This window comes from Pseudoalteromonas sp. GW168-MNA-CIBAN-0100 (genome assembly GCF_040309225.1).
Taxonomy (GTDB): domain Bacteria; phylum Pseudomonadota; class Gammaproteobacteria; order Enterobacterales; family Alteromonadaceae; genus Pseudoalteromonas; species Pseudoalteromonas arctica.
This window is the reverse complement of the sequence record NZ_JBEOOL010000011.1, coordinates 1-115,343: the sequence shown is the minus strand read 5'-3', so window position 1 is coordinate 115,343 and position 115,343 is coordinate 1. Positions and strand designations below refer to the sequence as shown.

Sequence of the window (115,343 nt, the reverse complement as noted above, 5' to 3'; positions counted from 1 at the left end):
ATGCCATTTGCGATCACTTTGCCTTTAAAAAAATTATAAAGGATCGCTATGATCTTCGATCCATTGTGCTAGAATACTCCTCCGGTTATTTAAATGGACGCGAATAATCAAAGTGAATAACAACACAAGCAGTCGTTAGAAAACCTTTTTCCACATTGGTTTAAAATAATAAAAAAAGAACCTCGTATTATCTTTTTTAAATTAAAACATACAGTTAAAGTATTTTCTAGGCATTTTATGATGCTTTGGAAGAATAGCTCGTGGCTGTTATCTACACACTTATCCACAGCTTGCTATAGTTTTAATAACACGATAAGCAGTAATTCACTGTCGTTTTATTTACTACCTTATGGCATGCTTATAATTACCTTAATTTTTTGCATTTAGGATCCAAATTCACCATGGCTCAGATCCCCGAAAACCCACTTATTTTAGTTGATGGCTCGTCATATTTATTTCGTGCTTATCATTCTCCGCCGCATTTAACTAATTCTAAAGGTGAAGCTACGGGCGCTATTTATGGCGTGATCAACATGCTTAAAAGCTTGATCAGACAATACGATCCCTCACATATGGTGGTTATATTTGATGCTAAAGGTAAAACGTTCCGTAACGATATGTATAGCGAGTATAAGGCAAATCGTCCGCCTATGCCGGATGACTTACGCACTCAAATAGCACCGATACACAGTATTATTAAAGCGATGGGCTTTCCGCTAATTAGTATTGAAGGCGTTGAAGCTGATGATGTTATTGGTACATTTGCACGTATAGCGTCAGAGCAAAAACGACATGTACTCGTCTCTACTGGCGATAAAGACATGGCACAGCTTGTTAATGAACACGTTACGCTAATAAACACGATGACCGACAGTATTTCAGATCCCGTTACCGTGGTTGAAAAGTTTGGTGTAGGCCCTGAACTTATTATTGATTACTTAGCATTAATGGGTGATAAGGTCGATAATATTCCGGGTGTTGAAGGTTGTGGTCCTAAAACTGCAGTTAAATGGTTAGAAAAATATGGTTCTCTTCAAGGTGTAATGGATCACGCCAGTGAGATTAAAGGTAAAATAGGCGAAAAGTTAGCAATTGCTCTTGATCATCTGCCTTTAAGCTACGAACTTGCGACAATTAAGTGCGATGTTGAAGTTGAATCTGATCTTGATACATTCAAGCTTCAAGAGCCTAACAAAGACGAATTAATTGCATTATATGGTGAGTGCGAATTCCGTCGTTGGTTAGCTGAATTACTTGATAATCCTAAAGATGCTGAAACACATTTAGCTGTACCTACCGAAGCCACTGAATTACCAAAAGTAGAAGATGCTCATTACGAAACTATTTTAACGCAAGCTCAGTTTGATACGCTAATAGAGCAATTAAATAGTGCTGAGTTATTTGCATTTGATACTGAAACAACCAGCCTTGATTACATGAAAGCGCAATTGGTGGGTATGAGCTTTGCCGTAAAAGCGGGTGAAGCTGTGTATTTACCGGTAGCGCATGACTATCCGGGTGCGCCTGAGCAATTAAGCCTTGAATTTGTAATGCAAAAGCTAGGTCCAATTTTGGCAGATGAAAACAAAGCTAAAGTAGGGCAAAACCTTAAATATGACAAAAGTGTATTAGCGAATGCAGGTTTTGCGCTAAATGGTATTAAGTTTGACACCATGCTTGAGTCGTATGTATTTAATAGTGTAGGCACGCGTCACGATATGGACTCGCTAGCACTTAAATACCTAGGTCATAAAAATATTAGCTTTGAAGATATTGCTGGCAAAGGTAAAAAGCAACTTACCTTTAACCAAATTGAACTTGAAAAAGCAGCGCCTTACGCCGCAGAAGATGCCGATATTACTTTGCGTTTACACGAAGTGCTTTGGCCAAAAATAGCAGCTGATGAAAAGCTAAAATCGGTATTTGAAGATATAGAAATGCCACTTATTAGTGTGATTTCTGATATTGAACGCACCGGTGTTGCGATAGATAGCAATATGCTTGGAGCGCATAGTCAACGTTTAGGCGAGCGTTTAATTGAGCTTGAAAAAGAAGCGTTTGAAATAGCAGGCGAACCATTTAACTTAAGTTCTCCAAAACAGCTACAAGTACTGTTGTTTGAAAAGCTTGGACTGCCTATTATTAAAAAAACGCCTAAAGGTGCACCTTCTACCGCAGAAGAAGTACTGCAAGAACTTGCTCATGATTATCCGCTACCTAAAGTAATTATAGAGCACCGTGGTTTATCAAAGCTTAAATCAACTTACACCGATAAATTACCATTAATGGTGAATGAGAAAACCCAGCGTGTACATACGTCTTATCATCAGGCAATTACAGCTACGGGGCGCTTGAGTTCAACTGATCCTAATTTACAAAATATTCCTATTCGTTCAGAAGAAGGACGTCGTATTCGTGAAGCGTTTATAGCCGCAGATGGTTATAAAATTGTTGCTGCCGATTACAGTCAAATTGAGCTGCGTATTATGGCGCATCTTTCACAAGACAAAGGTCTATTAAATGCATTTGCTAACGGCTTAGATGTACATAGTGCAACTGCCGCTGAAGTATTTGGTGTAGAGCTTGATGATGTAACTACCGATATGCGCCGTAAGGCGAAAGCAGTAAACTTTGGCTTAATTTACGGTATGTCGGCATTTGGTTTAGCACGTCAGCTAGACGTGCCACGCCACGAAGCGCAGCATTACATAGATAAATACTTTGAGCGTTTTCCAGGTGTATTAGAGTACATGGAAACAACGCGCGAAAAAGCAGCTGAAAATGGCTACGTTGAAACAATATTTGGTCGTCGCCTACATTTACCAGAAATAAACGCACGTAATGGGGCGCGTAGAAAAGGAGCCGAACGTGCTGCTATAAACGCACCAATGCAAGGTACTGCCGCCGATATTATTAAAAAGGCAATGCTGAGCGTTAACCGCTGGGTACACGAACAAGCGCCAAATACAATTAAGCTGCTTATGCAAGTGCACGATGAATTAGTATTTGAAATCAAAACAGACTGCGCACCACAGTACACAAAACACATCTGTGAACTGATGTCGCAAGCTGCTGCGCTAGATGTACCACTTATAGTTGAAGCTGATGAAGGTGACAACTGGGAACAAGCTCATTAATGCAATTTGAGCATTTTAATTAAAGCGCCTTTTGGCGCTTTTTTTATGTTTAATAAAGATGGCGAATAACAGCGATTCAATCAGGTATATGCAAGCTTTAGTTAAAATAAGGTTAATTTAAGCAACTATTTGTATTAAATAGTTATATGTTCGTCAATTCGAGCTGTTTTACAGGAATATGATTGTATTTTAATGCGTGCTTTTGTTAAAGTCCCGCCTGTCCTATCCTGTAGGACATCCTGTTGATGATGCATCTGAAAGGGTGCAACAAATTGATAGCTTCTCCCCAGTTTGCTATACCGGCCTACCAACTTGTTTGGTGGGCCGTTTTTTGTTTTACGCCTGAAAATCCTATCTAATTAATTCTTTATTGCGCTATACCAATTGTATTATTCATTCGTCATTTCGAGGTGGTTTGGGTACATCGCAGGTGATACCATCGAAGTGATATTATTTTTATTCTTTTCATTTTATTACTAAGGAGTGCGTTATGTTTAAAGCATTAGCTATTGCAGGTTTTTCTTTATCAAGTTTAGTTATTTCTAATGTTGCTCAGGCCAATTGGCAGCTAGTGAATGATAAAAGCCAATTAAGCTTTGTTTCAATTAAAAAAGATTCGATTGCTGAAGCTCACCATTTTACTAACCTTGAAGGTATGCTTTCTGATAAAGGCGAGTTTAGCGTTAATGTTGATTTAACATCAGCCGAAACTCTAATTCCTATTCGTAATGAGCGTTTAACGACATTTTTATTCGAAGCCGCTAAATTCCCCAATGCTGTTTTAACTGCAAATTTAACTAAAGAACTGAGCAATATTAAAAAGCCTGGTCAATATGTATTGAAGGGTATTAAAGCTGAGCTTGATTTTCACGGTAATAAAAAGCCATTGGCAATTGATGTACTCGTTAACAGCACGCAAAGTGGTGATTTAACGGTATCATCATTAACACCTATTATTATTAATAGTGATGATTTTGGTGTAACTGAAGGCGTTAAAAAGCTGCAAGAGCTAGCGGGCTTACCTTCAATTGCAACAGCAGTGCCTGTTACATTTGCAATTACACTTAAAAAACAGTGATTTCTTTAAGTGAGCTTAGCAAGCAATTAAGCGAGCCAAGCAAACCTTCTGATAGTTGGCAGCCTAATCATTGTGGTGAACTGCCAATTGTCATTAATCATGAGGGGAAATGGTTTTACGATGGCAGCGAAATAACACGCCCAGCCATGGTGAAGCTGTTTGCTTCTGTTTTATGTAAAGAAGGTGAGCAATTTTATTTAAAAACACCTGTCGAAAAAATAACAATAACGGTTGATGATGCGCCGTTTATTATTGTTGATTGGCGTTTTGAAAATACAGTGCAAGGGCAGGTGTTGTGTTGTATTGATAATTTAGCTAGGCAGTGGTTGGTGAGCGCTCAGCAGCCTTTAGTTATAAAAGACTATAATGGGTCAAAAGTGCCTTATCTAAAGCTACCTTATGGCTGTAGTGCGCGTGTTGCGCGAAGCGTATATTATCAGTGGGCTGAAAAAGCCGAGTCTGATAAGCTCGGCTATTTTATTAAATCTGCAGGAAAGCAGTTTTATTTATCGTAACGCCAGCGTTTAAGCCTCTGGGTTCGTTTCGTCTGTGATTGTTTCATCGGTAGGTGGTACAGCAATAACAGGACCTAAAAACCATTCATCTAGTTTTTTAGCTACTTCTGGTAAACCCGTACCTTTTAATGATGAAAATGCATGAACTGTAATATCCCCATCAAGCGTGCTTAATTCACGACGAACTTGCAGTACTTGTGATTTACGAGGGCCTTGCTTTAATTTATCGGCTTTAGTTAATAGTGCCAATACTGGAATTTCACTACCAATAGCCCAATTAATTAAATCGCGGTCTAAATCTTTTAATGGATGACGAATATCCATTAAAATAACAATACCTTTTAAGCTTTGACGCTTTTGTAGGTATTCGCCTAGCGATTTTTGCCATTTCTTTTTCATTTCGATTGGTACTTTAGCAAAACCATAGCCTGGTAAATCGATAAGGCGCATATCGTCAACATCAGCTAAATCGAATGTATTGATTAGCTGAGTACGTCCAGGTGTTTTACTTGTACGTGCTAGCTTCTGATCGGTTAATGCATTTAATGCACTCGACTTACCTGCGTTGGAACGACCGGCAAACGCAACTTCAATTCCCGTATCAGCAGGTAATTTAGTAATGTCGGGAGCGCTTGTTACGAAAGACGCAGTATTATATTTGATACGAGATTTGAGCACAGGCTCTCCTAAAACTTAAATAAATAACGTTGAGTAAACCAAATTCACTCAGGGCGCGTATTTTATACTATAAAGGATGTATTAAAAAGCGTATTTAACCACCTAAAAACAGCACCTATGGTACATTTAAAACATGTTAAAGCTTAATCTAAGTCAAAACCCTGTAAATTATAAGCTTAATATGTGTAGAAAACGTGCCAGAGAATTTATTATCGTGTAGAATATATGTATTACAACATCACGATTGTAGATGATACAGGGTCGGAAACAGAGAATTCACCATGAAAAAAATAGCACTATCTTTAACAATATTGCTTGGTGCGTTGTCAGCAAGCAACGCAACAGCATTTGATGGCGATGTAAACGCAGGTAAAGAAAAATCAGCAACGTGTGCGGCTTGTCACGGCCCAGACGGTAATGCGCCGGTTAATATTTACCCTAAAATTGCAGGTCAACATCCAGATTATATCCTCAAGCAACTTCAGGATTTAAAATTAGGTATGACGTCAGGCGGCAAAGAAGGGCGTATGGATCCAGTAATGAGCGCTATGGCTATGCCACTTAGCGAGCAAGACATGAAAGATCTAGCTGCTTATTTTTCTTCAATGAACATGACTGAAGGTGCTACACCTAAAGATGTTGTTGAAGTTGGCGAGATGCTTTTTAAAGCAGGCGATGCAGAACGTGGAATTCCATCATGTGCAGCATGTCATGGCCCACGTGGTAATGGCTCGTCACTTGCTAAGTTTCCAAAAATTTCTTTTCAGCATCCAGGATATATCAAGGCTCAACTTGAAAAATTCCGTGATGGTACTCGTCACAATGACTTAAATGGCATGATGGGCGATATTGCAAAAAAATTAACAGATAAAGACATCGAAGTACTTTCTCAGTATTTAGGTGGCTTACACTAAAGTCGTATTTATTTAGCAGTTAATAATAAATAAACTACAATGTGTTAAAAAAAGCAGCCTAGGCTGCTTTTTTTGTGTCAAAAATTAACGATATCGTCCGTTTTAATGTAAGACATTGACCATGTCTGGTTGTAAGAAAAGTCTTCTTTTTATTTTTTATTATTGATTAACTTATTGTAATTTATGTTTATTTTTATATCTCAATGTAATAAAGATAATAAAAGTTATATAAACCAGTTGTAACAAAATCATTAACGAGTAAATTAACCACTGTCGCAAAACAACAATAACAAAACGGAAATAACTATCAAGGAAAGTAACGCGGCATGACTACATAGCATAAGATTAGTGCTACTAAAGGAAATAATAAAAAAGTGTCAGGATGACCGAAAATAATAAAAAACTCATGGAAGTTTAATAATAAAAACAAAATGGAATGTAACAAGGAACGTAAAAATAATAACAATACGGACTGATAATAATAAAAATAATAAAGACTAAAAAAAGTCGAAGGGAGAAGTGTCCAGATAATGGCGCTCAGATTAGCAGGCGGTAGAGATGTTTTCTCTACCGCCTTTTTATTTGTCCTGTTACAATACCCACCGTTTAAAATTAGCGATTAATTAGCTAAGGCGCTTTTAAATGAGAGACCCAACCTCTAAGCGCAAACTGAATTCTTCTGGCTAGGCCAGCACTGCGATGCCCATTAATTTGCGCTTCGCTCAAAACCTCTTAAGTGAGATGATCAAGATATGAGTAGAACTAAAAAGTCACGCAAAAGCCCAGCAAACGGACCTGTTCGTTTAAGCCAAGATAAGCTTAAAGAAATGCGCGCATTAAAAGAGCAGCGAGTTAAAAAAACCAAAGGCGCTAAGCCAGGTTCTCGTAACGCGCCAGATTTACTAGATAGCGAAAGCCATAATGCTGGTCACGCGCCTAAAGATAAGCGTGTAGGCAGTAAAAAGCCTGTACCATTAATTGCAACTGCGCCTGAGCCTAAAGTTGAAATGAAACGCAACTTAAAGCCAACTATTGAGCTGAAAAAGGTAATCGAGCCTGAATTTACACCTGAACAAGAGCTAGAAGCACTTGAGAATGACGAGCGTTTACTTAAATTAGTAGAGCGTCATGAAGAAGGTGAAATGCTAACTGGTAAAGATGCTAAGTACTTTAATAGCCGTATTGCTCGCCATCAGGCGTTGTGTGAAATTCTTGGTATTGAAGACGAGGATGAAGACGAATTTGAAGATGACCTTGAAGATGATATTGAAAGCAAAGGCAATTCTGATTTCGATCAATACTTATCTGACGATTTAGCCAACGAATGGTTAGATGAAGACGACAAATAGTAAGGATAAATAATGAGTACCGCGGTAATTTTAGCCTTACTTTTAGGCGCTGCTATAATAGTTGGTCTGGCATTTTATGCGGGTCAGTTGCTGTATAAGTTAAATGCGCAAAAAAAGTTAATTGCTAAAACGCAGGCTGAACAAAAGCAAAAGCTTGAGAAGTCGCGTTTAAAGCGAAATGCCAAACTAGCCGATAGTATTCATTTAATTGCGCGTGCAATGAATGAAGAGCAGTGTGAGTTTTCTGAAGGCTGTTTACGTATTTGGGTACTTATGTCTCAATATGGCTTTGAGAGCGAGCGTGATTTAACGACACAATATCCTGGCATTTATAAAATGTACCAGGTAGTTAAAGAAATGCCGACACACGATGCACGTAAAAAATATGCTAAAAAAGAGATTTTTAAGCTAGATAAGGCTCGTTGGCAAGCTGAAGAAACACTTAAAGATGAAGTTAAAGCCGATTGCGCTAAAATTATCATCGAGTTTAAAGCCGCTCCTGGCAGCGATAAAGTGGTTTTTAACTAACTTTAATTTATCGAGTACTCAAAAAAAGCAGACCTTGGTCTGCTTTTTTTATGCGTAAAAATTTTCATACTAATTGCAATAAATTAGTGATCTGCTAAATCACTCGTGAAAAACGCGTCGCATTTATTTGTTTTTGTAAATGAGCGTCAAAGCACATGCAAATAATACGAATGAATAAGTTGCCGCGTGGTGTTACGCTAATTCTATTATTAATTATAGTGACTAGTTCATCTTTAATAAGTGGTACAAGCGCTAATAACGCATCCTCAAAGTAGTCATTAAATATAAGCGCATGCTTTTCGCTAAAGTCTTGTATATCTAATTCAAACTGGCAAATGAGTTGCTTAATTGCATCAGCACGAATTACATCATCATGTGTTAAGTGCATACCTTTATTAAGTGCGCAGCCGCTTTGTGTTTCTACGCTGTGGTAATAATGTTTTAATTCTTTTTGATTTTGTAAAATAGCAGTGCCAATTTGCGAAATTGATGACACGCCTAAGCCTAATAAATCACAATTTCCATGGGTTGTATAACCTTGAAAATTACGATGTAACTTGCCTTCATTTTGCGCAATAGCTAGTTCGTTATCGGTTTTTGCAAAGTGGTCCATACCAATAAATTGATAGCCTGCTTGCGTCATCTGCTCCAGCGTGTTTTTAAACATAGTGAGTTTGTTATGTGCACTGGGTAAATCTGCATCTTTAATCTTACGCTGTGCGGCAAAGCGCTCTGGTAAATGCGCGTAGTTAAACACCGATACTCGGTCAGGGCTTAACTCAATAAGTTGCTCTATAGTTTGCTTAAAGCTCTCTGGCGTTTGCAGAGGAAGCCCGTAAATCATATCTGTATTAATAGATTGAAATCCCAGCTCGCGAGCTTGTGTAATTAATTGCTTAACCGTATCTGCATTTTGCGGGCGATTAACAGCAAGTTGCACGTCGTCGTTAAAGTCTTGAATCCCAAATGAGACACGGTTAAAGCCAAGCATTCTTAAATCAACAAGCATATTATCGGCAAGTGAGCGTGGGTCTATTTCAATGCCGCGCTCTGTTGTGCTTGTAAAACTAAAGTGCTGCTCTAAAAGCTTAATTAGACGAGTCATTTGTTTTGCGGTTAAAAAGGTGGGAGTACCGCCACCTAAATGTAATTGCTCAACCGTGTAGTTTTTAAATAAATGAGCTTGGGCAGTAATTTCTTTTGCTAAAAAGTCGAGGTACGTATCTGCCTTAGATTGATGGCGGGTAATTATTTTATTACAACCACAGTAGTAGCAAAGCTGGCTACAAAACGGGATATGAATATATAGAGAAAGTGAACGACTCGTTGACGATTCTACAGCGCTTAGTAGGTCTTGTTGTTGATATCCATCACGCAGTGATAGAGCTGTGGGATACGAGGTATAACGCGGGCCAGACACATTATATTTGTTTATTAGGGTTTGATCCCATTGTGGAAGTTTAATCATCACGCGCACCTAAGTATTTATTTAGGGAGTGATTATAAAAAAGTACGCAGTGAGGCGGTTTGATCTGTAACAAAAAAGGTGCCGAAGCACCTTTTTTAATAAAATATCAATTAATGCGGTCTAATTAATACGTAACGGTATGGGCATCTTTGAGATATTGAAATAACTCTTTATAACCTTTACCCGGCTTTTCAGCTTTCGCTTCTTTTGCCGCATTACGAACCAATTGACGCATTTGCTGACGATCAAGAGACGGAAACTGTTCAATAGTCTCATTGATAAGGTCATCACCTTGTTCAATTAGGTCTGAACGTAATTGCTCAATTTTTTTGACCAATACTTCAGCTTGGTTATTTTTATTAAGCATTACATCGATAATCGCTCTAATAGCGTCAATGTTTTCTACAGTACGCAACGTTTTAGCGATGTAGTTTAAGTGACGGCGGTACGCGTCACTTTTATTACTTATTTTATCAGCAACAACCATTGCCGCTTTTAAATCGTCATTTAATGGCAGGCGTTCGCGCTGTTTTTTACCCATTTTGGCAATTTCAGTACCTAACTGATGAAACTCTTGCGCTTCGCGCTTAAGCTCCGTTCTTGATACATATTCAATTTCTTCTTCAATTTCAGCAGGCTTGCCTTTTTTCTTTGCCATGGGGTGCTCTTAAATAAAAATAACTTTTGCCATTATACATGAATATGATACTTAGGAATATTAGCTGATGTGATGCATTGAGTGTGTTAGCATTTAAATATAAGAAATGCGTGCATTATGCCTCTAAGGCTCAGGACTTAATTTATGAAAAGCCAACAAAACGATCCAATTTATTCTCAAATATCGCAAGTTAAAGATGCGGTAGCAGAAGTACTCGAACATGCTAAAAAATTAGGCGCTACAGCTGCAGAAGCTGCCATGTCTAGCACGTCTGGTTTATCGGTTAGTACACGAATGGGTGAAGTAGAAACCATTGAGTTTAACCAAGACGGCGGCTTAGGCATTAGTGTATATGTTGGTAATAATAAAGGCTCAGCATCGACAGCTGATTTAAATCCAAAAACATTGCGCATGGTAGTCGAAAAAGCGATTGATATAGCCAAATTTACATCGGATGACCCATTTAACGGCGTTGCTGACAAAGAGTTACTTGAATTTAATCCTAAAGATTTAGATTTATACCATCCTTGGGATGTAAGCCCTGAAGAAGGTATTGAGCTTTGTCATGCTGCTGAGCAAGCTGCATTAAATGCAGATGAGCGCATTGTTAACTCTGATGGTGCGAGTTTTTCATCTCACCAAGGATTACGTGTTTATGGTAACAGCCATGGTTTGATAACGGGCTTTCCACGCACTCGTCATAGCATTAGTACGATGGTAATAGGTCAAGATGGCGAGCAGATGCAACGCGACTCTGCTTATACTGTTGCACGCGATCAAGCGGGTTTAAATGACGCAGCAGCAGTTGGGCTTGAAGCAGCAGCTGAAACATTGGCTAAATTAAATAGCCAAAAGTTAGGCACAATGAAAGTGCCTGTTATTTTTAGAGCCGATATTGCAAATTCATTGTTTGGTCACTTAGTGTCGGCAATTGGTGGTGGTGCGCTTTATCGTAAATCAAGTTTTTTACTTGATAGCTTAGGCACACAAGTATTTAGTAATTGTGTGAATATTGCCGAGCGCCCACATATTTTAAAAGGGTTGGCGTCGTCACCGTTTGATAGCGAAGGTGTTAAAACATTCGATAGAGAAATTATTCAAGGCGGCGAGCTACAAACTTATTTATTAGCAAGTTATGCTGCGCGTAAAATGAATATGACCCCAACAGGGCATGCTGGCGGTATACATAATTGGCTTGTTGAGCAAACTCATAACGATTTAACTGCACTATTAAAAACGATGGGCACCGGCTTATTAGTTACAGAGCTAATGGGGCAGGGCGTAAATACCGTAACGGGTGATTACTCTCGTGGTGCTGCTGGTTTTTGGGTTGAAAATGGTGAAATCCAATATCCTGTAAGCGAAATTACCATTGCTGGTAATTTAAAAGATATGTTTAAAGGCATATCTGCTATTGGTGGTGACATCGAACGCCGTGGTGGTATTCAAACTGGCTCAGTATTAATAGAGCAAATGCAAATAGCCGGCGCGTAGTATTAATACGCAGTGTATACTTAGACCTAGAGTATTATCTCTGGGTCTAAGTGAGCTTTTACGAGGTGTAAAATGGCTAAAGATAGATATGCACCAAAACCGCTAACCGATATTATGGCGGGGTTAAATAATCGTTTATCAGCTTATGCAGGCAAAAGCCAAGCACTTGATACACAGCAAACCCTATTAAAAGATTTTTTGGGTCCTAAGTTGGGTGATAAATGCCGAGTCAGTAATTACCGAGACGGCACGCTAATGATAGAGGCGGTATCTGCACCTATCGCGCTTAGGCTTAATTATTTAAAAATGGATATGCTTTCACATTTTAGAGCTGCCGGAATGGCAGAGCTCGGGCAAATAAAAATAACTGCAAATCCTCAAGCAACTCAGAGATTAAGTACAGCGAATAAGTCGGGCAGCCCTGCAGTTACCAACTCACGTAAAATGAGTGAGCAAACAGCTGATTACTTAAACGCGATAGCATCTTCTGCACCCCCTTCTTTAAAAGAAAAACTAGAGCGTTTAGCGCTTCACGGAAAAAATAAAAGTAAGTCTTAACTACCCACCATCTTGTTATTGGTGGAGCTAATTTGGCAGCTCACCGCATTCAAAATACTTTGTTACATATTCCATTTTATTGTTGGCTTAATGAGGTTTATGATACTGCGTGGGCTTTATATTGATCGAAAGCTCTTTGATACCCATTCCATTAAGTAAAAGCGTGTAGGCAGTGCTATTTTTACTCCTGCTATATTCAAGAATTTAATGGAGTTGGTATGTGATACCAACCTGCATAAGTCTTTGATCAATTTAACGAATTAAATTGCACTATAACGTCGTTAAAAATTTTTTATTTAGAGCAGCTAGATACAAAAATTTTTGCCTGGTTCTAGCGTAATTTTCTTAACGTTAAATAGACCCCATATATAAGCAGATTGGTATGATTCAATTCTAACTAACAAACGGAATAATTATGAATAAAGTAACAATGGCTGCTGCAAGTATCGCACTTGCGCTTGGCTTGGTAGGTTGTGGTGAAAAACAACAAGAAACTAAAGTAACCGACACTCCAGTAGTAACAGCACCCGCTGAAAAACCACTAGAGCTTGGTATTGAATTAGCTAATATGGATAGTTCAGTACGCGCACAAGACGATTTTTACTACCATGTAAATGGTCAGTGGTTAGCTAAAACTGAAATACCAGGTGATAAATCTAACTACGGTTCTTTTTCGCAGTTATATGATGAGTCGCAAAAAGCGATGAAAATAGCCCTTGAAAGTGCAGCCGCAAACAAAGCCGCTAAAAAAGGCAGTGATGAGTACAAAATTGGTGCATTTTATAAAAGCTATATGAATAAAGATGCGCGTAATGAGCTAGGTATTACGCCATTACAACCGTCATTAGATACAATTGATAGCGTTAAATCTAAAGCTGATTTAGTGGGTTTAATGGCTAAAATTCAAAAACAAGGCGGTACTTTACCGTTTGGTTGGTTTGTAAATAACGATGCTAAAAACTCAAGCGAGTATGCATTGTATTTATCTCAGTCGGGTCTTGGTTTACCAGATCGTGACTATTACTTAAAAGATGACGAAAAATTCACTAAAATTCGCGCTTCTTACGAGCAATACATCACTGATGTTTTAGCTAAGTCAGGCGTTAAAAATGCAGCAGAAGCTGCTAAGAGCGTACTTGCATTTGAAAAAACACTAGCTGATGCTCAGTGGAGCCGTGTGCAAAGCCGTGATGCAACTAAATCTTATAACAAGATGACAGTAGCAGATGCAAGCAAGTTGATGGGTGACCTTGATTTAGCTGCATTCTTTAAAGATGCAGGCGTGAGTGCAAGTGACATTATTGTACGTCAACCAAGCTACTTAGAAGCACTTGCTACTATTTACAAAGACACTGATTTAGCGACGTGGAAAAACTACTTAAAATTTCATTTTGTAAGTGGTTATGCAGAGCTACTTAGTGAAGATTTAGTTAACCTTAACTTTGACTTTTACAGCACAACACTTCGTGGCGTAGAAGAACAAGCACCTCTTTGGAAACAAGCGGTTGATGCATCTAACAGTGTACTTGGTGAAATTTTAGGTAAGGTATACGTTAAAGATAACTTCCCGCCAGAAGCTAAAGCACGCATGGAAGAATTAGTTGATAACGTAATTAAAGGTTACGGTGTTGCTATCGAAAATCTTGAGTGGATGAGCCCTGAAACAAAGCTTGCAGCGAAAGAAAAACTAGACAAATTTACGCCTAAAATTGGTTACCCAGACACGTGGAAAGATTACTCAGAGCTGGATATTAACTCAGATGAGCTAGTAGGCAATTACATTCGTTATAGCGAATGGGCATACGCAGACATGATTGCTAAATTGGGTAAACCAGTTGATCGCTCTGAGTGGCACATGACTCCGCAAACAGTAAATGCGTATTACAATCCAGTAAACAACGAAATTGTATTTCCAGCAGCTATTTTACAACCGCCATTCTTTAATTTAGAAGCGGATGATGCTGTAAACTACGGCGCAATTGGTGCAGTAATTGGGCATGAGCTTGGTCATGGTTTTGACGACCAAGGTGCTAAATACGACGGTGATGGCAACTTACGTAACTGGTGGAGTGAGACTGACCTTAAGCAATTTGAAGAGCGTACAGCGGCTTTAGTTGCACAGTATAACGAATATAAACCGTTTGAGGATGCAAGTGTTAATGGCGAGCTAACGCTTGGCGAAAACATTGGTGACTTAGGTGGCTTAACGGTTGCGCATAAAGCGTATATGCTGTCTTTAGGTGATAAAAAATCACCAGTGATTGATGGTTACACAGGCGATCAACGCTTCTTTATGGGTTGGTCACAAATTTGGCGTCGTAACTATCGCGATGAAGAGTTACGTAATCGTTTATTAACAGACCCTCATTCACCAAGTCACTACCGTGTAATCGGTATTTTGTCGAATATGCCTGAGTTTTACGAAGCGTTTGACGTAAAAGAAGGTGATAAAATGTATATCAAACCAGAAGATCGCGTAAAAATTTGGTAATTTACTAAATAGACTGATTTAAAGTTAACAAAAAACCAGTAAGTTTTTAGCTTACTGGTTTTTTGTATCTTGAATTTGTAAATAACCTGAACTATGGATAATAAAACTATCTCAAGCAGCTATTTTCAGCGCTAACTGCGTTGAATTTACTTGCAATAGGCCAGCTATTGACGCGTAAATTCGCCTTGTTTTCACTAAAAATCTCTGGCTAGAGAAAATAAATTTAAATATCACCATGATTCAATACGTTAATAAATCTCTTAACCAGAGTTCAGGTTAAATAAGCTTTAGCTCATTAAGCATTGGTGCATCCATTTTTCGTTACTGAGTATGTTTTTATAAAGCGCGAGTTGGTTTTGTGCTCGCTCTAAATTATGCTCTGCATGAGCCACTTTAAAGTACACATCGTTATTTAAGTAATCAGTTAAAAAGCGCACACTTAACATGAGCGGCATTATTTTAGCGCCTAACAGCAGGCTTTCTTGTTCTTTTGTACTCATGCTGCTTTTTAATGGCGTTACATAGCCTTTAACAATGGCTGAAAATATATCTTTTCGAATAATAACGTTGTGTAAGTTTGTTGAATCCTCGGCTTCGGGGGAGCAGAAAGTGCGTACCATGTCGCCAAAATCATAAAGCCTAAATCCCGCCATGCAGGTATCTAAATCAATCACTGCTTTTGCTTTGTGAGTTGCACTACAAAACAGCATATTATTTATTTTTGTATCGTTATGACACACTCTAAGTGGTATCTGCTTAGCTATGCTATTAAGCTCGGTGATTAAATGTTGCTGCGATAAGCAATATTCTATTTCGTCAGCGCAGTGCTTTACTCTATTTACAGAGTTATTTGTGATTGCGATATTTAATTGCTCAAAGCGCATCGCTAAGTTGTGAAAATCAGGAATTACAGTATGTAGTTGTTGTGTATCAAAATCTTGTAATGCATGAGCGAATACGCCAAAGGCGTAAGCCGCTTGCTCGCTCTGTTGCGCATTTTTAACAACGTCTTCGCTGTAACTGTCATTAATATAGCTAAGGACGCGATAATGCGCGCTATCAATTTCTATTAAGTGTTCGTTGTTTTGTATGGCTATATGCTTAACTGTTTCAAGGGGGTAGTTGCTTTGTAGTTGTTTGGTATTTAAATGCTGCTCAATTAGTTTTGCATTACTTACTAACTGAGCAGGGTATTTAAATACCTCAGTATTAAGTTTTTGCACAATAAACTGTTTATCAATACACGTAAGTAGCCATGTACTATTTATATGGCCGCTACCAATCACACTAACTTGAGTTAACTCAGGATTTAATGCTAATTGTTCGCTTAGCTTATTTTGTATTGAGATGTTCATTGTGCTCACTTATGCCCTTTTTTATGCGTATCGGGCTACTATTTTCTCGATAATTTCAGCATTAGCTTCAGGAAAATCATAATTTTCTAATTCACTAATTGCTACCCATTCACTAGGTTGCCCTTCAGCGCCATGTGCTTCACCGCTAAAGTTACTTACTACGTGTACATCTAATTTAACGCACTTATCGCCGTAGTCATGTTCAATCACCATAAGTTGACTAGAGCTGTGAATTGTTAATCCAACTTCTTCAGTAAGCTCGCGTTTAAGTGCAACAAAAACACTTTCACCTGCTTCTACTTTGCCACCAGGAAATTCCCATAAACCGCCTTGATGTTGTTCATCTGCGCGTTTACAAATGAATATAGCGTTATTTTTCTTAATAACACCAACAGCTACATGTACAATTTCTATAGTCATTACTTTAAAACTCCATAAAAAAAAGCGACGCTAGCGCCGCTTTTTAATAAGCTAATAACAATACTGGGCTATTTTAATTTACCGCAACATTGTTTGAATTTTTGACCTGATTTACAAGGACAAGGGTCATTACGACCTACTTTTGGTTCTGTACGAGCCATTACAGTAGCTGTTTCTGGTGCTGGCGCTTCGCCACCTACTTGCTCAGCTTCTTCATGTTGGTATTCGCGAGGAGCATTTTCACTTTTACGGTGTTGCTCTTCTACTTTTTCAACATCTTCTTCTGCGCGTACTTGTACTTTACTTAGGATGCTTACAACATCTACTTTCAAGTTTTCAAGCATTTCAGAAAACAGCTCAAACGATTCACGCTTATACTCTTGCTTAGGATTCTTTTGCGCGTAACCACGTAAATGAATACCTTGACGTAAGTGATCCATAGCAGCAAGGTGATCTTTCCAATGCTGATCAAGACTTTGTAGCATAATCGCTTTTTCGAATTGACGTAAAACAGAATCGCCAACTTGCTCTTCTTTTTGCTTGTATGACTGCTCAACCGCCTGCTCAATACGCTCACGAAGTTTTTCTTCGTATAGTTTATTGTCATCTGCTAACCATTGAGTGATTGGCAACTCAAGTAAGAAGTCTTGTTTTAAACGCTCTTCAAGGCCAGGAATATCCCACATTTCAGCAAGGCTTTGCGGTGCAATGTACTGATCAATTACACTAGCAAGAACATCACCACGAATTGCTGTGATAGTCTCTGAAATATCGCCTTCTTCAAGTAGCTCATTACGTTGAGAGTAAACAACGCGACGTTGATCGTTTGCTACATCATCGTACTCAAGCAATTGCTTACGAACATCAAAGTTACGTGCTTCTACTTTACGCTGTGCATTTTCAATCGCACGGTTTACCCATGGATGTTCAATTGCTTCACCGCGTTGCATACCTAGTTTACGCATCATGTTAGTCATGCGTTCACCAGCGAAGATACGCATTAGTGCATCGTCCATCGATAGGTAGAAACGGCTAGAACCGGCGTCACCTTGACGACCAGAACGACCACGTAATTGGTTATCTATACGACGAGATTCGTGACGTTCAGTACCAATGATATGTAAACCGCCAGCATCAATTACCGCATCATGGCGAATTTTCCAAGCTGCTTTAATTTCAGCAATTTGCTCAGCAGTTGGGTTTTCAAGTTTTTCAACTTCACTGTTCCAGTTACCACCTAACACGATATCGGTACCACGACCGGCCATGTTGGTTGCAATTGTTACTGTACCTGGTAGGCCAGCATCTGAAACGATGTCAGCTTCTTGCGCATGAAATTTGGCATTAAGTACGTTGTGCTTAATTTTTTCTTTGCGTAAAAACTGTGATAAATACTCAGAGCTTTCAATTGAAATAGTACCTACAAGTACCGGTTGTCCGCGGTCTTGACAGTCTTTAATGTCAATTAAAATTGCTTCGTATTTTTCTTCTTGCGTTAGGTAAACTAAGTCGGCGCGATCATCACGAACCATTGGCTTATTAGTTGGCATAACAACAGTATCTAGGCCGTAGATAGATTGAAACTCAAAAGCTTCAGTATCGGCAGTACCTGTCATACCTGCTAATGTTTCGTATAAACGGAAGTAGTTTTGGAACGTAATAGATGCAAGTGTTTGGTTTTCGTTCTGAATATTTACACCTTCTTTAGCTTCAACAGCTTGGTGTAAACCTTCTGACCAACGACGACCTTCCATTGAACGACCAGTATGCTCATCGATAATGATTACTTCGTTTTCTTTTACTACGTAATCAACATCTTTTTGGTATAGCTTGTGGGCACGAAGGGCGGCATAAACGTGACTTAGTAGCGTAATGCTTGCTGCTGAGTAAAGCGAATCGCCTTCTTCAATTAAGCCGCGTTCAGTAAGTAGCTCTTCTACTTTAATTTGACCACGTTCTGTTAAATGAACTTGCTTAGACTTTTCATCAATAGTGTAATCGCCGTCGCCTTCAACACCTTCTTCGTCTTCTTTTTCTTGAAGTTCAAGTAAAGGAACGATGGTATTTATTTCAGTGTATAGCTCAGAGCTGTCCTCAGCTGGGCCTGAAATAATAAGCGGAGTACGCGCTTCATCAATTAAGATTGAATCCACTTCATCGACTACGGCATAAAATAATGGACGCTGAACACGTTCATCAATGCTAAAAGCCATATTATCGCGAAGGTAGTCAAAACCAAATTCGTTATTTGTACCGTACGTAATGTCAGCAGTATAAGCTAGCTTCTTCTGCTGTGGCATCATACCCGGTACGTTACAGCCTACAGTAAGGCCTAAAAATTCAAATAACGCACGGTTGGTTTCAGCATCACGTTTAGCAAGGTAGTCATTCACAGTAATTACGTGAACACCTTTGCCTGTTAAGCCGTTTAAATAAGCTGGTAGGGTAGCTGTTAGTGTTTTACCTTCACCGGTACGCATTTCTGCAATGCGACCTTGATGTAAAACCATACCACCTAATAACTGTACGTCGAAATGACGCATGCCATTTACACGCTTTGACGCTTCACGTACCACAGCAAAAGCTTCAGGTAGAATGTCGTCAAGGCCTTGTCCGTTATCGTAACGTTCTCTAAACTCAGCTGTTTTAGCTCTTAAATCTTCATCAGAAAGCGCTTCAAGTTGCGTTTCTAGCGCATTGATTAGCGCGACCGTCTTTCTTAAGTTTTTAATAGTGCGGTCATTGCGACTACCAAAAAGCTTGGTAAATAAATTAGATATCATGATAAAACCGTTACAATGTATTCTTTGTCAGCCGAGTATCGGCTAACCCATTTTTAACAATTGGTAATTAATATGTGCTTTTAAATAACACTTAGAACATATTAATTAGCAATATTGTATTAAACCGCTCAAAAAGCACTGTTTATTACGTGCGCTACTATACCAGACTCTGCCAAACAACAAACTATCTCAATAAAAAGATCTGTGTATAAAATCGAAAAATTTGATCTGGTTCGTAAAAATAACTTTGTATTACTCAATTACAGTAAAAATAGTAGCGAACTGTAAAGATATGGTGCTAAATAAATTAAAAACAAGGGTTATAGCTGCGCTTAAGTTTGACGCTTAAACACAGCTATTAAATGAGTGTTTTATAATTTAAATTGGTTAACCGTTTTGTTAAGTGCTGCAGCTAAATCACTTAAGTCACGAGCTTCGTCAGCGAGGGTGTGCGCATGGTCAGCGGTACTGTTCACTAAGTTATTAATTGCCGAAAGGCTCGTATTAATATCTTCAGCTACGACTGTTTGCTCCTCAGTTGACGTGGCTATTTGATGACTTTGGTCTTGTACTTTAGTGACCGACTGCGCAATATTGTGAAGTGAGCTAAGTACTTCTTTAGTTTGCAGTACTGAGCCCTCGGTTTGATCTTGTCCTTGTTGCATCATCACTGAGGCCTGTTGAGCTATTTGCTGCAAGCGCGAAATCATATTACGAATATCGTCAGTTGATTCTTGTGTGCGACTTGCTAGTGAGCGTACTTCATCAGCAACAACGGCAAAGCCTCGACCGTGTTCACCGGCACGAGCTGCCTCTATAGCCGCATTAAGTGCAAGTAAGTTGGTTTGATCGGCAATTGAATTAATTACATCGACTAATGCGCCAATATTATTACTTTCTTGCTCAAGGCCTGCTACCACTTTAGATGCTTCGCCAATATGCAACGCCAGTTCAGTCATTACTTTTTGCGCCTGTGTAGAACGGCTAGCACCTTCAGCTGTAATTGCCTGAACTTCTTCAGCTGCGTTATTTGTATGTTGTGCATTACGTGATATTTCAAGCACAGTAGTCGCCATTTCAGTTACCGCGGCGCTGACGCTATCAACTTGCTGCTTCTCTTGCTGAATTTCAGAATTAGTTTGCTCAGAAACATGTCTTAGCTGAGCTGCTGCATTACTTAGCTGTTCTGCTTGCGCTGCGGTATCAAGCATCATGGCGCGTAATTTATCAATAAAAGTGTTCATATGATTGGCCAGCTGTCCCACTTCATCTTGGCTATTAATATCAATTTTTTGAGTAAGGTCGCCTTCGCCCGATGCTATATCACGCATAATGTGCGTAAGTGTTGTGATAGGTTTTGAAATCATATGGGTAGCCCATAAAATCATGGCTAATATAATAATTAAGATAATAACTACTGCAGTTGTTGTTGCGGTTACTGCGGCATTTACGGGCTCTTCAATCATGCTAGTAGGAATAAGTAGACCTACATACCAATCTATATAAGGCTGATCTAGCTGTAAGCGATGGTAAACCACATAAAACTGCTCACCTTTAAAAGTAACCATTTGGCTGCCTTTAAGGTTATTTCGCATTTGTGTATTTAATTCTTTAAAGCCTGCTGTATCTGTAAATTGTTGCTCAAGCGCATCGAGTCCTTCTTTACCGTTTACACCTTCATCTGTAATTGAAAGTTTGTGTCCAGTGGCTTTTGAAAAGTGAACTACTTTTTGATTTCCATCGAGTAAAAATCCATAACCTTGGCCGTTAAAGCGAATATTTTCGACCATGTCGTTAATTTTGTTTAGTTGTAAATCAACACCGCCCATACCAATGAGTTTACGCTGTGCGTTATAAACAGGTTGTTGTACTACTGCGGATGCTACGCCTGTGGTTAAATCAACAGAGATTGGACCTACGTAAAGTTTGTTAACTTGCATGGCTTCTTGCCACCAACCACGCTTGTAGGCGTAATAAGGCTGGCCGTTGTAGTGACTTGTACGTTCATTTTCTTTAAAGTATTCACCGGTGGTTGCTGAGGCAAAAAAGGCCGATAAAATGTTTTCGTCATTTGAGCTTAAACGGACAAAGTCTTGGTTTACTTCGTTGTAGCCAGGGGCGCTTTCAAGTGCTTGATCGCGAGTATCCCAATTTTCAAAAAAGTTGATTAAATGTGGGTTATTAACAAAGGTTGATACCATTTTTCCGTACATCGCAAAGTAACTTTGCATTGAAAGTTGCTCGGTCTGTAGATAACTTTGCGCTTCATTTTCTATGTTTTCTCTAGAGAGGTTGGCAATGTGTTTAACAAAAAATGTTGAGGCAATAATTAGTAAAACGGTAATTGTTCCACCAATCAATAATAATATTTTCTTCCGTAATGATAAATTATTTAGCATGAGTACGCATATTTTTATTATTTATGAAATTATATCTAATCATATCTTACTTAAAATCTCTATAAAGTTAGATAGAAAGAACTAATTATGCGTTTAAAATAAAGGCTTATACAAAAATGACAAATAAAAGTAATAAATTAGTAGTATTAGGTGCAGGTTGGTTAGGACATGCGTTATGCGTAAGTGCGCAAAAAGCTGATTGGCAAGTACAAGGAACGCATAGAACAGATATACACGAGTTTGACTTTGAGCGTCAGTTTACACTTGAAGATGGGCAATTAAGACATCAAGTTGATTTACAAAATGCTTATTGGGTATGTGCTATTCCACCACGTAGCAGGCACAGTGAAAGTAATTATCCTGAAACACTCACCGCAGCGCTTAAGCTTTCAAAGGAGTTAAACGCAAAGGGCTTTTTATTATGCTCGTCAACCGGGGTATACGATCAAGAGCCTGGTGTATATAGCGAAAGTTGCGATATTTCATGCACAAACGAGCGCCAAATAAAGCTCTATGAGGCAGAAGAGCAAGTACTTGAGCAAGACGGGAAAGTGCTGCGTTTAGCTGGATTACTAGGGCCTAATAGAGAACCTGGTCGTTTTGTGGCAGGCAAAGAGCTTAATACATCAAGTGAGCAAGTAGTAAATATGGTGCACCAACAAGATGTAATTAATGCTATCTTTGCGGTGATAGAGCACTGGCAAGTAGGGCAAAATATTTATAATGTTGTTAATCCTGCGCACCCGACAAAAGCTGAATACTACGCAGTGAAGTGTGCAGAACATGGTGGCGAGTTACCACGCTTTACCAGTGATGATAAAGCTGAGCGCAAAGTTATTGGCTCAGCTATTGAAGCGCTAGGCTTTACTTACCAATATGGTATTTAATATGCTGAAGGCAGGGGACTGCTCTCTATGAAGTCGCATAGCTTACCTTCACTTAGTAATGTATTAGCAGCTTCGATATCGGGAGCAAAGTAGCGGTCTTTATCATAATAACTCACATGCTCGCGTAATAACGCTTTAGCGCTTTGCACTTTATTTGATGGTTCAAGCGGCTTTCTAAATTCTAGCCCTTGAACCGATGCTAACCATTCTATTGCCAAAACACCTTGGGTATTATTGGCCATTTCATCTAAGCGCCTTGCTGCAAAGGTTGCCATAGATACATGATCTTCTTGATTTGCAGATGTAGGCAAGCTATCGACCGAAGCCGGATGTGCTAATGATTTGTTTTCTGACGCAAGCGCAGCAGCGGTTACTTGAGCAATCATAAAACCTGAATTTACCCCGCCGTTTTCAACCAAAAATGGCGGTAACTTAGATAGGTTTGAGTCAATAAGTAATGCAATTCGTCTTTCTGCTAAAGCACCAATTTCGGCAATCGCAATAGCGAGGTTATCGGCAGCCATTGCAACGGGTTCTGCATGAAAATTCCCTCCAGAAATGATGTCGCCTACATCGGCAAAAACTAGCGGATTATCGGTTACACCGTTTGACTCGCATAGCAACACTTCTGCGGCTTGGCGTATCTGAGTTAGGCAAGCACCTAGCACTTGAGGTTGGCAGCGAAGGCAGTATGGATCTTGTACTTTTTCACAATTGACGTGGGAATCACTAATTTGAGAGTGCGTATCGAGTAGCTCTCTAAATACTTGAGCGGTGTCTATTTGTCCGCGCTGACCACGAATATCATGAATACGTGCATCAAATGGCGCGCGACTGCCCATTGCAGCTTCTATGCTTATCGAGCCGATAACGCAGCTTTGTGCATATAAGTTCTCGCTTCTAAATAGGCCTTGTAGTGCAAACGCAGTTGACGCTTGTGTGCCATTTAATAATGCTAAGCCTTCTTTAGCTGCAAGGGTAAGAGGTTCAAGCCCCGCTATTTTTAACCCTTGTGCTGCACTAATTATTTTTCCTTTATGTCGCATTTGACCTTCAGCTAATAAAGGTAGGCACATATGCGCAAGAGGGGCTAAATCCCCCGATGCCCCCACGGAGCCCTTTTTAGGCACGCACGGATATACTTCGCTACTAAGCAGCTGCATAAAAAATTGGATTACTTGCAGGCGAATACCCGAGTAGCCGCGCGAAAGCGAGTTTACTTTTAAGGTGATCATTAACCTTACTGTGCTGTCATCCATGTATTCGCCAATGCCTGCAGCGTGTGAAAGCACAATGGAGCGCTGTAATAATTCAAGTTCGTCGTCGGCTATTTTGGTATTAGCTAATAACCCAAAGCCGGTGTTAATCCCGTATACAGTGCGGTGCTCATTAATAACGTTTTGAACGGTTTGTGCGCTGGCAGCTATTTGTGATTCAGCATGCTGTACAAGGCTTAACTTTACTGGTGAATTATTAATTTTTCTTAGCGTGTTTAAATTAAGTGAGCCTGGAGTGAGAGTAAGTTCGAACATGATTATTCCTTGTCTAACATAGGTAGGTCTAAATTTTGTTCTTTGGCGCAGTTCTTTGCTATGTCGTATCCAGCATCAGCATGGCGCATTACACCCGTTGCAGGGTCGTTCCAAAGTACGCGAGCAATACGCTCTTTAGCTTCATTTGTACCATCGGCAACAATAACCACACCAGAGTGCTGACTAAACCCCATACCTACACCGCCACCATGATGAAGAGACACCCAAGTAGCGCCACTTGCCGTATTAAGCAGTGCATTGAGTAATGGCCAGTCCGATACCGCATCTGAGCCATCTTTCATACTTTCTGTTTCGCGGTTAGGGCTGGCAACTGAGCCCGAGTCGAGGTGGTCACGACCAATAACGATAGGGGCTTTAAGTTCGCCATTTTTAACCATTTCGTTAAAGGCCAATGCAAGGCGTGCTCTATCTTTTAAACCTACCCAACAAATACGTGCAGGTAGCCCTTGAAATTGAATGCGTTCACGCGCCATATCAAGCCAATTATGTAAATGTGCATCATCAGGAATAAGCTCTTTTACTTTTGCATCGGTTTTATAAATATCTTCTGGATCGCCCGATAATGCTACCCATCTAAATGGGCCAATACCTTCACAAAATAAAGGGCGAATATAGGCGGGTACAAACCCAGGAAAATCAAACGCGTTGGTAACACCTTCATCAAACGCCATTTGACGAATATTATTTCCGTAATCAGTAGTGGCGGCACCCGCTTTTTGCAGCGCCAGCATGGCTCTAACTTGGACTGCCATTGATTGTTTAGCCGCTTTTACTACCGCTTTTGGATCTTGCTCACGCATTTTTGCTGCGTGCTCCATTGTCCAGTTTTGTGGTAAGTAACCATTTAATGGATCGTGAGCTGATGTTTGATCTGTAACTACATCAGGTGTAATACCTGTTTTAACCAGTGTACTAAATACATCGGCAGCGTTACCAAGTAGGCCAACTGATAGGGCTTCACCTTTTATGCACGCGTCGGTTATTAATTGCAGTGCGTGTTCAAGGTTCGTTGCTTTTACATCAACGTAGCCTGTTTTTATACGAAAATCGATACGGCTTTCATCACATTCAACAACTAGCGCACTAAACCCTGCCATTGTAGCGGCAAGTGGTTGCGCACCGCCCATACCTCCAAGGCCACCCGTTAATACCCACTTGCCTTTAGCACTGCCTGAAAAATGTTGCTTTGCCATGGCTATAAAGGTCTCGTAAGTACCTTGTACAATGCCTTGCGAGCCAATATAAATCCAAGAACCCGCTGTCATTTGCCCGTACATCATCAAGCCTTTTTTATCGAGCTCGTTAAAGTGCTCCCAATTCGCCCAGTGTGGAACAAGGTTTGAGTTGGCAATAAGTACACGAGGGGCATTACTGTGGGTTTTAAATACACCAACGGGTTTTCCTGATTGTACAAGCAGAGTTTCGTCGTTTTCGAGTCTATCGAGGGTTTCTATAATTTTGTCATAACTTGGCCAATCACGAGCTGCTCGGCCAATACCACCATATACAACAAGTGCATGAGGATGTTCTGCAACTTCAGGGTCTAGATTATTCATTAGCATGCGCTTAGCAGCTTCAGTTTGCCAGCTTTTAGCACTTATTTTATCGCCATGAGGTGCGCGTATTACGCGACTTGTGTCGAGTCGGTTGTTCATATTTTGCTCCTGTTGTATATACAAGGTGATTTGTTATAAAAAAAGCGCAGTAAGCGCTATTGTTTGTTATTTTTTAAATGTTAAGTGTCCACCTAAGCGATATTTACTGCCTGGTGATACAAGGCGCGCAAAGCTTACAATGCCATTAATAGACCATGTGCGTCGAATAACTTGTAAGCATGGCTCTTCGTTATATAAATTTAACCATTGGCACATTTCGCTGTTTGGCATAATAGCCTCTACGGTATGCCTCGCTTGGGTAAGTGGTGCAACACTAGATAGATACTCATGAGGTGTAAGCGTGCTAAAGTCTTGTTGTAAGTAACCAGCCGCAAGCGCAGGGTTTACAAAACGCTCTTCTAGCTGCAAGGGGCTGTCGTTTTCGTTATGCACGAGTACACTTCGATATACAACACTGTCAATCTCAACACCAAGCGCAATGGCAATAGGTGCGACTGCATTTATTGATTCAAGTATGAGTACACTACAGGTGTAGTTGCCGTTACGTTCTTTTACTTCATCAGCAATGTTTTTTATTTCGAGTAACGATGACTGCGATTTAAATGTGGCTACAAATGTACCTAACCCTTGGCTGCGGGTTAAAATACCTGCCTCGGTTAATTCGCTTAGTGCTCGGCGGGCTGTCATTCTGCTGACACTAAATTGACTACTTAGTTCGTTTTCAGAGGGAACACGTTGGTTTTCTTGCCACGTACCGCTGCGAATTTTATCAACAATGAATTGTTTTATTTGCGCAAATTTAGGTGTCGTCATTAAATTTATGGTTACATTAAAAATAAACTATATAAATAAGATGACACAATTATCTTGTATATACAAGATGGGTTGTTAGACTATATTTTCATCACTCTGGGCGTAAAAAGGGCTGCAAAATGCAAAGTACAACAAAAAATTATGAGTTAGAAGAAATCGACTTACTTTTAACTGATGCCAATATTGCCACTATGGATAGCAATATAAATGCCCCTTATGGCGCAATCGAAAATGCTGCTATAGCTATTAAAAATGGTAAAATTGCGTGGATTGGAGAGCAATCAACGTTGCCCAGTTTTGATGTGTTTGCAACGCCGACATTGAGTATAAAAGGGCAGTGGTTAACGCCGGGCTTAATAGATTGTCATACGCATCTAGTGTTTGCAGGTTCAAGATCGCAAGAGTTTGAGCAGCGCTTGCAGGGGGTAAGTTATGAGCAAATTGCGGCACAAGGCGGTGGCATAGCAAGTACGGTTAAAGCGACGAGAGCAGCCGACCGTGAACAATTGTTTGTTGATGCAAAAGATCGCTTAAATACGTTGTTAAAAGAAGGTGTAACCACCGTTGAAATAAAGTCGGGCTATGGGCTAGATACTGAAAACGAGATAAAAATATTAGAAGTAGCTCGTTTATTAGGTGAGCATCATCCTATTGATATTAAAACTACTTTTTTAGGGGCGCATGCTCTACCGCCTGAATACAAAGGCCGTGCTGATGAATATATTGATTTGGTATGTACTGACATGCTTGATCAGGTAGTGGCTAATAATCTTGCTGATGCAGTCGATGTATTTTGTGAAAATGTAGGCTTTAGTTATTCGCAAACCAAACGTGTTTTCCAGGCGGCTAAAAAGCATAACCTCCCAGTAAAATGCCATGCTGAGCAGTTATCTAATCAACATGGTGCTGAGCTGGTGGCGCAGTTCAATGGCCTTTCGGCAGATCATATTGAGCATCTTGATGAAGAGGGTGTAAAAGCCATGGCAAACGCTGGGACGGTCGCGGTGTTATTGCCCGGTGCATTTTATTTTTTAAGAGAAACTAAATTCCCACCTATTGAGTTACTTAATCAATATAAAGTACCTATAGCTATTGCGAGTGATTTTAATCCTGGCACTTCACCGCTGTGCTCAGTGCACTTGATGATGAATATGGCATGCACATTGTTTAGATTAACACCCGAGCAAGCATTGGCAGGTGTTACTCGCAATGCTGCTAAAGCACTAGGGTTAGACGACCGTGGTATTTTAAAGGTTGGTGCAAGAGCTGATATTGCGCATTGGCAAATAAGTCATCCATCACAATTAAGTTACCAATTTGGCGTAAATAAACTGTTAAATTTATGGATTTTGGGTAGAATTAACTAATTTGTATTATTTTTACCCACATATAATCTGGTTTAAACTTTTTTAGCGAATACGGATGCCGTTAATTTGAACATACTAACCGACAGTAACTTCCCAATATTTTTTAGTGGTGCACTATTGATGGCGATGATTGCCACTTTATTTGCCGTTAAAAATGCCAGTATTAAATTTAGCTATTTATGCACAGCAGCTGTTGGTTTGGCTATTTTGAGCACAGGCGCAGCTTGGCTTGCCATTTTACTTGCCTTTGGATTTTGTTTTCATTTATGGCAAGCCTTCGAGCGAAATAATTGGAGCATGATTATTACCAGCTCAATGGCTGGTCTTTTATTTGTTGTTCTATTTTCAGCTCATTTATTATTGGAAGTTCCGTTATTTTGGGTTGTGTTAGCAATATTATTATTAGCTATTGTTGGCTTTTTAAATGACGAAAGCGCTGAAATAGAAGTCGTGATAGAGCCAGAACCTACAGGTGATACATTTATAGAAGAGTCTCCGCTTTCGGTTTTTGCAGATAGAAAACAGTTACGCCAAGGTTACTATGCATGGTGCGACAATAAGCAAGTAAGTGCAGCGTTAATCGTTATTCGTCTTGAAGGATTTGAGCAAGTTAACCAGCATATAGGACGCGACTTTGGCGATATACTGTTAGCGCAATCGGCTAATCGAATAAAAGAGCTACTTTCAAGTGACGAAATAGTGACTTTAACTGGGCAAGAAAAGCTAGCCCACTTAGGGGGCCTTAACTTTGCATTTATTTGTAGTTTCGCGAATCAAAAACATTTACATGAGTTGGTTATTGAACAAATACTGGGTGCAACGCTTAAGCCATTTAATGTTGCTAACTGCACTGTAGAGGTAAAAGCGAGGGCGAGTTATGTTGATTGTAATGAGCAAGACAACAACTTTGATAATTTAATATCGTACGCATACCTAGCACTCGATAGCCACCCAAATCGCAAGGTTGTGCCTTATCATCAACAAATGATGATTGAACTGCGAGAGCAACAAGCGCGACTAAAAGAATTAGCAAATATTGATTTTTCGAGCGAGTTAGAGCTTTATTTTCAACCTATAATTTGTAACGAAAACGGTCAAATTGAGTTTTTAGAATTACTACTGCGTTGGCAGCATCCTAAGCAAGGAATTTTATCTGCTAATCGTTTTATTGACGACATAAGAATAGCAGGGCTTGGTTACCCGCTTGCTAAATTTGTAATGGAGAGAGCCGCTGAACTTGCAATGGCGCTTAGAGTAGAAGGTATTTCTATACCGCTTAGCATTAACGTATTTGGCCCTGAAATGCTAAATGAAGAGTTTGTTGAATTTGTTGATGTTGTTATAAATGAACATCACTTAGAGGCGGGAGACTTAATTGTTGAATGCCCTTTACATATTTTTGCTGGTTTAGATGACAAAGGCCGAGGCATGATCGCAAGGCTTAATAACATAGGCTTAAAAGTATGTGTGGATGGACTTGGTGATAATCCAGTACTACTTTCTAAGTTACCAAGTTTAGCGGTTGAGTATATTAAGGTTTCACCTTCACTTACCGCTGACTTTAGTAATCAAAACAATATACGCAGTTTAGTTGGTGGAATGGTTGATATGCATAGCCAACAAAAAACAAAAGTAATTTTTGAAGGAGTAGAAACACTTGAACAACTTAAGTTTGTAAAAAGCTTAAAAGGTTATGCTGCACAAGGTTATTACTTTGGTCATCCGCTAAGTAGTATCGGTTTAATGAGCTGGCTAAAAGAGTGGCGATCGGTTCAACAACGTTAAGTGTTTTCTTTGGCTTGTAGGTAGCTATTTACAAGTGCACTAATCACTTGCCCTACATGGGCAGCTCCGGCCTCAACTCCGTTAGGGTGCTGGCTAGGCGCTGCTTCACATAAGTGTAAGTACTTAGAGTGGCGATGGCTTGCAGCTAAATGCACAAAGTGCTCAGTGTCACTCACACTAAATCCGCAATATGTATACGCACTAACTGGCATATAAGTAATACTATCTAAATCAACTTCAACACCCAGTGGTAAATCATTAAAATTACTTAGTGCATTTTCAATTGCCTGCGTTAGTGTAATTTTTCGCTTAACTTGTATAGATTGATAGCTATCAAACTTAAAGTTAGCTTCACTCATTGCATCTATAATTGCTTGATTATTTTTTAATTCATGTAAGCCAATAACATGGTAATTACTTAAATGTTGCTCGTTATACGCGTAGCGAAAACCATTACCACTATGGCGACCTTCACATTCTCTAAAATCGGCATGAGGGTCAAAATTGATAGCATTAACAGGCGTGTTTTTTGACTTACTTAGCGCGCGAATAATACCTAAGCAATTATTGTGACCTCCGCCAATGACGATTGGCTCAAGCCCTGCTTTAAAAATAAGGCTTAATACTGACTCTACGCGTTCATCAAGTTGTTGGCATAAATCTCGTAATTGAGTTAACTGCTGGGCTTGCTGATTATTAAGTTGGTTGCTTTGCGCCATTAAATCATCAGTATTTACTTCACCCAATAAAAGTACTTTTTGAGTGGCAATAAATTGATTATGAGGTTGGTTTAAAAAACGTTTTAAAAAAGCAGGCCATGCTTCGTTTGCACCGCCATTTCCTAAATTGGCTTTTGGGCCAATATCTTCGCAAATACCAAGAAGTACGTAGCGAATGCCAAATTGAGCTGCGTCAATAAGTGCTTGTTGCAGGTTTACTTGAGTGTCTAGCAAGGCCATTGATTGCCATGCTTTTTTTTCATTTACGCGGTTAGAGCAAAGTGCTCTAACCGCGCTTTCATCATATACTTTTAAATGGGAGGTCACGTTATACTTCTACAACTTCCAATTCTTCTGCAGATAAAACAATGCCAGTACTATCGGCATAAATAAAGTCATCATCAAAAAATGATACACCGGCAAAGTTAACGCCTATAGCATCCTCGCCAGCACCTTCACTGTCAGCTGCAACAGGAATGGAAGCAATTGCTTGAATGCCTAAATCAAGTTCTTCAAGCTCATCAACGTGGCGTACTGCGCCGTAAACAACAATACCATTCCAGTTATTTTCAAGTGCAAGTTCGGCCAATTCAATATCAATAAGTGCACGGCGAGTTGAGCCACCACCGTCAATAAGAAGCACTAAGTCTGTACCGTCTTGAGAAAGTAATTCGCGGATCAGTTCATTATTTTCAAAACATTTAACCGTTTTAATGCGGCCACCAAAGCTGTGTCGACCACCAAAGTTGATGAACATTGGCTCTAGCACGTCAACCACATCAGCAAAGTGGTCACATAAATCAGAAGTGCTGTAATCCATTATTTTATCCTCAAAAGGTACATTAATTTATACCTCAGTATACCCTCCTTATAAGCAATAACAACGACTTAATCGCAGTAAATTTAGACAAAACAAGCGCTAAATCATTAATCGCAATAATAGTGTCTTAAAAGCGTCACTCAATTGTTATTTACAACACATAAGCTAAATCGGTGTTCATATATTATGCAATGAGGGGGAAGTGATGGATAACAATAATATGTTTAAAAGGGCAGCTCTGCTAGATGAGCAATTATTTTTAACTCTGTTTAATTGCAACTCACCGAAGTGGTTTAAAACAATGGCGTTTGGATTATCAAAAAGCGGTGATGGTGGACTTTACATACTTGTGTGTTTAGCGGTGTGGTGGCTTAGTAATAATGAGCAGCAACAATTATTACCTGTAACGATATTAGTTGGTTTTGCTTTAGAAAGGCCTATTTACTTACTGGCCAAAAATAGATTTGCCCGCATCCGTCCATGCGACTGCTTAGTAACAAATGCTTACATAGTACCAAGTGATAAATTTAGTTTGCCCTCGGGCCACAGCGCTGCAGCGTTCTTAGTTACGATTATACTAAGTCACTTTTTCCCTGAATATATATGGCTACTACTTAGTTGGGCTGCTGGTGTGGCTATTTCTCGTGTTGTATTAGGCGTACATTTTCCTGCTGATATTATTATAGGTGCGATTATTGGCAGTGTTTGTGGCTTATTCGCATTAGCGCTCGTGGTACCTGTATGAAAATATTGTATGGAGTGCAGGGTACCGGTAATGGTCATATAACGCGGGCTAGGGTTATGGCAAGCTGCTTTAATAAACTTGGTATTGATGTTGACTATGTGTTTTCAGGGCGAGCAAATAAAGATTACTTTGATATGCACGAATTCTCAGATTATAAAGCGTATCGGGGCTTATCGTTTAGTACTGAAAATGGGCAAGTCAAAAATTTAAAAACACTTAAAAACATGCGAGTTTGTAAGCTGGTGAGTGATATAAAATCGCTTGATATAAAACAGTACGATTTTGTACTTAATGACTTTGAGCCAGTCACAGCATGGGCTGCAAAACGGGCCGATATACCCGTTATCGGTATTAGTCACCAAGCCGCATTTTTGTCAGAAAACGTACCTATATTTGGTCGTGGTGTACTTAGAAAATCGCTCATCAAGCATTATGCACCAGCATCTACCTACTTAGGCGTACACTGGAAGCCATTTGCAAATAATATAATCCCGCCTTTTATTGCTCATCATAATCATGAGAATCCTGTCGCGGTACTAAATAAGGTATTGGTATATTTACCGTTTGAAAACTTAGATAGCATTGTTGATTACTTAAAAGACTTTCCCGAAAAAGAATTTTATTGTTATCACCCAAATGCCTGCAATCAGTCTTTTGGACATATACATTTGCGACTCCCCTCACGTTCTGGCTTTTTAAATGACTTAGCAAACACGAGTGGCGTTATTGGTAATGCGGGGTTTGAGCTTGCCAGTGAAGCGCTTAAGTTAGGTAAGAAGTTACTATTAAAGCCTTTAGATGGGCAGTTTGAGCAAACCGCAAATGCACAAACTTTGTTTGCCATGGGCATGGCGCATGTTATGAACTATTTAAACCCGCAAGCCCTTGATGACTGGAATAGCGCCCCGCAAAATAAGCAAATAAATTACCCTAGCGATCCCGCGCCTTTAATTGATTGGTTGGTTAAACAACAGTGGAATAACACACAATCGTTACACAAAGGTTTGTGGGATAGTGTCGCTTTATAGCCATCATAATTAAGTAGCTTAGAATAACCAATAATAAAAAGTTAAATTAATGAGTCGCTTCTGAGCTATCAGCTATAATACAAATGCATATTTAAAAAAGGCGTTAGCGATGAATTTTTTACAAAACTTAACAATCAAACGACGTTTACAGTTAAACGCAGTCGTTGTTGGTTTAGCAATGGTGGTCCTTTTATGCGTAATAATTTATGAAGCGAGAACAACGTTAAGCTTAAATAAAACAATTCAGCTTGCTGAAGAGCTTAATATCCATGAATTAGAACTGCGTAAACATGAAAAAAACTTTCTTTTTTATAAACAAGAAGAAGCATTAGACTTATTTGAACAAGATTATAACCAGCTTAAAAGTAAAATTGCTAAGTTGAATGTAATTATGCAAGAGCAGGGTATCGAAACCCAAAAAATAAGTAATCTCGATAATTTGGTAAGTGCTTATAACAATGACTTTATGAGTGTTGTTGTGCTACAAAAACGCATAGGATTACACCCAAAAGATGGGCTGTATGGCGAACTAAGAAGTGCAGTACACGAGGTCGAAAGCTTGCTCAAAGAGCAAGGTAATTACAAACTCTTATCTTCTATATTACAATTAAGACGGGCTGAAAAAGATTTTATGCTACGTTTTGATCTTAAGTATTTAACTCGATTTGATGAAGGGGTTGATACTTTAAAGCAGCAAATCGCTCAGGCTCAATTTGATACGGGGTACACAGCTCAATTAAATGGCTTTTTAAATTCCTACCAAACGCAATTTCAAGCATTGGTCCAGGCACAGGTTGAATTGGGCTTAGATTTAAATTCAGGTGCACTTGGAAAAATGCGTAAAAGTGTTGAACAAAGTGATGCAATCGTTGCGCAGATACTATTAAGCACTAAGCAACAGGTAGATAAAAGCGTTGAACAGGCACAATTTTTAGCCATTCTTATTTTTGTGATTGCTGGCATTATTGTTTTAATGTTGGTTTATTTCACGAGCCGCTCGATTATTGTGCCTATAGAGCGGGTTTATCACACCATTAACGATATTCGTCGTAATAATGATTTAAGCGTGATGATAGAGCAAACAGGTAAAGACGAAATTACCACCATGACGGTCGACTTTAATAGTTTAATAGGCGATTTTAAAAACTTAATTAACGAAGTTAATGGTGCTTTAAATACGCTTAACATAGCAACAGAGCATTTATCAGAAAGTACCGCAGCAACAAGCTCCGGTATGCAAGAGCAATTACATGAAGCCGACATGGTTGCAACTGCAGCCACCGAAATGCAGGCGACGATTCAGGATATTTCACATAATACTGAAGCGGCTGCTAAAAAAGCAGAGTCAACAAACTTAAGTGCTCAACAAGGGCGCAGTGAAGTTGACTCTACCGTTAAGCACATTAGAGCCCTATCTGATTCGTTAGGGAATGCATCAAATGTAGTATCGCAACTTGAAAAAGATGGCGAAACAATTGGTTCAGTGCTTGATGTAATTCGGGGGATTGCAGATCAAACAAATTTACTCGCACTTAATGCGGCAATAGAAGCGGCACGTGCTGGTGAGTATGGTCGTGGTTTTGCTGTTGTTGCAGATGAGGTTCGTTCATTAGCGAAGCGTACTCAAGAGTCCACGAGTGAGATTGAAGGTATTATAAGTACCTTACAGCAGCGTACTCAAGAAGTGGTGAGTATTATGCATAAATGTCGTTCTCAAGGCGATGAAAGTGCCTCACAAGCAATTAAAGCAGGTGAGTTATTAGGCGCAATTACTGAAGATGTACAAACAATAATGGAAATGAGCTCTCAAATAGCGGTTGCTATTGACGAGCAAAGCCAAGTGGCATCAGAGGTTAATAAAAATGTTGTAAGAATTCGCGACATTGCGCAAGATGCAACTGAACATGCTGCTAAAAACGCCCAAACTAGCGAAGAAGTATCTGAGCAAGCTAGAGTGTTATTTAGCGCTATTGATAAGTTTAAAGTGTAACTAACCTGAACTCTGGATAGTAAATATTTTAACCAGGGTTTAGGTTAACTAATCTAAAAATACCCACCTAAAGTTACCAATAAGGTTTAAGGAATAAACTTTATTGGTACACTGTTTTTGTTTTGTTCGTGATCGGCTACGCGTGCCGAATATTCATCGCTCAACGTTTGTTGCTGCGCTTGTAGTTTTTCAAAGTAACTCCAACTGAACAGTCCGCTATTGTGACCATCATCGAAATCTAAACGCAGTGCATAATGCCCAACAGGTACTATGTTTTTTATACCTACAGATTGTTTATTAAGTACTAGCTTCATTGGACCAGAGCCATGGCCTTGCACTTCAGCAGAGGGAGAGTGAACGCGTAAAAATTCACAGCTAAAGATTGCTTGGCTATCGTCGTCAAAATAAACATCTAAATTTTTACTCACGCTGTGGTAATGCACTTTTGTAACGTGTTTCATTTTATATATCCCATTAAAAAGCCCCCAATCTGGAGGCTTTTAGTATAACGTTTATATTCGTTTTATAGAATGAAGCGGCTTAAGTCTTCATCTTCAACAAGTGCACCTAGATGTTTTTCAACGTAAGCGGCGTCAATAACAAGTGATGAACCTGCTTTTTCAGAAGCATCGTATGAAATTTCTTCCATCAATCTTTCCATCACAGTATGCAAGCGACGAGCACCGATGTTTTCGGTTTTTTCGTTAACTTGCCACGCTGCCTTAGCAATACGCTCAATAGCATCATCACTAAACTCAATCGTTACTTGCTCAGTTTTAAGGAGCTCTCGTTGTTGCTCAGTAAGCGATGCATGCGGCTCTGTCAGGATACGTTTAAAGTCATTTGCAGTTAGTGGCTCAAGTTCTACTCGAATCGGTAAGCGACCTTGTAGCTCAGGTATCATGTCTGATGGTTTAGACATTTGGAACGCACCTGAGGCAATAAACAACATATGGTCAGTTTTAACCATACCGTGTTTAGTGTTTACTGTTGAGCCTTCAATTAGCGGTAGTAAGTCGCGCTGAACACCTTCTCGGCTCACATCAGGGCCTGAAGAATCACCACGTTTACAAATTTTGTCTATTTCATCAATAAACACAATACCGTTTTGCTCTACTGCAAAAATAGCTTGTTCTTTTAGCTCTTCAGGGTTTACTAATTTAGCGGCTTCTTCTTCCGTTAATAGTTTGAAGGCCTCTTTAATTTTTAACTTACGTTTAGTGCGTTTATCGCCGCCCATGTTTTGAAACATGCTTTGTAACTGGTTGGTCATATCTTCCATACCAGGAGGCGCCATAATTTCTACGTTTGATTGAGCTTGCGCTAATTCAATCTCGATTTCTTTATCATCTAATTGACCTTCACGTAATTTTTTACGAAATGTTTGGCGAGTAGATGAAGTATCGTCGCGTTGGCTTTCGCCATATTGATCTTTAACCGGTGGTAAAAGTGCATCTAAAATTCGCTCTTCTGCTGCTTCTTCGGCGCGATGTTTAAACTTTTTAGTTTGCTGTTCGCGAGTCATTTTAATTGAAACATCAACGAGGTCACGTATGATCGTATCTACTTCTTTACCAACATAACCAACTTCAGTAAATTTAGTCGCTTCTACTTTAATGAATGGTGCGTTAGCAAGTTTTGCTAAACGGCGGGCAATTTCTGTTTTACCTACACCTGTTGGACCAATCATTAATATATTTTTTGGTGTTACTTCACTGCGTAAATCTTCATTTAATTGCATACGGCGCCAGCGATTACGAAGCGCAATAGCGACCGCTTTTTTAGCTTTAGCCTGACCTATAATGTGCTGATCTAGCTCGTGAACAATTTCTCTTGGGGTCATATCAGACATAATAGTTCCTATTATAATTCTTCGATTGTTTGGAAGTTATTAGTAAATACGCAGATGTTGCCTGCAATAGTTAAGCTTTTCTCTACTATTTCACGAGCGCTTAAATCTGTATTTTCTAAAAGGGCGGTTGCAGCTGATTGCGCAAAGTTACCACCACTACCAATCGCAATTAAATCGTTTTCTGGCTGAACTACATCGCCATTACCGGTAATAATTAAAGAGGCTGTTTCGTCTGCTACAGCGAGCAGCGCTTCGAGTTTTCGAAGGGCACGGTCGCTTCGCCAATCTTTAGCCATTTCTACTGCGGCTTTAGTTAGGTTACCTTGGTGCATTTCTAATTTGCTTTCAAAACGTTCGAAAAGAGTGAAGGCATCAGCAGTACCGCCGGCAAAACCAGCGATTACTTTGCCATTATAAAGACGTCGAACTTTGCGGGCGTTGCCCTTCATTACGGTGTTACCAAGTGAAACTTGGCCATCGCCGCCAATTACAACTTTGTCGCCGCGGCGAACACTTACGATAGTAGTCATGTTATTCCTCATCATCGAGCTGCAGAGGCAACTCGTAAAAAACGATTATGATGAGGTTATATGGGTGAATGGTTTATTTTCAAGTCCAGCCCCAAATTCCGCAGCCGACTATTTTTACACGTTTAAGTTTGTTTTTATCGCTTTCGGCTTGGCGTTTGGTTTTATAAGGGCCTAAACGTACTTTATACCAAGTACCATTGCTGCCTTCAGCCTGTTTTATCTCAGAAATGAGCCCTGCAAATGCGATTTTAGCTTTTAATGATTCAGCTTGTGCATGAGTTCTGAACGAACCGCATTGCATAACATAAGGACCTTTTTGCTCAAGTTCTTTTACTTCAACTTGAATCTCGTGGTTTCTTATTTCTTTAATAAATTCCGGTGTACGTGGAATAACAACTTCTACTTTTGCGGGTGCAGTTGGGTTAGCTTGTTTTTCGACAAGTTTTGGATCGGCATTACTTTTTATAAACCATAATGTGTAGGCAAAACCACCTACAAGTAAGATGGCTATAACGGCTAAAAGAATAGGAAATGGTTTTTTAGCGGGTGCGTTTTTTTTACTGTTTCTGCCTGCAGGCTTTTTATTAATATAATCGTGCTGTGCCATGGTGTTATTTTGGCCTTAACCTAAATCATGTCTATAGGGTCTACGTCTAAGCTCCAGCGTACTTTTTGTGCAAGTTTACTGGTACTTAAATAATCAACCATTTGCGCAAGGTACTGATGTAATATGCGACGATCTTGCGCTTGAATATGCAATTGAAAACGATACATGCCTGCGACTCTTTCAAGTGGGGCAGGGATCGGACCGAGCAATTGTATACCAGATACCCCATTCACAGGAACCAAATCCGTCAAAAAATCGACGACTAGTTTAATACTATGCCCTTGTGCACGCACAATGGCCATATTTGTAATGGGCGGTAAGTCAGCATCATCGCGCTCACTAAGAGCAAAGCGGGCAAAGTCTTGGTAACCATTATTAACTAAGTCTTGTAAAAGAGGGTGTTCTGGAAAGTGTGTTTGTAATAACACTTGGCCAGGCTCACCTGAACGTCCAGCACGCCCCGCTACTTGGGTGACTAATTGCGCTAAGTGTTCTGTTGCTCTAAAGTCGCATGAGTATAAGCCGCTATCTACATCTAAAATTATAACAAGGCTTACATCTGCAAAGTGATGGCCTTTGGCAAGCATTTGTGTGCCCACTAAAATGCGTGCGCCGCCTAGATTTATTTCATCAAGTGCTTTTTCAAGGCTACCTTTACGGCGAGTTGAATCGCGGTCTATACGAGTAACGGGTGTATCAGGGAACTCGGTCGATAAAAACTCTTCAATTTGCTCTGTGCCTTTACCGTTAGGAAATATTTGCGTACTTCCACAGTCAGGGCATTGGTGAGGAACAGGGTACTGGTCGCCACAGTGATGACAGATCATTTGCCCAATCGCTTTATGAAATGTAGCGCTGGTACTGCATCGTTTACACTCGCTCAACCAACCGCACTCATGGCAAATAAGGGTTGGAGAGAAACCTCGGCGATTTAAAAATACCATAACCTGTTTACCGCGATTTAAGTGCTGACGCATAGTAGCAAGGCTTGCATGTGCAATACCTGCTTGGTCGGGCTGACCTTTCATATCGAGTAACTTAAACTGATTGTCAGTCGCTGTTTGCGCGCGCTCGGTTAAACTTAATAGCTGGTATTTGTTATTAATTGCTTTGTGAAGTGTTTCAAGCGCGGGTGTGGCGCTGCCTAATATAAGCGGAATTTTATGCTGAAAAGCTCTGTAAGCGGCTAAATCACGAGCATGGTAACGAAGGGTATCTTGTTGTTTAAATGATGAATCGTGTTCTTCATCAACAACAATCATACCGAGTTTTAAAAATGGCAGAAAAATACTCGAACGCGTGCCAATAACTATCGCGCAACTGCCTTTTTCGCAAAAACGCCATGTTTGTAAACGTTCGTTGTCGGTAAGTGCTGAGTGCCAAAGCATAATGGGTGTATCAGGAAAGCGGCGGCGAAAACGGTTTACGGTTTGTGGTGTTAGGCCGATTTCGGGCACGAGTACGAGGGCTTGCTCGCCACGTTTGAGTACTTCTTCTAGGCACTGTAAATACACTTCGGTTTTACCGCTGCCCGTTACGCCTTCTAATAAGAAGCTGCTAAAGCCAGTACTTTGATTTATAGCTGTGCAAGCAACCGCTTGTTCTTTATTAAGTACTGGTTTACTACCGACGGTTGGAGCAACACTTTGCCATTGGTTATCGTGCTCAATAGTTTGTGTTATGAGTTCTTTATCTATTAAGCTATCTATTGTTTTTTTACTAAAGCCCAGTGCTTTTAACTCAGTTAATGATGACTTACCTGATTGCGATAACTGCTTTAATAGGTTGAGCTGTGTTTTAGCTTTTAATGACGGTACTTTTGCACCTTTTTCTGTCAGGGCAACCATATTAATACTGGTTTTATCAGGCGATTCACCTTGGCGAAGTGCACCAGGTAGCGCTATATGAATAGTTTCGCCTAATGGATAGCAATAATAGCGGGCAGTAAAGCTAAGGAGTTCTAAATGCTGGGCACTTAAAATAGGGGCGTCGTCTATTACCTCTATAATATTTTTAATTTTATTTAAAGGGACGTCGGTACTGCTTTTAATACCCAAAACAACCGCTACTTTTTTTTGATTACCAAAAGGTACCAAAACTCGCATGCCAGGTAGTAAGGGAATTGATAAGCCACTGAGCTGTTCTTCTATTTTATAATCAAAGGTGCGTGGAAGCGGGACTTTAATAGCAACTTCAACAAAACTCATAACAACTCAACCCGTAAAATTAATGCTGTAATGTACTAAAAATAACGCTAAAAACCTACTAGCAATAGTGCTTGAGAAAGAGATTGTTCACTTTTTTGGCAAAAATATAAATAAATACTTGTGTGGGGGGAGGTTGTTGGATAAAATCCGCCACCAACAAATTTGTTTTAACGACGTATGGTGCCAAACTCCGGGTTTGGAGAGCGATGCGGCCTTAACTAGAGGTTCCTATGAAAGAAGGTATTCACCCTAAGTACGAAGTAATTTCTGCAACATGTTCATGTGGAAATAAATTCGAAACTAGCTCAACTCTTTGTAAAGACATTCACTTAGACGTATGTTCTGCGTGTCACCCGTTTTACACTGGTAAGCAAAAAGTTTTAGACACTGGCGGACGTGTTGATCGCTTCAACAAGCGCTTCGGTGCACTTGCCAGCAAGAAGTAATTATTGCTGTTTAGTTAAAAAAAGCACCTTAGGGTGCTTTTTTTGTGCCTAAAATTTGTTATTTATTATCTTAAGCCAACCTACATAAATCTTTGAGCAATTTAACGAATTAAATTGCACTATAACGTCGTTAAAATTTTTTTATTTAGAACAACTAGATACAAAAATTTTTGCCTAGTTCTAGCGTAATTTTCTTAACGTTAAATAGACCCCATATATAAGCAGATTGGTATTATTTCGTTGATTTTAACTATCCCCTCCTTTTGCATAACTATTTCCTATTCTTATTCTGAGTATGCATAATCCTTTACAGACAAATCGATAGATATTCTCTATATTTTAAATAGTACAATTTTTAACTAGGTTGATAAAAGTAGCTAACGTGGGCTTATCTGTTTTTAAAGTAGGGTAGTAGGCTGTTATTCTAAGTTTATGCTGATACTTTAAGTATACATTTTATAAGATTTTGATAGGCATAAAAGCACCTTAAAACTTACTTTTTAGGTGAATTTTTATTTATTAAATGTTGATATAATCCTGCAAAGTTACTGAAAAACCTCTTAAAATTAAAGGATATAGCATATAACAGGATAGACCTGATATTGCTTGGAATTTAAAAATAATAAGGGTATCGTACCCCAAGACTCCATCTCTCACTTTAACTTAAATTGCAGGATACCATCGCGTTATGTCTGACTTTCGTGAACAAGCACTACATTACCACTCACATCCCGTACCAGGTAAAATTAGCATTGAGCTTACAAAACCAGCTGAAACGGCTCATGATCTTGCACTTGCGTATAGCCCAGGTGTTGCCGAACCTGTACGTGAAATAGCTGCAGATCCTGCAAATGCTTATAAATATACTGGTAAAGGTAACATGGTTGCGGTTATTACTAATGGTACTGCAATTCTAGGCCTTGGTAATTTAGGTCCTTTAGCGTCTAAGCCTGTAATGGAAGGTAAAGCGTTATTGTTTAAACGTTTTGCAGGGCTTGATTCTATCGATATTGAAGTTAAGCACAAAACAACAGAAGACTTTATTAATACGGTTGCCAACATTGCCGACACATTCGGTGGTATTAACCTTGAAGATATTAAAGCACCAGAGTGTTTTGAAATAGAAAAAGCATTAATAGAGCGTTGTAGTATTCCTGTTTTTCATGACGATCAACACGGTACTGCCATTGTAACGGCTGCTGGTATGTTAAATGCGCTAGAAGTACAAGGTAAGTCAATTGAAGATGCAATTATTGTATGTTTAGGTGCAGGCGCTGCCGCTGTTGCGTGTATGGAGCTGTTAATTAAGTGTGGTGCACTGCGTGAACACATTTATATGCTTGACCGCAAAGGTGTTATTCATACCCGCCGCGATGACTTAAATGAATACAAACAGCTTTTTGCTAACAATACCGATAAGCGTACATTGCAAGATGTAATTGCAGATGCTGATGTGTTTGTGGGTGTTTCTGGCCCTAACTTATTAGCGGCTGAAGATTTAAAGCTAATGGCTGCAAAACCAGTTGTGTTTGCATGTTCAAATCCAGATCCTGAGATTGATCCTGCACTTGCGCACGGCGCACGCAACGATTTAATCATGGCAACAGGGCGCTCTGATTACCCTAACCAAGTTAATAATGTTTTATGTTTCCCGTTTATTTTCCGTGGTGCACTTGATGTACGTGCAAGTGCTATTAACGATGAAATGAAAATTGCTGCAGTAGATGCTATTCGAAGTATTGCCAAAGAGCCAGTACCTGCAGAAGTTTTAAAAGCCGCTGGAGTAGATAAACTAGAATTTGGTGCGCAGTATATTATTCCAAAACCAATGGATCCACGTTTACTGCCGCGTATAGCAAGAGCTGTTGCACTTGCTGCTATTGAGTCAGGTGTTGCACAAATTGAGCTACCTGAAAACTATATGCAGTAAATCTATACAGTAGAGCTATGCAATAAAATTTAGACATAAAAAAACCTCAGTAATTACTGAGGTTTTTTTGTCTTTGTAATATTTATTCTTCGTTTAAAACGGGTACTTCTAGACCCATTTCTTGCATTATTTTTTTAACTTCTTCTGGCACTTTTTCGGCGTTATCTTTACGTAAGTCATCGTCATTTGGTAAAGGTTGGCCAGTAAAAGCATGCAAAAATGCCTCACATAGCAATTCACTATTTGTAGCATGGCGAAGGTTATTGATTTGACGACGTGTACGTTCGTCAGTTAATACCTTTAATACATTTAGCGGGATCGAAACGGTGATCTTTTTAACTTGCTCTGATTTTTTACCGTGTTCTGCGTATGGGTGAATATACTCACCATTCCATTTAGCCATAAGATGTATCGTTGCCTCAGATTATTAATTTCTCACACGGTATAAAAAGCGTGTAAATATGCGTGAAATTCTATCGATTTAAAAAAGATAGTCAAATAATAGATACAGATCTATCTTAATAAGCCTATTGTAGGTGTAAAGATAAGCACACTTTTGTGAGCTAAAATGTGTTATTCGCAGAGGCCTCTTCTACTTTTAGCCATCTAGAGCTTTAAAATACTTTGACTTATCAAAACGGATAACTTACTCTTTTAGACGTCTAAACATCCAAATTAATCAGGTGACGAATATGAGCGAAAAAAACAAAGCGACCATTGCTGTACGTAACGGCGTTGATGCTGATAAACATCATGGTGCGGTGGTACCGCCAATTTATTTATCGACTACTTATTCGTTTGCCGACTTTGATACTAAGCGTGAGTATGATTATGGTCGTAGCGGTAATCCTAATCGTGATATTTTAGCTGAGACGCTTGCTAAGCTTGAAGGTGGCGCTCGTGGCATAATTACAGCTACAGGCATGGCTGCCGTGCATTTAGCTACTCAGCTACTTAATAGTGACGATACGTTAGTAATTCCACATGATTGTTATGGTGGCAGCTATCGTTTATTTACATCTTTACAAAAACGCGGACTACTAAAGCTCGAAATATTAGATTTAACAAAAGAAGAAAGCCTTCAACAAATTTTAGTAATTAAACCTAAGCTTATTTGGATAGAAACCCCAAGTAACCCAGTACTTCGTTTAACAGATATTAAAGCGGTTACCGATGTTGCAAAGCAATGCGGTGCATTGGTGGCTGCAGATAACACGTTTTTGTCGCCTGCTTTACAAAACCCTATTAAGTTTGGTGTAGATATTGTGGTGCATTCAACCACTAAATACATTAACGGACACTCAGATGTAGTAGGCGGCGCTGTTATTGCCGCAACACAAGAGTTAGGCGATGAGCTTGCTTGGTGGGCTAATAACATTGGAATTACGGGTGCGCCTTTTGATAGCTATTTAACGCTTCGTGGTTTACGTACTTTAAATGTGCGCCTAAGGCAGCATCAAGAAAATGCACTGGCAATAGCTAAGTATCTTGAAAGCTCTGAATATGTAAGCCAAGTTTACTACCCAGGTCTTGAGTCACATCCTCAACATGAACTGGCTAAAGCACAGCAACTTGGTTTTGGTGGCATGGTTAGTTTTGATATTAAAGGCGATATAAATGACGCTGCGGCATTTTTAACTAGTCTTAAAACGTTTAGTTTAGCTGAGTCACTAGGTGGCGTAGAGAGCTTAATTTGTCACCCTGCAACTATGACGCACGCAGGTATGGAGGCAACAGCACGTTTAGAAGCGGGTGTGGGCGATACGCTTATTCGTATTTCGGTAGGTATTGAAGATATACACGATTTAGTCGCTGATTTTGAGCGAGTGTTTGAACTTGTAAAACCAGGGCAAAATAAAAATGTTGGCCGTGTAGGCAAAGGTGCAGGCACTTCTGGTGGGAACGTTAAATTAAGTGCAGCCCGTCCGGCGCTTTGGTGATTAATATGGTCAATTGTGTACATAAATTTGGTGGTTCAAGTTTAAGCTCAAGTGAGCGATACCAAAGCGTAGCAAAAATAATAATTACACATACTCAACCGGGTGATTGTGTGGTGGTATCGGCTGCGGGTAAGACAACCGATACGCTAGTATTACTTTGGCAAAGCTATCAAAAACAAGATACTCAAGCAGTAGCTGATATTTTACTGCAGTTAAATAACCATCAAAGTGATTTAATAAAGCAGCTATTAGAAGCCGATTTCAAACGAAGTGCACTTAAAACACTAAGTATCGAACTTAGCTATATTGCAGAACTTGCTCAAGCTGAGCAGCTAAAAGAGGCTGCATTACTTGCACATGGCGAACTGTGGTCAGCACGTTTACTCGCTACTTATTTACAGCAGCTAAATATTGAGGCATGCGCTCAAGATGCACGTACTCTTTTTACCTTAAATGATGGCGAATTAATGCATGCGCAAAATGCGCAGCAATGTGGGCAGTTAATTTTGCCTAATAAAATAAATGTTGTTACTGGGTTTATTGCCGCAGATATCAAAGGCGAGACTGTAACACTTGGCCGAAATGGCAGTGACTACAGTGCAACACTACTTGCAAATTATTGCAATGCTAAGCAAGTATGTATTTGGACTGATACACAGGGGGTGTATAGCACTGATCCTCGCAAGGTACAAAAAGCGATTAAGTACGGCAAAATTTGCCGTGGGCAGGCTAATTTATTAGCTCGTTTGGGTAACCCTGTATTACATGCAAAAACACTATCGCCACTTAAAAACACAGATATTAAGCTAGCTGTTCGCAGTAGTTTTGACGTACAAGCAAGTCCAACAGATATAGTAAAAGAAGGTTCAGCGAAGAAAAAACGTTTTATAACCACGTTGCAAAATGTTGACCTATTAATGGTTGAAGGATTAAGTGAAGGTGAAGTTGCAAGTGTTAGTCAGCTTATTCAGCATAGCCTTCATCACTTTAACCATAATGGTGAAGTGTATTTAGTAGTACCTGCAGCACAAACTTATCTGGTTATTAATTATTTTGCGGGTAGGGCAAATATTAGTGAGTCAAATTTAAACGGTTGTGCAATTGTAGCGCCTGAGCAAGACGTTAATACATTAAGCTTACAAGCATTAGATTTATTAAAAATCCACAGCATAAAACCTCGTTTTGTCCATCAAGATACTGGCTATGCTTTATTGCTTACCGATCAATTTATAGATAGTGATATACAAAGTGACTTACACGATAAGCTAATTAATAAAGGCCAAGAAATCGCAATTATAGTTGCGGGGCTTGGTAACGTTGGCGACGTTTTCATTAAACAGTTATCGGCACAATTTGAGCGTTTATCGGATGACTTTAGTATTAAATTAGTCGGTCTAATTCGCTCTAAAAAAATGCTGTTTAATGCAAGTGGTATTAATACACAGCAATGGAAAACTCAATGGCAGCATGAGGCAAATAGCTATCAATCTGCAGATTTACTGAATGCTATAAATGAGCTCGATTACGAGCATAAAATTGTAATTGATATTACCGCAAGTGAACAATTTAGCTTGTTATATCCAGACTTTGTAGATAGAAACTGTCATTTAATTAGTGCTAATAAATACGCTGGAACAGCACCTACTACTTGGTATAAAGCACTTCGTAGTAATATTACAGAACGTAATTTACATTGGCGATATAACACCAGTGTAGGCGCTGGCTTACCTATTAACTTTGCTTTGGCTGATTTGCAAAATAGTGGCGATAAAATAACACGTATAGAAGGTGTTTTCTCAGGCACGCTTTCGTGGTTATGTAGTAAATATGATGGAACAAGGCCATTTTCTGAGTTGGTACTGGAAGCTCAGAAAATGGGATTCACAGAGCCAGACCCTCGCGAAGATTTATCTGGGCGAGATATGCAGCGTAAGCTACTTATTTTAGCTCGAGAGTTAGGTGTTGAGCTTGAACTTGACGATATTAGCTTATCGGCATTGATGCCAGATGAACTTGCGCTGGGAAGTTGGGATGACTTTTTAAATAAAAAAGCACAGCTAGACGCGTTCATCGAAGAGCATGCAGTGACAGCAAAGTCTAAAAATTTAGTACTTAGATATACGGGCTTGTTAGAAATCACACAAGGTGAAGTAATTGCTAAAGTGGGAATAGCGTATGTGCCTAATGGCGATGCGTTAGCAAACCTTACACCTGGCGATAATATTTTTGTAATTAATAGCCAATGGTATAGCGATAACGCATTAGTGATTCAGGGGCCAGGAGCGGGTAGAGAAGTGACCGCTGCGGGTGTGCACTCTGATTTATATTGGCTTGTTCAAAACTTAAAATAAACCTTTGGTTTAAACAAAAACGGCAGCTTAAATAAGCTGCCGTTTTTGTATCACATACATATTATTAAAATAGCTCTTCTTCTGTTTTAGTGTCTTCTTCAAATATATCGTTAGGCTGAGATAGCACATACTTTGTAGGTGCAGTACCTTTTTCAAAATATTCAAATCGACTCGTGTAGTCATTTTTATGGCTTAATAAACCAGTAGCTAAATCAATACGAATAGAAACAAGTCCCTCAGGCGGCTCAATTGGGGCTTCAGGCTTGCCTTCAAGTGCCGCTTTCATAAATTCAACCCAAGCTGGCTGCGCGGTTTTAGCGCCAGATTCCGCACCTGATATTTGGCTGCTATCTAGGTTGTTATTATATGTAGAGCGACCAAGAGCGTTGCCCGGATTATCAAAGCCAACCCAAACTGAGGTCATCACATTACTATTAAAACCGCTAAACCAGGTATCTACTGAGTCATTAGTTGTGCCTGTTTTACCTGAAATATCGCGACGATCTAGCGCTTGTGCTCGCCAACCGGTTCCACTCCAACCTGTTTTATGAGCCCAGCTACCACCCCCCCAAATTGCACTATTCATAGCATCAGCAATTAAAAATGCATTTTGCTTAGAAATAATTCTCGGCGCACATTTTTTCGTTTGCTCCATTTCATCATCACTATTATGCATCGAGAGTACATTGTGTGTTGGCAAAGGCTCTTCGTCACAGGCAAGAGCAGGGTTTGCTTTAAACAATACATTGCCGTAAGCATCTTGAATTTCTGAGATAAAGTAAGGTTCAATTAAGTGACCACCGTTGGCAAATGTGCTCATGCCTCTTGCAAGTTCAAGCGGAGTAATAGAAGCACTACCAAGTGCTAATGATTCACTACGATTAATGTCAGCGTCTTTAAAACCAAATTTTAGTAAGTGATCAGCTGTACGTTGCAATCCAACACCACGTAGTAAGCGCACCGAAATAACGTTTTTAGACTGTGCTAAAGCACGGCGAATTCGAATAGGACCATTGTAAACAGCAGGGCTGTTTTTAGGGCGCCATGCTACGCCTTGGCTCTTATCCCACTGGTTTATAGGTGCATCATTTAATATAGACGCAAGCGTGTAACCTTTTTCAAGTGCTGCTGAATATATAAAAGGTTTTATATTAGAACCCACTTGACGCTTAGCTTGTATCGCTCGGTTGTATTGACTTTGCTCAAAGCTGTAACCCCCTACAATAGCTTTTATTCTACCGTCTTGTGGATCGAGGGATACAATAGCGCTTGATGCTTCTGGTATTTGGCTTAATAAGTAGCTGTTATCTTCGTTTTGACGTACCCATATTTGCATACCTGGCGTTAAAATATCAGTAGCTGCTTTTGGAGCAAAGCTTTGGCGGTAGCGAGTAATATACTTACGCGCCCATTTTAAACTATCCCAACTGAGGATTGTTTGCTCACCGTTTTTAAGTAGTACTGTAGCTGTTTTATTATTAACACTGAGTACTGCTGCAACTTTTAAAGTGCCTAACTCATTTACGCTCTGTAATTTATTGAGTATTTGTTGCTCAGTTAAAGCTGGTTGTGTTTCAGGATTCCATAAAACATCAGTTGGACCTCTAAAACCATGACGCATATCGTAACTGTGTAAGTTATTTACAAGTGCGTTTTGCGCTGCTTTTTGAACCTTTGACTCTACTGAGGTAAAAATTTTAAAACCTGAGTTGTAGGCTTTATCTACCCCATAGCGCGAAACCATTTCAGCGCGCACCATTTCAGAGATATACGGTGCGTATAAGTTTATTTCTGCACCGTGAAAATAAGCTGTAATAGGTTGGCTAGTTGCTTCGTTATATTGCTCTTGTGTTATATAGTCTTCGGTCAGTAAACGGCCTAAAACTACATTTCGGCGTGCTTTTGCACGCGTTGGGTTACGAATTGGGTTTAAAGCTGAAGGTGCTTTAGGTAAACCTGCAATCATCGCCATTTGTGCAAGTGTTAAATCTTTTAGCTCTTTACCGTAATAAACTTGCGCTGCTGCACCAATACCGAAAGCACGATTACCTAATTCTATTTTATTAAGATAAAGCTCTAAGATTTCGTCTTTTGTTAACACTCCTTCAATATGAAGCGCTATAAATATTTCTTTAACTTTACGAATATATGCTTTTTCGCGTGTTAAAAAGAAATTACGAGCAAGCTGCATAGTAATAGTACTTGCACCTTGTTTTTTCTCGCCAGTAGATATAAGAACAACAGCCGAACGTACTATACCAATAGGGTCTATGCCTATATGATCGTAAAATCGATTATCTTCTGTCGCTAAAAATGCATTAATGAGTGTTTGAGGAATTTCATCAATAGTCACTGGAATACGACGTTTTTCACCAAATTGATTGATTAAAAGCCCATCTTTAGTGAATACTTGCATAGGAGTTTGTAATTGCACGTCTTTTAAAACTTGCACACTGGGGATATCAGGTTTAACGTAGTAATAAAGGCTGACCAAAGTAATCAGACCAATTAACACACAAATGATAAAAAATTGTAAAGTTCGTTTTAATAAAATCACTTATATTTCCCTAAATGGACTCCCAATTGCGAGTTTTGACTGCTAGTATATATTGATTAAAAAATGAATAATATTTTTTCATATAAAAATTATAACTTGTTTATTATTAAAACAAAGGCCAAGTTGAAACATGCTAAGTCAACTATTTCAAAAACCGTCCCAAATGATGGTAGGAATTGATATTGGATCGCACTCTATTAAGGCTGTGCTTTTACGTGAAATTGAAACTGGATTTCGACTCGAAGCACTTGCAATTGAGCCGATGCCAAAAGGCGCTATGAGTGAGCGCACAATTCAAGATATTGAAGCGATTGGTAACGTAATTACAAAATTAAGAAAAAAATTACCAAAGTCGTTAAAATCTGCAGCAGTGGCTGTTTCTGGCCAAACAGTCATTACAAAAGTGATCTTCATGGATGTATCGTTAACTGATGCTGAACTTGAGTCGCAAATTGAAATTGAAGCCGATAGTTTAATTCCATATCCTCTTGATGAAGTGAGCCTCGACTTTGAGAAGCTTTCGACGAATGAGGCCGATCCTAGTAAAATGAATGTTTTGCTTTCAGCTGCTCGTACTGAGAGTGTAGAAGCGCGTGTTGGCGCTTTAGAAGCTGCAAATTTAGAAGCTAAAATAGTTGATGTAGAAAGCTATGCATTAAGTCGTGCAATGGATGTGTATTACCAACAATTACCTAGCGACGCATTTAATAAATGTGTGGCTGTGGTTGATATTGGTGCGGTTTTAATGCTCGTGAGCGTTGTTCAAGCAGGGGAAACAATTTATACACGTGACCAAGTTTTTGGTGGCGACCAATATACAAATAGTATCGTTGCTTATTATAATAAAGGATTTGATGAAGCTGAAATTGGTAAAACATCAGGTGATTTACCGCCAAACTACACCTTTGAAGTATTAGCCCCTTTTCAAACTTCGTTACTTCAACAAGTGCGACGCGCGGTGCAAATGTTTTTAACAACCAGTGGCAAAGAGCAAATCGACTATATTGTATTAACGGGTGGTACATCGATGATTAAAGGTATTGACCGATTACTCATTGAAGAACTAGGTATTCACTCTGTCGTTGCTGAGCCTTTTGAAAATATGGAAATTTCTCCAAAAGTAGATCGTAATGTAATGCAGCGTCACAAAACGCAGTTTGCAATTGCGACAGGGTTGGCATTAAGGAGCTTTTCAACATGCCACATATAAATCTACTTCCTTGGCGTGAATCGCAGCGCGAAGAATCGAAAAAGAAATTTGTAACTATACTTATTGGTGTCGTTATACTTTGTTTTGCGAGTATGTACTTATTAAGCTCTTTTTATAGTGCATTAAAAGACGGTCAAAACTTAAAGAATAACTATTTAAGCTCAGAAATTAGCATGCTAGATAAAAAAATAAGTGAAATTAGAAGTTTAGATAAAAGAAAAGAAAACTTACAACAGCGTATGAGACTCATTGAAGAATTACAAAGCAGCCGTAATTTGGGTACGCAAATAATGGATGAAGTTGCCAAAATAGTGCCGGGTGGGGTTTACTTAACAAAACTCGAGCGCAGAGGCAGCCAAATACATGTATTGGGACGCAGTGAATCTAATAACCGTTTATCAACAATGCTGCGCCAAGTACAAAGCTCATATTTACTAGAGAATCCTTCAATGCAAGGCATTGTTGCAGGCGATCAATCTTCGCGTTTACTTAGTGATTTTAATATGGAATTTTATGTAAAACCATTTGATAAAATTGGTGAGGTTAGCGATGAGCCTTGATTTTAAAGCACTGAGTGAAATTGATTGGAATGAAATAGAGCTCGATAACATTGGCGATTGGCCTATTGCAGTTAAAGCAATTTGCTGTACGTTTGTTGCCGGACTTGTATTGTTTTTTAGTTATAGCCTATTAGTTTCTGATGAAATTGATAGTTACCACAGTGCAGTTGCGAAAGAGGTCGAGTTACGCACTACTTATCGTACTAAATACGCAGTCGCGAGTAAGCTTGAGATCTACCGTCAACAAATGATTGAAATGGAAGATAAGTTTTCACAATTATTAAAACGTTTACCTACCTCTAACGAAACCCCTGGTTTACTTGATGATTTGTCGTATGTTGGCACAACAAGTGGTCTGACTTTTTTAAAAATAGGTTGGTTACCAGAAGTCGAGAAAGAATTTTATACTGAATTACCGATTAAAATAGAAGTGATAGGAACCTACCATGAATTTGGTGAGTTTGTGGGTAAAGTAGCTCAGTTACCACGAATTGTAAGCTTACATGACTTTTCTATTTTATCATCGGGCGATAAACAGTTAACATTTGGTGTTGTTGCGAAAACATATCGTTATGAAGAAGGGGTTAAAAAATGAAGCTCCTTCGCGTAGTACCTGTAGTAATGGTGTTTGTTTTGAGTGGTTGTAATGATGATACGTCTGAGCAAAAAGAATTTATTGATCAGGTAAAAGCAAGCACAACACCAAAGGTTGAATCAATTCCTGAGCTGACAAAGTTTGAAATATTTGAGTACAGTGCTGGTCAGCTACGTAGCCCGTTTGTAGCGCCTCAGCCTGAGATAATCCAAAATAAATTAACGCAAGTAAAAAACTGTTTGCACCCAGATCAAGAGCGTCGCCGCGAACCGTTAGAAAAATACCCGCTAGATAACTTAGCAATGAAAGGCACAATTGGTTCTAGTGGACAAATATGGGCATTAATAACAGCAGCTGACGCTACTTTGCATCGTGTAACGGTAGGGAATTACCTTGGTAGTTATGATGGCAAAGTAAAAACAGTAAGTAACGACTATATAGAGTTAGTGGAATTAATCCCTGATGGGTCTGGCTGTTGGAAAGAGCGCTTGACTAAATTAGAAATGTTAGAGGCGGCAACAGATGGCGCAAATTAATAATAAAAAAGGTAAAAATAGCATGCATAAGGATGTACTTTGGCTTCATCGTATTTCACGAACATTACTGGCTGCTGTTGCTTTAGTCACTGTAAATTCAGCCGTTGCAGGGCCGTTACTTTATGATGTTCGTTATAATCCATTACTTAAAGGCGAAACTGAGTTACAGCTTGTTTTTGATGAAGAGTTAACGCTTGAGCCAAAAGTTCAGGTGTTTAATAGCCCAGCCCGAATCGAAATGTTTTTTGATACCGCAGAGTTAGAGGTTGGTTTAAATGATGTTGAAGTTAATCAAGCTGGAATTAGCAGTGTTACTAATGTTTTAACTAACAGTGGTTTAAAGGTAACGGTAAACTTAGATAGATTAAAAATTTATGAAACTGAAGTTCATAACAACTTAGTATCAATACGCGTGTCTGATAATCCTCTTACAGAATCTGAAAATGAAGATGTAGCGATGGACTCAGGTGACGTAAGTGGAAATTACATCAACCGTATCCAATCAATTGATTTTAGACGTGGTGAAAAGGGCGAGGCGAAAGTACTCGTATTTCTACAAGACACTCAAGCTGCAATTGAAGTCCATGAAAGTGGCGGGAAAATTTACGCTGACTTTCATCACACCGATATTTTAGATGACCTACTTTATGAATTAGATGTATTAGATTTTGGTACTGTTGTAAGTAATATCGAGACTTTTAAAGAAGACGGATTAAGTCGTGTCGTTATTGAGCCAAATGCTCAGTTTACATTTACGTATCAGCAAATAGATAATATTTTAACGCTGACGGTAGAAAAAGATGAAACGCAAAACGCCTATTTAGATGGTGGAGTTGAGTATCAAGGTCGCCCTATGACCTTAAATTTTCAAGATATCTCTGTGCGAGCAGCACTACAAATTATTGCGGGTTATAACGATTTTAACTTAGTAACCAGTGATTCAGTGACAGGTAATATAACACTGCGTTTAGATGGCGTACCATGGGATCAAGCGCTTGACGTAGTACTGCGTATTAAAGGGCTAGACAAACGCATGGATGGCTCTATTTTAATGGTAGCGCCTGCAGAGGAGCTTGCGGCACGTGAAGCCAAAGATTTAAAAGCTAAACAGCAAGTTGAAGACTTAGAGCCACTCTATAGTGAATACATTCGATTAAACTATGCTAAAGCCGAAAATTTTGCTGACTTATTAAAAACAGATACAAACAGCATCATAACTGCCCGTGGTAGTGTTTCGGTTGATCAGCGTACAAATACCTTATTAGTAAAAGATACTGTAAAGAGTATAGAAAACATTCGCCGGATGATAGAAACGCTCGATATTCCGGTACAGCAGGTTGTAATTGAATCTCGAATGGTAACTGTGCGCGATAACGTTACTGAAGACTTAGGCGTACGCTGGGGCTTTAGTGATCAAGGCAGTAGTGTTGGTATTTCAGGCTCCCTTGAAGGCGCAGAAGGTATTTATAATGCGACATCTACTTCAAATGCACCAAGTATTTCAGACCGATTAAATGTAAATTTACCTATTACTAACCCTGCGGCTAGCATTGGCTTACACATAGCAAAGCTGGCTAACGGTACGCTGATTGATTTAGAACTAAGTGCTCTTGAAGAAGAGAATAAAGGCGAAATTATTGCTAGCCCGCGTATCATAGCGGCTAATCAGCAAAAAGCGCGAATAGAGCAAGGTACTGAAATCCCTTACACTGAGTCAGCTTCAAGTGGTGCTACTACTGTAAGCTTTAAAAAAGCGGTACTAAGCTTAGAAGTAACACCTCATATCACACCTGATAATAAAGTAATTCTAGACTTAATTATTACTCAAGATACTCGTGGTGATACTGTACAAACGGGAACAGGTGAAGCAGTGTCTATTGATACCCAAGAGATTCAAACTCAAGTGTTAGTTGAGAATGGACAAACCGTAGTACTCGGTGGTATTTTCCAGCAGCAGATCATTAATACTACGAGTAAAGTGCCAATTTTAGGTGACATTCCTTACGTAGGAAGACTATTTAAAACCACAAGTGAGTTTAATGAAAAGCGTGAATTACTTATTTTTGTGACACCAAAAATACAAATTGATTAAAATACAGTGGTTTTATGTTAACCAACGGGTGATTATTTAGATTAATTGCTCGTTATATGGCTTTTTATGCTAATTGACTTGAAATACCCCCGCAATTACTGAGATAATCCCCTCCTTAATTTTGGGGCCAGGTCGTTAGGCGGGGTTTTATTTCAAATTTTAGAGTTTGTTTGTACTAAAAGATATGGCTGAGAAACGTAATATATTTCTAGTTGGCCCCATGGGGGCTGGCAAAAGCACGATTGGTCGTCACATCGCTGACCAATTACACCTTGAATTTGTTGATTCTGATCAAGAAATCGAACGCCGCACAGGTGCAGATATTGCATGGGTATTCGATCTTGAAGGTGAAGAAGGCTTTAGACTTCGAGAAGAGTCTGTTATTGGCGATTTAACCGAGATGCAAGGTATTGTACTTGCTACCGGTGGTGGTTCAGTAATGAGCAAAGAAGTTCGAAACAAGCTTTCGGCTCGAGGTATCGTTGTATACCTAGAGACACCTATAGAGAAGCAAGTTGCACGCACGCAACGCGACAAGCGTCGCCCATTACTGCAAACTGAAGAAGCACCTCGTAACGTACTAGAGCGCTTAGCAGAAGAACGCGAGCCACTATACAAAGAAGTTGCTGATTTTGTTGTACGTACCGATGAGCAAAGCGCTAAAGTTGTTGCTAACCAAATCATCGAGAAATTAGATTTTTAAAAACCAATAATAAAGGAATAGCCAAGCATGCTTAAATTAACTGTTAATTTGGACGAGCGAAGTTATCCTATTTATATTGGGCAATCTGCACTTCAAGATAATGGCCGCCTGGTTCACCACATTGGTGATTGTCGGCCTATCATCATTACTAATGACACAATAGCGCCTTTATATTTGCAAAGGTTACTTGATTCATTAGCTGATCTAAATCCGCTATCTTTTATTATTCCTGACGGTGAGCAATATAAATCACTGGAATGGTTTGAAAAAATATCAGCATTTTTACTACAAAATAACTGTGGCCGAGATACGTGTTTAATTGCGTTAGGTGGCGGTGTTGTAGGTGACCTAACTGGTTTTGTAGCGGCTTGTTATCAGCGCGGCGTACCGTTTATTCAAATACCAACGACAGTGCTTTCACAGGTTGATTCATCGGTAGGTGGAAAAACGGCAGTAAATCATCCGTTAGGTAAAAATATGATAGGGGCATTTTATCAGCCTCAAGCGGTTTTTATTGATACGCAAACATTACACACTCTACCTGCACGAGAGTTTGCAGCAGGTATGGCTGAGGTAATTAAGTATGGTCTGATTTACGATACCGAATTATTTGCCTATTTAGAGCGAAATGTGACTAATTTACAGCAACTAGATGAAGCATGCTTACAGCATATCATTTTTAGATGTTGTGAAATAAAAGCGCTTATAGTTGCTCAAGATGAAAAAGAACATGGCTTACGGGCTTTGTTAAACTTAGGCCATACATTTGCCCATGCAATTGAGGCACAGATGGGTTATGGCGTTTGGTTACACGGCGAAGCTGTTGCAACAGGAATGGTATTAGCAGCTAAACTTGCCAAGACACGCCAAGATTTAAGCGCAGATGAAGTTGATCGAATTATTAAGCTGCTTGAGCTATATAATTTACCAACAGAAATTCCAAAGCAAATGACTAGCGAGCAGTTTTTAACGCATATGCGTAAAGACAAAAAGAATAAAAAAGGCACTATCCGCTTTATTCTACCTACCCAATTTGGCCAGTGTGCATTAGTTGATAATGTATCTGATGATCAAGTTAGAGACTTAATCGAGCAGTAAATGCAGTCACAAATTTTACCAAGCCGTGCGGCTTTGGTGGATAGAATCGCACTGCAATTTGAGTACGGGCAAAATTTAATTGTTTTACTTGGCACTTCTGGGCTAGGTAAAAGTTATATGCTCGAAACCTTCATTACAGATAAATACAACGACTTTAATAAAGCCTTTGTGCAAGTAAGTGCACAAATGACTGACGCTCAGCTAATGAGTGAGTTATTAGAGCAAAGCTTTAACTCTCCCCTGATTGATCATAACTTAAGTTTACCTGAAAACTATTACCAATTACTGCAGCAGCAACCATGCGGGCCATGTTTATGGGTACTTGATGGCGGTAGGCAATTATCTGATGAGATGTTAATTGAGCTTGAGTTACTTTCTAAAAACAGCCCAAATACGCTATATATTATAATAGCTTCACAGTCTAAACTGGCTTTAAATAACGCTGTTGAAATTTATTTGGAGCCGCTAACGCTTCGAGAAAGCAAGATGTTATTGCAGTGGTACTTTACAGACTTACCCTATGATGAAGACCCTGTATTTAGTACTTTTTTAGCTGAGGCTCACGGTAATCCCAGCTTATTGCTTGCTTGGCAACCTAGTGAGCACATAGCCGATATTATTGTAAAAGACAAAGTGTCTTGGCGATTACACTTATTGATTTTGATGTTGCTGATTATGTTTTTAATTATTGGTCTGCTTTATAAGTCGGATATGACACAGTGGTGGCAACAGTATTATCAGCAAGAAGAAACACAAGTAATAAATACAGCAATATCTATAGAGCAAGTAAGTGAGCCGGCTATAAAGAAAAATGACTCAATAATTAACTTAAATGACCCCAAAGTTGTTGAGCCAGATATTAAAGCAGAGCGTGTACACATTAATGATGTGCCTGCCATAATGCAAAGCCTTACCGAACCTACGAATACCGTTAACGTATTAGACAATGATGTTGATGATAGTACTAATAATAAAAGCAGTGTATCAAGTGACGTTAAATCTAAAGCTCTAAAAGTAAATACAGTAGAGCAAACTCAGATCAGCCAAGATAATATATGGTACATGCAGCAAATAGATACAAATAGTGTTATTCAATTATTAGCCGTAACTCAGCAGGAAGTTAGCGATAATTTTATTGCTCAATTCAATCTACAGCAGCAAACTCATACTTACCAAACAAAGCGAAATAATAAAATATGGTGGGTTGTTACATTTGGCAGTTTTGAAAGTATAAACGAAGCAAAATCAGCAATGGATACTTTATCTGCTGAGGTTAGAAAAAATAAACCTTTCTATAAAAAAATTAGTAAAATAAAGCAAGAAATAGCACTCGTTGATCAGTAAAACACACTGCTTTAGTGTAAAATCGCGCAACACCAGATTGAAGTAAAGAGCCAATGCAGCAAAAGAGTAGAGCCTTCCTTAAATGGGCCGGCGGAAAATACAGCCTAGTTGAAAATATTAATGCGCGATTAAACCAAGCTAGCAAGCATGCTGATACGTTGGTTGAACCTTTTGTTGGTGCAGGCTCTGTGTTTTTAAATAGTGACTTTAAACACTATATTCTCAACGATATAAATGCAGACTTAATTAACTTATACAAAGAGCTAAAAAGCTCTCCAGATGAGCTGATTAGTGACGCTAAAAAGTTATTTGTAGATTTGAATAATCACGCAGATGCTTATTACGAATATCGTGTGCAGTTTAATCAAAGTCGTGATGTATATGAACGTTCAATATTGTTTTTATACATGAACCGCCATGGTTACAACGGACTTTGTAGGTATAATTTAAAAGGTATTTTTAATGTGCCTTTTGGTAAATATAAAAAGCCTTACTTTCCTGAAAAAGAAATGTATTTTTTTGCTGAAAAAGCACAAAAAGCAACCTTCACCTGTTTAGATTACGATGACGTTTTTAAGTTAGTGCCTAACAATGCAGTTATTTATTGCGACCCACCTTATGTACCATTAAGTAAAACAGCTTCTTTTACGTCTTACGCTAAAGGGGGGTTTAATTTAGATGATCAGGCTAATTTGGCTAATCTGGCTGAGAAGGCTGCCTTTGAAAATGATACACCAGTGCTTATCTCTAATCACGATACCGTATGGACTCGAAAAATTTATAGCCAAGCATCACTTGATCAAATTCAAGTAAAGCGCACTATTAGCCCCAAAGGTGGCTCTAGAAATAAAGTTGACGAGTTGATGGCTATGTATTTAGCACCCAAGCAACCACTGCGTAAATTGCGATAACAAAAGCAATAAATAGTACAATCGCAATTAGGATGATAGAGATAGGAGAGTGTTGTTTAAAATCGACTTGGCGTTTATTTTCAGATTGAACACCAAAAAATGCTGCTAGCACACTTTGCAACGCACTAAAAAATTGCAGCATTATTTAAAATAAAGGTTTTAAAGATGGAGTGTTTTTAGAATCATCAGAGCTAGTAAGTAGCTCTAGTAAATCGAGGTAATGAAACTGAGCACTACGGCTATCGCCAGTTAACCACGAAAACCACGATGACTCTTCTTCAGCTTTAATACACGTGATTGTAGTTAATGTGTTTTGAGCACTTACCACTTGTGTATTATGACAATTACCTACTGAGCTTAATTCTTGCTCAGAGCTTGAACCAAAGCTAAACGCCCCGATAAGCAGTAATGCCGACGCAATTAATATCCCAGTTTTAAAAGCACGCATGATGAAATCCAATAATTTGTTACTTTTTTAATCATAGCAAATATTGATTAAAAATCAAACTTAAAGTTACCTGAAATAGGGGCTATTAAGCCATATTACTTGGGTAACATCTTCAATTAAGTTACATTAACGCAATACACTATTTATTGATGGAGTTAATCATGTTTAACCCAGAGCAAAAATATTTAATAGCCCCTTCTATTTTGTCTGCTGATTTTGCAAAACTAGGCGAAGATGTTGATAAAGTACTCGAAGCGGGCGCTGACGTGGTTCACTTTGATGTAATGGATAATCACTATGTACCTAATCTCACAATTGGTCCTATGGTGTGTAAAGCACTCAGAGATTACGGCATTACAGCACCTATCGACGTACATTTAATGGTTAAGCCTGTAGATAGTCTTATTCCATTGTTTGCAGAGGCAGGCGCATCAATTATTACTTTTCATCCTGAAGCCAGTGAGCACGTCGATCGTACAATACAGTTAATAAAAGATCACGGCTGTAAAGCAGGCTTAGTCTTTAACCCAGCAACAAGCCTAAGTTATTTGGACCATGTTATAGATAAGCTAGATACCATTTTACTTATGTCGGTTAACCCAGGTTTTGGCGGGCAAAGCTTTATACCTCATACGCTTGAAAAATTACGCCAAGCAAAACAGCGTATTATTGAGTCAGGCCGAGATATTCGCTTAGAGGTTGATGGGGGTATTAAAGTCGATAATATTGCTGCAGCAGCACAAGCGGGTGCTGATATGTTTGTTGCAGGCTCAGCTATTTTTAATCAACCAGATTACAAGGTTGTGATTGACCAAATGCGTAAACAGCTTGGAAGTGTAAAATAATGAAGTACGACGTCGCCTTATTTGATTTAGATGGTACTTTGGTTGATAGCGTTTACGACTTGTATATTGCTATTAATTTAACCTTGAGCAGTCTTGCTTTCCCTATTGTTAGTCAACGCTTGGTTGAAAGCTGGGTCGGTAATGGGGTTGAAGTCCTCGTTAAACGCGCTTTGAGTGGCGATATGCAAGTGAGTGCACATCTAGATGAGTCACTTAGTAGTAAAGCAATATTACAGTTTTATAAGCACTATGAACAACAAGTTGGTGAGTATAGTGTTTTGTACCAACATGTAGAAACCGGGCTTGCAGCACTTCGTGGTATGCCTAAAGCATTAATCACTAATAAGTCTCGAATATTCACAGAAAAACTACTTGATAAACTGGCACTAACGAGTCATTTTGATGTGATTGTATGCGGTGACGACATGGCAAAAAAACCATCGCCAGAGCCATTGCTATTTGCCTGCAAAAAACTAAATGCAGAGCCTAATAAAGCAATAATGATAGGTGATTCTAAAAGCGATATACTTGCAGCTAAAGCCGCTAATATAGACGTAATTGCACTTAGTTATGGCTATAACCAAGGTGAAAATCTTGAGGATTATAATCCACAGTACCTATGCGATCACTTCTTAGATATAATACCTGTTCTAACGCAGCGTTAAATATTATTAATTAAGCAAAATAAAGGAAAATCATGAGTAAACCAGTAGTTTTAAGCGGCATTCAGCCAACCGGTGGTATGACAATAGGCAACTATGTTGGCGCTATTAACCAGTGGCTAAAGTTACAGGAAGACCACGAAAGTTTCTTTATGTTAGTAGACTTACACGCTATTACGGTTCGCCAAGAGCCTGAGTTACTGCGCTCTCGAGTGTTGGATGGTATTGCTCTTTACGCGGCATGTGGCATTGATCCTGAAAAATCTGCGTTATTTGTACAATCACAAGTACCTGAGCACGCACAGTTAGCGTGGGTATTAAATTGTTACGCGCAAATGGGTGAGCTTAATCGAATGACTCAGTTTAAAGACAAGTCATCTAAGCATGCAAATAACGTAAACGTGGGCTTATTTTCATATCCGGTATTGCAAGCTGCGGATATTTTATTATACCAAGCTGATCAAGTACCCGTTGGTGAAGATCAAAAGCAACACTTAGAGCTGACTCGCGATATAGCCACACGCTTTAATAATTTATACGGCGACGTATTTAAATTACCAGAGCCGTACATTCCTGAGTTTGGTGCACGCGTAATGAGCTTGCAAGACCCACTTAAAAAGATGTCTAAGTCTGACGAAAACCCAAATGGTTATATCATGTTATTAGATGAGCCAAAGCAAATTGTGAAAAAGCTTAAAAAAGCAGTAACTGATTCAGATGAACAAGCACGTATTTATTTTGATCGCACAGAAAAGCCTGGTGTATCAAACTTGCTTACTTTATTGAGTGTTGCAACTAAGCGCTCAATAGAAGACCTAGTTCCTGAGTATGAAGATAAAATGTATGGCCATTTAAAGAAAGATACAGCAGATGCAGTTGTAAATATGATTGAGCCAATTCAAGCCCGTTTTAAAGAGATCAGAGAAGATCAAAACCTACTTAATAGCATAATGAAATCAGGTGCTGAAAAAGCAAGTGTACGTGCTGAGAAAACATTGAAATCGGTATACGATGCGCTTGGTTTTATTCCTCGCGGGTAAGTTTATTAAAATAAAAAAATGCCGCTTGTTAGCGGCATTTTTTATATAGCACATATCAACATGATAGACCCAAATAGAAACAGTAGCGATATCGCTAGTTTATCTGTTTTATCCATTATTCAGCCCCTCTTACTGTTATATCTGCCGTGCTATCAATATCAACTAGAGAAACTTTATAGCCCTTGTTTTCAAGTAAGGTAAGTAAACTATCTTGTCCTGCAAGGTGGGCAACTCCAACAAGTACAAACTCATTTTTGTCGTTGTTAAACATGGCTTCTACTTTTGGTAACCAATCATTATTTCTATCTGTAATGATTTGTTTATAGCTATTCGGATCATTTTGCTGCATATCTTCAAGTGCCACTTTATTCAGTGTGTCTGTATCACCTTTGCGCCAGGCAGCTAAAAGTCCTTTAAACATATCGCCATAGTTGTGAAGCTCGGCTAAGTTACGTTTAATGAAATCGTTTTCGTTGCCTTGACCCATTGTTTTAAAAAACTCTAACTGAAATTCGATTGTTTCTAAGTAATTTTTTGTTTTGTTATCTTCAGTCGCTTTTTTAGTAAAGTAAGCATCAACCCCTTCACCCATTAAATTTTGCTTTTGAAGCTCCATCGACATTAAGACAATACTAACCATAGCAGGGCGAAAACCGTCTAACTTAGCTAGGTTAGCGCCAAACTCGCTAAGCTTATTTTCAAGTAAAGCCTTAATCTCGGGTTCTAGCTTTTGACTCAACGTTTCGTTATTTGTATACGATAGCGCACCTAACATTTGCATTTGTGCATTGGTGTCGGCTGGGTCAGGTAACGGTGCTTCTAAAATAATTGTATCTGCTTGTTCATAAGCATGGTTAAACTCAGCGGGTAGTGGCATTTCAGCTTTAGGTAGTATGTGAACTGTACCGCCAATAAATAGTGAGTCATTACCATTGCTTACTTGCCATACAGAGCTTTGAGCCTGTGCTGTATTTGCTAAAAGGCTGCAACTAATTAATACGCTGGCAGATACTAATTTTTTTGTGAACTTTTTCATGATAATTCCTTAATGTAACTTTTAATTTTATTGTTTTTAGTTCGATAACACATTGCTGAAATATGTAGTGATTGACGATGTTACCTTTGAAAGATTTTTATCAATTTGCGAGTTTATTTTGCTCATTGAAGAGTCAAGCTCAGCTGATATTTTTTTATCTATTGAAGAAAGTAATGTCTGCTTATCAACATTACTTTTTAAAGACTCAGAAGCGTCTATTTTGTTTGTTTTTTGTAGTTTTTGATTAACAGGGTTAATTGCCTTTATGCTTTCACCAATCATGCATTTCTCAAAATTATTTTGAACGGTGTTTTGTTTAGTGTCAGCTGCAATAACTGAAGTAGTATTAAAAGCAGTTGCTAGTAGTAAAGCCGGTAGTACTTTTTTCATTGTGCTGTTCATAATTAAACCTTTTATATTTTTTGCTGCAGCCAATTTAGAATCACAAATGATTTTTTACTAAGCTGCTTGTTGATGACGGTTTAAAGAATATCGCTGAATTTATTAAGAGTCGCTTATCTAGTTATGAGCAATTAATAGATAAGGTTTTAAAGCTAAATAATTGTTTAAATTTAGTATGTTAGCTTTAAACCTTATAATGCTAATATAAGGTTTAAAATGCTTTTTCTATAAAAGAAAGTGTAGATGTGATACGGTTTATAAAAATAAAAATAAAAATAAAAATACGTAAAGACTATGAATTATCAAATCGGACCTTGGCAATTTATTAGTAATCGCTGTGTGATTACTTCAAACCATTTAGAAAGGGAATTAGATCCACTTTTAGTAAAGTTATTACTCCACTTTATAGATAAGCCTCAACAAATCGTTTCCCGCCAAGAGATTATTGAGAGTGTGTGGCAACAAAGCTTTGTTGACGATAATGCGATTAACCGTGCAATCTCAGAGTTAAGAAAGCAGCTTGCCCACCCAATTGAAAAAGCGCCGCTTTTAAAAACGCATTACCGTAAAGGATATAGCCTAACGGTAATACCTGAGCGTTTAACGCAAGCAAACGTTTCGAAAGAGCCTGCAAACATTTTGCCTGACTCACCGGGTATTTCTGCCAAAAATGAAGAGATAGCTACTGCAACTATTTCGCAACCAGTTCAAAGAACGAATAGTAAAAAGTTTTTGATTTATTCTTTATTCGCCATTATTTGCCTGTGCTTTTTAGTATGGTTTGGGTTGTTTTTTATTAATACACCTTCTAGTGAAAAGATTAAACAGATCACGGTTAATAAGGTAGCAAGCACGTGGAATATAGGCAGTGAGGTTCATCCTGAGATGTCCTCAGATAAACAATATTTAGCTTATACAAATGTTGAACCTGAAAATGACGTAATGCATGCATTTGTAAAACGACTATCTGATCAAAGGGAAGTTGAAATTACCTATCCTGGCTTTCAAGTATCCATTTTATCGTGGCAGTTAAATCAGCACTCTGTGTTGTTACAAGCGACAAACTTAAAGCAGCAAAAGTGTGAAATGGTACTGGTTGATTTAAGCCAGTTTCCTGTTATAGGAAAGGCTACATTAATTAAAAAGTGCGACCTTAGATACACAGGTTATGCGCAAGTAGACGAAAGTGGTGAGCATATTTATTACACCGAATATAAAAATGAGCATGAGGGTTCAGGTTTATATAAATATGATTTAGAACTTAAAAAAGAATTCATAGTGATCCCACCACCAGGCGTCATGTATGGCGTAATCATGCCTCGTTTATCTCATTCTGGTAGTAAAATAGCATATGTACTTAGTCAAAAGGGTAAGCCTTTTTCTGTATTTAGCTACAACTTTGAGACCCATGAAACCAAGCGGTTATTTAAAGCAAAGAAAAGCATAATTAGCTTCGCGTTTGATTGGCTTGCAGACGATAAAGGCGTGATTGTTTTTGAAGACTCTGATCTTTCAACCATTGTGTTTGATGAAAATAATATTATTAAACGCACACTAACGGTTACCCCAGCAATTTCACCTTATTATATTGCAGTTCAATCTGCTAATAGCCTTTTTTACTCAGCAAATAAAACACAAACATTTTCGTTAATTAAAGCGACTAATCTTTTTAGCGATACTCCTGAGTATGAAGCACTCTACAAAAGTGATGAAGACGACTACATCATTGCAGAAGTCATTAATGAGAAAGGGCCAGCGCATATTTTTGTATCCGAGCGCTCTGGTAGCAGTCAGTTGTGGTTATCTCAAAATGGACTTACAAAGCAACTTAGTAACTTTACTTATGAAGGTAAATCTACCTTTGCTATTGGCGGACTAAGGGTATCGAGTAAGCAAGATCGTGTTTTATTAAGAGTTAATAGTGATATTGCATTTTTTGACGTTATGTCGAACAAACTCTATACCATAGCTGAGTTTGAAGGGCGAAAAATACTAAGCTATGTATGGTCTAAAGATAATGAAAGTATAATTTATTTAGAGCGAAGTGGTTCAGAAAATCTATTTGCTCAGTTTAATTTATTAACCCGAGACACAACTATATTAGAGGATGTTAAAGCCAACAAATTAATTTCAGGCGCTGACGGTACTAATTATGCAATTACTAATAATCAGTTAATTAAATTATCAAATAAACAGAGTTGGGAATTGCCTAAAGACGCGCGACAAGCACAAGTTTTTGCCATTAATGGTAATTACCTTTACTACTCTGATGCAATTTCAAGAGTTGCTAGGCTTAATTTAGAAGATAAAACAGTAAAAGATGTGCACGTGGATTTTAAACCCATCGCATTTTTTATTAGTAATAACAATCAGATTTTATTTACAGAATCGAAATATAAAGACATGCAAATAATACAGATAAGTTGGAACGACTAGGGCGTGTCTATCTTTTTAGATTAAGTTTGTAGCAGTGTGTTGTTTTTCTTTAATAACATTTTCGATTGTTATACCAATTCGCTTAATTAAGTGATCTATTTTGAGGATGGAAAAACGTGTTGATAGCTAGGCAAAAAATTCGCTATTTAGTTGCTCTAAATGAGAATTTTTTAACACAGGTAGCGACACGTTTAGCCCCGCAAAATGATTAAGTATTATTGCGGATTGGTATTATGTTGATAAAAGAAAAGTTAGAGCAAAAAAATAGCGAGAAGTGAGTCTTCTCGCTATTTTTAATCAAATGTAATCTCGACAGTTAAATAACCTTAATGCCGATTGATTTTTCACAACTAAACCTCTATTTATTTAATAGAGGTTTTAAGTAATGCCCAGTATGTGAACGCTCACATTCGGCTACTTCTTCTGGTGTACCGGCAATGAGTATTTCACCACCGCCAGCACCGCCTTCAGGTCCTAAATCGATAACCCAATCTGCTGTTTTAATTACATCAAGGTTGTGCTCAATAACAACAATTGTATTGCCGTGATCGCGCAAGCGATGAAGCACAACAAGCAGCTGTTCAATATCAGCAAAGTGTAAGCCTGTTGTTGGCTCATCTAATATGTAGAGCGTTTTACCTGTATCACGCTTTGATAGCTCGCGCGCTAGTTTTACACGTTGCGCCTCACCACCAGAGAGAGTAGTAGCGGCTTGACCTAAACGAACATACGACAAACCAACGTCCATCAGCGTTTTAAGCTTACGCGCAATAGCCGGTATTTTATCAAAGTAGTCATGAGCGTCTTCAACAGTCATCTCAAGCACTTGGTGTATGTTTTTACCTTTGTATTGTACTTCGAGGGTTTCGCGGTTATAGCGTTTACTCTTACATACATCACACGGTACATACACATCAGGTAAAAAGTGCATTTCAACTTTAATTAAGCCGTCACCTTGGCAAGCTTCACAGCGTCCGCCTTTAACGTTAAAGCTAAAGCGACCTACTTTGTAGCCACGTGAGCGCGCTTCTTGTGTGCCTGCAAATAACTCACGAATGCCGGTAAATATACCTGTGTAGGTTGCCGGGTTTGAACGCGGAGTACGACCAATCGGGCTTTGATCAATATCGATCACTTTATCAAAATGATCTAAACCACTAATTGATTTATATGGTGCCGCTTCGGCAGTTGTTGCGCCATTTAACTCTGTATGAGCAAGTTTAAACAAAGTGTCGTTTATTAGCGTTGATTTACCCGAGCCCGATACACCTGTCACACAAGTCATTAAACCAAATGGGATTTTTAGATCTACATTTTTAAGATTATTACCCGTTGCGCCAAATAGCTCTAGCCACTTGTCGTTCGTTGGATGACGTTCTTTTGGTATTTCTATTCTACGTACGCCTGATAAAAACTGGCCCGTAACAGACTCTTTGCTTGCTAAAATATCGTCGCGTGTTCCTTGAGCAATAATATGCCCACCATGAACACCCGCGCCTGGGCCAATATCAATAATATGGTCAGCGGCACGAATAGCATCTTCATCGTGCTCTACCACAATAACGGTGTTACCTAAGTCGCGTAAATGTACCAATGTTTGTAATAAACGGTCGTTATCGCGTTGATGTAATCCAATAGATGGCTCATCTAGTACGTACATTACACCTACAAGACCGGCACCAATTTGACTGGCTAAGCGGATACGCTGAGCCTCACCACCTGATAGTGTGTCGGCGCTACGTTCAAGTGATAAGTAATTTAGGCCAACGTTAATTAAAAACGATAAACGGTCGCGAATTTCTTTTAGTATTTTTTCAGCTATTTGGCCTTTTTGTCCGGTTAGCGTTAACCCTTCAAAAAACTCCATAGCTTCACCAATACTCATGCACGTGATTGCAGGTAAGTTGGTTTGCCCAATAAATACATTTCGAGATTCTTCGCGTAAACGCGAGCCATTACAGCTAGGACATGCTTGGCTTGTTTGGTATTTAGCAAGCTCTTCGCGTACAGAGTTTGACTCTGTCTCGCGGTAGCGGCGATTCATGTTGTTTAAAACGCCTTCAAACTCGTGATTACGCGTAATTAAATCGCCACGGTCGTTACGGTAATTAAACGCAATTTTAGTGCTACCAGAGCCATCTAAAATAATTTTTTTCGAGTCGCTGTCTAAATCTTGATAAGGCACATCTAAATCAAAACTATAATGCTCAGCAACGGCTTGTAGCATTTGATAGTAATAAAAGCTGCGTTTATCCCAGCCTTTAATTGCACCGCCAGCAAGACTTAACTCTGGGTTATGCACTACGCGATTAGGATCAAAATATTGACGTATACCTAAACCATCACAGGTTTGGCACGCACCAGCAGGGTTATTAAACGAAAACAAACGCGGTTCTAGCTCAGTCATTGCATAGCCACAAGTAGGGCAGGCAAAGTTTGCTGAGAATAGAATTTCTTCAGCGCTGCTATCATCCATGTATGCTACATGTGCAACGCCATTAGACATTTCAAGCGCAGTTTCAAACGATTCTGCTAAGCGTTGTTGTAAGCCATCTTTTACTTTAAATCTGTCTACAACAACTTCTATTGTATGTTTTTTATGAAGCTCAAGTGTTGGTGGATCAGACAAGTCACATACTTCACCGTCTATACGGGCGCGAATATAACCTTGGCTTGATAGCTGCTCTAATAACTTAACATGCTCACCTTTACGCTCTTTTACTATTGGCGCAAGCAGCATTAACTTACTGCCTTCAGGCAGTGCCAAAACAGTATCTACCATTTGACTAACGGTTTGCGCAGCAAGTGGTAAATCATGTGTAGGGCATCGTGGTTCGCCAACGCGGGCAAACATAAGTCGTAAATAATCGTAAATTTCGGTAATAGTACCCACAGTGGATCGTGGGTTATGAGACGTTGATTTTTGCTCAATAGAAATTGCAGGAGAGAGGCCTTCGATGTGATCTACATCAGGCTTTTCCATAAGCGATAAAAATTGTCTTGCATACGCAGAAAGTGATTCAACATACCGGCGTTGTCCTTCTGCATAAAGTGTATCAAATGCAAGTGATGACTTCCCCGAACCAGATAGACCAGTAATAACTATTAATTTATCACGTGGGATGGTTAGGCTGATGTCTTTTAAATTATGCGTACGGGCGCCTCGGACTTCAATGTTTTCCATGCTATCTCGTTTATTACCAAAATTATTTACTCAGTATCGCATAATACGAAGCAATATTAATCCTTGATCAATGAAAAATCCTTACTTATAGGCGATTAATTATTGCCAAGCTTATGGTAGAATCCCAACCTCAATTTTTCATAGAGTAAGATCACGCAGATAATGACCGCATCTTCACTTAATTCACGAGAAAAACGCGCCGCAGTATCGCTGGCGAGTGTGTTTGCATTTAGAATGCTCGGCTTGTTTATGCTGATGCCTGTATTGGCTATTTATGGACAATCGCTTGAAGGTTTTTCGCCTATTTGGATTGGTTTTGCCATTGGTGCGTATGGTTTAACGCAAGCCGTATTACAAATACCTATGGGTCGATTATCCGATAAGATTGGTCGTAAAAAGGTTATTGTTGGTGGCTTAGTCGTATTTGCTATTGGCTCTGTAGTTGCTGCATTAGCTGACTCTATTCAAATGGTTACCGTAGGCCGCGCTCTACAAGGTATGGGCGCAATAGCCAGTGCACTACTCGCGTTTGCTTCTGATTTAAGCCGCGATGAGCAACGACCAAAAGTAATGGCCGTTATTGGTATGAGCATAGGAATGAGCTTTGCCTTTGCTATGCTACTTGGGCCAATTGTTGCAGCTTCGTGGGGTATTGCGGGTGTATTTTGGTTGACTGCTATTTTAGCTGTTTTTGGTATATTTATAGTGACTATGCTAGTGCCAAATGCGGTAAATAAAGCGCCCAAAGGCGATACATTAGCAAGCTTTAGCGACATTAAAAAACTAATTAAGCACCCTCAGTTAGCACGATTAAATGCAGGTGTATTGCTATTACACTTAACGCTAACCACAATATTTGTGGTACTGCCGAGTCAATTAATTAAAGATGGCTTAGTTGCCGACCATCACTGGTATTTATATATTCCAGTGCTATTTTTAGCATTTTTATTAATGGTACCAATAATGATTGTAGCCATTAAAAAAGAGAAAGAAAAACAAGCATTTATTGGCTCAGTAGCCTTGTTAACTATTAGTATGCTAGCAATGTCGGTATGGGTTAATAGTGTAGTAGGCATTGCTGTGTGTATGCTGCTTTATTTTGTGGCGTTTAACTTTTTAGAAGCCACTATGCCTGCGCTTGTATCGCGAATAGCACCTGCAAGCCAAAAAGGTTCAGCAATGGGTGGCTACTCATCTAGTCAGTTTTTAGGCGCCTTTTTAGGCGGTATGTTAGGTGGTTATGTAGCACAAACTACAACGACGCAAGCTGTGTTTGCGGCAGCGGCACTTGTTGGGTTAATATGGCTTATTATTGCGTGGAAAATGCAAGTCCCACCCAAAAGTAAAGTTATTAGTTTAATGACCAAATTAGATTCTGAAGAGCATGCTCAAACACTTGCTTCTCAGTTAGTTGCTTTACCAGGCGTAATAGAAGCAACTGTGGTTCGCGATGAAAGTCGCAGCTATTTAAAGATTAATGATAAAGAATTTGACCTAGACCAAGCGCGTAAAGTAGCTGGTTTAATCTAACATTTATAGGAGATGGTTCCATGGCACGCGGTGTGAACAAAGTAATTTTGGTTGGTAATTTAGGGCAAGATCCTGAAGTTCGTTATATGCCTAACGGCAATGGTGTAGCAAATATTACCTTAGCAACTTCGGATAGCTATAAAGATAAAAACACTGGCCAAATGGTTGATAAAACTGAGTGGCATCGTGTTGTGTTCTTTGGCAAATTAGCTGAAATTGTTGGTGAATATTGTCGTAAAGGTTCACAAATTTATGTTGAAGGTAAACTTCAAACACGTAAGTGGACCGATCAACAAGGCCAAGAAAAATACACTACAGAAATAGTTGTAGATGGCTTTACTGGTCAAATGCAAATGTTAGGCGCACGTGGTGGCGATCAGCAAAGTGGTGGTTACCAAGGTAATCAGCCGCAAGGTGGACAACAAGGTGGTGGTTACCAAGGTAATCAGCCGCAAGGTGGTCAACAAAGCGGTGGTTACGGTCAAAATAACCAAGGCCAAGCCGCACAGCAAAGTGGCTATAATCCGCAGCAACAAGCTGCACCAGCAGCACAACCAAAACCGGCTCCAGCACCACAGCAGCAAAGTAATCAATATCAGCCGCAAGGTGGTTATGCACCACAGCAAAAAAGTGCACCACAACAGCAAGGTGGTTTCGCTCCTAAACCACAAAGTGCTCCGCAAGGTGGCGCATCAAACCCAATGGAACCAACCATTGATTTTGACGACGATATCCCGTTCTAGTTTTCCAACTTTTACAGTGTAAAGATTTATTATAAAAAAGCCCCGTATGAACGGGGCTTTTTTATACGAGTTGTGTAGTGAGGGCAACCCAGAACTATCAATGAATATCGTCATTAAGCAATAAAATGAAATAGTATTAGTAAACATGTTAAATTATGGTGGTATTTACATTTTATTTAATTGATATATATATCGTTAACACTTACCATTAAAGGACTTTCACCTTGATTACACAATGAGAAACATGAAAACTAATATCTTATTTTTATTTCTTGTTTTTCAATTTGTGAGTCCAATTTCAAACGCTCAACCTTCTTCAAATGTTACTCATGTTTTATTTATAAATTCAACAAACCAAGATATGCCTTGGCACAAAAGTGTTGATTCTGGACTGCGTAAAAAACTTATAGGACGTTCTTTTAGTTATGAACTCTTCGTTGAAAATATGGATGTAAACCGATTCGATGAAGCAAATCAAAAACAGTTAATGAAGGACTACCTCAAACAAAAATATAAAAATAAGCACATCGATATCATTGTTACTCAGTCTCCTTCTGCAGCAGTACTTTTATCGCAATTAGATGACTTTTTTATAAATGCTCCAAGAATATATTTGGAACCAGGCGCTCAATTCAGTTTGCCTAAAAATACTAACGGAGCAGTGATCCAAGCTAAATTAGATTACGCGCAAGCAACAGCAAGCGCTGTTAATTTAATGAAGCCTAAAAAATTAATCGTTATATTAGATACAAAAAACGATATTGGGATGAGCTTTTATCGAGGGCTCTTTTCGGTTATTAACCGTGACTTTTCGTATTTAGACGTAGAGAAGTGGTTTGATCTTTCAATGCCAGAGCTACTCACTAGAGTAAAAAATGCGCCAGATGATTCAATTATATTGTTTACACCCATTTTCAGGTATTACGATAATAAATCCCTTAGCCCTTATCAGCTAGTAGAGCGATTAGCTAAAGCAAGTTCAGCGCCCATTTTTAGTTATTGGGAGGTACTATTAGGCTCAGGTGTTGTTGGTGGGTATGTGTTGTCGGGTGAAAAAATAGGTGAACGTATTGCCGATTCGATAATTTTATACAATGAAAATAAAAGCTTAAGTGCAATCAGTGGTGAAGGGCTAAGTGTTTACGCTTACGACTGGCGTCAATTAAACAAGTTCGATATAGCTCCACAAAGCTTGACGGAAAAGTCGATTATATCTTATTACGAGCCAACCTATTTTGAGCAAAATAAAACATTAATTTACAGCGCTACTGCGATTATTTTTATTCTTAGCAGCTTTTTAGTTTTCGTATTGTTTTTAAATCAACGCCGCATTCAACTTTTAAAAGAGCTTGATGAAGAAAAGCAAAGATTAGAGTCTCGCGTTGAACAGCGTACTGAAGAACTGTTGCAAGCCAAAGAAGAGGCCGAAAAGCTGACATCTGCTAAGTCTGAATTTTTAGCAAATATGAGTCATGAAATCAGAACTCCTATGAGTGGGATTATTGGCTTAACCAACATTTTGCTCGAAAAAGGTTTGCCTGGAGAATATGAGCATTATTTAAATAAAATTAAATATTCTTCAGATCAACTTCTTGTAGTTATTAACGATATTTTAGACTTTTCAAAAATTGAGTCTGGAAATATTAACCTTGAGGAATTTCCTTTTTCTGTAAATTCGGTTGTTGACTACATCAAAGCAACTTTTGATGAGCTAGCTCAACGCAAAGGGATCACATTTGATATTGTCATTGGTAAAGAGGTTAAACTCGATTTAATAGGTGATGTAGTTCGAATAAACCAAGTACTGCTAAATTTATGCTCTAACGCAATTAAATTTACTACACACGGCTTTGTATCGGTATTAATAGAATCAAAAAGATCGTTAGCTGATCCTAAGAGCGTTTGTTTGTATTTCATTGTTAAGGATTCCGGTATTGGGATTGCTGAGCAAAGCCTTGCCGATTTATTTGAATCTTTTACTCAAGCTGACAGCTCTACAACCAGGAAGTTTGGCGGTACAGGTTTAGGTTTAACTATAAGTAAGCGTTTATGCCAATCGATGGGTGGGGATATAACGGTAAAAAGTACTCAAGGTGTAGGTAGTGAATTTATAGCTTCGATTAAGGTGAAATTGAATAACCAAGCATTGATTGATAATACTCCCGACCTAACTTTTACTGATTCGTTCGAGGTATTAATTGTAGATGATAATGAAGATGATCTTAAGGTAATTGAAAATCAGCTAACGGCTATGGGGCTAGTATGTACGGCCTGTCAATCTGCTAAACAAGCTATTGATATTATTGAACACAATAAAGAGAAATTTAAAGTTGTTATTGTCGACTGGGCAATGCCATCAATGAGTAGCGAAACTTTTTTAATACGCATTTTCAATATTAACCCTCAACTTTATAACAACACGATTGTGCTTATAATGAGTGACGAAAGTTTACTTAATAATGCAGCCAAAAAAGTAAGTATAAAAACTATTTTGCAGAAACCTGTATACACGAGTGTTTTGTATGAGGCGATTGAAAGTAAAGTAGTAGCCCCTCTTAATGAGGTGCCTAAAGTAAATACTGTGAGTGAACAGTCGCTGGCAGGTATAAAAATATTGGTTGCGGAAGATAACTCGATCAACAGACTAATCGTTACAAACATACTAGAGAAGGCTGATGCTCAAATTTACTTGGTTGACAATGGATTAGAATGTATTCAAGCCGTGAAATCACAATCGTACGATATTATTTTGATGGATATTCATATGCCTATTATGGATGGGGTTGAGGCGAGTAAAATTATTCGTAGCGATAGTGACAAAGCAATCGCAAATATTCCAATAATTGCTTTAACAGCTAATGTTATGAAAGATGATATTACACGATACTTATCCATTGGCATGAACGCCCATGTTGCAAAGCCTATTAAAGCGCAAAATCTACGTGAAACTATAATCCACTGTTTAAATAAATAGCTGAGCCATTAAAGTGATTTAATAATTATATATATCAAATGCCTGTCGTAATATCTCCCGTTGCTTGAGCCTGTTTTGAATAACTTAAAATAGAATTTGACTCAAAGGTTTAATAGGTAGTTTAACTAGTTATAATCACGGCAATTAAGCGGATCTCAAAAATATAAAATCTAAGTAATGCAAAAATAACAAAGCCATGGAATCCTCCACGGCTTTGCAACGTTACTTTTATAGTGCAGCAACAACTTCGACTAACGTGTCTTTGGCATCTCCAAAGAGCATTTGTGTATTATCTTTAAAAAACAATGGATTTTGTACCCCAGCATAACCAGTTGCCATACTGCGCTTTAAAACGATAGACGCTTTACCATGCCAGCATTCAAGTACTGGCATGCCGGCGATAGGGCTATTTGGTTCATCAAGTGCTGACGGGTTTACAATATCGTTTGCACCAATCACAAGTGAAACATCAACTTGTGGAAAATCGTCGTTTACTTCATCCATTTCAAAAACAATGTCGTAAGGAACTTTAGCTTCAGCTAATAATACATTCATTTGTCCAGGCATTCGTCCTGCAACAGGGTGTATTGCAAAGCGCACGTTAATGTCTTTTTCACGTAATTTACTTGTGAGTTCAGAGACTATTTGCTGCGCTTTTGCAACGGCCATTCCGTATCCAGGAATAATCATTACTTCTTTTGCGCTCATGAGCAGCTCTGCTGTTTCGATTGCACTGATTGTTAGTACTTCACCTTGTTCTTGATCCCCTGCAGGTAAAGCTTTTACATTGCTACTACCGAATCCACCGGCAATGACTGATAAAAAATTTCGGTTCATAGCTTTGCACATTATATAGCTCAAAATAGCTCCGCTTGAACCAACTAATGCACCAATTACAATGAGTAAATCGTTATTTAGCATAAAGCCTGTTGCGGCAGCGGCCCAGCCTGAATAACTATTAAGCATAGATATAACAACCGGCATATCGGCACCGCCAATTGCCATCACCATATGAATACCAAAAACTAAAGCAAGCGCTATCATAATAATCAGTGGGAACATGCCGTTACCAACAGCAGACTGCACAACGAATTGCTGCCCAAGCCACGCTACAGCAACTAATAAAACAAGGTTAAATATGTGTCGCCCTGGTAGTGTTAAAGGTTTACTGCCTATTCGACCAGATAATTTACCAAAAGCGGTAATTGAACCTGAAAATGTAATAGCACCAATTAAAACACCTATATAGGTTTCAATATCGTGAATGGTCAAATCAATTCCTGAAAAATGACTAGAAGCATCCGCAAAGTTAGCATACCCAACCATTATAGCCGCGAGTCCGACTAGACTGTGCAAAATAGCAATCAGCTCTGGAATTTCAGTCATTTGCACTCGTTTTGCTACAAGTAAGCCAATACTGCCACCCACTAATAATGCAATCATCAACTCAATATAATTATTGGTAACAACACCTAAAACAGTCGCCAAAAGCGCAATAACCATGCCTGAAATACCATACCAATTACCTTTACGGGCAGTTTCTTGATTGGATAGGCCGTTTAAAGCCAAAATAAAAAGAACCATCGCAGCAATGTATGCCACGGTTACAATACCAGTACTGATCATGACAACCTCACTTACGGAACATTTTGAGCATGCGATGTGTTACAGCAAAGCCGCCAACAATATTAATACTCGCAATTAACACGGTAAAAACGGCAAACCATTTAATGGTGTCGTCTGTTGAGCTTATTTGAATTAAAGCACCGATAACAATAATGCTTGAAATGGCATTGGTTACACTCATTAAAGGCGTATGTAGTGCAGGCGATACACTCCAAATAACCATATAACCTACAAAGCAGGCTAAGACAAAAACGGTAAAATGAGACATAAAATCAGCGGGTGCAACGCCACCAAGCCCAAGCAATGCTAATGCACCGATAGCGGCGCCAATTATAGGCCCAAATACCGATTTCTTTTTCTCAACAATAGTGGGTTTAGGTTTAGGTGTAGCCGCAACCTTTTTAGGGGGGGCAGATAGTGTGGGCGCTGGTGGCGGCCAAGTTGTTTTTCCTTCAGTACATATAGTTGCACCTAAAACAACGTCGTTTGTCATATCAACAAAGAGTTTGCCGTCTTTTTCTGGGGTCATTTCGGCTAACAGGTTGTATAAGTTATTACTGTATAATTGGCTCGATTGTGCAGCAAGGCGACTTGGTAAATCGGTGTAACCAATAATCGATACACCATGGCATACGGCAACCTTACCCGGAACTGTTAATTCACAGTTTCCACCTTGTTCGGCTGCAAGATCGACTATTACGCTGCCGCTCTTCATTGATGCAACCATCTCGCTGGTGATCAACTTAGGCGCTGGTTTTCCGGGTATGAGTGCGGTAGTAACAATTATATCAACGTCTTTAGCTTGCGCTGCAAACAATGCCATTTCGGCTTCGATAAATTCATCGCTCATTACTTTAGCGTAACCGCCTTCGCCTGAGCCGTCTTCATCTTTAAAGTCGAGCATTAAAAACTCAGCGTCCATGCTTTCAATTTGCTCTTTTACTTCAGCACGCGTATCAAATGAGCGAACAATTGCGCCCATACTTTTTGCAGCCCCAATAGCGGCTAAACCAGCAACACCGGCACCAATTACAAGTACCTTGGCGGGAGCAACTCTTCCTGCCGCTGTAATTTGTCCGGTAAAAAACCGGCCAAAATGTTGAGCTGCTTCTACAATTGCACGATAGCCTGATATGTTGGCCATTGAGCTGCGGGCATCCATTTTTTGTGCCCGAGAAATACGAGGAATGCTATCTATTGCAATGGCGGTGATACCACGCTGAGTTAAATCTTTTAGCATCTCTGGGTTTTGTGCCGGCCATAAAAAACAGATTAATGTTTGTCCGCTTTTTAGTAATGTATTTTCATCACCTTCAGGTGCTTGTACTTTTAGTACAATATCAGACTGTGCCCATACATCTTGTGCTGAGTTAACTATTTTACAACCAGCTTCACCATACGCATCATCGGCGTAATTAGCCGCCATTCCTGCACCAGTTTCAATGACAACATCAAAACCAAGCTTTGTTAATTTACTTACTACATCAGGGGTCGTCGCGACTCGTCGCTCGCCAGTGTGGATTTCTTTTGGAACACCAATTTTCATTGTCGAACCTCGATTTAAATGCCATGAAGAGGAATTAATATGTATCTAGGCGTTATGGAATTAGCGATACGATGAAATATGTTATTTACTAACATGAATCCACCGTATTTATTACTGTTTAAAGTGTAAAATCAATAACTACACGAGATGGTACTTTGCCATGTTCGAGTCTTTCAAATATTTCATTAATAGCGCTTAAAGGCTGTAATTCAATATCCGCCTTAACTTTGCCTTGTGCCGCAAAAGCGAGCGCTTCGGCCATATCTTTGCGGTTCCCAACAAATGATCCTTTAATAGTGATGCAATTTGCTACTACATCAAATAATGGCGTCGGAAACTCACCAGGCGGTAAGCCAACTAAAACACATGTACCGTGTTTACGGGTCATATTAACCCCTTGCTCAAATGCTGGTAGGGAAGGAGCCGTAATCAGTACGCCATGGGCGCCACCTTGCGTTATTTCTTTGACGGTGTCTGCTGCATTATCTGTTTTAGCATTTACGACTGCATCGGCGCCAAGTAAGGTTGCGTGTTCAAGCTTACCGTCATCAATATCTATCGCACACACTTTAAGACCCATCGCCTTGGCATATTGAATCGCTAAATGACCAAGTCCACCACAACCTGAAATTGCTACCCACTCACCTGGTTTAGCATCGGTTTCTTTAATACCTTTGTAAGTTGTAATACCAGCACAAATTATAGGGGCCGCTTGTACTGCTGATAAGCCATCAGGAATAAGTGCAACGTAATTAGGATCGGCAATAATATACTCGGCAAAACCACCATCTTTAGTGTAGCCACCAAACTCAGCATCAGGACATACTGGTTCATAAGCACTTAAGCAAAATTCACAGTGTCCACAAGCTGAATATAGCCACGGAACACCGACTCTATCGCCTACTTTTACGCTTGTAACACCTTCGCCAATTTTGGTAACTAGCCCAATGCCTTCATGGCCAGGAGTAAATGGTGGAGTTGGTTTTAATGGCCAATCACCGTTTGCTGCATGTAAATCTGTGTGGCATACACCGCAGGCTTCTGTTTTAACTAATATTTGCCCTGCATTAGGTGATGGAATATCTAAATCGCGTAGAACTAAAGGTTTGCCAAATTGCTCAACAACGGCTGCTTTCATTTTGTTATTCATAATCGTTCCTATTAATATTTAAGGGGTTTTTATTAAACTGCGCTATTTAAAATGGCGCATCAATGTCAACAACGTCGATTAGTTTGTGGTTAACAAACTCTTTAATACCCAAGCCAATTAGTTCACGACCATAACCAGAACGGCGAACACCACCAAATGGTAAGTCGGCTTTTACCATCGTTGGATGGTTTACAAACACCATGCCGGTAGATATTTTTTTGGCAACTTCTAAGCCATGATCAGGGTTTGACGTAAATACAGAGCCACCTAAGCCAAATGGAGAGTCGTTCGCAATTCTAATTGCGTCATCTTCATTTTTTGCACGAAATAACATAGACACAGGACCAAAGAATTCCCAGTTGCGAGCCGGATTATCTTCGCTAATATTCGTTAAAATAGTGGGTTGTACAAAGGCGCCTTGACTAGGTACTTTAGGACCCACTTCAGTGGCTGTTGCACCAAGCTTGATCGCTTCGTTAATTTTAACTTTTAGTTCATCAGCTGCACCTTGTGATGACAATGGCGCCAAAGTTGTAGTGGGATCAAGCGGATCACCTGCTTGCAACTTAGCAACACCAGCAGTATAAAGTTCAACAAACTCATCATAAACTTCATCTTCGATGATCATTCGTTTAGACGATACACATACTTGCCCACCGTTCCAGTGACGACCAAATACTGCCCAATTAACCGTTTTTTCCATTTCAGCGTCAGCAAGTACAACAAATGCATCTGCACCACCAAGCTCTAATGTAGACTTTTTAAGTGCTTTACCAGCGGTAGAAGCAACGATTGCACCAGCGCTTTCAGAACCGGTAAGTGCAACACCACGAACTAATGGATGAGAAATGATCATTTCTGTTTGGGAATGTGCAGCGTATAGGTTTTTAAAAGCGCCTTTTGGCAGACCAGCTTCGAGCATAAGTGCTTCAAATGCTGCTGCACATTGTGGAACAATACCCGCATGTTTTAGTAGCATAGTGTTACCCGCTGACAATTGCGGCGCAATAATACGAGCAACTTGATAATACGGAAAATTCCATGGCTCAATGGCAAGCAATACACCAAGTGGTTCATGGATAATAATTGCCTCGCCCTCAGCTGAATCTGCAACGGGTAATTTTTCTGATGCGAGAAGTCTCTCAGCATTATTCGCGTAGTACTCTAAAATAGCTGCGGATAATTCAACTTCAGCCTTTGCTTCTGATGTTATTTTACCCATTTCTAAAGTTAATAAGTTGGCGTAACTAACTACATCTTTACGTAATAAGTCAGCCGCTTTTTGCATTATTTTAGCGCGAGAAGAGAAAGGTGTTTTTTTCCATGATTGAAATGCAGAATCGGCATTTTCTATTGCTTGAGTAATTTCAGCATCAGTAGCATCAGGAAAAGTTTTTATAATCTCACCTGTATATGGATTTGTTGTTGCATAGCTCATGATAATATCCTCAGTTAAATTAAATAAGACTCTTATTTTAAAATTAATAACGCTTAGAAGCTGCGTGTATAATTATGGTAAAACAAGTACTAAAGTGAGGCTATTCGTGGTGTTACGTAAATACATGTGGGAATCCACATCTTGAAAGTATAACTGTTTGATTTATTTATTTTTAATCACTTAGTTAATCCTTGACGCGGATGGGAGTGATAACGGATTATAAAATAATGCAGTGCGTAGTGGGTAAACGCATTAGTTATTAATCAACGAGGCGCTAGTTTAAATTCATCATGAATTACAGTGATAAAAAATCGAAAGTATTTTCCTCATCCCAATTAGCTATTTTATTGTACGCAATAATGGTAGGAATACTGGTTACGTGTTTAATGATTTTTATAGTATTTCATATAGATTCCCAAGAGCGAATCCATATTGAACGAGTAACGAAAAATACTGCCCAAGGTATTAAAACACTGCTTAAAGATGATTTGGAAGGGCGAATAACATCACTGTCAGAGTTATCTAAGTTGTCTTCTATATCAAGCGATATGCCACAAGGTGATTGGGAAGTAATCAGTAAAACATTGTACGATTCGCAACATGGCTATCAAGCCATAGGTTGGATTGATAGATCATTACATGTGCGAAGAATAATACCAAAGCAAGGTAATGAGATCGCCATCGATTTTAATTTGGCATTAAATCTGCCTGCATTGTTAGCCGCAATAAAAGCACAAAATACAGAACAAGCAGTCGTCACAACACCTTTGCAATCTATTTATGGTGGAGAGGGTATCGGAATATATATTCCTGTTTTTAACACCAATAAAAAACTAGAGGGTTTTATTGCAAGTGCGTTGATTTTTGAACCTTACATTAAGACAGTTGTACCTGCATTTTTACTTAAGGAATATCATTTTACGCTGTTTATTGATGGGCAAAAAGTATATTCAGATCAAACAAATTCATTTCCTGTTACAAGCATTTGGGATAAAAAAGCATCCTATGATTTACAAGGTCATAAGTGGGAGATAAGCATATCGCCCAGTGATGAGTTTTTGTATATTGCTCACTATAAAATCATGAGAATTTTAATTTCACTTGGTATTTTTATTGCTTTTTTAATTGTGTTGGCTGCTTATACTTATTTATTTGCACGCAGTAAAATAAAAGACGGGCGTTATAAGATTGAATATTTATTAAAAAATCTTCCCGGCATGGCATATCAGTCTTTTAATACTATGAGCTGGCCTATGATACTGGTTAGTGATGGGTGCGAAAGTTTAACTGGTTATTCTCGAGCTGAGTTTAAAAAAAATAGAATGCTGTGGAGGGAAATAATACATTCAGGTGATTATGAGCGAGTACAGGCGTCACTTACAGAGGCTGTCAAAGAAAAACGCTCCTTTGAACTTGAATATAGAATTAATACCAAAAATAGTGGGATCAAATTAGTGTGGGAAAAAGGAGGACCGGTTAGTTCTATTTTTAATGGTGAAGTTATTATTGAAGGATTTATTAATGATATTACCTCTATTAAGCAGGCTGAAGCTGACCTAATTAGTAGTTATGCTTTCTCTGATGCGGTAGTAAATTCAGTTGTTGAAGCCGTTATTACCATTGATCAATACGGGCTTATACAAAGTTTTAATTTTGCTGCGCAAGCTATGTTTGGTTATGCCTCAGATGAAGTAAAAGATAAAAACGTAACAATATTAATGCCTACATCATTTAGTAAAAACCATGACCAGCATTTAGCTCAATATTTAAAAACGAAGCAGACGCATATTATTGGTGTGGGTCGTGAGCTTGTAGCTAAGCATAAAGATGGCACAACATTTCCAATTCACTTATCTGTAAGTGAAATACAGAATCATGAAAGTACAATGTTTGTAGGTTTGATTCGAGATATTACCAAGCAACGTGCGTCAGAAGACCAAGCCCGGCTTCATACTGAACAATTAGCGCATACCGAAAGGGTCAATGCATTGGGTGAAATGGCAGCAGGAATTGCACATGAAATAAATCAACCTCTGACGGCTATTTCTCTTTTCTCTCAGACGGCAAAAAACTTTTGTGAGAAAGGGAGGTTTGACAAACTCCCCTTAATATTTGAAAAACTAAGTTTACACTCTCGTCGAGCGGGAGCCGTTATTGAGCGTATGCAGTTAATGACCAAAAAAGGGCAACGATCAAAAGAAGTCATTGATTGTATATTTTTAATAAAAGAAGTAACAAACCTAGCAGAATCAGAAGCGCGACTTCGCAATATTACTGTCAGAATAATTACATGTGATGAACAAATTGATGTGTTTGTTGATCGGGTGCAAATAGAGCAGGTTATTCTTAATTTATTACGCAATGGTATGGAAGCTATGCAGTTAAATGCTTATAAAAATGATTCAAAAATAGAGCTCGAAATAAAATTGAATGAAGATAAATATGTTGAGATATCAGTGGCTGATACCGGTGTAGGGTTACCTGAAGAAATTAGAGAGAAGTTATTTAAACCATTTTCATCAACCAAAGAAAATGGCACAGGCATCGGTCTATCTATATCTAAAAGCATTGTTGAAGAACATGGTGGGCATATTCACTTTTATGACAATAAGCCAACAGGAGCTATTTTTATGTTTACTTTGCCAACACATAATAGAGGAGTCGTTTATGAGCGATAAGCAAAGCGTTTTTATAATTGATGACGATGAAGGTATTCGTGAAGGGCTTGAAATACTACTAGACTCTATTGATATTGACGCTCAGAGCTTTAGTTCAGGCGCTGCGTTTTTGGATGTATATAATGAAACCATGGCTGGTTGCTTAGTATTGGATATACGTATGCCTAAAATGAGTGGTTTAGAGCTACAACAAAAACTTAAAGATTTAAATTGCTCATTACCAATAATATTTATTACCGGGCATGGTGATATCCCGATGGCTGTAGAAGCGATGCGTTTAGGAGCAATTGATTTTATTAGAAAACCATTTAATGAACAGCACTTGATTGACCGTATTAATGAGGCATTGGTACTTGATGAAAAACAACATGAAAAATCACTCGATAAGCATAAAAATAAGATTAATGTTGAATCGTTGTCGAGTCGAGAACGTGAAGTGTTTGAACGAGTGACTGATGGGGCAATGAATAAAGTAATCGCGTGCGATCTTAGTATTAGTGAACGCACCGTTGAAGTTCATCGCTCTCATGTAATGGAAAAATTAGGTGCTAAAACACTCGCTCAATTAGTGCGAAGTAAAATTATGTATGAGCAATTAAATTAATTATCAGTCCATCTATTTAATAATACTGAAATGACACAGACTTTTAAACAGCCCCCATGTGGGCCTTTATTTAATATCTAACTAATTTAAACTATTATGTCTCGTTTATCAGAGTGTTTTTTGTTTAGCGCTATTAATAAATGTTTAAACTTGCTTTACGACCTTGTACTTCTATAGATATTGAACAACACTTTAGTTAATAATTTAACGAGTGGCAGGCTATGCAAAAGAGTAAACTCTGGCTTTTAAAGTACTTCAAAGGTATCTCTTTTGTCTTATTTTTGATGATACTTATTAGTTTTAATTTTATTTTAAATGATGCATTACATCAAAAAGTTCATGCTTCTGGCCAGCAGTTCGTTAAACAAGTTTACGAGCTGAATTTATCTCCTTCTATAAACAATGAAGTGTTGGCCGCATTAGCTAAAAGTGAAGGTTTTGTGTTGGAAGTGCCAAAGCCTGCAGAGCATTTTAGGCATTTAGTAAATATAGAGCGCGAAGTTTTTTCTTATAAAACATTAAGTTTGAGCCTCTATCATTATCCTGCTTGGGTAACACAAAGTTACTTATTTATATTGCTAAACTTGATCATATTAGGCGCCGCTGGCTGGTCTTATCGTTGGTGGGGCTTATTGAATGTAAGCCGTAGAATTACGCCCAAAAATACAATGATACAACCTACTAAAATTATTAAACAAAAACAAAATAAAATACGATTAATTAAACAAGTAAAAAAATGCGAATTAAGTTCTTTGTATGGGGTTAATAGAGCATCACATAGCTTATTTTTACTCATTGAATGTGACTTTGATAAGAAAACCGATAAAGAAGCTATTTTTAAAGTGTTAATCACTAGAAAATTGACTGAATTTAAAGATGTGTCGGTAAAAATATTAAATTCCAGTTACTTAGCCGTCACCTTGCCACATATACCTACTCCCGAGTTAGACAGCTACGTTGAAAAGCTTCATCAGAGCGTGTTTTTACTATGCCAAAATTATCAAAAAAGTATGACTCATAAAAACATTAAAATAGGTGCGTGCGACTATCGATTAGGCGCAGATAAAATTGCGGTTTATCAGTTAGCAAAATCAGCACTTATGCTATCGCAAAACAGCTTAGTGCAGCATTCTCACCGCTTAGCGTTAAATTACTGTCAAGAAAAACCACTTTCTAGTAAGCAAGTTATCGAAAATATTAAAAAGAATAAATTTATATTATTCTTCCAGCCTTTATTTGAGCTCTCTAGCGGGGAAATTTTAGAACATGAAGCTCTTATCAGAGTTAGGCATAGCCAACTTGGATTACTAGCTGCTCGTTATTTTATTAATCAGGTTTATAGTAATCAAGACGCTTTAATATTAGATAAAGCTGTAATAACACAAGTTAAAAAGCTAATGCTGAGTGAATCTTCGGCCTTAACAGTTAGTGTAAATCTACACCCTAAAAATTGGTTTAATAATGTATTTTGGGAATGGTTACCTAGTCAAATAGCAGAGCTTAAATTAAGTGCTAAATTACAATTTGAAATAAGTGAGGTTGAGTTTTTTACTCATAGAGAATCGATAACTAATGCACTAAATATAATTAAAAAAAGCCGTTCACAAGTTGTGATTGATAATGTAAAAAGTAGTGAAAAAGTAGCTGTATTAGCTAATTATAACCAAGTATGCGGGCTTAAATTATCATACGAACTAATTCATTTATTAAATGAAAAAACTCAAAATCAAAGGCAAATAAAAAAGATAGTCGAAGCCGCAAACCTTTTAAATTTACCTGTATATGCCGTTGGTGTAGAAACTCAAAAAGAGTTATTTACGCTTGCCAAATTGGGAGTAGTGGGGGCTCAAGGGTTTTACTTTTCCGAGCCACTTCAAGAGTTTACGCAAGCGGTATTTAATTAAATTAATCCTCTATATTTAAGTCCATTTAGCCCCTGAAGCCCGCCAGTATGAACCGCAATAATTTTACTCCCAGATGGGAAATAATCTTGCTCTATAAGTTGCCACAATGCATACATCATTTTTCCGCTATAAATAGGCTCAAGCGGTAGATTATGTGTGCGATTCATATCTTGGCAAAACTGCCATAACTCAGGTGAAAACTTACCATAGCCACCACCATGAAACTCTGTGAGTAACTGCCAGTTAGTTTGATTATTGGCTTTAGCGCTCAGCTTTTTTATTTCTTCATTTAAATAATTAGCTTGTTTTAATACTGCTACACCAATCACTTGTGTTGTTGAAGCACTGCCTTCTATTAATCCAGCAAGCGTGCCACCACTACCGGTAGGGCACACTAAGTAGTTATGCTCAGGTAAGCTTTGTACTAACTCTTTACATCCTAATAAGGCGTGCTCGTTTGTACCACCTTCAGGAATAATATAAGCATTTGGAAAGCGCTCTTGCAGAGCATTAAGGTAATCGGTGTCGTGGCGTTTTCGATACTCTATACGATTAACTACATGTAGGTGCATACCACAATGTTTTGCAAATTGGATTGTTGGATTGTTGTTATCCAGTTCAGGTCCGCGAATAATCGCGCGAGTTTTTATACTAAATTCTTTTCCTGCAGCTGCGCAGGCGTGAATATGGTTTGAAAACGCACCACCAAAAGTCAGAATTTCTGTTTTATTTATCTTTTGCATGTACGCTAAATTATATTTTAATTTACGCCATTTATTGCCACTTATTAGCGGGTGGAGCAAATCATCACGTTTTATACCTAAATAAATGTTTCTCTTTTTTAGAAACGAGCTATGTATTTGTTGAATATAGTTATTTTCATCTATTATGAATGTTTCATGCATTTTTTTGGTTTTCAATTTGGCAAAGTAGTTAAAATGTACGACACTTATTTCATACACAATTAACAATAGTAGCTATATGAAAGAAAAGCTGTTTTCATGGTTAAATCGTAGTTTAGATCCAAATACAGCTATTGGTGTTGCAACTTACGCAGATACTGTTAACGCAGTATGTTTAAAAAAACAACGCGACCAATGGATGGTTCACAGTTCTCACAGTGTAAATGTGTCTGAGCAAACCGATTATACCGCTGCAATTGTTGCTTGTACAAATGAGGTTTCTACTGATATTTGTGCCGTTAATTTAGTCATACCGCACTACTTTTATCAAATAGTGCAAATGGATAAACCAAACCTTAGTGATGAAGAAATCATTCAGTCACTCCCTTGGACTACAAAAGATTTAGTTGATATAGCGCCTGAAAATATTGTGGCTGATTTTATCGATTATCCAATAACATTACCGATGCAAAGCAGCAAAATGAATGTGTTTATTACGAATAAGCTGCAACTACTTCCGTTTATAGACAGTTTTGAACAAACTAAACCTGTTTTGCGTGCAATGACCTCTGAAGAAATGGTTTTAGTTACCTTGTTTGGCTCATACAAAGAGGCGCATATGCTGATTGTGCAACATGCTAATCATGAACCTCGAATCTTAATTATTCGTGATGGGCAATTAGTATTAGCTAGACGATTAAATGGTTTTTTGGGTATTTCAGATAAGGATCAAAATCAAGAATTGGTAGAAGCGTTAGGATTAGAAATTCAGCGTTCTATGGACTTTTTTGAAAGCCAGCTCAAGCAACCACCAATTCGCAGCATTCAGTTACAGTGCGATGATTTATCTTCATTAACTCTTAGAGCTGGGCTTGCAGAGTTTTTACAAGTAAAAGTTGTAGATTTTGAGCCTAACTTAGAATTAGCGCAGCAATTAGAGCCAAATTTTTATTATGCGCTTGGGGCAGCCTATCAATTAACAGATCCTGAGTCTGTGCTATGAAAACCCGGATTAACTTTTATCAAAAAACCTTACGCGTACGGCGAGACCCAGTCCCTTTGTCTGGAATGATTACGTTGTGGTTAGGTGCGCTATTAATTATTGCAATCACGTGGGCTTTTTACAGTTATAAAACATATTCTAGTGAGCTTGATTTAGAACAAAATAGGCAATATCTCAAACAAGGAAAAGCTCAGTTAGAAGTTGTAAAACAGCAGTTAGCAGAGAAACAAAATAAAACACTCTTTATTAATGAGTTAAAAACACTTCAGCAAGAGGTTTTGCATAAGCAGCAAATATTTAGCTATTTAGAGCAAAGTTCAGATCAGTCTGCAACCGACTACGCACAGGTAATGTACGATTTAGCTAAGTATCATGAACCTAATATTTGGCTGACCCACATTAAGTTTGTAGGGCAAAGTGTGACGCTTCAAGGTCAAACATCGCAATCAAAATTCTTACCAATTTGGTTTGATAATTTAAAACAGTCGCCATTTTTTATTGATAAAGAGTTTTCAGTTTTAGAGTTATCTACGCAAGCAGGTGTGAGTGAATTTAATGTAGCGACAGACCTTAGTGATGAGGGCGATAAACCATGAGCCAAACAACAAGTAGCCAGAATAATAAAAATAAAGGTTGGCCATTATGGGTCAAATACCAAGCTCAATTTGCATCGCTGCAAAAACGTGAGAAGTATTCCACCTTATTTGTTGGTTTGTTTATAGTGATTTACCTCGGTCTCTGGTTCGTTATTTTTCCACAGCAAGATGAAGTTGCCAACATACGTTCAAAGCACAATACAACGCTGCAAGAGTTACAGCAGATAAATGCGCAACTCTCCATGTTAAACCAAGCATTAAACTACGACTACACTAAGGTTTTACGCGGTCAAATTGCACAAACCAGGGATGAATTAGCCGAAATAAATAATCAACTTAATAGTTTTAGCCAAGGCTTTGTAGCTGCTAAAAATGTACCTGCCGTTTTAAAAGATTTGCTCGTAGATAGTAGCGACGTAAAAGTGAGTAGCTTTAATGTCAAACCAGCACGGGCTATCGATGTAGAAAAACTAGGTGAACATGATACGCAAACATTATTTTTTGAGCATCAGATGGTAGTTACTTTGCAAGGTAGCTACTTTAGCTTACAAAAGTATTTAGCCGCATTAAAAAATAATCAAGATAAGTTATTAATACAAGAGTTTAGTTATCAGGTACTAGAGTACCCTCAAGCTGAATTAACTTTACAAATTGCTACAGTGAGCGCTAATGAAAAATTTATCGCATTATAATTTATATTTTTTATTACTTTTGTTCGCTTTAGCACCGAGTGCGCTTGCGCAACTTCGCGATCCGACTCAGCCAAATATGTTCGTGAGTAACAATAGTCCAGTTAAGCAAAGTACAGAACTTAAATTGCAATCTATTATTAAAAACAGTACAGCATTTAAGGCCATTATTTCAGGCCATATTTATCGAGTTGGTGATGCTGTAGATGATTTTCGGGTGCTAAGCATTAACTCAAAACAGGTTGTGTTAGCAAATGATGATAAACAAATAAAATTAGAATTATATGACTATGAAATTAAAAAATAATTTATCTCATCCGTGGCTTGTTCTTCTATTGTTACCTACATTTTTAACTGCGTGCCATAGCTTTAAACCAGGTAAAGAGGTTAAAACTCATATTGAGCAAGAGTTAGCTGAAAGACCTACAGATCCTAAAGTAATTGCGCCTTTACAAATGCCAAGCGAACTTACGCAAAGCTTGTTGTCATCTATAAATAATGAGCAAACTATAAGTGATGATTTATCTATCAAGCGTTTTGATGTCGCAGCAAATGATGTCGAAATAGGTACTTTTTTTGCAGGCTTAACAGACGATACCCCTTTTAGTGTTGCTGTGCATCCTGAGGTAAATGGCACAATTAGTTTAAATCTTAAAAGCGTTACGTTTAATGAAGTCATTAATGTTATTAAGCGTATGTATCCTTTAGATATTGTTAATGAAGGACGAATTGTACAAGTACTACCAGCCAAAATGCGCACAGAAACAATACCTGTAAATTATTTAATGATGCAGCGCCATGGTCAGTCTACAGTGAGTGTTGTTGCTGGTGGGGTTAGTCAATTTGCACAAAGTGGCAGTGGTTCGAGTGGTTCAAGTTCAGGTAGTAGTAACCAGCAAAATAGTGAGTTTGGCGGCGATAATCAAAGCTTAGATTTAAACGGTTCTCGAATCCAAACAATTAATAAAAATGATTTTTGGAAGGAATTAGAAGTCGCCCTTAAGTCTTTAATTGGCGCAAGCGATGGGCGCTATGTTGTTGCAAGCCCACAAGCTAGTTTGGTAACCGTAAATGCATTACCAAGCGAAATTAGTCAGCTAAAAGAGTTTTTACGTCAAAGCCAAGAAAACCTGCAACGCCAAGTTATTCTAGAAGCGAAAATAATAGAAGTAACCTTAAAAGATGAGTACCAACAAGGTGTCAACTGGGAGCGCATAGCCAGTGGTTTAGAAGGCGGTATTTCGTTTGCTACAACAGCGGGTTCTACAATTAGTAATAGCATTTCGGCTGCCATTGGCGGAGCGTCATCGCTGACAATTCAAAAAGGTGACTTTAACGGGGTTATTAATTTGCTAGAAACCCAAGGTGATGTGCAAATGTTATCCAACCCTCGCGTTACGGCTACAAACAATCAAAAAGCAGTTATAAAAGTAGGGCAAGACGAATACTTTGTTACTAATGTATCAAGTACGACGGTAACTGGTACTGCTACAACTACCTCGCCTGAGATTGATTTAACACCGTTCTTTTCTGGTATTGCCCTTGATGTAACGCCGCAAATTGACAAGTACGGCTCAGTTATTTTGCATGTTCACCCTTCAGTAACTGAAACAGAAGAGCAGCTAAAAGTAATTACTTTAGACGATCAACGTTTTGAGTTACCTCTAGCGCAAAGCAACATTCGAGAGTCAGATACCGTTATTCGCGCTCAAAGTGGCGAAATAGTGGTTATTGGTGGTTTGATGCAAACGTCAACACAGGATGAAGAATCAAAAACACCCGTGCTGGGTGATATCCCCATATTTGGCAACTTATTCAAAAGTATTCGTAAACGCCAAGAGAAAAAAGAACTAATTATTTTAATCAAACCAACCGTTGTTATGCCCGATACTTGGAAAAAACAACAAGGTGAAAGCCGTCAGCTTTTAAAAACATGGTATGAAAACTAACTATGTATTTAAGCTTTTTTAATTTAAGTGAAATGCCTTTCACGTTAACCCCTAACACACAATTTTTTTGTGCACTTGAACCGCACCACGAAGCGATGCAAGTGCTAACAACAGCCATTGAAATGGGTGAAGGGTTTATTAAAGTCACCGGTGAAGTTGGGACTGGTAAAACATTGCTTTGTAGAAAGCTATTAAACCAACTTGAGCCAGATTACATTGTGGCTTATTTGCCTAACTCTTATTTAAGCCCTGAAGAGCTTAGATGGGCGATTGCAATTGAGCTGGGTATGGATGTAGATAAAGCATTGGACCAACAAGCACTAGGGCAGCTTATAAATCATCACTTACTCGACTTACAAGAAGATAATGAGCGCGTAGTGCTTTTGATAGATGAGGCGCAATGCTTGAGTTGGGAGACACTAGAGGCGCTGAGATTATTTACAAACTTAGAAACAGAAAGCGAAAAGCTGATTCAAGTTGTGTTATTTGGGCAACCTGAACTTGATGAAAAACTGGCAAACAATAAAGTAAGGCAGCTGCGCCAACGTATCAGTTTTTCTTATAAATTACGGGCGATGACTGGCGCTGAGGTTGTTTATTATATTAATCATCGCTTACAAGTTGCAGGATTTAATAGACCTCCTTTATTTAATAATAGTATGGGGCTTAAGATTGCCAGAGCAAGCCGTGGAATTCCTAGATTAGTTAATATTTTATGCCACAAAGCACTATTACAAGCTTATGGGGAAGGGTTAAATACAATAACAAATCGCCATATTCAGCTTGCCATAAAAGATACCGAAGACTGCGCAAAATATCGAACCGGTCAATATTGGAGCTACAGCGCGTTAATGTTTAGTGTTTTAGCTATTGCTGCCATATGGGTATGGAGGCAGTGGTTATGAGCGTTATAAATAATATGCTTAAAAATATTGAGCAACGTGAAGCTAAACAAGTGAATATTCAAGAAGGTATAAGCGTAAAGCCAATATATGATGTAAAAAACATTGTATTTAAAGCCGTAATTTTACTTATTATGCTAAGTGTCATTTTTTTAGCATACCTGTATTTACCGACCGCCGACAAAAAAGAAACTCAACGTGAGTCTGTTTTACCACAGCAAAAAATGGTCGCGGTTTTGAGCTCTAATTTATCTGATTCTCAAGATGAAAAAAGCACTGTAGAGCCTTTAGTTGAGCAAGAAGTTGTGAAGAAGGCTGTGCAAGTTGAGCAAATAAAACCAGAAGTGAATGATTTAGCTGAATCCAAGTTGAGTGAAGCAACATTACTGGTTTCTCAACCAACGGCTGAGCCGGTTGTAATTGCCGAGGTTAAACAAAGCCCTGCACTAGCTAAAGATAATGTGTTAGTGGCTAGCAAAGTTATTGTCAGCAAGCCAAAAATTACTTCAGTGACTAAAACTAAGCCACAAAATACTATGATCAAAAGCGCGGCAGAAACTAAGTCACCACAGGCTTTATTAGTCGAGCAATTAGCAGCAGCTAAACAGGCAATACAGTTTGGCTTATACAACGAAGCTATTAGTGATTTAAACATTATTTTAGCGCAATCGCCTTTACATGTTGAGGCCCGAAACTTACTGGCTGCAACTTACTTTAAACAACAAGATATAAATTCGGCGCAACAGGTTTTGCAATCAGGTATTCGCCAAAACCCTAACGTACTTGAATGGCGTGTAATGCTAAGCAAAATACTCATTATGCAACAACAGTATGAAGGGGTATTACTGCTTTTAAGTGATGAATTTGAATCCCAGGCGAATCTTGATTTTTGGGTGCTGCAAGGTACTGCTGCGCAAAGTGCGAGTAAGCACCATAAAGCACTTGAAAGCTTTAAACATCTTACACAGCTCCAGCCTAGTCAAGCCAAGTGGTGGCTTGCACTTGCAACCTCAAAAGATGCACTGGGAGAGTACCTCGATGCTAAACAGCTTTATAAAGTAGCTCTAGATTTAGGTGGGTTAAATACCGCTATGACCCAGCATGCATTACAGCGTTTAGTTGCACTAAAGGAGGTCGTATGAGACCTAGTTTAAAAATGCGCTTAGGCGATTTACTTGTTCACGAACACATGATCACCGAAGCGCAACTAAGTGAAGCATTAAATGTTCAAGCTGCAACGGGCCGTAAATTAGGTTCGACACTTATTACACTTGAGTTTATTAGTGAGCCACAATTATTACGCTTTTTAGCGCAGCAATTACAGGTACCTTTTTTAGATATATCACAGCGAAAAATATCACACGATGTATCTAAGCTTTTATCTGAGGTATATGCGCGTCGTTACAGAGCACTAGTAATCGAAGACAATGGTGACTCTGTTTTGGTCGGGATGAGCGATCCTGCTGATTTAAGGGGCCTTGATCAACTTGCGACTATGCTTGCTCCTAAACGAATAGATTTAGCTGTTGTACAAGAAAGCCAAATCATGGCTGCGTTTGACAACGTATATCGCCGCACAGATGAAATTACCAACTTTGCAGCACAACTCCATGAAGAATATCAAGACGTAGAAGAGTTTGATTTAAACTCTTTAGGTGATGAGACATCTGATGCAACCGTCGTAAAGTTACTGCAATCAATATTTGAGGATGCTGTGCAAGTTCGCGCATCTGATATTCATATTGAGCCAGATGAAGGTTTGCTTCGCATTCGTCAACGTGTAGATGGAATATTACAAGAGCACACTCTTAACCAAGTAAAAATAGCATCGGCACTAGTGCTACGTTTAAAGCTTATGTCGGGATTAGATATATCTGAAAAACGCCTCCCTCAAGATGGCCGGTTTAATATAAAAGTGCGCAGTCATAGTATTGATGTGCGCCTATCTACTATGCCGGTTCAGCATGGTGAATCAGTTGTAATGCGTTTGCTTGATCAATCTGCAGGATTATTATCGTTAGATGAAACAGGCATGCCGGCACACATATTAAAACGTGTGCGCAGTATTATAAAACGCCCACATGGCATGGTTTTAGTTACTGGGCCAACAGGCTCGGGTAAAACAACCACACTTTATGGTGCATTGAGTGAGTTAAACCAACAAGAAAGTAAAATTATTACCGTAGAGGATCCGGTTGAGTATCGTATTGGACGTATTAACCAGGTACAAATAAATAATAAAATAGGGCTAAGTTTTGCCAGTATTTTACGGACCGCTCTAAGGCAAGATCCTGACATCATAATGGTTGGCGAAATGCGTGACCAAGAAACCGTAGATATTGGATTAAGGGCCGCTTTAACAGGCCACCTAGTACTATCAACGTTACATACCAATGATGCAATTACCAGCGCTATGCGCTTAATCGACATGGGTGCACCGGCTTACTTAGTGGCAAGTTCACTGCGAGCGATTATTGCTCAGCGATTAGTAAGGCGAGTATGTAATGACTGTAGAGTACCGTACTTGCCAGATCGCCAAGAAATAAGTTGGTTAAAATATTTAGGCGAAGAGATTACAGATGCTCAATTTTCTAAAGGGCAAGGTTGCACAGCATGTAATCACACTGGTTATAAAGGACGTGTAGGTATTTTTGAGTTGCTCGAAATGGATGATGCAATGATGGATGCCTTACGAGTTAACGACACACAAGGCTTTGCAAAGGCTGCTAAAAATAGTGCTAACTTTTCGCCGCTCTCAGCAATGGCATTAAATTACGCTAAGAAAGGTATTACCTCTTTAGATGAAGTATTTAAAGTGGCTGAATATATCCCAGAAATAGTAGGGGATATTGATGCAACTATATAGCTATAAAGCGAAAGACAGCAAAGGTGTTTTGGTAAAAGGCCAATTAGAAGCGAGTAACCAAGCTGGCGTAGCTGATAGTTTAATGAAGCGTCAATTTATACCAATATCAATTTCTTTAGTTGAAACAAAAAATAATATTAAAATTTTTGATAATTTATTTGTCGAAAAAATAACGCTAGACGACATGATTATGTTTTCTAGACAAATGTATTCGCTACTAAAAGCGGGTATTCCAATTATACGAGCAATGATTGGATTGGCAGATACAACACAAAATAAAGAATTTAAAAATGTATTGATGGAAGTTACCAGGCAACTTGAGCAAGGCCGGGACTTATCCAGTGCAATGGCAATTCATAACGAGGTATTTAGCCGCTTAACCGTGTCAATGGTAATGGTTGGTGAAGGTTCTGGCCGATTAGAAGATGCATTTTATCAACTCGCTATTTACTTTGAAAAAGAACAGGAAACTCGCAAACGAATAAAAGCAGCTATGCGCTACCCTACTTTTGTTATTTTGGCTCTTGTAGCAGCTATGGTTATTTTAAATATTTTTGTAATTCCTACCTTTGCTAGCATGTTTGCCAAATTCGATGCCGAATTGCCGTTAATGACTCAAATATTAATTGGTACTAGCAGCTTTTTTGTTAATTACTGGTGGTTATTGTTGGTAATGGGTATTGGGGCGGTATTTGCGTGGAGGCGTTATTTAAATACAGATGCTGGGCGCTTCAAGTGGGATCAATATAAATTAAAAATTCCATTTATTGGAGATATTTTAAAACGCACATTGCTTGCGCGCTACAGCCAAAGTCTAGCTATGGTATTGCGCTCTGGCGTACCTATGACCACGGGGTTATCGCTAACAGCGCATGCCGTAGATAATAGCTATATGGAAAAAGCGATTATTACTATGCGCCAAGATATAGAAAAAGGCGATAGCTTACTTAGAGCCTCAAAAAGTTCTGAGCTGTTTTCTCAGCTTGTATTACAGATGGTCGCCGTAGGTGAAGAAACCGGTCGGGTTGATGAGTTACTTCAAGAAGCAGCTGATTATTATGAGCGTGAAGTTGATTATGACTTACGAAGCTTAACTGCAAAAATAGAACCTATTTTAACTGTGTTTGTTGCCATTATGGTGCTGATTTTAGCATTGGGTATTTTTATGCCTATGTGGAACATGATGTCGGCAATTAAAGGGAATTAAGGTGAACACAACAATAGCTTACTCAAAAGGTTTCTCATTATTTGAGTTAGTTATTGTTGTTATTTTACTGGCAGTAATTTTGAGCTTTGCTATACCTCAATATATAGGTATTAAAAATCAAGCGCATAATGCAAGCGTAGATGCTATCGCAGGTGGTTTTTCATCGGCTGTTGGCATGGTTAGAGGTCAATGGGAGTTAGAAGGGAGACCAAATAGTAAGTCAAATAAAACATTTGTTAATTATGGAGGAGTAATAGTTGGTGTTGATGGATCGTTAGGTACACCAACGAGTGACGAAACAGAAAAAAAAGATACTCGTGCAGAGTCTATAAATGCTCATAAATGCCGCCAAGTATTAAATGTAATTTTACAAGATGCACCAAGTAGTACCTCAAGTAGTGAAATATCGATAATAAAAAGTGTAAGTTTTTTAGTTAGGTACAATGCAGAAAGTACGCAATGCGTCTATTATTTAACTCATACCATTGATATTAAAAGTATACCTACCAATACGGGTGAAATATCAGGTTTAACAGGTTTTTCATACTTTGCTAAAACAGGCAAAGTAAAAATATTTAAAAACTAAGTAATTAAAAAGAGGCTTATTTATGAAAACGCAATCGTTAAAAAGTTTACAAATGAATAAACAAGCAGGTTTTACACTTGTTGAATTGATCATCGTAATTGTTATTTTAGGCATTTTAGCCGTTACCGCAGCCCCTCGTTTTTTAAACTTGCAAGGTGATGCGAATGCTTCAACACTTGAAGGCTTACAAGGGTCGATTCGCAGTGGTATGAATATTGTGAATGGTAAGGCACTTATTGCTAATATACAAAATAAAGCAGAAACAGATACTCCAACACCTATTGTTGAAGGCGTAGCAATCCGATTTGGCTACCCAGTAGGGACTATTGATGCATTTGAGGCATTTTTAGATATAGATTTTGCAGATGTAACCGGTGATCCTACTATCGCTGATAGTACTGACTTCAATTTGTCAGGAGGGGATGATGCTACAACCCCAGTCATTATTTATCCAAATAGCTACCTAGTCACAGATTCTTGTAAAGTTACTTATACTCCAGCTTTAAACAAAGATACTCCAGCAACAGTCGCTATCGATGTTAGCGATTGTTAATTACATAAATGATAAGCAGTAGTAAGCAACGATTGCGTGGCTTCACACTCATTGAGTTAATTATTACTCTAGTGATATTGGGAATACTGTCGGTAACGGCAGTTCCCAAATTTCTGGGCAGCTCAACAGAAGATGCATACTCATATCGAGACCGTACTTTAAATGCACTGAGAACAGTGCAGTTACGTGCAATGCAAAATACAGCGACAACAAGTTGCCATACGCTTTATATAACCTCCACAATTATTGCTCCCCCCACACCTGATACATGTATCGGTGGCGCTGATACCAACAACACCGATCATTTAGTGGTACAAATAAACACGCAAAGAAGTGATATAACATTTAGCGCTTTAGATAGTAACGCAAATATATTTACCCAAATTAGTTTTGATCCTTTAGGTAAATCAAATCAAACCTGCACTTCGCAGTGTCGAATAGATGTTGGATTAGCTGGCGTATGCATAAGTGGTGAAGGGCTTATATATGCGTGCCCTTAAAGTAAAAGGTTTCACTTTAATTGAGCTTATTATTGGCATAGTGATGTTTGCTATTGCATTAAGCATTATTACCGCTTTAATTGCCCCGCAAGCAAAAAAAAGTGCAGAGCCAATTATTGCTTTAAGAGCCTCTGAATTTGGTCAATCACTAATGAACGAAATTCAAAGTAAATCGTTTGATGAGCACAGCGATAGAAGCGCACCTTTTAGGCGTTGCGGCGAAACAACCTTGGGTGCTGAACCTTGTACCGCAGAGGGCGATTTAGGCGTCGATAACTTAGGGGCAGGCCTAGAAACCCGAACTAGTTATAACGATGTAGATGACTATATTGCACTGTCTAACCAGCCTATTACTAATAGCTTAGGAGAGGTGTTAAGCCAATACAGTGACTTTAACTTAGTTGTTACTGTTGAGTACGATAGCGACTTTAACGAATTGACCATCAACGATGGCACAACCTTTAAGCGTATTACTATTGAAGTAACATCACCCTTAGGCGAAGTTTACGGATTTAGTGCATATAAAGGGAATTACTAATGCAAAGAGCTAAATACCAAAATGCATTTACCCTTATAGAACTATTACTTGTCATGGTTATTATTGGTATTTTAGCCGTAAGTGCATTTTCATTTATTGGTGCTGGGGTCAGTATTTACTCACAAGGGGTTGAGCGCCAAGAAGCAGTAGCTCAGGCCCGCTTTTTAATAACGCGACTTAGTAAAGAGCTTCGCCACGCTACGCCAAACTCTTTAAGGCTCTCTTGCGATAACAGTACTAGCGGAGCGTGTAGTGCTCAGCAGTGCTTAGAATATACGCCGTTTTTATCAGCGACTCACTATACAAATTACCTACCTACCGTAGCGCCTTTTAATGTTAGCGCTGTTGATTTTGAACTTAATAACTTAACGCAGCCGCAAGCTGGAAATTGGGCAACGATATACCCATTAAGCAGTGCTGATATATACGATGAGAATAATAATAAGCGTTTGCAAGTATCAGCATTTAATAGTTCAGCGAGCGAAATTGATGAGTGGCAATTTAGCAAAGCATTTACCCAAGAGTCGCCGAGTAAACGCCTTTATTTACTTTCAGAACCTGTAAGTTTTTGCGTTGAAGGGCAGTATTTATATAGATATACCAATTACGGTTTTACTATTAATCAATCAGATGCTGTGAGCTTACAAATAAGCAGTGGTGTTAAACGTGATTTATTAGGTATTTACATTGCTAACAATTTAGCGAGCGATTTATTTTTTACTCTTGATGCGCTCTCCCTACAAAGAAACGCTGTGCTTAATGTGAATGCGCAAATGCAATTTAACGATACTGAAGTAATGAACTTTAACCATGAGGTACATATTCCTAATGTACCTTAAAAAAAATCCTCACGGAAAAGCCTTACCCAGTAAACAAAAAGGGAACTTAATAATTGTTTCTTTGGTAATTATTGTTGCTTTATTAGCACTAGGATTAGCATTAGTTAAAGTGCTTTCTGGTGCATCTCAACAAAATACAATTGAGTATTATGGGGCTCGCGCTTTTATGGCAGCACAAAGCGGCCTAGAAAGTGGTTTAACGCAACTATTTCCAACAAATAGCTCAGTTCAAAGCTGTACATCAGTTACTACTGATTTAACCTTCCAAACTGCATATTTAGCTAACTGTAAAGTAGTGGTGAGTTGCGATGAATATATAGACTTACCTGATAGCAGTACAACAAACGGGCTTGTGAATATATATTACTTACAAAGCAGTGCAACGTGCGCCGCAATTGATTGCCCTGCAGGGGGTAGCTGCAGAAAAGATTATTGGCAAACACAAAGAACGCTCAGTGTGGAGGCTAAAACTTTACCATGATGAAAAATGCATTGGTCACTATATTTTTTAGCTGCGTGTTACTTTGTAATTACGCAAATGCAGTGCCTCCAAAAATCGAGGGCCGTTATATAGAACTACAAGATACATATACATCGCCTGTTTGGACAAAAGTTAATTTTCAACAGCAATATATAACGCCTCCTGCTGTTTTTATGCTCTCAACAAACCAAGGCGGAAACCCTGCAATAATAAGAATACGTAATATAACCACAACTAGCTTTGAGGCCTTACCGCTTGAACCTTCAGGAGAGGATGGCGGGCATATTAGTATGGGAGCGCACTATTTAGCTATTGAGTATGGTGTGCATCAATTTCCAGACGGCACAATTATGGAAGTAGGTAATACTGATCTATTGCTCGAATTACAGTATGGCTCTAAGTCTGGCTTTGCTCCACTAACACCTAAAGGCTATAAGCCTTTAACATTTGCTGAACCGTTTACTCAAAGGCCAAACTTTTTCCATTCGTTACAAACACTCAATAGCATAGACAGCAATCCACCTTCTGAGGCATTAATTCCGTTTTTAACAGTTGCAGTAGAAAGTAATTCTCTATCTGCCAGCGGCGTTAATATTGCTTTAGAAGCATCTGAAACAGCACTTGGGCTCATAAAAACCGAAACTGTTGCCTATATGGCTGTAGAGCCCGGAAGTAACCGCACATTTTCTGACGATAATGGCGTTGAGGTATCGTGGGAAACTTTTTTCACAGGCTTTGAAGTTGACGGCTGGAGCAATGGCTGTAATTACTTTAGTTTTACTAATAACTTTAGTGTGGCTCCGTTAGTTGTAGCAAGTAAAAACTCACGCCAAGAAGATGATGGCGGGTGGCTACGCAGCTGTAACCTGCGAACTGACAGGCTAGGACTTGTTGTTGACGAAGATCGTGATGGCGATAACGAGCGCCGTCACGTAAACGAGGAAGCATCAATACTCGCCATGACCAGTACCTTTGTATTTAATGGTGATATTTTAGATTGTGATACGCTATTCCCAGGCGCTATTTCTACTTATAACAATGGTGAAGTGCAGCTGGTGCAGGGAGTAGAAATAACCGATGGTAATGCGCAGTTTGTCACCACCACAAGTTTAATTTCTACAGCGCTGACAAGCCCTCCTTTGTGTAATGGTCAGGCGTGTGTTGCTGGTGGTTATAACTCTTTAGAACCGAATCAAGCGGCGCAGGTGCCAACGGTTACAAATGATGGTAGCTCAACAGGGCCCGTACCTACGTCTTTAGCTGGCGACTATTATTACGATGAGTTGCAGTTAAGTATGCTGGAAACACAATACAGAGTAACAGCGCCTACACGTATTTTTTTAAAAGACACAACCTCACTTCTATCAACTTCATTTTTGAATATAGGTAAAACAAATATAGTAGTAGAAACTGGCGCGTACTTGGCTATTTATGTCGATGGTGCGGTTGCTATTGCAGCCGATGCAAATATTGCAGGCTATATTGTTGCAACTGGTGAGGTAAGAATCGCTCAAAATGTAACGTATCAGGGATCAATTACATCGGCTACTCAAATTATTACCGAAGGGAGCTCAACGTTTGACGCTCTACCAGTACCCGAAAGTATCCCTGGTTTTTGTGGTATTTATACACCAGAAACACTGGATCATTATCGTTTAACAATAAGCGATAACAAAGGTCTAACGTGTGAAGCTAAAGAAATGACACTAACAGCCTGCGCTAATGATGCCTGCGACTTATTATTTGCGGAACCCTCTAGTTTAAACCTTTCTCCAGATAATAGTGGTCAGCAAAGTTGGGTTACGGGGGAGAATATTAATTTTACAGGATCAGCGGTTGTCGAATTTGCTAAACGCACCACAGGCAGTGTTACATTTGGATATAACACTGCTGATCCTTCTGCACCTCTTCGTTGTTATATCGGTGGTAATAATGTTGGTTTGAGTGGCTGTAAAGTTACGTTTTCTGATGCTGGATTTATTTTTAATAATGATACAGATGGAAATACTACAATTCCTACTCAGTTATCAGCAAAGCCTTCAAATACTGGATTTAATGCAAAAGCGCTATCTATTCAAGCGGTAAAAACAAATACCACTACGGGCGTATGCGAAGCTGCATTTCCTGCTGGTGGCGATGTAAGCTTAGATTTATCGTATACATGCAGTGCTGGTGCAAGTTGCTCTGATACGGTTTCACTTAGTAACAACAATAATACCTTTGCGGTCGAGCAAGCAGCTAAATCGTTCACGCTAAACTTTGATAGTGATTCTAAAGCCCCGATTGTTATAAATTATCCCGATGCAGGAAAGTTGAGTTTAAATGTAAAAACCAACTTAATTTTAGATCCAATTACTAACCTGTCAGTAAATCTAACAGGTAGTTCAAATGAATATGTTGTAAAGCCATTTGGATTAGCCATGGAGGTTGCAAGTGATGGTTATGCAGCAGACGCTGGTGGAAGTTTATTTAGATTAACGGGCGAAGCATTTGATTTGAAAATGAATGCGGTGCAGTGGCAAACAGGGCAAGACACTAACAACGATGGTTTCCCAGACAACTACAGCAATATTACAAATAACAACATAGCTAAGCATTTTATTACAGAGCAACCACTTGTAGAGGCATTACTTAAAGCGCCAACGCCAGGTATTCAAGGTACGCTTGAAGCGATGAGCACTGTTGCCTTTAATGATACAGGTAGTTTGAGTGAATCTATATCGCAATATAATTACGACCAAGTTGGCATCATTGATTTAACAGCAGGCCTTCAAGATGCCGATTATTTTGGTGCGGGAGATGTAAAAGGTGAGCTATATAACGTTGGTCGTTTTGCACCTTCGCAGTTTCAGGTAGTGGGGGTTCAAGCCGCCGCGCAATGCACGCAATACGGCAGTAATTTAACTTATCTTGATCAACCTTTTGAACTTGGCTTTACAGTACAAGCACAAAATCAAAATGGTGAGCTAATGGCTAATTATAAAGAGGGCTTTGATAAGTCCAGTGTAGACGTTAATGCCGAAAATAATGAAGTAGGTAACTATGTACCTGCAACTAATTTTACTAGCCGCTTAGTAAACCTAGGAAATAACAACTGGGGAGATATAAGCGATGGCCAATGGCAAATGAGCCAACTCAACACGACACTTAAAAGATTAGGTGTAGGGCAAGCAGACGGACCGTTCGCTATGGTGAGCTTAATGGCAACGCTTTCTGACATAGAAGGAGCAACACTTATTGATGCAAATGATAAACCTAATACACAAACAGCATGCTCGGGTGGTTGTAATAGCGTACGACTAAATGCATTGCCAATAGAGTTTAGGTTTGGACGTTTAGTCCTTGGCAATAACGCAGGCTCCGATCTCGACCCTTTACTTATTCCTATGCAGGCTCAGTATTACAACGGCAGTGGATTTGTAAATAACGCTGAAGATAACTGTAGTGTATTTGATCATACCCAAATTACTCAAATATCACCTAGCAGCCCACAATTAACCTATAAATATGGGACTGGTGTATCTGGCCAGCTAGAAGCGGGAGTATATCCGCCAGATAACGGTATTTATGCACAGCCAAATGGTTTGGGTGAATTTACCTTAGAATATAATACTTATGATTGGTTAAAGTGGGATTGGCAGGGCGATGGAACACAGCTTGATCCTCGTACTATTTTACAATTTGGACGCTTTAGAGGAAATGATCGGGTTATTTACTGGCGTGAAACACGCGAATAGTTGTAAACTAATATAATAATTGAACAAAGCTTGTATTTTGTGCTGCAAGTACATAGCATAAGGCTTTAATTATAAAAAATAATAACGACCAAATAATTGCCGCTTTTTGGGACTGGAATATATGCGAATTACTCCTTTATCTCTGTTAATTTCAGCTAGTTTGTTAGCTAGTAGTGCATTTGCACAAGACACAGCTACAGTGACTGGAATTGACTCAGAGATTAGTGTTAAACAGACAGAATACGATAACTCGACAAGAATACTTGAAAAACATCTTAAAGAAGAAAGTCAGTTACAAAATCAATTAGAGCTACTTCGTTCTCGTTCTACAGAGCTAGATAAAGAAAAAAACCAAGCGCTCGATGCGATGAACGAAATGTACCGTCGTTTAATTGACGATCCCACTATTAATATTAGTGCGGCTCAATCACGCTATCAAAAAGCGGTGATTGATCATAAGCAAAATAAAGATGACATTTCTATGCAGTTGGCGGCAATTGCATCCCACCGTAAAGATATAGAACAAATTCGTGTTGCTAAGCATACGCTTTTAAATACATTAGAAAGTTTAAAAGAGCAGTTAACTACAGCCCGCGTAGAGCGTTTACGTAACGAGTTTACACGTGAAGGTACGCTTGAGGTTAACCACACTATTAACTGTAAGCGAACAGAAACGCTAGCAGCATGTGAGCAACGCGGTCAGCAAATGGGTCTACAAAAAGCAACTAAACGCTTTGTTGATCAAATTTTTGCAAATCTAACAGAAGAGCGCATTGTTGAGCCAAAACGTAATTTGGCGGGCGCTCAAGTACAAATATTAAGTAGCCATGTAGTTAACAGTGCATTTAGCGGCCAAGGTAATTACAACGTTAACTTAAGCGTAACTATGCGCGGCGAAGTTAATAGCAGCCGTTTATGTAGCTTATTAAGCATAGATAACCGCTATTGTTCTGAGTACGGCACGCCACTTACGGCTGCTTATCAACCAGCGTATAACAATACATTTACCGATAGTCAGTTAACATTCAGTAATAGCGCGGATAATAGCAACACGGTGTCGGTTTCTCGTTTAAATGAGCAGCCAGTACGTGATTATTCAGTTAAACCTGCATCGGTGAAAAAAGATTACCCTTCTATCCTTAATAAGAAGAAGGATCAATCAGTAGAGCTAACATTACGATCAAACGTATACGACGATGAAGTGTTTATCGATGGTGTAAGCTTTGGCTCAACACGCTTGATTACACGTTTACCGCCGGGCATTCATAACATTGAAATACGTAAACTTGGTTATAAACCTTATCAAGCACGTGTCGATTTGAATAAAGCGCAAACAATTAATGCAAATTTAGTAAAAAAGCCTAAGTCGATTGCTGCACCGACCTATACTCGAGAGCAACCAGAAGTAACAACACGCCAGGTTAGTGAAAACGTTAATGTATTAAATGCAAACGTTGAAACGCCGGTTGTCGTTATTCCTGCAGGCAAATTTAAAATGGGCGATATTAACGGCAATGGTTTAGCTAATGAACGTCCAGTAATTGAAAAAGTAATAGCAAATTCTTTCGCTATGCAAAGTAAAGAAGTAACCGTGGGTGCCTACGAAAAGTTTGTAGCAAATACAGGTTATAAAACTCAAGCGGAAAAAAATAAAGGGTGTGCGTATTATTTAAATGGCGAACCAGTATGGGAAGCAAATTTAAATTGGCGTAATCCTGGTTTTGAGCAAGGCAGTGACTTTCCTGCTGTATGTTTAACTTATAACGATGCAAAAGCTTACGCTGAGTGGTTATCGGGTCAAACAGGACAGCAATTTCGTTTACCTAACGAAGTTGAGTGGGAATACGCAGCACGCGCAGGAACTGAAACAGAATACCCTTGGGGTAACGAAATTGGTAAAAACCTAGCTAACTGTGGTTGGTGTGGTAGTGAATGGTCAAACAGACGTGCATCACCAGTAGGTTCTTTTTCTCCAAATGCATTTGGATTATACGATACCGTAGGCAATGTATGGGAATGGACCGATAAAGAATCAGGTGAGTCTGATGTAGCAGTAAGAGGCGGAGCGTGGAACTTTGCACCAAGCCTTGCTCGTGCATCTACGCGTTTAATTTTAGCGCCTGATTTTAGATCTAACTACATTGGTTTTCGCTTAGTTCGCGAACGATAAAACTCAATTAAGGAAGCTTTGCTTCCTTTTTTCACAAATTCACAAAGGCGCTGCGCTTTATATTGCTCATATAGTTGAGCATGTTAAAGTGAGGCAGCTAATATAAGAACGTATTTCAAAGGTCATCCAGCCTCATGTTTAAAAAACTCCGTGGTATTTTTTCTAACGATCTATCGATCGACTTGGGTACAGCCAATACCCTAATTTATGTAAAAGACGAAGGCATTGTATTAAATGAACCTTCTGTTGTTGCTATCCGCCAAGAGCGTGCTGGTGGACCTAAAAGTGTTGCATCTGTAGGTACAGAAGCAAAGCTTATGTTAGGTCGTACACCGGGTAATATAAAAGCGATTCGTCCAATGAAAGACGGTGTTATTGCTGACTTTTTTGTAACAGAAAAAATGTTACAACACTTCATTAAACAAGTGCATAACAATAACTTTATGCGTCCAAGTCCGCGTGTACTAATTTGTGTACCGTGTGGTGCTACTCAAGTAGAAAAACGTGCAATACGTGAATCTGCAATGGGTGCAGGTGCTCGTGAAGTTTACTTAATTGAAGAACCAATGGCAGCAGCTATTGGCGCAGGCTTACCAGTATCAGAAGCAACCGGTTCTATGGTTGTTGATATTGGTGGTGGTACAACTGAAGTTGCTATTATTTCACTTAACGGCGTTGTTTACTCATCATCTGTTCGTATTGGTGGTGATAAGTTTGACGAAGCTATCATTAATTATGTACGCCGTAACTTTGGTAGCTTAATTGGTGAAGCGACAGCTGAAAATATTAAGCATCAAATTGGTTCTGCGTTTAAAACTGATGAGCCAATCGAAATTGAAGTGCGCGGTCGTAACCTTGCAGAAGGTGTTCCGCGTTCATTCACACTTAACTCACACGAAATCCTAGAAGCTCTACAAGAGCCATTAATGGGTATTGTGAGTGCAGTAATGGTTGCGCTTGAGCAATCACCACCAGAGCTGGCATCAGATATTTCTGCACACGGTATGGTACTTACTGGCGGTGGCGCATTGTTAAAAGATTTAGACCGTTTATTAATGGAAGAAACGGGTATTCCGGTTGTTGTTGCTGATGATCCACTTACATGTGTTGCACGTGGTGGTGGTAAAGCACTTGAAATGATCGATGTTCATGGTGGTGACGTTTTTAGTTACGACTAATGAAATTAATGTTTGGACGCACAGTCTCTTTGCAACTGCGACTTTTTGTCGCAGTGCTTTTGAGTATCGCACTCATTGTTGGAGACAGATATACGCAAGGTGGTACCGTTGTTCGTACCAGCCTCAATACCTTAGTTAGCCCACTAATTTATGTTGCTAATTTACCCTACGAATTATTTAGCTTAAGTGCTAAAAGCCTGCATACACGAGAGCAACTTCTTACTGAAAATGAAGCGCTGAAAAAAAAGCAAATGCTACAAAGTGAGCAACTTCAGCAGTATCAATTTCTAGCCAGAGAAAATCAAAAACTACGCGCCTTATTAGGCTCATCTGCAAAGCAATCAAATCGTAAAATTATTGCTCAAGTACTTTCTGTGCATTCAAACCCGTATAGCCATCAAGTTGTTATAAATCGTGGTACCACCGATGGACTTAGTGAAAGCCAAGCCGTCATTGATGAGATGGGTGTAGTAGGGCAATTAACTAAAGTAGGGTCAACTACGTCACGCGTATTACTCATGACCGACACTACGCATGCCACACCTGTGCGTATACTGCGTAACGATGTGCGAACTGTTGTTGAGGGCATAGGTAAAATTAACGTAGTTAAGCTCTCTCACGTTCCGCACAGCTTAGATGTGCGAATTGGCGATGTACTTGTTACATCAGGATTAGGTGGCACATTCCCTGAGGGATACCCGGTGGCTGTAGTAACCGAAATAAACCGTGATGAAGGCCGCCCGTTTGCACAAGTTTTTGCAGAACCTATTGCGCAATTAGATCGCATTCGTTTGCTGGTTATTTTATGGCGTAATCAACAGGAGCAAATCAGCGATGATTAATCGTTATTCATTGTTAATTGCGCTAAGCATCTTTTTTGCGTTAATAATGGCATTAATGCCGCTCCCTTTTTCGTTTGAACCATTTAGACCTGACTGGGTTTTACTTGTACTTATGTATTGGTCGTTGGCAGTACCGCATCGTTTAAATATTGGTACTGCTTGGGTTGTTGGTTTATTAATAGATTTAGCATCTGGCTCACCGCTAGGTGTCAACTCGCTTACATTTTCAATATGTATATTTGTAACCGCGAGCAACTTTCAAAAAATTCGTAACTTTTCGCTTTGGCAACAAAGCTTATTAATTGGTTTGTTTTTAACGCTGTATCATTTAATGCAGTTTTGGCTAAATCACTTTTTGTTAGGGGTTTACTTTAATCCACAGTATTTATGGCCAGTAGCAACCGGAATGGTTAGTTGGTTTTGGGTGTTTTTACTACTTCGTAAATATCGCAGACATTTTAGGATCAGGTAATGACTACCGCAGTATATTTGGCATCAGCCTCTCCCCGTCGTAAAGAGTTATTAAGCCAATTAGGTGTCGAATTTACACAATTTAGTGTTGATGCAGATGAAAGTCCACTTCCAAACGAGCAACCTAGAGCACTTGTTGAGCGTTTAGCTCGCTTGAAAGCCCAAAGCGGTGTAGAGCTTGGATATACCGATCGCCCTGTACTTGGTAGTGATACCGTGGTTGTTATCGATAATGAATCACTGGGTAAACCTCGTGATAAAAACGATTTTATACACACATTAAAACGTTTATCAGGTAACACGCATCAAGTACTTACCGCAGTTGCATTTGCGACGCAAAATGATGTGCTTAGCTGTGTTGTAAGCACAGATGTCACCTTTAAAACTTTAACTGATGAAGAAATAAATACCTACTGGGATTCTAATGAGCCACAAGATAAAGCCGGTGGCTACGGTATCCAAGGTTTAGGTGGTCGCTTTGTAACTCACATTGCGGGTAGCTATTTTTCTGTTGTAGGCTTACCTTTATATGAAACCGAACAATTATTAAAAACATTCTTAAGAAGGTAACATGAGTACAGAATTACTGATCAATGTCACACCGAGCGAAAGCCGTGTTGCCCTAATAGAAAACGGTGTACTGCAAGAAATACAGCTAGAGCGAATTGGTAATCTAGGTATTGTAGGCAATATTTACCTAGGAAAAATAAGCCGTGTACTTCCGGGTATGCAGGCTGCTTTTGTTGATATCGGCCTTGAAAAGGCGGCATTTTTGCATGCATCCGACATTGTAAATAGTGCCTCTATTGTTGAAGGCGTAGACGATGTACCAATAAAAAAAGTACAAGATATTAGAGAGTTAGTTCGTCAAGGCCAATACATTATGGTGCAAGTGGTAAAAGATCCGCTAGGCACTAAAGGCGCAAGACTCACCACTGATATAACTATTCCTTCTCGCTATTTAGTGTTTATGCCAGATGCGACCCATGTAGGGGTTAGTCAGCGCATTGAAACTGAAGAAGAGCGCTCACGCCTTAAAAAAATAGTCGCAGAATATGGCGATGAAAATGGCAGCTTTATTGTACGTACAGCAGCCGAAGGCGCTAGCGAAGCAGAATTACGACACGATGCCGGTTTTTTAAGAAAACTGTGGGAAAAAATTACGGCTCGTCGCAAAAAAACCAGTAAGGCCAGCATCCTTCACGAAGATTTAACGCTTGCCTTTAGAACCCTACGTGACTATGTAGGCGAAGATATGGAACGCATTCGTGTTGACTCTAAACTTACTCATGAAGAGCTAAAGTTATTTACTGAAGAGTTTGTTCCACAACTGTCTCAAGTACTCGAATACTATCCAGGTGAGCGACCTATATTTGATTTGTTTGATGTTGAAAACGAAATTCAAAAAGCACTACATCGTAAAGTCACGCTAAAATCTGGTGGTTATATAATTATTGACCAAACAGAAGCAATGACGACTGTTGATGTTAATACAGGTGCATTTGTAGGACATCGTAATTTAGAAGAAACAATTTTTAATACCAACGTAGAAGCAACCTCTGCAATTGCTCGCCAGCTTAGGCTGCGTAATTTAGGCGGTATTATCATTATCGACTTTATCGATATGGTAAGTGAGGATCATAAGCGCCGAGTATTACATTCACTTGAATCAGCACTTGCAAAAGATCGCACTAAAACAAATATTAATGGGCTTTCAGCACTTGGGCTTGTTGAAATGACACGTAAACGTACACGCGAAAGCTTAGAACATATTTTATGTGATGTATGTCCTGCGTGTTCTGGTCGTGGTTCGCAAAAAACAGTTGAAACGGTTTGCTACGAAATACTACGTGAAATAGTGCGTGTTAACCGAGCATACGCTGCCGATAAGTTTATGGTATATGCAGCGCCTGCTGTGAGCGAAGCCCTACTAAACGATGAGTACCATAACCTTGCCGAGCTTGAACTATTTATTGGTAAGCAAGTCAATATTCAAACAGAGAGCTTATACAGCCAAGAACAGTTTGATGTGGTAATGATGTAATGAAAGCAAAAGCGGTCTGTTTTTTTTGTTTTAGAAAGTTATGGCAGACCTGCGCCATAATTTTGGTATTACTGGCCGTTATTGTTTCAATTTTAAAATATACCCTCCCGTATGCAAACGAATACAAAGGTAATATAGAAAGCTATTTACACGAAAAGTTTGAAATAAGCTTATCTATAGGTGAAATATCAGCTAGTTGGCAGGGCAGTGGTCCTGCATTAGTACTAGAGAATTTATCGTTTAAAGATAACGAAACTGCACCAATATCACTCACCATTGCTAAAACCAGCTTAGAGCTAAACTTATGGGAAAGCTTAAAAGCACTGCAACTTAGATCTAATTATTTTGTTATTAATGGTTTTCATACCAGTGTAAATATCACCAACTTATTTAAAACCGGTGATAACGACGAAGTCTCTTTTGAGCAAAAAGAGCTAATTGAAGAACTGTTTTTGGGTAAAACGGGTCATTTTGCAATAGAAAATTCCAGTATTAACTTTGTTCTAGAAGACGGTAAAGAGCGTAAGTTACTCCTCAAAAATATTGTTTGGCAAAATGAAGATGAGCAGCATCTTGGTAGTGGGAGCTTAGCACTGCCGGGTATTTCGGTCGGTGATTTTGATGCGCGCATAGCACTCACTGGCGATACTCTAGAGCAAGTTGCGGGCGACATTTATGTGCAGGCTAACAAAGTCGATGTATCTAACTGGTTAGCGCAATATATAAATACGCAAAAGCAACAACTGCATAGCGATATTAATTTACAAGCGTGGCTAAAACTAGATAAAGGTTTTGTAAGCGATATAAAAATGCAGTGGCTACCAAGCTTTGTGCGTTGGCAGCGAGAAGAGCAAAGCCAACAAGTTAGCTTGAGTGAAGGTGGATTCCATCTATATCCCGAGCAAAATAGCTGGCACTTAAAAAGCACCGGTTTAACATTTAATAGTAACGATAAAGCATGGCCAAGTTTAGAGTTTGAAGCTCAACTAGGGGCGAAAAATGAAGTGTGGCTCCATCAAGTTGATTTTGAATTACTTAGTAACCTAGCAGGGCTAAGTAATTTTGATGCACTTGAACCATTTTTAGAGCGCCAACCTAGCGGGCAAATAGATCAAGCTTATTTAAATTTTTCTAATGCACAGCAATGGCAATTATGGTTTGAGGCTGACAATATTGGTTGGCAAGAATTAAGATCGGTACCTGCAGCACAAGGACTTAGAGTAAATGGTTTACTTAATCAAAGTAGTGGTCGAATAAATTTATTTGGCGAAAATGGCACATTAGTTACAGGCGAAAGCTTTAGTAACGACATAAATTATAATCAGCTAAATGTAGAGCTAGATTTAGCTAAGCGAGATGATGGCTGGCATATAAGTAGTGACAATATATGGTTTGATAATGATGACGTCACTCTTGCTGCAGAATTACAAATTAGTCTAACAGATGATCCTCGATTAGATCTTTACGCTGAAGCCTTCGCCCCAGATGCCAAAATTGCAGGTCATTATTTCCCATTAAAAGCAATGAGCCCTGAGCTCGTTAGCTATTTAAATGGGGCAATTAAAGGCGGAGAAGTATCTAAAGCACAAGTCTTATTTGCAGGACCTTTATCGGGCTTTCCATTCACCGATGGCAGTGGCCAGTTTGGTGTATTAGCGCAAATAGACAACGCAACCTATGAGTTTGATACTGATTGGCCTTTGGTCACCAATGCCGACGTACAGCTACATTTTGATAATGAGCGTATGGACATATATAGCCAGCAAGGTAAGTTGGTTAATTTAGATATTGGTAATAGTGTACAGGTAAGCATTACAGATTTAATGCATGCTGATGAACTTATTGTGCAAATTGATAAAAAAGCACAAATGGAAAAGTTACATGACTTTTTTGCAGCGACACCTATTGCCAAACCTCTTGCTGAAATTTTTAAAGTTGTGCAGGGCAAAGGCGAAGCCGATGCCAGTATTGAGCTTTTAGTAGGCTCAAAATTTAAAGGTGGGGCCAGTGTTAGCGGCAAGGTTAATTTAAATGACTTGCCAGTATTTATAGCAACGCCAGGAATTGAGTTTAAAAACTTAACTGGCGAGCTTAATTTTAAAAACGACAATATCACACTTAAAAATGCGACTGCGAAATGGTTGGGCATGCCGCTAACTATTAATTACAGCAGTAAAAGTGATGCAAAAAATTACCAAGCAAACATAGATATAAACGCCAAAATTGACGCCGATACACTAATAGATAGTGGGCAAGGTATATTAAAAAATTATTTAAGCGGGCAAAGTGATGTTGATATTGGCTTAGTACTTAATTTTACCGAGCAAGGCTTTAATTACCGTGCACAGGTAAACTCAGAACTACTTGGCTTAACGAGTAACTTACCTGCACCTTATAATAAAAATAGTGAACAAGTGTGGGCGCTTGATGCAATAGTACAAGGTGATGACATTTCTAATCTCATTACAGCAAACGCTAATCAACAGTTTTACTTTAATGCTATTTTAGAAAATGGTAAATCACAGTTTAGCAATGTCCATTTTGTGCTTGGAAAACAAGATTTAGGATTAAACCAAAAAGATTTAAGCGTAAATATAAATCTTGAACAGAGTGAACTAGTGCCTTGGTTTGATCTGATTGATCAAATAATTAAAGCGGGTAAAGCAAACCCAGATAAAAAATCAAAAGGGATTATGCCACCGCTTAATGAGGTGGTCGCAAATATAGGTATGCTTGATGCGAGTAACATCATCTTTAATGATTTTGAAATGCGTTTAGCACCATCAAAAGACGATTTATACCTAAAGCTAAATGCTAAAGAACTTAGAGCTGGGGTTTTTATTCCTACATCACAGCCTAGCCAGCCCATAAGAATTAATGCCGATTACTTAAGGCTTAATTTTGCACCGCACAATGAGCAAGCACTTGAAATAACAGATGTACTTCCTGAGAAAGACTTGAGCTGGCTTACTAAAATACCTGCTATTGAGTTTGAATGTAGTGATTGCAAAATTGACCGCTACCAACTTGATAAAGTGAGTGCGTCATTATTAGGTGATGGAGAGCGTTTATCAATATCAGAACTTGTAGTCGATAAAGGCGATCATGTACTGCGCACTAAAGGGCAGTGGCAAAATGGATTAACAACGCTAAGTGGCGAGCTTAAAAGTGATGACATAGGCGCACTGTTTGGTGAGTTTGATATAACCTCCGCGATTAAAGATTCAAAAGCTGATCTAAATTATGATCTTACTTGGCAAGCAGCACCTTATGATTTTGATGTGAAAAGTTTAAGTGGCGAGATAGCTTGGGATTTAGGAGAAGGTCACTTAACTGAAGTTAGCGATGGCGGGGCACGCGTATTTTCGTTACTGAGCCTTGATTCATTAGTACGCAAGCTGAAACTTGATTTTAGAGATGTATTTTCAAAGGGCTTTTTTTATAACAGCATGCAAGGCACTATGCAGTTAGAAAACGGTATTGCTTACACTAAAGATACCAAAATGGACGGCGTACCCGCCGATTTAACCATTAAAGGTTATGCAAATTTAAACACGCTTGATATAGATTATGATCTTGCTGTAGCGCCGCAGGTAACCTCGAGTATTCCGGTTATAGTTGCATGGATGGTAAACCCAGTAACAGGGCTTGCTGCCTTAGCAATTGATAAAGTTATTCATTCTGCGCGCGTCATCTCAGAGATCAACTTTAAAGTAACGGGTAAAATGAACGATCCTATTGTTCAAGAACTCGACAGAAAAAGTCGTGAAGTTACGCTTCCTCAAGCTGCGCAAAATCAGCCACAAGCATCAGTCGATTTAAAACTTAAAGATGCACAAGTAACAGTAACGCAATGAACAAAACTGAAATACTAAGCACTCCCACAATAGTTGCCCTGCAAATGTGTTCAGGGCTAAGCTCTGATGACAACATAGCAAGCTTAAAGCGTGCACTTAAAACACTCCCCGCAACAAGACCATTACTTGTTTGTTTGCCTGAGGCTTTTTTAGTGTTTAGTAAAAGTGGTAACGATACGTTACGTGTTGCTAAGCAAGTTGAGCGATACAAACTACAACTTAGTGAATTGTGCCAACACCATAATATTTGGTTAAATGCAGGGACAATGCCTGAGCCATTTAACGAACATAAATATTATGCAGCATCGCACTTATATAATAATCAAGGCGAGCTGGTTGCAACGTATAACAAAATACATTTATTTGATGTAAACGTAGATGATCAAACAGGTAGCTATCGAGAGTCAGATTTTACCCAAGCAGGTAGCGATGTGGTTGTTGTTGATTCTCCCTTTGGTAAAATAGGCTTAACAGTATGTTATGATCTGCGCTTTAGTGGCTTATTCAATGAACTAGTACGCCAAGGCGCCGATATTATTTTAGTACCCAGTGCATTTACAGTCGTCACAGGACAAGCGCATTGGCAGCCATTATTAGCAGCTCGCGCAATAGAAACGCAATGTTATGTAGTTGCAGCAGCTCAGTACGGTACACATGAAAATGGCCGACAAACATATGGCCACAGTATTATTATTTCACCTTGGGGAAGTATCCTGAGTGAATTGCCAACAGGCACCGGTTTTATAAGCTGCAACGCAGATTTAGACCAGTTACAAAAAATTAGACGAGATATGCCCGTGCAGTCTCATCAACGATTTAGAGAGCATTTATTATGAATTCGGTTGAACAGCATTTACTACACGACAGCCAGCTAAATAGAGAAGAGCTCGAAAAAACGCTCGCTTACATACATCAGCATAAAGTGGATTACGCCGATTTATATTTTCAATCAAGCCACCACGAATCTTGGGTGCTTGAAGACGGCTTAGTTAAAGAAGGCTCTTATAACGTTGAACGTGGCGTTGGGGTACGTGCTGTAAGCGGCGAAAAAACAGGTTTTTCTTACTCTGATGCAATAAATCTTGAAGCACTTAATAAAGCGGCTACAGCAGCACGTAGTATTGCAGATGCCGGCGAAGATAGAGCGATTAAAGTATTTAGTGATGTTAAAGCTAAAGAGCAATTTGCACCGCATCAGCCAATTTCGAGTATGAGCGACACCGACAAGGTGAGCTTACTACGCGAACTTGAAAACTATATTCGCGAACTAGCACCCGATGCAGAGCAAGTAATTAGTTCAATGTCAGCGGTTTACGAAGAAGTATTAATCGCAGCAAGTGACGGTACGTTTGCCACCGATATTCGCCCGCTTATTCGTTTAAACTGCTCAGTGCTGCTTGAAAAAAATGGTCGCCGTGAACGCGGTGGCGCAGGTGGTGGTGCACGTTTAGATTATGGTTACTTTAAAGAACTTGTTGATGGTAAACCACGTTGGATGGAATTTGCTGAAGAAGCTGTACGCCAAGCTAAAGTAAATCTTGAAGCTATTGATGCACCTGCAGGCACGATGGAAGTTGTACTTGGTAATGGTTGGCCTGGCGTGCTTTTACACGAAGCGGTAGGGCATGGACTTGAAGGCGACTTTAACCGCAAAGGCGCGTCTGCGTTTAGTGGTAAAGTGGGCCAAAAAGTAGCATCTGAGCTGTGTACTGTTGTTGATGATGGCACCATGGCCGATCGCCGTGGGTCACTTAATGTGGATGATGAAGGCACACCAGCCGCTTACAACGTACTCATCGAAAACGGTATTTTAAAAGGCTATATGCAAGATAAGCTAAACGCGCGTTTAATGGGTGTAAGCCCTACAGGTAACGCACGCCGTGAGTCGTATGCGCATTTACCAATGCCTCGCATGACTAACACCTACATGTTAGGTGGTGAGCACAGCCAAGCCGATATTATCAGCTCAGTTAAAAAAGGGGTATTCGCGCCTAACTTTGGCGGCGGACAAGTTGATATAACCTCAGGTAAGTTTGTATTTAGCGCATCAGAAGCGTATTTAATCGAAAATGGTAAAATTACCCAACCAATTAAAGGCGCAACGCTTATTGGTAATGGACCAGAAGTAATGCAGCAAATATCTATGGTTGGTAACGACTTAGCACTTGATAAAGGTGTTGGTGTTTGTGGTAAAGATGGTCAAAGCGTACCGGTAGGCGTAGGCCAACCAAGCCTTAAAATTGATCGGTTAACAGTTGGTGGTACAGCTTAAGTATTACTCAAGCGCGAAGTGAATTCGCACCTACGTGCTTGATGTTTATTGTAGGTGAGGTTTTACACCTCGCTTTTTACTTTTAAGCTGGGCTCTATGCGCGAAGTAAATTCGCACCTACGTGCTTGATGTTTATTGTAGGAGAGGTTTTACACCTCGCTTTTTAAATATACGCTCACGTAATAGAGCGCGAAATAAATTCGCACCTACGATTTGCATTCTTACTCTGTGTAGGTGAGGTTTTACACCTCGCTTTTTAAATATACGCTCAGAAATAGAGCGCGAAATAAATTCGCAC

General features: G+C 39.0%; 92 protein-coding genes. 63 read left to right on the top strand and 29 right to left on the bottom strand.

The features are described from left to right. The first annotated feature begins 401 nt into the window (after nt 1-401). The 3 genes from polA to AAEY62_RS08965 all read left to right on the top strand — a co-directional run bounded on the left by polA (nt 402) and on the right by AAEY62_RS08965 (nt 4,730). On the top strand, nt 402-3,137 hold the full coding sequence (gene polA, locus AAEY62_RS08975; RefSeq protein WP_024606999.1) for a DNA polymerase I: 2,736 nt from the start codon (nt 402-404) through the stop codon (nt 3,135-3,137). A gap of 490 nt (nt 3,138-3,627) precedes the next feature. Beyond that, nucleotides 3,628-4,215 (top strand): YceI family protein, encoded by a 588-nt coding sequence (locus tag AAEY62_RS08970; RefSeq protein ID WP_007582084.1) that lies wholly within the window; start codon nt 3,628-3,630, stop codon nt 4,213-4,215. Next, complete coding sequence (locus AAEY62_RS08965; protein ID WP_350634826.1) at nt 4,212-4,730, top strand: DUF1285 domain-containing protein; 519 nt, start codon at nt 4,212-4,214, stop codon at nt 4,728-4,730. Before AAEY62_RS08970 ends, AAEY62_RS08965 begins: the two co-directional genes overlap by 4 nt. A 9-nt stretch (nt 4,731-4,739) precedes the next feature. Here the strand turns inward: AAEY62_RS08965 and yihA are convergent, their stop codons facing one another. After that, entirely contained in the window at nt 4,740-5,408 is a 669-nt protein-coding gene (gene yihA / locus AAEY62_RS08960) for a ribosome biogenesis GTP-binding protein YihA/YsxC (RefSeq protein ID WP_007377272.1), read from the bottom strand. A gap of 281 nt (nt 5,409-5,689) precedes the next feature. On the opposite strand from yihA, the gene AAEY62_RS08955 reads away from it, so the two are divergent. From AAEY62_RS08955 to AAEY62_RS08945, 3 genes are all read left to right on the top strand, one after another. Next, nucleotides 5,690-6,322: a c-type cytochrome gene (locus AAEY62_RS08955; protein WP_007582080.1), complete on the top strand. Its 633-nt coding sequence runs from the start codon at nt 5,690-5,692 to the stop codon at nt 6,320-6,322. A gap of 752 nt (nt 6,323-7,074) precedes the next feature. Beyond that, the gene (gene yihI, locus AAEY62_RS08950; RefSeq protein ID WP_007582074.1) at nt 7,075-7,671 is read left to right on the top strand and encodes a Der GTPase-activating protein YihI; all 597 of its coding nucleotides are present in this window, start codon (nt 7,075-7,077) and stop codon (nt 7,669-7,671) included. Between the two features lie 12 nt (nt 7,672-7,683). Next, nucleotides 7,684-8,199, top strand: coding sequence for a DUF2489 domain-containing protein (locus tag AAEY62_RS08945; RefSeq protein WP_010553820.1), 516 nt, complete (start codon nt 7,684-7,686; stop codon nt 8,197-8,199). Between the two features lie 94 nt (nt 8,200-8,293). Here AAEY62_RS08945 and hemN read toward each other — a convergent pair whose 3' ends face one another. Both hemN and yjgA read right to left on the bottom strand, forming a co-directional pair. Continuing rightward, nucleotides 8,294-9,667, bottom strand: a complete 1,374-nt coding sequence (hemN, locus tag AAEY62_RS08940; protein WP_350634825.1) for an oxygen-independent coproporphyrinogen III oxidase — start codon at nt 9,665-9,667, stop codon at nt 8,294-8,296. 124 nt (nt 9,668-9,791) lie between these two features. Beyond that, nucleotides 9,792-10,325 (bottom strand): ribosome biogenesis factor YjgA, encoded by a 534-nt coding sequence (gene yjgA, locus AAEY62_RS08935; protein WP_007582068.1) that lies wholly within the window; start codon nt 10,323-10,325, stop codon nt 9,792-9,794. A gap of 144 nt (nt 10,326-10,469) precedes the next feature. On the opposite strand from yjgA, the gene pmbA reads away from it, so the two are divergent. The 3 genes from pmbA (at nt 10,470) to AAEY62_RS08920 (ending at nt 14,868) form a co-directional block, all read left to right on the top strand. Continuing rightward, nucleotides 10,470-11,819: a metalloprotease PmbA gene (pmbA, locus tag AAEY62_RS08930; protein WP_007582066.1), complete on the top strand. Its 1,350-nt coding sequence runs from the start codon at nt 10,470-10,472 to the stop codon at nt 11,817-11,819. Nucleotides 11,820-11,891: 72 nt separating this feature from the next. Next, nucleotides 11,892-12,377, top strand: coding sequence for a DUF721 domain-containing protein (locus AAEY62_RS08925; RefSeq protein ID WP_024589904.1), 486 nt, complete (start codon nt 11,892-11,894; stop codon nt 12,375-12,377). 415 nt (nt 12,378-12,792) lie between these two features. After that, on the top strand, nt 12,793-14,868 hold the full coding sequence (locus tag AAEY62_RS08920; RefSeq protein WP_010553817.1) for a M13 family metallopeptidase: 2,076 nt from the start codon (nt 12,793-12,795) through the stop codon (nt 14,866-14,868). Nucleotides 14,869-15,155: 287 nt separating this feature from the next. Here AAEY62_RS08920 and AAEY62_RS08915 read toward each other — a convergent pair whose 3' ends face one another. From AAEY62_RS08915 to AAEY62_RS08900, 4 genes are all read right to left on the bottom strand, one after another. Continuing rightward, complete coding sequence (locus AAEY62_RS08915; protein ID WP_101217270.1) at nt 15,156-16,223, bottom strand: phosphotransferase enzyme family protein; 1,068 nt, start codon at nt 16,221-16,223, stop codon at nt 15,156-15,158. A 21-nt stretch (nt 16,224-16,244) separates the two neighbouring features. Continuing rightward, nucleotides 16,245-16,643 (bottom strand): 8-oxo-dGTP diphosphatase MutT, encoded by a 399-nt coding sequence (gene mutT / locus AAEY62_RS08910; protein ID WP_010553815.1) that lies wholly within the window; start codon nt 16,641-16,643, stop codon nt 16,245-16,247. A gap of 68 nt (nt 16,644-16,711) precedes the next feature. Continuing rightward, on the bottom strand, nt 16,712-19,426 hold the full coding sequence (gene secA / locus AAEY62_RS08905) for a preprotein translocase subunit SecA (protein ID WP_007582061.1): 2,715 nt from the start codon (nt 19,424-19,426) through the stop codon (nt 16,712-16,714). A gap of 371 nt (nt 19,427-19,797) precedes the next feature. Continuing rightward, nucleotides 19,798-21,825, bottom strand: a complete 2,028-nt coding sequence (locus tag AAEY62_RS08900) for a methyl-accepting chemotaxis protein (protein ID WP_350634824.1) — start codon at nt 21,823-21,825, stop codon at nt 19,798-19,800. A gap of 116 nt (nt 21,826-21,941) precedes the next feature. On the opposite strand from AAEY62_RS08900, the gene AAEY62_RS08895 reads away from it, so the two are divergent. Beyond that, the gene (locus AAEY62_RS08895) at nt 21,942-22,712 is read left to right on the top strand and encodes a Rossmann-fold NAD(P)-binding domain-containing protein (RefSeq protein WP_008137681.1); all 771 of its coding nucleotides are present in this window, start codon (nt 21,942-21,944) and stop codon (nt 22,710-22,712) included. Here the strand turns inward: AAEY62_RS08895 and hutH are convergent. The 3 genes from hutH to hutC all read right to left on the bottom strand — a co-directional run bounded on the left by hutH (nt 22,709) and on the right by hutC (nt 26,694). Then, a complete protein-coding gene (gene hutH / locus AAEY62_RS08890; protein WP_024589901.1) occupies nt 22,709-24,244 on the bottom strand; it encodes a histidine ammonia-lyase in 1,536 nt (511 codons plus the stop codon). The two genes, AAEY62_RS08895 and hutH, sit on opposite strands and share 4 nt — an antisense overlap. A 2-nt stretch (nt 24,245-24,246) precedes the next feature. Further along, the gene (gene hutU, locus AAEY62_RS08885; protein WP_350634823.1) at nt 24,247-25,920 is read right to left on the bottom strand and encodes a urocanate hydratase; all 1,674 of its coding nucleotides are present in this window, start codon (nt 25,918-25,920) and stop codon (nt 24,247-24,249) included. 66 nt (nt 25,921-25,986) lie between these two features. Further along, on the bottom strand, nt 25,987-26,694 hold the full coding sequence (gene hutC, locus AAEY62_RS08880) for a histidine utilization transcriptional repressor HutC (RefSeq protein WP_007582045.1): 708 nt from the start codon (nt 26,692-26,694) through the stop codon (nt 25,987-25,989). Between the two features lie 119 nt (nt 26,695-26,813). Here hutC and hutI point away from each other — a divergent pair, with 119 nt between their 5' ends. After that, nucleotides 26,814-28,061, top strand: a complete 1,248-nt coding sequence (gene hutI, locus AAEY62_RS08875; RefSeq protein ID WP_350634822.1) for an imidazolonepropionase — start codon at nt 26,814-26,816, stop codon at nt 28,059-28,061. Between the two features lie 120 nt (nt 28,062-28,181). Next, on the top strand, nt 28,182-29,846 hold the full coding sequence (locus tag AAEY62_RS08870) for a GGDEF domain-containing phosphodiesterase (protein WP_010553808.1): 1,665 nt from the start codon (nt 28,182-28,184) through the stop codon (nt 29,844-29,846). Here the strand turns inward: AAEY62_RS08870 and AAEY62_RS08865 are convergent. Together AAEY62_RS08865 and rraA are read right to left on the bottom strand one after the other, a co-directional pair. Further along, nucleotides 29,843-30,892, bottom strand: coding sequence for an arginase family protein (locus tag AAEY62_RS08865; protein WP_165735261.1), 1,050 nt, complete (start codon nt 30,890-30,892; stop codon nt 29,843-29,845). The two genes, AAEY62_RS08870 and AAEY62_RS08865, sit on opposite strands and share 4 nt — an antisense overlap. A 1-nt stretch (nt 30,893) precedes the next feature. Further along, a complete protein-coding gene (gene rraA, locus AAEY62_RS08860; protein WP_007582040.1) occupies nt 30,894-31,385 on the bottom strand; it encodes a ribonuclease E activity regulator RraA in 492 nt (163 codons plus the stop codon). A 205-nt stretch (nt 31,386-31,590) separates the two neighbouring features. Here rraA and AAEY62_RS08855 point away from each other — a divergent pair, with 205 nt between their 5' ends. The 3 genes from AAEY62_RS08855 to AAEY62_RS08845 all read left to right on the top strand — a co-directional run bounded on the left by AAEY62_RS08855 (nt 31,591) and on the right by AAEY62_RS08845 (nt 35,148). Continuing rightward, nucleotides 31,591-32,130 carry a phosphatase PAP2 family protein gene (locus tag AAEY62_RS08855; RefSeq protein ID WP_350634821.1) on the top strand — a complete coding sequence of 180 codons (540 nt, stop codon included), beginning with the start codon at nt 31,591-31,593 and terminating at the stop codon, nt 32,128-32,130. Beyond that, on the top strand, nt 32,127-33,158 hold the full coding sequence (locus tag AAEY62_RS08850; RefSeq protein WP_350634820.1) for an MJ1255/VC2487 family glycosyltransferase: 1,032 nt from the start codon (nt 32,127-32,129) through the stop codon (nt 33,156-33,158). Before AAEY62_RS08855 ends, AAEY62_RS08850 begins: the two co-directional genes overlap by 4 nt. 109 nt (nt 33,159-33,267) lie before the next feature. Next, nucleotides 33,268-35,148, top strand: coding sequence for a methyl-accepting chemotaxis protein (locus tag AAEY62_RS08845; RefSeq protein ID WP_350634819.1), 1,881 nt, complete (start codon nt 33,268-33,270; stop codon nt 35,146-35,148). 86 nt (nt 35,149-35,234) lie between these two features. Here the strand turns inward: AAEY62_RS08845 and AAEY62_RS08840 are convergent, their stop codons facing one another. The 5 genes from AAEY62_RS08840 to priA form a co-directional block, all read right to left on the bottom strand. After that, nucleotides 35,235-35,609: a gamma-butyrobetaine hydroxylase family protein gene (locus AAEY62_RS08840; protein WP_197187932.1), complete on the bottom strand. Its 375-nt coding sequence runs from the start codon at nt 35,607-35,609 to the stop codon at nt 35,235-35,237. Between the two features lie 62 nt (nt 35,610-35,671). Continuing rightward, nucleotides 35,672-37,000: an ATP-dependent protease ATPase subunit HslU gene (gene hslU, locus AAEY62_RS08835; protein WP_024594430.1), complete on the bottom strand. Its 1,329-nt coding sequence runs from the start codon at nt 36,998-37,000 to the stop codon at nt 35,672-35,674. Between the two features lie 11 nt (nt 37,001-37,011). Further along, on the bottom strand, nt 37,012-37,530 hold the full coding sequence (gene hslV, locus AAEY62_RS08830; protein WP_002958366.1) for an ATP-dependent protease subunit HslV: 519 nt from the start codon (nt 37,528-37,530) through the stop codon (nt 37,012-37,014). Between the two features lie 79 nt (nt 37,531-37,609). Continuing rightward, complete coding sequence (locus AAEY62_RS08825) at nt 37,610-38,137, bottom strand: SPOR domain-containing protein (protein WP_007582031.1); 528 nt, start codon at nt 38,135-38,137, stop codon at nt 37,610-37,612. Nucleotides 38,138-38,157: 20 nt separating this feature from the next. Beyond that, nucleotides 38,158-40,344, bottom strand: coding sequence for a primosomal protein N' (gene priA, locus AAEY62_RS08820; RefSeq protein ID WP_007582030.1), 2,187 nt, complete (start codon nt 40,342-40,344; stop codon nt 38,158-38,160). A gap of 230 nt (nt 40,345-40,574) precedes the next feature. On the opposite strand from priA, the gene rpmE reads away from it, so the two are divergent. Together rpmE and AAEY62_RS08810 are read left to right on the top strand one after the other, a co-directional pair. Continuing rightward, complete coding sequence (gene rpmE / locus AAEY62_RS08815; RefSeq protein WP_007582029.1) at nt 40,575-40,790, top strand: 50S ribosomal protein L31; 216 nt, start codon at nt 40,575-40,577, stop codon at nt 40,788-40,790. A gap of 688 nt (nt 40,791-41,478) precedes the next feature. Next, nucleotides 41,479-42,720 carry a malic enzyme-like NAD(P)-binding protein gene (locus AAEY62_RS08810; RefSeq protein WP_007582028.1) on the top strand — a complete coding sequence of 414 codons (1,242 nt, stop codon included), beginning with the start codon at nt 41,479-41,481 and terminating at the stop codon, nt 42,718-42,720. A gap of 82 nt (nt 42,721-42,802) precedes the next feature. Here the strand turns inward: AAEY62_RS08810 and metJ are convergent, their stop codons facing one another. Beyond that, complete coding sequence (gene metJ, locus AAEY62_RS08805) at nt 42,803-43,123, bottom strand: met regulon transcriptional regulator MetJ (RefSeq protein WP_007586263.1); 321 nt, start codon at nt 43,121-43,123, stop codon at nt 42,803-42,805. Nucleotides 43,124-43,412: 289 nt separating this feature from the next. Between metJ and metB the strand changes: the two genes are divergently transcribed. Beyond that, a complete protein-coding gene (gene metB, locus AAEY62_RS08800) occupies nt 43,413-44,660 on the top strand; it encodes a cystathionine gamma-synthase (protein WP_010553801.1) in 1,248 nt (415 codons plus the stop codon). A gap of 5 nt (nt 44,661-44,665) precedes the next feature. Further along, a complete protein-coding gene (gene metL / locus AAEY62_RS08795; RefSeq protein WP_350634818.1) occupies nt 44,666-47,011 on the top strand; it encodes a bifunctional aspartate kinase/homoserine dehydrogenase II in 2,346 nt (781 codons plus the stop codon). Between the two features lie 64 nt (nt 47,012-47,075). Here metL and AAEY62_RS08790 read toward each other — a convergent pair whose 3' ends face one another. Continuing rightward, the gene (locus AAEY62_RS08790) at nt 47,076-49,568 is read right to left on the bottom strand and encodes a penicillin-binding protein 1A (protein ID WP_350634817.1); all 2,493 of its coding nucleotides are present in this window, start codon (nt 49,566-49,568) and stop codon (nt 47,076-47,078) included. Nucleotides 49,569-49,698: 130 nt separating this feature from the next. Here AAEY62_RS08790 and AAEY62_RS08785 point away from each other — a divergent pair, with 130 nt between their 5' ends. The 9 genes from AAEY62_RS08785 (at nt 49,699) to AAEY62_RS08745 (ending at nt 58,617) form a co-directional block, all read left to right on the top strand. Beyond that, on the top strand, nt 49,699-50,778 hold the full coding sequence (locus AAEY62_RS08785) for a pilus assembly protein PilM (RefSeq protein ID WP_024589891.1): 1,080 nt from the start codon (nt 49,699-49,701) through the stop codon (nt 50,776-50,778). After that, nucleotides 50,766-51,338 carry a PilN domain-containing protein gene (locus tag AAEY62_RS08780; RefSeq protein ID WP_007586268.1) on the top strand — a complete coding sequence of 191 codons (573 nt, stop codon included), beginning with the start codon at nt 50,766-50,768 and terminating at the stop codon, nt 51,336-51,338. The genes AAEY62_RS08785 and AAEY62_RS08780 overlap by 13 nt, the downstream gene beginning before the upstream one ends. Then, nucleotides 51,328-51,933 (top strand): type IV pilus inner membrane component PilO, encoded by a 606-nt coding sequence (locus AAEY62_RS08775; protein WP_197102494.1) that lies wholly within the window; start codon nt 51,328-51,330, stop codon nt 51,931-51,933. Before AAEY62_RS08780 ends, AAEY62_RS08775 begins: the two co-directional genes overlap by 11 nt. Beyond that, a complete protein-coding gene (locus tag AAEY62_RS08770) occupies nt 51,930-52,469 on the top strand; it encodes a pilus assembly protein PilP (RefSeq protein WP_007586272.1) in 540 nt (179 codons plus the stop codon). The genes AAEY62_RS08775 and AAEY62_RS08770 overlap by 4 nt, the downstream gene beginning before the upstream one ends. Further along, nucleotides 52,456-54,561, top strand: coding sequence for a type IV pilus secretin PilQ (locus AAEY62_RS08765; protein ID WP_024589890.1), 2,106 nt, complete (start codon nt 52,456-52,458; stop codon nt 54,559-54,561). Before AAEY62_RS08770 ends, AAEY62_RS08765 begins: the two co-directional genes overlap by 14 nt. A gap of 184 nt (nt 54,562-54,745) precedes the next feature. Further along, the gene (aroK, locus tag AAEY62_RS08760; protein WP_004589350.1) at nt 54,746-55,264 is read left to right on the top strand and encodes a shikimate kinase AroK; all 519 of its coding nucleotides are present in this window, start codon (nt 54,746-54,748) and stop codon (nt 55,262-55,264) included. A gap of 27 nt (nt 55,265-55,291) precedes the next feature. Further along, complete coding sequence (aroB, locus tag AAEY62_RS08755; protein ID WP_010553793.1) at nt 55,292-56,362, top strand: 3-dehydroquinate synthase; 1,071 nt, start codon at nt 55,292-55,294, stop codon at nt 56,360-56,362. Beyond that, nucleotides 56,363-57,706, top strand: coding sequence for an AAA family ATPase (locus AAEY62_RS08750; RefSeq protein ID WP_197102498.1), 1,344 nt, complete (start codon nt 56,363-56,365; stop codon nt 57,704-57,706). A 53-nt stretch (nt 57,707-57,759) separates the two neighbouring features. Continuing rightward, a complete protein-coding gene (locus AAEY62_RS08745; protein ID WP_024589888.1) occupies nt 57,760-58,617 on the top strand; it encodes a Dam family site-specific DNA-(adenine-N6)-methyltransferase in 858 nt (285 codons plus the stop codon). On the opposite strand, the gene AAEY62_RS08740 is transcribed toward AAEY62_RS08745, so the two are convergent. Together AAEY62_RS08740 and AAEY62_RS08735 are read right to left on the bottom strand one after the other, a co-directional pair. Further along, nucleotides 58,574-58,759, bottom strand: a complete 186-nt coding sequence (locus tag AAEY62_RS08740) for a DUF2970 domain-containing protein (protein WP_081709141.1) — start codon at nt 58,757-58,759, stop codon at nt 58,574-58,576. The two genes, AAEY62_RS08745 and AAEY62_RS08740, sit on opposite strands and share 44 nt — an antisense overlap. A 3-nt stretch (nt 58,760-58,762) precedes the next feature. Beyond that, a complete protein-coding gene (locus tag AAEY62_RS08735) occupies nt 58,763-59,065 on the bottom strand; it encodes a hypothetical protein (protein WP_010553790.1) in 303 nt (100 codons plus the stop codon). 161 nt (nt 59,066-59,226) lie between these two features. On the opposite strand from AAEY62_RS08735, the gene rpe reads away from it, so the two are divergent. Genes rpe through trpS form a run of 3 tightly spaced genes read left to right on the top strand, consistent with a single transcriptional unit; the run spans nt 59,227 to nt 61,612 of the window. Beyond that, nucleotides 59,227-59,910 carry a ribulose-phosphate 3-epimerase gene (rpe, locus tag AAEY62_RS08730; RefSeq protein WP_165721225.1) on the top strand — a complete coding sequence of 228 codons (684 nt, stop codon included), beginning with the start codon at nt 59,227-59,229 and terminating at the stop codon, nt 59,908-59,910. After that, complete coding sequence (locus tag AAEY62_RS08725) at nt 59,910-60,575, top strand: phosphoglycolate phosphatase (protein WP_024589885.1); 666 nt, start codon at nt 59,910-59,912, stop codon at nt 60,573-60,575. The genes rpe and AAEY62_RS08725 overlap by 1 nt, the downstream gene beginning before the upstream one ends. Before the next feature lie 32 nt (nt 60,576-60,607). After that, entirely contained in the window at nt 60,608-61,612 is a 1,005-nt protein-coding gene (trpS, locus tag AAEY62_RS08720; RefSeq protein WP_024589884.1) for a tryptophan--tRNA ligase, read from the top strand. A gap of 115 nt (nt 61,613-61,727) precedes the next feature. Here the strand turns inward: trpS and AAEY62_RS08715 are convergent, their stop codons facing one another. Further along, the gene (locus tag AAEY62_RS08715; protein WP_101163337.1) at nt 61,728-62,648 is read right to left on the bottom strand and encodes a TraB/GumN family protein; all 921 of its coding nucleotides are present in this window, start codon (nt 62,646-62,648) and stop codon (nt 61,728-61,730) included. 36 nt (nt 62,649-62,684) lie between these two features. Beyond that, complete coding sequence (locus tag AAEY62_RS08710) at nt 62,685-63,050, bottom strand: hypothetical protein (RefSeq protein ID WP_024589882.1); 366 nt, start codon at nt 63,048-63,050, stop codon at nt 62,685-62,687. A 294-nt stretch (nt 63,051-63,344) separates the two neighbouring features. Here AAEY62_RS08710 and AAEY62_RS08705 point away from each other — a divergent pair, with 294 nt between their 5' ends. Further along, a complete protein-coding gene (locus AAEY62_RS08705; RefSeq protein WP_350634816.1) occupies nt 63,345-65,486 on the top strand; it encodes a winged helix-turn-helix domain-containing protein in 2,142 nt (713 codons plus the stop codon). 358 nt (nt 65,487-65,844) lie between these two features. Here AAEY62_RS08705 and uvrA read toward each other — a convergent pair whose 3' ends face one another. Then, nucleotides 65,845-68,670, bottom strand: coding sequence for an excinuclease ABC subunit UvrA (gene uvrA / locus AAEY62_RS08700; protein WP_101163338.1), 2,826 nt, complete (start codon nt 68,668-68,670; stop codon nt 65,845-65,847). Nucleotides 68,671-68,832: 162 nt separating this feature from the next. On the opposite strand from uvrA, the gene AAEY62_RS08695 reads away from it, so the two are divergent. From AAEY62_RS08695 to AAEY62_RS08685, 3 genes are all read left to right on the top strand, one after another. Continuing rightward, complete coding sequence (locus tag AAEY62_RS08695; RefSeq protein ID WP_010553785.1) at nt 68,833-70,200, top strand: MFS transporter; 1,368 nt, start codon at nt 68,833-68,835, stop codon at nt 70,198-70,200. A 20-nt stretch (nt 70,201-70,220) separates the two neighbouring features. Beyond that, complete coding sequence (gene ssb, locus AAEY62_RS08690; RefSeq protein ID WP_007586300.1) at nt 70,221-70,943, top strand: single-stranded DNA-binding protein; 723 nt, start codon at nt 70,221-70,223, stop codon at nt 70,941-70,943. A 244-nt stretch (nt 70,944-71,187) separates the two neighbouring features. After that, a complete protein-coding gene (locus AAEY62_RS08685; protein WP_350634815.1) occupies nt 71,188-73,917 on the top strand; it encodes a response regulator in 2,730 nt (909 codons plus the stop codon). Nucleotides 73,918-74,145: 228 nt separating this feature from the next. On the opposite strand, the gene pntB is transcribed toward AAEY62_RS08685, so the two are convergent. The 4 genes from pntB to AAEY62_RS08665 form a co-directional block, all read right to left on the bottom strand. Next, a complete protein-coding gene (pntB, locus tag AAEY62_RS08680) occupies nt 74,146-75,540 on the bottom strand; it encodes a Re/Si-specific NAD(P)(+) transhydrogenase subunit beta (protein WP_024589878.1) in 1,395 nt (464 codons plus the stop codon). A gap of 10 nt (nt 75,541-75,550) precedes the next feature. Then, entirely contained in the window at nt 75,551-77,089 is a 1,539-nt protein-coding gene (locus tag AAEY62_RS08675) for a Re/Si-specific NAD(P)(+) transhydrogenase subunit alpha (RefSeq protein ID WP_350634814.1), read from the bottom strand. 118 nt (nt 77,090-77,207) lie between these two features. After that, nucleotides 77,208-78,227 (bottom strand): alcohol dehydrogenase AdhP, encoded by a 1,020-nt coding sequence (gene adhP, locus AAEY62_RS08670; RefSeq protein ID WP_197173245.1) that lies wholly within the window; start codon nt 78,225-78,227, stop codon nt 77,208-77,210. Nucleotides 78,228-78,285: 58 nt separating this feature from the next. Further along, entirely contained in the window at nt 78,286-79,677 is a 1,392-nt protein-coding gene (locus AAEY62_RS08665; protein WP_350634813.1) for an NAD-dependent succinate-semialdehyde dehydrogenase, read from the bottom strand. A gap of 386 nt (nt 79,678-80,063) precedes the next feature. Between AAEY62_RS08665 and AAEY62_RS08660 the strand changes: the two genes are divergently transcribed. The 3 genes from AAEY62_RS08660 to AAEY62_RS08650 all read left to right on the top strand — a co-directional run bounded on the left by AAEY62_RS08660 (nt 80,064) and on the right by AAEY62_RS08650 (nt 84,863). After that, nucleotides 80,064-82,355 (top strand): PAS domain S-box protein, encoded by a 2,292-nt coding sequence (locus tag AAEY62_RS08660; RefSeq protein ID WP_350634812.1) that lies wholly within the window; start codon nt 80,064-80,066, stop codon nt 82,353-82,355. Next, nucleotides 82,345-82,959 (top strand): response regulator transcription factor, encoded by a 615-nt coding sequence (locus AAEY62_RS08655; protein ID WP_024589873.1) that lies wholly within the window; start codon nt 82,345-82,347, stop codon nt 82,957-82,959. Before AAEY62_RS08660 ends, AAEY62_RS08655 begins: the two co-directional genes overlap by 11 nt. Before the next feature lie 221 nt (nt 82,960-83,180). After that, on the top strand, nt 83,181-84,863 hold the full coding sequence (locus AAEY62_RS08650; RefSeq protein ID WP_350634811.1) for an EAL domain-containing protein: 1,683 nt from the start codon (nt 83,181-83,183) through the stop codon (nt 84,861-84,863). Here AAEY62_RS08650 and AAEY62_RS08645 read toward each other — a convergent pair. Next, nucleotides 84,860-85,768 carry a 1-aminocyclopropane-1-carboxylate deaminase/D-cysteine desulfhydrase gene (locus AAEY62_RS08645; protein ID WP_350634810.1) on the bottom strand — a complete coding sequence of 303 codons (909 nt, stop codon included), beginning with the start codon at nt 85,766-85,768 and terminating at the stop codon, nt 84,860-84,862. The genes AAEY62_RS08650 and AAEY62_RS08645 overlap by 4 nt on opposite strands. A gap of 76 nt (nt 85,769-85,844) precedes the next feature. On the opposite strand from AAEY62_RS08645, the gene AAEY62_RS08640 reads away from it, so the two are divergent. The 25 genes from AAEY62_RS08640 to tldD all read left to right on the top strand — a co-directional run bounded on the left by AAEY62_RS08640 (nt 85,845) and on the right by tldD (nt 115,045). Then, the gene (locus AAEY62_RS08640; RefSeq protein ID WP_101163202.1) at nt 85,845-86,768 is read left to right on the top strand and encodes an MSHA biogenesis protein MshI; all 924 of its coding nucleotides are present in this window, start codon (nt 85,845-85,847) and stop codon (nt 86,766-86,768) included. Continuing rightward, on the top strand, nt 86,765-87,364 hold the full coding sequence (locus tag AAEY62_RS08635) for a PilN domain-containing protein (RefSeq protein ID WP_350634809.1): 600 nt from the start codon (nt 86,765-86,767) through the stop codon (nt 87,362-87,364). The genes AAEY62_RS08640 and AAEY62_RS08635 overlap by 4 nt, the downstream gene beginning before the upstream one ends. Beyond that, nucleotides 87,361-88,056, top strand: a complete 696-nt coding sequence (locus AAEY62_RS08630) for a hypothetical protein (protein ID WP_010553778.1) — start codon at nt 87,361-87,363, stop codon at nt 88,054-88,056. Before AAEY62_RS08635 ends, AAEY62_RS08630 begins: the two co-directional genes overlap by 4 nt. Next, nucleotides 88,034-88,360, top strand: coding sequence for an agglutinin biogenesis protein MshK (locus tag AAEY62_RS08625; RefSeq protein ID WP_165721216.1), 327 nt, complete (start codon nt 88,034-88,036; stop codon nt 88,358-88,360). Before AAEY62_RS08630 ends, AAEY62_RS08625 begins: the two co-directional genes overlap by 23 nt. Further along, nucleotides 88,344-90,002: a pilus (MSHA type) biogenesis protein MshL gene (gene mshL / locus AAEY62_RS08620; RefSeq protein ID WP_350634833.1), complete on the top strand. Its 1,659-nt coding sequence runs from the start codon at nt 88,344-88,346 to the stop codon at nt 90,000-90,002. The genes AAEY62_RS08625 and mshL overlap by 17 nt, the downstream gene beginning before the upstream one ends. 2 nt (nt 90,003-90,004) lie before the next feature. Then, entirely contained in the window at nt 90,005-90,907 is a 903-nt protein-coding gene (locus tag AAEY62_RS08615) for an ExeA family protein (RefSeq protein ID WP_007586321.1), read from the top strand. Further along, a complete protein-coding gene (locus AAEY62_RS08610) occupies nt 90,904-92,046 on the top strand; it encodes a tetratricopeptide repeat protein (RefSeq protein WP_350634808.1) in 1,143 nt (380 codons plus the stop codon). The genes AAEY62_RS08615 and AAEY62_RS08610 overlap by 4 nt, the downstream gene beginning before the upstream one ends. Continuing rightward, the gene (locus tag AAEY62_RS08605) at nt 92,043-93,770 is read left to right on the top strand and encodes a GspE/PulE family protein (protein WP_024589866.1); all 1,728 of its coding nucleotides are present in this window, start codon (nt 92,043-92,045) and stop codon (nt 93,768-93,770) included. The genes AAEY62_RS08610 and AAEY62_RS08605 overlap by 4 nt, the downstream gene beginning before the upstream one ends. Next, nucleotides 93,757-94,977, top strand: a complete 1,221-nt coding sequence (locus AAEY62_RS08600; RefSeq protein WP_024589865.1) for a type II secretion system F family protein — start codon at nt 93,757-93,759, stop codon at nt 94,975-94,977. Before AAEY62_RS08605 ends, AAEY62_RS08600 begins: the two co-directional genes overlap by 14 nt. 1 nt (nt 94,978) lies before the next feature. After that, nucleotides 94,979-95,563 carry a pilus assembly FimT family protein gene (locus AAEY62_RS08595; RefSeq protein WP_024589864.1) on the top strand — a complete coding sequence of 195 codons (585 nt, stop codon included), beginning with the start codon at nt 94,979-94,981 and terminating at the stop codon, nt 95,561-95,563. Nucleotides 95,564-95,585: 22 nt separating this feature from the next. Continuing rightward, nucleotides 95,586-96,116, top strand: a complete 531-nt coding sequence (locus AAEY62_RS08590; RefSeq protein ID WP_350634807.1) for a prepilin-type N-terminal cleavage/methylation domain-containing protein — start codon at nt 95,586-95,588, stop codon at nt 96,114-96,116. Between the two features lie 32 nt (nt 96,117-96,148). Continuing rightward, a complete protein-coding gene (locus tag AAEY62_RS08585; RefSeq protein WP_350634806.1) occupies nt 96,149-96,616 on the top strand; it encodes a type II secretion system protein in 468 nt (155 codons plus the stop codon). After that, complete coding sequence (locus AAEY62_RS08580; RefSeq protein ID WP_197116343.1) at nt 96,603-97,154, top strand: type II secretion system protein; 552 nt, start codon at nt 96,603-96,605, stop codon at nt 97,152-97,154. Before AAEY62_RS08585 ends, AAEY62_RS08580 begins: the two co-directional genes overlap by 14 nt. Then, entirely contained in the window at nt 97,154-97,993 is an 840-nt protein-coding gene (locus AAEY62_RS08575) for a PulJ/GspJ family protein (protein ID WP_101163209.1), read from the top strand. The genes AAEY62_RS08580 and AAEY62_RS08575 overlap by 1 nt, the downstream gene beginning before the upstream one ends. Continuing rightward, the gene (locus tag AAEY62_RS08570) at nt 97,983-98,474 is read left to right on the top strand and encodes an agglutinin biogenesis protein MshP (protein ID WP_350634805.1); all 492 of its coding nucleotides are present in this window, start codon (nt 97,983-97,985) and stop codon (nt 98,472-98,474) included. Before AAEY62_RS08575 ends, AAEY62_RS08570 begins: the two co-directional genes overlap by 11 nt. Continuing rightward, nucleotides 98,471-102,211 carry a DUF6701 domain-containing protein gene (locus AAEY62_RS08565; RefSeq protein WP_350634804.1) on the top strand — a complete coding sequence of 1,247 codons (3,741 nt, stop codon included), beginning with the start codon at nt 98,471-98,473 and terminating at the stop codon, nt 102,209-102,211. Before AAEY62_RS08570 ends, AAEY62_RS08565 begins: the two co-directional genes overlap by 4 nt. 121 nt (nt 102,212-102,332) lie before the next feature. Next, entirely contained in the window at nt 102,333-104,381 is a 2,049-nt protein-coding gene (locus AAEY62_RS08560) for an SUMF1/EgtB/PvdO family nonheme iron enzyme (RefSeq protein WP_007586336.1), read from the top strand. Nucleotides 104,382-104,515: 134 nt separating this feature from the next. Beyond that, the gene (locus AAEY62_RS08555) at nt 104,516-105,559 is read left to right on the top strand and encodes a rod shape-determining protein (protein ID WP_007586338.1); all 1,044 of its coding nucleotides are present in this window, start codon (nt 104,516-104,518) and stop codon (nt 105,557-105,559) included. Beyond that, nucleotides 105,559-106,401, top strand: coding sequence for a rod shape-determining protein MreC (mreC, locus tag AAEY62_RS08550; protein ID WP_193371825.1), 843 nt, complete (start codon nt 105,559-105,561; stop codon nt 106,399-106,401). Before AAEY62_RS08555 ends, mreC begins: the two co-directional genes overlap by 1 nt. Then, nucleotides 106,394-106,873: a rod shape-determining protein MreD gene (mreD, locus tag AAEY62_RS08545; RefSeq protein WP_007586341.1), complete on the top strand. Its 480-nt coding sequence runs from the start codon at nt 106,394-106,396 to the stop codon at nt 106,871-106,873. Before mreC ends, mreD begins: the two co-directional genes overlap by 8 nt. After that, nucleotides 106,873-107,442: a Maf family protein gene (locus AAEY62_RS08540; RefSeq protein WP_007586343.1), complete on the top strand. Its 570-nt coding sequence runs from the start codon at nt 106,873-106,875 to the stop codon at nt 107,440-107,442. The genes mreD and AAEY62_RS08540 overlap by 1 nt, the downstream gene beginning before the upstream one ends. Before the next feature lies 1 nt (nt 107,443). Beyond that, nucleotides 107,444-108,916 (top strand): ribonuclease G, encoded by a 1,473-nt coding sequence (gene rng / locus AAEY62_RS08535; RefSeq protein ID WP_007586345.1) that lies wholly within the window; start codon nt 107,444-107,446, stop codon nt 108,914-108,916. Next, nucleotides 108,916-112,773 carry a YhdP family protein gene (locus tag AAEY62_RS08530; RefSeq protein WP_350634803.1) on the top strand — a complete coding sequence of 1,286 codons (3,858 nt, stop codon included), beginning with the start codon at nt 108,916-108,918 and terminating at the stop codon, nt 112,771-112,773. Before rng ends, AAEY62_RS08530 begins: the two co-directional genes overlap by 1 nt. Continuing rightward, nucleotides 112,770-113,609: a carbon-nitrogen hydrolase family protein gene (locus tag AAEY62_RS08525; RefSeq protein ID WP_350634802.1), complete on the top strand. Its 840-nt coding sequence runs from the start codon at nt 112,770-112,772 to the stop codon at nt 113,607-113,609. The genes AAEY62_RS08530 and AAEY62_RS08525 overlap by 4 nt, the downstream gene beginning before the upstream one ends. After that, entirely contained in the window at nt 113,606-115,045 is a 1,440-nt protein-coding gene (gene tldD / locus AAEY62_RS08520; RefSeq protein WP_101163214.1) for a metalloprotease TldD, read from the top strand. Before AAEY62_RS08525 ends, tldD begins: the two co-directional genes overlap by 4 nt. Nucleotides 115,046-115,343 lie beyond the last annotated feature (298 nt).

Bases quoted from the DNA above. Each gene is read 5' to 3' on its own strand.
- AAEY62_RS08715 (WP_101163337.1), bottom strand. From the start codon at position 62,648: ATGAAAAAGTTCACAAAAAAATTAGTATCTGCCAGCGTATTAATTAGT.
- mreC (WP_193371825.1), top strand. From the start codon at position 105,559: ATGAAATTAATGTTTGGACGCACAGTCTCTTTGCAACTGCGACTTTTT.
- hslU (WP_024594430.1), bottom strand. From the start codon at position 37,000: ATGTCTGATATGACCCCAAGAGAAATTGTTCACGAGCTAGATCAGCAC.
- ssb (WP_007586300.1), top strand. From the start codon at position 70,221: ATGGCACGCGGTGTGAACAAAGTAATTTTGGTTGGTAATTTAGGGCAA.
- tldD (WP_101163214.1), top strand. From the start codon at position 113,606: ATGAATTCGGTTGAACAGCATTTACTACACGACAGCCAGCTAAATAGA.
- aroK (WP_004589350.1), top strand. From the start codon at position 54,746: ATGGCTGAGAAACGTAATATATTTCTAGTTGGCCCCATGGGGGCTGGC.
- hemN (WP_350634825.1), bottom strand. From the start codon at position 9,667: ATGATTAAACTTCCACAATGGGATCAAACCCTAATAAACAAATATAAT.
- AAEY62_RS08630 (WP_010553778.1), top strand. From the start codon at position 87,361: ATGAGCCAAACAACAAGTAGCCAGAATAATAAAAATAAAGGTTGGCCA.
- AAEY62_RS08945 (WP_010553820.1), top strand. From the start codon at position 7,684: ATGAGTACCGCGGTAATTTTAGCCTTACTTTTAGGCGCTGCTATAATA.
- AAEY62_RS08845 (WP_350634819.1), top strand. From the start codon at position 33,268: ATGAATTTTTTACAAAACTTAACAATCAAACGACGTTTACAGTTAAAC.
- AAEY62_RS08675 (WP_350634814.1), bottom strand. From the start codon at position 77,089: ATGAAAATTGGTGTTCCAAAAGAAATCCACACTGGCGAGCGACGAGTC.
- AAEY62_RS08970 (WP_007582084.1), top strand. From the start codon at position 3,628: ATGTTTAAAGCATTAGCTATTGCAGGTTTTTCTTTATCAAGTTTAGTT.
- uvrA (WP_101163338.1), bottom strand. From the start codon at position 68,670: ATGGAAAACATTGAAGTCCGAGGCGCCCGTACGCATAATTTAAAAGAC.
- AAEY62_RS08530 (WP_350634803.1), top strand. From the start codon at position 108,916: ATGAAAGCAAAAGCGGTCTGTTTTTTTTGTTTTAGAAAGTTATGGCAG.
- AAEY62_RS08955 (WP_007582080.1), top strand. From the start codon at position 5,690: ATGAAAAAAATAGCACTATCTTTAACAATATTGCTTGGTGCGTTGTCA.
- AAEY62_RS08575 (WP_101163209.1), top strand. From the start codon at position 97,154: ATGCAAAGAGCTAAATACCAAAATGCATTTACCCTTATAGAACTATTA.
- AAEY62_RS08590 (WP_350634807.1), top strand. From the start codon at position 95,586: ATGAAAACGCAATCGTTAAAAAGTTTACAAATGAATAAACAAGCAGGT.
- hutU (WP_350634823.1), bottom strand. From the start codon at position 25,920: ATGAACAACCGACTCGACACAAGTCGCGTAATACGCGCACCTCATGGC.
- AAEY62_RS08665 (WP_350634813.1), bottom strand. From the start codon at position 79,677: ATGAGCTATGCAACAACAAATCCATATACAGGTGAGATTATAAAAACT.
- AAEY62_RS08560 (WP_007586336.1), top strand. From the start codon at position 102,333: ATGCGAATTACTCCTTTATCTCTGTTAATTTCAGCTAGTTTGTTAGCT.
- AAEY62_RS08810 (WP_007582028.1), top strand. From the start codon at position 41,479: ATGTCTGACTTTCGTGAACAAGCACTACATTACCACTCACATCCCGTA.
- AAEY62_RS08785 (WP_024589891.1), top strand. From the start codon at position 49,699: ATGCTAAGTCAACTATTTCAAAAACCGTCCCAAATGATGGTAGGAATT.
- AAEY62_RS08625 (WP_165721216.1), top strand. From the start codon at position 88,034: ATGAAAAATTTATCGCATTATAATTTATATTTTTTATTACTTTTGTTC.
- AAEY62_RS08685 (WP_350634815.1), top strand. From the start codon at position 71,188: ATGAAAACTAATATCTTATTTTTATTTCTTGTTTTTCAATTTGTGAGT.
- mutT (WP_010553815.1), bottom strand. From the start codon at position 16,643: ATGACTATAGAAATTGTACATGTAGCTGTTGGTGTTATTAAGAAAAAT.
- AAEY62_RS08695 (WP_010553785.1), top strand. From the start codon at position 68,833: ATGACCGCATCTTCACTTAATTCACGAGAAAAACGCGCCGCAGTATCG.
- AAEY62_RS08660 (WP_350634812.1), top strand. From the start codon at position 80,064: ATGATTTTTATAGTATTTCATATAGATTCCCAAGAGCGAATCCATATT.
- AAEY62_RS08765 (WP_024589890.1), top strand. From the start codon at position 52,456: ATGGCGCAAATTAATAATAAAAAAGGTAAAAATAGCATGCATAAGGAT.
- AAEY62_RS08555 (WP_007586338.1), top strand. From the start codon at position 104,516: ATGTTTAAAAAACTCCGTGGTATTTTTTCTAACGATCTATCGATCGAC.
- AAEY62_RS08920 (WP_010553817.1), top strand. From the start codon at position 12,793: ATGAATAAAGTAACAATGGCTGCTGCAAGTATCGCACTTGCGCTTGGC.
- AAEY62_RS08750 (WP_197102498.1), top strand. From the start codon at position 56,363: ATGCAGTCACAAATTTTACCAAGCCGTGCGGCTTTGGTGGATAGAATC.
- hutH (WP_024589901.1), bottom strand. From the start codon at position 24,244: ATGTTCGAACTTACTCTCACTCCAGGCTCACTTAATTTAAACACGCTA.
- AAEY62_RS08870 (WP_010553808.1), top strand. From the start codon at position 28,182: ATGGCGATGATTGCCACTTTATTTGCCGTTAAAAATGCCAGTATTAAA.
- rpe (WP_165721225.1), top strand. From the start codon at position 59,227: ATGTTTAACCCAGAGCAAAAATATTTAATAGCCCCTTCTATTTTGTCT.
- hslV (WP_002958366.1), bottom strand. From the start codon at position 37,530: ATGACTACTATCGTAAGTGTTCGCCGCGGCGACAAAGTTGTAATTGGC.
- AAEY62_RS08615 (WP_007586321.1), top strand. From the start codon at position 90,005: ATGTATTTAAGCTTTTTTAATTTAAGTGAAATGCCTTTCACGTTAACC.
- pmbA (WP_007582066.1), top strand. From the start codon at position 10,470: ATGAAAAGCCAACAAAACGATCCAATTTATTCTCAAATATCGCAAGTT.
- yjgA (WP_007582068.1), bottom strand. From the start codon at position 10,325: ATGGCAAAGAAAAAAGGCAAGCCTGCTGAAATTGAAGAAGAAATTGAA.
- AAEY62_RS08725 (WP_024589885.1), top strand. From the start codon at position 59,910: ATGAAGTACGACGTCGCCTTATTTGATTTAGATGGTACTTTGGTTGAT.
- AAEY62_RS08540 (WP_007586343.1), top strand. From the start codon at position 106,873: ATGACTACCGCAGTATATTTGGCATCAGCCTCTCCCCGTCGTAAAGAG.
- AAEY62_RS08525 (WP_350634802.1), top strand. From the start codon at position 112,770: ATGAACAAAACTGAAATACTAAGCACTCCCACAATAGTTGCCCTGCAA.
- AAEY62_RS08705 (WP_350634816.1), top strand. From the start codon at position 63,345: ATGAATTATCAAATCGGACCTTGGCAATTTATTAGTAATCGCTGTGTG.
- AAEY62_RS08745 (WP_024589888.1), top strand. From the start codon at position 57,760: ATGCAGCAAAAGAGTAGAGCCTTCCTTAAATGGGCCGGCGGAAAATAC.
- adhP (WP_197173245.1), bottom strand. From the start codon at position 78,227: ATGAAAGCAGCCGTTGTTGAGCAATTTGGCAAACCTTTAGTTCTACGC.
- yihI (WP_007582074.1), top strand. From the start codon at position 7,075: ATGAGTAGAACTAAAAAGTCACGCAAAAGCCCAGCAAACGGACCTGTT.
- metJ (WP_007586263.1), bottom strand. From the start codon at position 43,123: ATGGCTAAATGGAATGGTGAGTATATTCACCCATACGCAGAACACGGT.
- AAEY62_RS08710 (WP_024589882.1), bottom strand. From the start codon at position 63,050: ATGAACAGCACAATGAAAAAAGTACTACCGGCTTTACTACTAGCAACT.
- rpmE (WP_007582029.1), top strand. From the start codon at position 40,575: ATGAAAGAAGGTATTCACCCTAAGTACGAAGTAATTTCTGCAACATGT.
- AAEY62_RS08775 (WP_197102494.1), top strand. From the start codon at position 51,328: ATGAGCCTTGATTTTAAAGCACTGAGTGAAATTGATTGGAATGAAATA.
- AAEY62_RS08840 (WP_197187932.1), bottom strand. From the start codon at position 35,609: ATGAAACACGTTACAAAAGTGCATTACCACAGCGTGAGTAAAAATTTA.
- mshL (WP_350634833.1), top strand. From the start codon at position 88,344: ATGAAATTAAAAAATAATTTATCTCATCCGTGGCTTGTTCTTCTATTG.
- hutI (WP_350634822.1), top strand. From the start codon at position 26,814: ATGCAAAGTACAACAAAAAATTATGAGTTAGAAGAAATCGACTTACTT.
- AAEY62_RS08855 (WP_350634821.1), top strand. From the start codon at position 31,591: ATGGATAACAATAATATGTTTAAAAGGGCAGCTCTGCTAGATGAGCAA.
- secA (WP_007582061.1), bottom strand. From the start codon at position 19,426: ATGATATCTAATTTATTTACCAAGCTTTTTGGTAGTCGCAATGACCGC.
- rraA (WP_007582040.1), bottom strand. From the start codon at position 31,385: ATGGATTACAGCACTTCTGATTTATGTGACCACTTTGCTGATGTGGTT.
- hutC (WP_007582045.1), bottom strand. From the start codon at position 26,694: ATGACGACACCTAAATTTGCGCAAATAAAACAATTCATTGTTGATAAA.
- AAEY62_RS08600 (WP_024589865.1), top strand. From the start codon at position 93,757: ATGCAACTATATAGCTATAAAGCGAAAGACAGCAAAGGTGTTTTGGTA.
- priA (WP_007582030.1), bottom strand. From the start codon at position 40,344: ATGAGTTTTGTTGAAGTTGCTATTAAAGTCCCGCTTCCACGCACCTTT.
- AAEY62_RS08635 (WP_350634809.1), top strand. From the start codon at position 86,765: ATGAAAACCCGGATTAACTTTTATCAAAAAACCTTACGCGTACGGCGA.
- AAEY62_RS08570 (WP_350634805.1), top strand. From the start codon at position 97,983: ATGTACCTTAAAAAAAATCCTCACGGAAAAGCCTTACCCAGTAAACAA.
- AAEY62_RS08850 (WP_350634820.1), top strand. From the start codon at position 32,127: ATGAAAATATTGTATGGAGTGCAGGGTACCGGTAATGGTCATATAACG.
- AAEY62_RS08735 (WP_010553790.1), bottom strand. From the start codon at position 59,065: ATGCGTGCTTTTAAAACTGGGATATTAATTGCGTCGGCATTACTGCTT.
- rng (WP_007586345.1), top strand. From the start codon at position 107,444: ATGAGTACAGAATTACTGATCAATGTCACACCGAGCGAAAGCCGTGTT.
- AAEY62_RS08825 (WP_007582031.1), bottom strand. From the start codon at position 38,137: ATGGCACAGCACGATTATATTAATAAAAAGCCTGCAGGCAGAAACAGT.
- AAEY62_RS08900 (WP_350634824.1), bottom strand. From the start codon at position 21,825: ATGCTAAATAATTTATCATTACGGAAGAAAATATTATTATTGATTGGT.
- AAEY62_RS08565 (WP_350634804.1), top strand. From the start codon at position 98,471: ATGATGAAAAATGCATTGGTCACTATATTTTTTAGCTGCGTGTTACTT.
- AAEY62_RS08895 (WP_008137681.1), top strand. From the start codon at position 21,942: ATGACAAATAAAAGTAATAAATTAGTAGTATTAGGTGCAGGTTGGTTA.
- AAEY62_RS08740 (WP_081709141.1), bottom strand. From the start codon at position 58,759: ATGCTGCAATTTTTTAGTGCGTTGCAAAGTGTGCTAGCAGCATTTTTT.
- trpS (WP_024589884.1), top strand. From the start codon at position 60,608: ATGAGTAAACCAGTAGTTTTAAGCGGCATTCAGCCAACCGGTGGTATG.
- AAEY62_RS08770 (WP_007586272.1), top strand. From the start codon at position 51,930: ATGAAGCTCCTTCGCGTAGTACCTGTAGTAATGGTGTTTGTTTTGAGT.
- AAEY62_RS08915 (WP_101217270.1), bottom strand. From the start codon at position 16,223: ATGAACATCTCAATACAAAATAAGCTAAGCGAACAATTAGCATTAAAT.
- polA (WP_024606999.1), top strand. From the start codon at position 402: ATGGCTCAGATCCCCGAAAACCCACTTATTTTAGTTGATGGCTCGTCA.
- AAEY62_RS08610 (WP_350634808.1), top strand. From the start codon at position 90,904: ATGAGCGTTATAAATAATATGCTTAAAAATATTGAGCAACGTGAAGCT.
- AAEY62_RS08580 (WP_197116343.1), top strand. From the start codon at position 96,603: ATGCGTGCCCTTAAAGTAAAAGGTTTCACTTTAATTGAGCTTATTATT.
- AAEY62_RS08925 (WP_024589904.1), top strand. From the start codon at position 11,892: ATGGCTAAAGATAGATATGCACCAAAACCGCTAACCGATATTATGGCG.
- mreD (WP_007586341.1), top strand. From the start codon at position 106,394: ATGATTAATCGTTATTCATTGTTAATTGCGCTAAGCATCTTTTTTGCG.
- metL (WP_350634818.1), top strand. From the start codon at position 44,666: ATGGTCAATTGTGTACATAAATTTGGTGGTTCAAGTTTAAGCTCAAGT.
- AAEY62_RS08650 (WP_350634811.1), top strand. From the start codon at position 83,181: ATGCAAAAGAGTAAACTCTGGCTTTTAAAGTACTTCAAAGGTATCTCT.
- AAEY62_RS08645 (WP_350634810.1), bottom strand. From the start codon at position 85,768: ATGCATGAAACATTCATAATAGATGAAAATAACTATATTCAACAAATA.
- AAEY62_RS08655 (WP_024589873.1), top strand. From the start codon at position 82,345: ATGAGCGATAAGCAAAGCGTTTTTATAATTGATGACGATGAAGGTATT.
- metB (WP_010553801.1), top strand. From the start codon at position 43,413: ATGAGCGAAAAAAACAAAGCGACCATTGCTGTACGTAACGGCGTTGAT.
- AAEY62_RS08605 (WP_024589866.1), top strand. From the start codon at position 92,043: ATGAGACCTAGTTTAAAAATGCGCTTAGGCGATTTACTTGTTCACGAA.
- AAEY62_RS08640 (WP_101163202.1), top strand. From the start codon at position 85,845: ATGAAAGAAAAGCTGTTTTCATGGTTAAATCGTAGTTTAGATCCAAAT.
- AAEY62_RS08780 (WP_007586268.1), top strand. From the start codon at position 50,766: ATGCCACATATAAATCTACTTCCTTGGCGTGAATCGCAGCGCGAAGAA.
- aroB (WP_010553793.1), top strand. From the start codon at position 55,292: ATGCTTAAATTAACTGTTAATTTGGACGAGCGAAGTTATCCTATTTAT.